Annotated in this window: 111 protein-coding genes, 1 other RNA gene and 1 pseudogene (1 of these 113 only partly in view); 32 read left to right on the forward strand and 81 right to left on the reverse strand. The window is 69.6% G+C overall.

The genetic code is table 11. The annotated features are described in order from the left end of the window. Positions 1-383 precede the first annotated feature (383 nt). From ACLBWP_RS14960 to ACLBWP_RS14985, 6 genes are all read left to right on the forward strand, one after another. A complete protein-coding gene (locus ACLBWP_RS14960; RefSeq protein ID WP_447655785.1) occupies positions 384-1547 on the forward strand; it encodes a hypothetical protein in 1164 nt (387 codons plus the stop codon). Between the two features lie 140 nt (positions 1548-1687). After that, positions 1688-2470, forward strand: coding sequence for an inositol monophosphatase family protein (locus ACLBWP_RS14965; protein ID WP_447655786.1), 783 nt, complete (start codon positions 1688-1690; stop codon positions 2468-2470). A gap of 532 nt (positions 2471-3002) precedes the next feature. Continuing rightward, the gene (locus ACLBWP_RS14970) at positions 3003-5711 is read left to right on the forward strand and encodes a helix-turn-helix transcriptional regulator (RefSeq protein ID WP_243560747.1); all 2709 of its coding nucleotides are present in this window, start codon (positions 3003-3005) and stop codon (positions 5709-5711) included. 401 nt (positions 5712-6112) lie between these two features. Next, the gene (glmS, locus tag ACLBWP_RS14975; protein ID WP_243560746.1) at positions 6113-7894 is read left to right on the forward strand and encodes a glutamine--fructose-6-phosphate transaminase (isomerizing); all 1782 of its coding nucleotides are present in this window, start codon (positions 6113-6115) and stop codon (positions 7892-7894) included. Between the two features lie 134 nt (positions 7895-8028). Further along, a complete protein-coding gene (locus ACLBWP_RS14980; protein ID WP_447655787.1) occupies positions 8029-8754 on the forward strand; it encodes a M50 family metallopeptidase in 726 nt (241 codons plus the stop codon). A gap of 1 nt (position 8755) precedes the next feature. Beyond that, a complete protein-coding gene (locus ACLBWP_RS14985; RefSeq protein ID WP_447655788.1) occupies positions 8756-9286 on the forward strand; it encodes an NUDIX hydrolase in 531 nt (176 codons plus the stop codon). Positions 9287-9478: 192 nt separating this feature from the next. Here the strand turns inward: ACLBWP_RS14985 and ACLBWP_RS14990 are convergent, their stop codons facing one another. Next, positions 9479-10045, reverse strand: a complete 567-nt coding sequence (locus ACLBWP_RS14990; protein ID WP_447655789.1) for a uridine kinase family protein — start codon at positions 10043-10045, stop codon at positions 9479-9481. 99 nt (positions 10046-10144) lie between these two features. On the opposite strand from ACLBWP_RS14990, the gene ACLBWP_RS14995 reads away from it, so the two are divergent. After that, on the forward strand, positions 10145-11530 hold the full coding sequence (locus tag ACLBWP_RS14995; protein WP_447655790.1) for an O-acetylhomoserine aminocarboxypropyltransferase/cysteine synthase family protein: 1386 nt from the start codon (positions 10145-10147) through the stop codon (positions 11528-11530). Positions 11531-11532: 2 nt separating this feature from the next. Continuing rightward, the gene (locus ACLBWP_RS15000; RefSeq protein WP_447655791.1) at positions 11533-12840 is read left to right on the forward strand and encodes an LLM class flavin-dependent oxidoreductase; all 1308 of its coding nucleotides are present in this window, start codon (positions 11533-11535) and stop codon (positions 12838-12840) included. Positions 12841-12918: 78 nt separating this feature from the next. Here ACLBWP_RS15000 and ACLBWP_RS15005 read toward each other — a convergent pair whose 3' ends face one another. The 8 genes from ACLBWP_RS15005 to ACLBWP_RS15040 all read right to left on the reverse strand — a co-directional run bounded on the left by ACLBWP_RS15005 (position 12919) and on the right by ACLBWP_RS15040 (position 21489). Beyond that, positions 12919-14586: an APC family permease gene (locus tag ACLBWP_RS15005; RefSeq protein WP_243560736.1), complete on the reverse strand. Its 1668-nt coding sequence runs from the start codon at positions 14584-14586 to the stop codon at positions 12919-12921. Between the two features lie 126 nt (positions 14587-14712). Next, the gene (locus tag ACLBWP_RS15010) at positions 14713-15531 is read right to left on the reverse strand and encodes a hypothetical protein (RefSeq protein ID WP_447655792.1); all 819 of its coding nucleotides are present in this window, start codon (positions 15529-15531) and stop codon (positions 14713-14715) included. Between the two features lie 175 nt (positions 15532-15706). Further along, positions 15707-16084, reverse strand: a transfer-messenger RNA (tmRNA) gene (ssrA, locus tag ACLBWP_RS15015). 101 nt (positions 16085-16185) lie between these two features. Beyond that, positions 16186-16662 (reverse strand): SsrA-binding protein SmpB, encoded by a 477-nt coding sequence (gene smpB / locus ACLBWP_RS15020; protein WP_056125981.1) that lies wholly within the window; start codon positions 16660-16662, stop codon positions 16186-16188. A 242-nt stretch (positions 16663-16904) separates the two neighbouring features. Further along, positions 16905-17819 (reverse strand): permease-like cell division protein FtsX, encoded by a 915-nt coding sequence (gene ftsX, locus ACLBWP_RS15025; RefSeq protein WP_243560732.1) that lies wholly within the window; start codon positions 17817-17819, stop codon positions 16905-16907. After that, positions 17816-18574 carry a cell division ATP-binding protein FtsE gene (ftsE, locus tag ACLBWP_RS15030; RefSeq protein WP_243560730.1) on the reverse strand — a complete coding sequence of 253 codons (759 nt, stop codon included), beginning with the start codon at positions 18572-18574 and terminating at the stop codon, positions 17816-17818. Before ftsE ends, ftsX begins: the two co-directional genes overlap by 4 nt. Before the next feature lie 73 nt (positions 18575-18647). Continuing rightward, on the reverse strand, positions 18648-19757 hold the full coding sequence (gene prfB, locus ACLBWP_RS15035; RefSeq protein ID WP_243560728.1) for a peptide chain release factor 2: 1110 nt from the start codon (positions 19755-19757) through the stop codon (positions 18648-18650). A gap of 115 nt (positions 19758-19872) precedes the next feature. Further along, positions 19873-21489 (reverse strand): family 16 glycosylhydrolase, encoded by a 1617-nt coding sequence (locus tag ACLBWP_RS15040; protein WP_447655793.1) that lies wholly within the window; start codon positions 21487-21489, stop codon positions 19873-19875. A gap of 229 nt (positions 21490-21718) precedes the next feature. On the opposite strand from ACLBWP_RS15040, the gene ACLBWP_RS15045 reads away from it, so the two are divergent. Further along, positions 21719-22198, forward strand: coding sequence for a GNAT family N-acetyltransferase (locus ACLBWP_RS15045; protein ID WP_447655794.1), 480 nt, complete (start codon positions 21719-21721; stop codon positions 22196-22198). Here the strand turns inward: ACLBWP_RS15045 and ACLBWP_RS15050 are convergent. Beyond that, positions 22185-23027, reverse strand: coding sequence for an alpha/beta fold hydrolase (locus tag ACLBWP_RS15050; RefSeq protein ID WP_447655795.1), 843 nt, complete (start codon positions 23025-23027; stop codon positions 22185-22187). The genes ACLBWP_RS15045 and ACLBWP_RS15050 overlap by 14 nt on opposite strands. 9 nt (positions 23028-23036) lie before the next feature. Beyond that, a complete protein-coding gene (locus ACLBWP_RS15055) occupies positions 23037-23687 on the reverse strand; it encodes a GNAT family N-acetyltransferase (RefSeq protein WP_447655796.1) in 651 nt (216 codons plus the stop codon). A gap of 237 nt (positions 23688-23924) precedes the next feature. On the opposite strand from ACLBWP_RS15055, the gene ACLBWP_RS15060 reads away from it, so the two are divergent. Continuing rightward, positions 23925-24440, forward strand: coding sequence for a hypothetical protein (locus ACLBWP_RS15060; protein WP_447655797.1), 516 nt, complete (start codon positions 23925-23927; stop codon positions 24438-24440). Between the two features lie 18 nt (positions 24441-24458). Further along, positions 24459-24830, forward strand: coding sequence for a VOC family protein (locus ACLBWP_RS15065; protein ID WP_243560717.1), 372 nt, complete (start codon positions 24459-24461; stop codon positions 24828-24830). A gap of 77 nt (positions 24831-24907) precedes the next feature. Here the strand turns inward: ACLBWP_RS15065 and ACLBWP_RS15070 are convergent, their stop codons facing one another. The 6 genes from ACLBWP_RS15070 to ACLBWP_RS15095 form a co-directional block, all read right to left on the reverse strand. After that, positions 24908-25519 carry a response regulator transcription factor gene (locus tag ACLBWP_RS15070; RefSeq protein WP_243560715.1) on the reverse strand — a complete coding sequence of 204 codons (612 nt, stop codon included), beginning with the start codon at positions 25517-25519 and terminating at the stop codon, positions 24908-24910. Beyond that, positions 25516-26673, reverse strand: a complete 1158-nt coding sequence (locus tag ACLBWP_RS15075) for a sensor histidine kinase (protein ID WP_447655798.1) — start codon at positions 26671-26673, stop codon at positions 25516-25518. Before ACLBWP_RS15075 ends, ACLBWP_RS15070 begins: the two co-directional genes overlap by 4 nt. Beyond that, the gene (locus ACLBWP_RS15080; protein WP_447655799.1) at positions 26670-27608 is read right to left on the reverse strand and encodes an alpha/beta fold hydrolase; all 939 of its coding nucleotides are present in this window, start codon (positions 27606-27608) and stop codon (positions 26670-26672) included. Before ACLBWP_RS15080 ends, ACLBWP_RS15075 begins: the two co-directional genes overlap by 4 nt. A gap of 110 nt (positions 27609-27718) precedes the next feature. Next, entirely contained in the window at positions 27719-28306 is a 588-nt protein-coding gene (locus ACLBWP_RS15085) for a GNAT family N-acetyltransferase (protein ID WP_243560711.1), read from the reverse strand. Between the two features lie 86 nt (positions 28307-28392). Beyond that, positions 28393-29091: a Type 1 glutamine amidotransferase-like domain-containing protein gene (locus tag ACLBWP_RS15090; RefSeq protein WP_243560710.1), complete on the reverse strand. Its 699-nt coding sequence runs from the start codon at positions 29089-29091 to the stop codon at positions 28393-28395. A 13-nt stretch (positions 29092-29104) separates the two neighbouring features. Further along, a complete protein-coding gene (locus ACLBWP_RS15095) occupies positions 29105-30268 on the reverse strand; it encodes a cysteine desulfurase family protein (RefSeq protein ID WP_243560709.1) in 1164 nt (387 codons plus the stop codon). Between the two features lie 57 nt (positions 30269-30325). Here ACLBWP_RS15095 and ACLBWP_RS15100 point away from each other — a divergent pair, with 57 nt between their 5' ends. The 3 genes from ACLBWP_RS15100 to glgB all read left to right on the forward strand — a co-directional run bounded on the left by ACLBWP_RS15100 (position 30326) and on the right by glgB (position 37091). Next, the gene (locus ACLBWP_RS15100) at positions 30326-32353 is read left to right on the forward strand and encodes a glycogen debranching protein (protein WP_447655800.1); all 2028 of its coding nucleotides are present in this window, start codon (positions 30326-30328) and stop codon (positions 32351-32353) included. Positions 32354-32469: 116 nt separating this feature from the next. Further along, positions 32470-34470: a maltotransferase domain-containing protein gene (locus ACLBWP_RS15105; protein WP_243560704.1), complete on the forward strand. Its 2001-nt coding sequence runs from the start codon at positions 32470-32472 to the stop codon at positions 34468-34470. After that, the gene (gene glgB / locus ACLBWP_RS15110) at positions 34467-37091 is read left to right on the forward strand and encodes a 1,4-alpha-glucan branching protein GlgB (protein ID WP_447655801.1); all 2625 of its coding nucleotides are present in this window, start codon (positions 34467-34469) and stop codon (positions 37089-37091) included. Before ACLBWP_RS15105 ends, glgB begins: the two co-directional genes overlap by 4 nt. A gap of 137 nt (positions 37092-37228) precedes the next feature. Here the strand turns inward: glgB and ACLBWP_RS15115 are convergent, their stop codons facing one another. Then, on the reverse strand, positions 37229-38236 hold the full coding sequence (locus ACLBWP_RS15115) for a tetratricopeptide repeat protein (protein ID WP_447655802.1): 1008 nt from the start codon (positions 38234-38236) through the stop codon (positions 37229-37231). Further along, positions 38233-39972 carry a hypothetical protein gene (locus ACLBWP_RS15120; protein WP_447655803.1) on the reverse strand — a complete coding sequence of 580 codons (1740 nt, stop codon included), beginning with the start codon at positions 39970-39972 and terminating at the stop codon, positions 38233-38235. Before ACLBWP_RS15120 ends, ACLBWP_RS15115 begins: the two co-directional genes overlap by 4 nt. 188 nt (positions 39973-40160) lie before the next feature. Here ACLBWP_RS15120 and ACLBWP_RS15125 point away from each other — a divergent pair, with 188 nt between their 5' ends. Beyond that, a complete protein-coding gene (locus ACLBWP_RS15125; protein ID WP_447655804.1) occupies positions 40161-41975 on the forward strand; it encodes a hypothetical protein in 1815 nt (604 codons plus the stop codon). A gap of 115 nt (positions 41976-42090) precedes the next feature. Here the strand turns inward: ACLBWP_RS15125 and ACLBWP_RS15130 are convergent, their stop codons facing one another. The 10 genes from ACLBWP_RS15130 to ACLBWP_RS15175 form a co-directional block, all read right to left on the reverse strand. After that, positions 42091-42849, reverse strand: a complete 759-nt coding sequence (locus ACLBWP_RS15130; RefSeq protein ID WP_447655805.1) for an alpha/beta hydrolase — start codon at positions 42847-42849, stop codon at positions 42091-42093. Continuing rightward, a complete protein-coding gene (locus tag ACLBWP_RS15135; protein ID WP_447655806.1) occupies positions 42846-43154 on the reverse strand; it encodes a hypothetical protein in 309 nt (102 codons plus the stop codon). The genes ACLBWP_RS15130 and ACLBWP_RS15135 overlap by 4 nt, the downstream gene beginning before the upstream one ends. A 15-nt stretch (positions 43155-43169) precedes the next feature. Beyond that, positions 43170-43811, reverse strand: coding sequence for an aggregation-promoting factor C-terminal-like domain-containing protein (locus tag ACLBWP_RS15140; RefSeq protein WP_243561064.1), 642 nt, complete (start codon positions 43809-43811; stop codon positions 43170-43172). A gap of 448 nt (positions 43812-44259) precedes the next feature. Further along, positions 44260-44808: a DivIVA domain-containing protein gene (locus ACLBWP_RS15145; protein WP_243560691.1), complete on the reverse strand. Its 549-nt coding sequence runs from the start codon at positions 44806-44808 to the stop codon at positions 44260-44262. 77 nt (positions 44809-44885) lie between these two features. After that, on the reverse strand, positions 44886-45905 hold the full coding sequence (locus ACLBWP_RS15150) for a phosphatidate cytidylyltransferase (RefSeq protein ID WP_447655807.1): 1020 nt from the start codon (positions 45903-45905) through the stop codon (positions 44886-44888). Continuing rightward, the gene (frr, locus tag ACLBWP_RS15155; RefSeq protein WP_243560688.1) at positions 45905-46459 is read right to left on the reverse strand and encodes a ribosome recycling factor; all 555 of its coding nucleotides are present in this window, start codon (positions 46457-46459) and stop codon (positions 45905-45907) included. Before frr ends, ACLBWP_RS15150 begins: the two co-directional genes overlap by 1 nt. Before the next feature lie 46 nt (positions 46460-46505). After that, entirely contained in the window at positions 46506-47225 is a 720-nt protein-coding gene (gene pyrH / locus ACLBWP_RS15160) for a UMP kinase (RefSeq protein ID WP_243561063.1), read from the reverse strand. Positions 47226-47342: 117 nt separating this feature from the next. Next, a complete protein-coding gene (gene tsf, locus ACLBWP_RS15165) occupies positions 47343-48170 on the reverse strand; it encodes a translation elongation factor Ts (RefSeq protein ID WP_447655808.1) in 828 nt (275 codons plus the stop codon). An 88-nt stretch (positions 48171-48258) separates the two neighbouring features. Next, the gene (gene rpsB, locus ACLBWP_RS15170) at positions 48259-49197 is read right to left on the reverse strand and encodes a 30S ribosomal protein S2 (protein WP_447655809.1); all 939 of its coding nucleotides are present in this window, start codon (positions 49195-49197) and stop codon (positions 48259-48261) included. Between the two features lie 258 nt (positions 49198-49455). Continuing rightward, the gene (locus tag ACLBWP_RS15175; protein ID WP_243560682.1) at positions 49456-50901 is read right to left on the reverse strand and encodes a sugar porter family MFS transporter; all 1446 of its coding nucleotides are present in this window, start codon (positions 50899-50901) and stop codon (positions 49456-49458) included. A gap of 284 nt (positions 50902-51185) precedes the next feature. Here ACLBWP_RS15175 and ACLBWP_RS15180 point away from each other — a divergent pair, with 284 nt between their 5' ends. Beyond that, positions 51186-51719 (forward strand): M23 family metallopeptidase, encoded by a 534-nt coding sequence (locus ACLBWP_RS15180; protein WP_447655810.1) that lies wholly within the window; start codon positions 51186-51188, stop codon positions 51717-51719. A 38-nt stretch (positions 51720-51757) separates the two neighbouring features. Here ACLBWP_RS15180 and ACLBWP_RS15185 read toward each other — a convergent pair whose 3' ends face one another. The 7 genes from ACLBWP_RS15185 to ACLBWP_RS15215 form a co-directional block, all read right to left on the reverse strand. After that, positions 51758-52684 (reverse strand): tyrosine recombinase XerC, encoded by a 927-nt coding sequence (locus ACLBWP_RS15185; RefSeq protein WP_447655811.1) that lies wholly within the window; start codon positions 52682-52684, stop codon positions 51758-51760. 33 nt (positions 52685-52717) lie between these two features. Beyond that, complete coding sequence (locus tag ACLBWP_RS15190) at positions 52718-53950, reverse strand: DNA-processing protein DprA (protein ID WP_447655812.1); 1233 nt, start codon at positions 53948-53950, stop codon at positions 52718-52720. Beyond that, a complete protein-coding gene (locus ACLBWP_RS15195; protein WP_447655867.1) occupies positions 53947-54441 on the reverse strand; it encodes a magnesium chelatase subunit ChlI family protein in 495 nt (164 codons plus the stop codon). The genes ACLBWP_RS15190 and ACLBWP_RS15195 overlap by 4 nt, the downstream gene beginning before the upstream one ends. A 134-nt stretch (positions 54442-54575) precedes the next feature. Further along, complete coding sequence (locus ACLBWP_RS15200) at positions 54576-55049, reverse strand: Mov34/MPN/PAD-1 family protein (protein ID WP_447655868.1); 474 nt, start codon at positions 55047-55049, stop codon at positions 54576-54578. Beyond that, complete coding sequence (locus ACLBWP_RS15205; RefSeq protein WP_447655813.1) at positions 55034-56347, reverse strand: HesA/MoeB/ThiF family protein; 1314 nt, start codon at positions 56345-56347, stop codon at positions 55034-55036. The genes ACLBWP_RS15200 and ACLBWP_RS15205 overlap by 16 nt, the downstream gene beginning before the upstream one ends. Then, positions 56344-56883, reverse strand: coding sequence for a hypothetical protein (locus ACLBWP_RS15210; protein WP_341849712.1), 540 nt, complete (start codon positions 56881-56883; stop codon positions 56344-56346). The genes ACLBWP_RS15205 and ACLBWP_RS15210 overlap by 4 nt, the downstream gene beginning before the upstream one ends. Then, on the reverse strand, positions 56880-57839 hold the full coding sequence (locus ACLBWP_RS15215; RefSeq protein ID WP_166778696.1) for a nucleotidyltransferase domain-containing protein: 960 nt from the start codon (positions 57837-57839) through the stop codon (positions 56880-56882). The genes ACLBWP_RS15210 and ACLBWP_RS15215 overlap by 4 nt, the downstream gene beginning before the upstream one ends. A 97-nt stretch (positions 57840-57936) precedes the next feature. On the opposite strand from ACLBWP_RS15215, the gene ACLBWP_RS15220 reads away from it, so the two are divergent. Continuing rightward, positions 57937-58737, forward strand: coding sequence for a DUF6602 domain-containing protein (locus ACLBWP_RS15220; protein WP_166778695.1), 801 nt, complete (start codon positions 57937-57939; stop codon positions 58735-58737). 624 nt (positions 58738-59361) lie between these two features. Then, positions 59362-60090, forward strand: a complete 729-nt coding sequence (locus tag ACLBWP_RS15225; RefSeq protein ID WP_447655814.1) for a hypothetical protein — start codon at positions 59362-59364, stop codon at positions 60088-60090. Here ACLBWP_RS15225 and ACLBWP_RS15230 read toward each other — a convergent pair. The 4 genes from ACLBWP_RS15230 to ACLBWP_RS15245 form a co-directional block, all read right to left on the reverse strand. Next, on the reverse strand, positions 60004-60759 hold the full coding sequence (locus tag ACLBWP_RS15230) for a helix-turn-helix domain-containing protein (RefSeq protein ID WP_252727483.1): 756 nt from the start codon (positions 60757-60759) through the stop codon (positions 60004-60006). The genes ACLBWP_RS15225 and ACLBWP_RS15230 overlap by 87 nt on opposite strands. A gap of 6 nt (positions 60760-60765) precedes the next feature. Further along, a complete protein-coding gene (locus tag ACLBWP_RS15235) occupies positions 60766-61368 on the reverse strand; it encodes a recombinase family protein (RefSeq protein WP_166778693.1) in 603 nt (200 codons plus the stop codon). A 140-nt stretch (positions 61369-61508) separates the two neighbouring features. Further along, positions 61509-62081: a uracil-DNA glycosylase gene (locus ACLBWP_RS15240; protein ID WP_447655815.1), complete on the reverse strand. Its 573-nt coding sequence runs from the start codon at positions 62079-62081 to the stop codon at positions 61509-61511. Then, positions 62078-63142, reverse strand: coding sequence for a TDT family transporter (locus tag ACLBWP_RS15245; RefSeq protein ID WP_240614499.1), 1065 nt, complete (start codon positions 63140-63142; stop codon positions 62078-62080). Before ACLBWP_RS15245 ends, ACLBWP_RS15240 begins: the two co-directional genes overlap by 4 nt. A gap of 165 nt (positions 63143-63307) precedes the next feature. On the opposite strand from ACLBWP_RS15245, the pseudogene ACLBWP_RS15250 reads away from it, so the two are divergent. Both ACLBWP_RS15250 and ACLBWP_RS15255 read left to right on the forward strand, forming a co-directional pair. Beyond that, positions 63308-63517: pseudogene (locus tag ACLBWP_RS15250) on the forward strand (helix-turn-helix domain-containing protein); the annotation flags it as partial. Positions 63518-63586: 69 nt separating this feature from the next. Next, positions 63587-64240, forward strand: coding sequence for a LysR substrate-binding domain-containing protein (locus ACLBWP_RS15255; RefSeq protein ID WP_263090508.1), 654 nt, complete (start codon positions 63587-63589; stop codon positions 64238-64240). Here ACLBWP_RS15255 and eno read toward each other — a convergent pair. The 10 genes from eno to ACLBWP_RS15305 all read right to left on the reverse strand — a co-directional run bounded on the left by eno (position 64225) and on the right by ACLBWP_RS15305 (position 70765). Next, positions 64225-65559, reverse strand: coding sequence for a phosphopyruvate hydratase (gene eno / locus ACLBWP_RS15260; RefSeq protein WP_083393829.1), 1335 nt, complete (start codon positions 65557-65559; stop codon positions 64225-64227). The genes ACLBWP_RS15255 and eno overlap by 16 nt on opposite strands. Positions 65560-65704: 145 nt before the next feature. Then, on the reverse strand, positions 65705-66190 hold the full coding sequence (locus tag ACLBWP_RS15265; protein WP_055960822.1) for an inorganic diphosphatase: 486 nt from the start codon (positions 66188-66190) through the stop codon (positions 65705-65707). A gap of 26 nt (positions 66191-66216) precedes the next feature. Beyond that, positions 66217-66588, reverse strand: coding sequence for a fluoride efflux transporter FluC (locus ACLBWP_RS15270; RefSeq protein ID WP_055960823.1), 372 nt, complete (start codon positions 66586-66588; stop codon positions 66217-66219). Continuing rightward, positions 66585-67088 carry a fluoride efflux transporter FluC gene (locus ACLBWP_RS15275; protein WP_228506157.1) on the reverse strand — a complete coding sequence of 168 codons (504 nt, stop codon included), beginning with the start codon at positions 67086-67088 and terminating at the stop codon, positions 66585-66587. Before ACLBWP_RS15275 ends, ACLBWP_RS15270 begins: the two co-directional genes overlap by 4 nt. Continuing rightward, on the reverse strand, positions 67085-67828 hold the full coding sequence (locus ACLBWP_RS15280) for a 2,3-bisphosphoglycerate-dependent phosphoglycerate mutase (RefSeq protein ID WP_447655816.1): 744 nt from the start codon (positions 67826-67828) through the stop codon (positions 67085-67087). The genes ACLBWP_RS15275 and ACLBWP_RS15280 overlap by 4 nt, the downstream gene beginning before the upstream one ends. Next, complete coding sequence (locus tag ACLBWP_RS15285) at positions 67825-68415, reverse strand: universal stress protein (protein WP_243692505.1); 591 nt, start codon at positions 68413-68415, stop codon at positions 67825-67827. Before ACLBWP_RS15285 ends, ACLBWP_RS15280 begins: the two co-directional genes overlap by 4 nt. 177 nt (positions 68416-68592) lie before the next feature. Continuing rightward, on the reverse strand, positions 68593-68760 hold the full coding sequence (locus ACLBWP_RS15290; RefSeq protein WP_166778691.1) for a hypothetical protein: 168 nt from the start codon (positions 68758-68760) through the stop codon (positions 68593-68595). A 412-nt stretch (positions 68761-69172) separates the two neighbouring features. Beyond that, positions 69173-69421, reverse strand: a complete 249-nt coding sequence (locus tag ACLBWP_RS15295) for a hypothetical protein (protein ID WP_166778690.1) — start codon at positions 69419-69421, stop codon at positions 69173-69175. 166 nt (positions 69422-69587) lie between these two features. Continuing rightward, the gene (locus ACLBWP_RS15300) at positions 69588-70193 is read right to left on the reverse strand and encodes a DUF305 domain-containing protein (RefSeq protein ID WP_166778689.1); all 606 of its coding nucleotides are present in this window, start codon (positions 70191-70193) and stop codon (positions 69588-69590) included. A gap of 110 nt (positions 70194-70303) precedes the next feature. Then, positions 70304-70765: a hypothetical protein gene (locus tag ACLBWP_RS15305; protein WP_166778688.1), complete on the reverse strand. Its 462-nt coding sequence runs from the start codon at positions 70763-70765 to the stop codon at positions 70304-70306. A 184-nt stretch (positions 70766-70949) separates the two neighbouring features. Between ACLBWP_RS15305 and ACLBWP_RS15310 the strand changes: the two genes are divergently transcribed. Next, positions 70950-71450, forward strand: a complete 501-nt coding sequence (locus ACLBWP_RS15310) for a DUF4396 domain-containing protein (RefSeq protein WP_447655817.1) — start codon at positions 70950-70952, stop codon at positions 71448-71450. Positions 71451-71536: 86 nt separating this feature from the next. Here ACLBWP_RS15310 and ACLBWP_RS15315 read toward each other — a convergent pair whose 3' ends face one another. From ACLBWP_RS15315 to ACLBWP_RS15325, 3 genes are read right to left on the reverse strand one after another with little or no spacing between them, the layout of a single operon-like run. Beyond that, a complete protein-coding gene (locus ACLBWP_RS15315) occupies positions 71537-72634 on the reverse strand; it encodes a cation diffusion facilitator family transporter (RefSeq protein ID WP_447655818.1) in 1098 nt (365 codons plus the stop codon). After that, on the reverse strand, positions 72631-72993 hold the full coding sequence (locus ACLBWP_RS15320; protein WP_341849710.1) for an ArsR/SmtB family transcription factor: 363 nt from the start codon (positions 72991-72993) through the stop codon (positions 72631-72633). Before ACLBWP_RS15320 ends, ACLBWP_RS15315 begins: the two co-directional genes overlap by 4 nt. Positions 72994-73038: 45 nt before the next feature. Continuing rightward, positions 73039-73395 (reverse strand): ArsR/SmtB family transcription factor, encoded by a 357-nt coding sequence (locus tag ACLBWP_RS15325; RefSeq protein WP_166778687.1) that lies wholly within the window; start codon positions 73393-73395, stop codon positions 73039-73041. Between the two features lie 115 nt (positions 73396-73510). On the opposite strand from ACLBWP_RS15325, the gene ACLBWP_RS15330 reads away from it, so the two are divergent. From ACLBWP_RS15330 to ACLBWP_RS15355, 6 genes are read left to right on the forward strand one after another with little or no spacing between them, the layout of a single operon-like run. Continuing rightward, a complete protein-coding gene (locus ACLBWP_RS15330) occupies positions 73511-74899 on the forward strand; it encodes an FAD-dependent oxidoreductase (RefSeq protein ID WP_166778686.1) in 1389 nt (462 codons plus the stop codon). Continuing rightward, positions 74899-76302, forward strand: coding sequence for an arsenic transporter (locus ACLBWP_RS15335; protein WP_447655819.1), 1404 nt, complete (start codon positions 74899-74901; stop codon positions 76300-76302). Before ACLBWP_RS15330 ends, ACLBWP_RS15335 begins: the two co-directional genes overlap by 1 nt. Positions 76303-76321: 19 nt before the next feature. After that, positions 76322-76738 (forward strand): arsenate reductase ArsC, encoded by a 417-nt coding sequence (locus ACLBWP_RS15340; protein ID WP_166778684.1) that lies wholly within the window; start codon positions 76322-76324, stop codon positions 76736-76738. A gap of 18 nt (positions 76739-76756) precedes the next feature. Continuing rightward, complete coding sequence (locus ACLBWP_RS15345) at positions 76757-78190, forward strand: FAD-dependent oxidoreductase (RefSeq protein WP_447655820.1); 1434 nt, start codon at positions 76757-76759, stop codon at positions 78188-78190. A gap of 13 nt (positions 78191-78203) precedes the next feature. Continuing rightward, positions 78204-78599 (forward strand): arsenate-mycothiol transferase ArsC, encoded by a 396-nt coding sequence (locus tag ACLBWP_RS15350; RefSeq protein WP_166778682.1) that lies wholly within the window; start codon positions 78204-78206, stop codon positions 78597-78599. Between the two features lie 39 nt (positions 78600-78638). Beyond that, positions 78639-79859 (forward strand): MFS transporter, encoded by a 1221-nt coding sequence (locus ACLBWP_RS15355; protein ID WP_447655821.1) that lies wholly within the window; start codon positions 78639-78641, stop codon positions 79857-79859. A gap of 157 nt (positions 79860-80016) precedes the next feature. Here ACLBWP_RS15355 and ACLBWP_RS15360 read toward each other — a convergent pair whose 3' ends face one another. From ACLBWP_RS15360 to rplS, 16 genes are all read right to left on the reverse strand, one after another. Continuing rightward, positions 80017-80865, reverse strand: a complete 849-nt coding sequence (locus ACLBWP_RS15360) for a metallophosphoesterase family protein (RefSeq protein WP_166778680.1) — start codon at positions 80863-80865, stop codon at positions 80017-80019. 189 nt (positions 80866-81054) lie between these two features. Then, positions 81055-82011, reverse strand: coding sequence for a hypothetical protein (locus ACLBWP_RS15365; protein WP_447655822.1), 957 nt, complete (start codon positions 82009-82011; stop codon positions 81055-81057). After that, entirely contained in the window at positions 82008-82268 is a 261-nt protein-coding gene (locus ACLBWP_RS15370; protein WP_447655823.1) for a hypothetical protein, read from the reverse strand. Before ACLBWP_RS15370 ends, ACLBWP_RS15365 begins: the two co-directional genes overlap by 4 nt. Before the next feature lie 132 nt (positions 82269-82400). Beyond that, complete coding sequence (locus ACLBWP_RS15375) at positions 82401-82997, reverse strand: hypothetical protein (RefSeq protein ID WP_166778677.1); 597 nt, start codon at positions 82995-82997, stop codon at positions 82401-82403. A gap of 568 nt (positions 82998-83565) precedes the next feature. Beyond that, complete coding sequence (locus ACLBWP_RS15380; RefSeq protein ID WP_166778676.1) at positions 83566-83856, reverse strand: helix-turn-helix domain-containing protein; 291 nt, start codon at positions 83854-83856, stop codon at positions 83566-83568. Positions 83857-84051: 195 nt separating this feature from the next. Next, complete coding sequence (locus ACLBWP_RS15385; protein WP_447655824.1) at positions 84052-84477, reverse strand: hypothetical protein; 426 nt, start codon at positions 84475-84477, stop codon at positions 84052-84054. Further along, positions 84474-86519, reverse strand: a complete 2046-nt coding sequence (locus tag ACLBWP_RS15390) for a hypothetical protein (RefSeq protein ID WP_447655825.1) — start codon at positions 86517-86519, stop codon at positions 84474-84476. The genes ACLBWP_RS15385 and ACLBWP_RS15390 overlap by 4 nt, the downstream gene beginning before the upstream one ends. Next, positions 86516-88207, reverse strand: a complete 1692-nt coding sequence (locus ACLBWP_RS15395; protein WP_166778673.1) for a hypothetical protein — start codon at positions 88205-88207, stop codon at positions 86516-86518. Before ACLBWP_RS15395 ends, ACLBWP_RS15390 begins: the two co-directional genes overlap by 4 nt. 40 nt (positions 88208-88247) lie before the next feature. Next, positions 88248-89582: a tyrosine-type recombinase/integrase gene (locus ACLBWP_RS15400; protein ID WP_166778672.1), complete on the reverse strand. Its 1335-nt coding sequence runs from the start codon at positions 89580-89582 to the stop codon at positions 88248-88250. A gap of 134 nt (positions 89583-89716) precedes the next feature. Then, positions 89717-90781: a YifB family Mg chelatase-like AAA ATPase gene (locus ACLBWP_RS15405; RefSeq protein WP_447655826.1), complete on the reverse strand. Its 1065-nt coding sequence runs from the start codon at positions 90779-90781 to the stop codon at positions 89717-89719. After that, positions 90778-91131, reverse strand: coding sequence for a YraN family protein (locus ACLBWP_RS15410; protein WP_447655827.1), 354 nt, complete (start codon positions 91129-91131; stop codon positions 90778-90780). The genes ACLBWP_RS15405 and ACLBWP_RS15410 overlap by 4 nt, the downstream gene beginning before the upstream one ends. A gap of 141 nt (positions 91132-91272) precedes the next feature. Beyond that, positions 91273-91623 carry a histone-like nucleoid-structuring protein Lsr2 gene (locus ACLBWP_RS15415; RefSeq protein WP_243560669.1) on the reverse strand — a complete coding sequence of 117 codons (351 nt, stop codon included), beginning with the start codon at positions 91621-91623 and terminating at the stop codon, positions 91273-91275. 96 nt (positions 91624-91719) lie between these two features. After that, positions 91720-92043 carry a DUF2469 family protein gene (locus ACLBWP_RS15420; protein WP_056126028.1) on the reverse strand — a complete coding sequence of 108 codons (324 nt, stop codon included), beginning with the start codon at positions 92041-92043 and terminating at the stop codon, positions 91720-91722. 90 nt (positions 92044-92133) lie between these two features. Next, positions 92134-92853: a ribonuclease HII gene (locus tag ACLBWP_RS15425; RefSeq protein WP_447655828.1), complete on the reverse strand. Its 720-nt coding sequence runs from the start codon at positions 92851-92853 to the stop codon at positions 92134-92136. Next, the gene (gene lepB / locus ACLBWP_RS15430) at positions 92850-93596 is read right to left on the reverse strand and encodes a signal peptidase I (RefSeq protein ID WP_243560665.1); all 747 of its coding nucleotides are present in this window, start codon (positions 93594-93596) and stop codon (positions 92850-92852) included. The genes ACLBWP_RS15425 and lepB overlap by 4 nt, the downstream gene beginning before the upstream one ends. A 117-nt stretch (positions 93597-93713) precedes the next feature. Beyond that, positions 93714-94070 carry a 50S ribosomal protein L19 gene (gene rplS / locus ACLBWP_RS15435; protein ID WP_243560663.1) on the reverse strand — a complete coding sequence of 119 codons (357 nt, stop codon included), beginning with the start codon at positions 94068-94070 and terminating at the stop codon, positions 93714-93716. 178 nt (positions 94071-94248) lie between these two features. Here rplS and map point away from each other — a divergent pair, with 178 nt between their 5' ends. Continuing rightward, complete coding sequence (gene map / locus ACLBWP_RS15440) at positions 94249-95031, forward strand: type I methionyl aminopeptidase (protein WP_447655829.1); 783 nt, start codon at positions 94249-94251, stop codon at positions 95029-95031. Positions 95032-95171: 140 nt separating this feature from the next. On the opposite strand, the gene trmD is transcribed toward map, so the two are convergent. The 8 genes from trmD to aroA form a co-directional block, all read right to left on the reverse strand. Continuing rightward, on the reverse strand, positions 95172-95867 hold the full coding sequence (gene trmD, locus ACLBWP_RS15445; RefSeq protein WP_447655830.1) for a tRNA (guanosine(37)-N1)-methyltransferase TrmD: 696 nt from the start codon (positions 95865-95867) through the stop codon (positions 95172-95174). A 2-nt stretch (positions 95868-95869) separates the two neighbouring features. After that, complete coding sequence (rimM, locus tag ACLBWP_RS15450; RefSeq protein ID WP_447655831.1) at positions 95870-96496, reverse strand: ribosome maturation factor RimM; 627 nt, start codon at positions 96494-96496, stop codon at positions 95870-95872. Then, positions 96453-96689: an RNA-binding protein gene (locus ACLBWP_RS15455; RefSeq protein ID WP_056126038.1), complete on the reverse strand. Its 237-nt coding sequence runs from the start codon at positions 96687-96689 to the stop codon at positions 96453-96455. The genes rimM and ACLBWP_RS15455 overlap by 44 nt, the downstream gene beginning before the upstream one ends. A gap of 4 nt (positions 96690-96693) precedes the next feature. Further along, positions 96694-97104, reverse strand: a complete 411-nt coding sequence (rpsP, locus tag ACLBWP_RS15460; RefSeq protein ID WP_243560655.1) for a 30S ribosomal protein S16 — start codon at positions 97102-97104, stop codon at positions 96694-96696. A 176-nt stretch (positions 97105-97280) separates the two neighbouring features. Next, positions 97281-99443 (reverse strand): oxidoreductase, encoded by a 2163-nt coding sequence (locus ACLBWP_RS15465; RefSeq protein ID WP_447655832.1) that lies wholly within the window; start codon positions 99441-99443, stop codon positions 97281-97283. Between the two features lie 4 nt (positions 99444-99447). Then, the gene (locus ACLBWP_RS15470) at positions 99448-100284 is read right to left on the reverse strand and encodes an SDR family oxidoreductase (RefSeq protein WP_447655833.1); all 837 of its coding nucleotides are present in this window, start codon (positions 100282-100284) and stop codon (positions 99448-99450) included. Positions 100285-100366: 82 nt separating this feature from the next. Next, positions 100367-101536, reverse strand: coding sequence for an acyl-CoA dehydrogenase family protein (locus ACLBWP_RS15475; protein WP_447655834.1), 1170 nt, complete (start codon positions 101534-101536; stop codon positions 100367-100369). Beyond that, positions 101533-104760 carry a 3-phosphoshikimate 1-carboxyvinyltransferase gene (gene aroA, locus ACLBWP_RS15480; protein WP_447655835.1) on the reverse strand — a complete coding sequence of 1076 codons (3228 nt, stop codon included), beginning with the start codon at positions 104758-104760 and terminating at the stop codon, positions 101533-101535. Before aroA ends, ACLBWP_RS15475 begins: the two co-directional genes overlap by 4 nt. 120 nt (positions 104761-104880) lie before the next feature. On the opposite strand from aroA, the gene ACLBWP_RS15485 reads away from it, so the two are divergent. Beyond that, a complete protein-coding gene (locus ACLBWP_RS15485; protein ID WP_447655836.1) occupies positions 104881-106020 on the forward strand; it encodes a glutamate--cysteine ligase in 1140 nt (379 codons plus the stop codon). Between the two features lie 69 nt (positions 106021-106089). On the opposite strand, the gene ffh is transcribed toward ACLBWP_RS15485, so the two are convergent. Beyond that, positions 106090-107640 carry a signal recognition particle protein gene (gene ffh, locus ACLBWP_RS15490; protein ID WP_243564246.1) on the reverse strand — a complete coding sequence of 517 codons (1551 nt, stop codon included), beginning with the start codon at positions 107638-107640 and terminating at the stop codon, positions 106090-106092. Between the two features lie 137 nt (positions 107641-107777). On the opposite strand from ffh, the gene lipB reads away from it, so the two are divergent. Beyond that, a complete protein-coding gene (gene lipB, locus ACLBWP_RS15495; RefSeq protein WP_447655837.1) occupies positions 107778-108449 on the forward strand; it encodes a lipoyl(octanoyl) transferase LipB in 672 nt (223 codons plus the stop codon). After that, on the forward strand, positions 108446-109429 hold the full coding sequence (lipA, locus tag ACLBWP_RS15500; protein ID WP_447655838.1) for a lipoyl synthase: 984 nt from the start codon (positions 108446-108448) through the stop codon (positions 109427-109429). Before lipB ends, lipA begins: the two co-directional genes overlap by 4 nt. 122 nt (positions 109430-109551) lie before the next feature. On the opposite strand, the gene ACLBWP_RS15505 is transcribed toward lipA, so the two are convergent. Together ACLBWP_RS15505 and ftsY are read right to left on the reverse strand one after the other, a co-directional pair. Continuing rightward, entirely contained in the window at positions 109552-109710 is a 159-nt protein-coding gene (locus ACLBWP_RS15505) for a hypothetical protein (protein WP_243564243.1), read from the reverse strand. 58 nt (positions 109711-109768) lie between these two features. Next, positions 109769-110638, reverse strand: a complete 870-nt coding sequence (gene ftsY / locus ACLBWP_RS15510; RefSeq protein ID WP_447655839.1) for a signal recognition particle-docking protein FtsY — start codon at positions 110636-110638, stop codon at positions 109769-109771. Positions 110639-110861: 223 nt separating this feature from the next. Here ftsY and ACLBWP_RS15515 point away from each other — a divergent pair, with 223 nt between their 5' ends. Continuing rightward, entirely contained in the window at positions 110862-111890 is a 1029-nt protein-coding gene (locus ACLBWP_RS15515; protein ID WP_447655840.1) for a TerC family protein, read from the forward strand. Positions 111891-112077: 187 nt separating this feature from the next. Here ACLBWP_RS15515 and ACLBWP_RS15520 read toward each other — a convergent pair whose 3' ends face one another. Next, on the reverse strand, positions 112078-114168 hold the 3' portion of the coding sequence (locus tag ACLBWP_RS15520; protein WP_447655841.1) for an AAA family ATPase. It continues 1635 nt past the right edge of the window; 2091 of the gene's 3726 nt are visible here — the last part of the coding sequence; its start codon lies off the right edge, out of view; it ends in the stop codon at positions 112078-112080.

Raw genomic sequence — 114168 nt, forward strand, 5'->3', positions numbered from 1 at the left:
GATCTCCGACCGCTCGACATCGCGCACCCGGGGTGTCGTGACCGGTCACAGGCCGCGCCATCGGTCACGCCGGCCGGTCACAACACCCCGCTCACGTCCGTCGAGGGGTCGGAGTCCGTCGCTCGCCGAGCCCTCCAGCGACGATCTCCGACCGCTCGACATCGCGCACCCGGGGTGTCGTGACCGGTCACAGGCCGCGCCATCGGTCACGCCGGCCGGTCACAACACCCCGCTCACGTCCCCCGAGTGGTCGGAGTCCGTCGCTCGAGCACGAGCCGAGCGACGATTCGTGACCGCTCGGCTGGCACCGACACCGGTAAGGGCGTCGGGCGTCGGGTGTCGGATGTCGACATGGTCGTACCGGAGTGGTACTGTTGGCGATCGTGTCCGAAGTTGCAAAGTACAACTTTGCGCCGACCCGCGTCGACGCTCCCGTCTCCCCCGCCCGCGCCGACGACGCCGCGTCCCACCACCGGGGCCACGTCGCTCCCCGGCCGCCCCACCGCACCCCGAGCACCCTGCGCCCAGCCGGGCTCGGGCGCACCCTGCTGTCCTTCGCCACCCACATCCTCGTGCCGCTGTTCCTGGCCGCCGGCATGGGCCTGGCGTACCTCGGCGCCTTCCACGCCCCCGCGCCGAAGGACCTCGCGGTCGGCATCGTCGGCCAGGGAGCGACCACCCAGGTGTTCGCGCAGACCGTGACCGACCGGTCCGACGGCGCGCTGGTGGCACACGTGGTGGCCGACACCACCAGCGCCGAGCGACAGGTCCGCGATCGCGACCTCGCCGCCGTGTACGCCCCCACCGCGACGAGCGCCACGCTCTACGTCTCGACCGCCGCGAGTGAGACGACCGCGACCGCAGCGCAGAAGATCTTCCTGCCGATCGCCTACCAGCAGCACCTGCCCTTCCGGGTCGTCGACGTCGTCCCCGCCGGCGACCAGGACAGCACCGGGCAGGGGCTGTTCTTCCTGCTCGTCGCGCTGAGTGTGGGCGGGTACGCGTCGGCCATCGCGGTCGCCGCCTTCGCCAAGCGCCTGGGCCCCGTGTGGACCGCCATCGTCGGGCTCGCCACGGCCGGGGTCGTCGCCGGCATCGGCACGGTGGTCGCCGGCCCGGTCTACGGAGTGCTCACGACCCACCAGTGGCAGGTGTTCCTGTTCGCCTGGATGTACGACGCGATCATCGTCGCCCTGGGCATCGGGCTGCACCCCCTGCTGGGACGCTGGACCACACCGGTGCTGACCATGCTGTTCGTGATGCTCAACTTCACCTCGAGCGGCGGGATCTTCCAGCCGGCGTTCCAGCCCGGGTTCTTCGCCGGCCTGAACACGTTCTGGAGCGGCGCCGCCTGGTTGCAGGCCGCGCAGGACCTGCAGTACTTCCCCGGCGCCTCACTCGGTCGGAGCTCGCTCGTGCTGACGCTCTGGCTGGTCGGCGCGGTGCTGCTCGGCGTCCTGGTGCACGGCCTGGTCGCGCACCGCACCCGCATGGCGCGCGAGCGCGCCGTGACCCGTCTCGAAGAAGAAGAGGTCGTCGCCGCGTAGACGACGGGCCTCGGGCCAGACCAGGACGCACGCGCCTCGCGGCACACCAGGACGCACGCGCCTCGCGGCACACCAGGACGCACGGCCCTTGCGGCACACCAGGAGGCACGAACCTCTCAGCACACCAGTACGCTCGATCCGTGGACCTCCGCGCCGACCTGGACTTCGCACGCTCCCTCGCCGACACCGCCGACGCCATCAGCCTCGACCGCTTCCGGGCCGCCGACCTGCGCGTCGCCACGAAGGCCGACAGCACCCACGTCACCGATGCCGACCAGGCCGTCGAACGGGCCCTGCGGGAACGCATCACATCCGACCGCCCGGACGACGCGTTCCTGGGCGAGGAGACGACCGCCGACACCGGCGCCGAGGCCACCAGCCAGGGCCACCGCCAGTGGGTCGTCGACCCCATCGACGGCACCGCCAACTACCTGCGCGGCGTGCCGGTCTGGGCGACGCTCATCGCGCTCGCCGTCGACGGGCGCCCGGTCCTGGGGGTCGTGAGCGCCCCGGCCCTCGGCAAGCGCTGGTGGGCCGCCGAGGGGCTCGGCGCCCACTCGCTCGACGGCGTGCTGCGCGTGTCCGGCGTCCCCACGCTCGCCGACGCCAGTCTCAGCTACAACAGCCTGCAGCAGTGGGACGACGACGGGCGGCTCGACGCACTGGTCGCCCTGTCCCGGCAGGTCTGGCGGACGCGCGCGTACGGCGACATGTGGTCGTACATGATGGTGGCCGAGGGCGTCCTCGACGTCGCCGGCGAGCCCGACCTGAAGCCGTGGGACATGGCCGCGCTGGTGCCGATCGTCGAACAGGCCGGCGGGCGCTTCACATCGCTCGACGGCGTTCCCGGCCCCTGGCACGGCAGCGCCCTGGCGACGAACGGCCTGGTCCACGACGCCGTGGTCGACGTCGTCCGACGCTGAACCACAGCACCCACGGCCGAGTGGGGGCGCATCCTGTCCGCTGTGCGCACCACACCCCCGGGGTCGCCCGAACGGAGCGCTCCAACGATGTACCCCGGTGCCGTACCTCGTTCCGACCACGTCAAGCGCCTGATGACCCCCTCGCGGGGGGTGGCACCCCCCATTCTGGGGTGACCATCCGTCACATCCGAGTGCGTGCGCTGGATCAATGCCCCCCGACCTGGGTTATCGTCGAGCACAGACGGCAGGTCAGGCAATGTCTCAGGATCCCTAGTCCCGATGCAGCGCCAGATCCGTCGTGTTCGTCAAACAACCCAACCCGAAGGGTGATACGACGATGACATCATCGTTCCCGAGCGGAACCGAGTGCACCCTCACTCGGCCGCATTCCAACCACGATCAGCCCGGCGCCACCCTGATGGCCGCCACACGTCCGAGCTCTGCCGCGGCCACCCGCCGCGCGAGCGTCCGGTCCGCCTCCGTGCGCCCCGCCCTCCCGTTCGTCCTCGGACCCGGAGGCCGGTGAGTCCGCATGGAGCTCACCGGTCGACGTTCTGAGGTCGACCGGATCGCGGCCCTCGCCGTACTCCCTCGGGAGTCTGCGATGGTCGTCGTCGGCGACCCTGGCTCCGGACGCTCCAGCGTCCTCGACGCGGTCTCGCACCGCGTCTCCATCCCCGTCGTCCGTCTCGGCGTCAACGGTGCAGAAGCACGTTGGCCGATGTCGGGCGTCACCTCCCTGTTCACCGCTCTCGACGACCCCCGGGCCTCGGCGCACATCGCGCGGCTCGTCCGGAACGTCGACGAGGGTCTCGCCGCAGCGCACGACTTCCTGGACGCCGTGCACGCGCTGACGCTCCCGCCGACGCTCGTGCTCATCGACGACCTGGACCGCATGGACGCCGAGAGCCAGGAACTCATCGCGTTCCTGGCGGGTCGGCTCGCCGGCACCGCGCTGCGTCTCGTGGCCACGGTCCGCCGTGTGCCGCTCGACGGTCCGCTCGCCTCCCTCCCGATCCTCCGGCTCACACCGCTGGCGTCGGACGAGGCACTCGTGCTGGCCCGTGACATGGCGCCCGAAGAGGCGAACGACGGCGTGCTCGCCGTCCTCGCCGAGGAGACCGGCGGCAACCCCGGTGCACTGCGCGAGCAGATCGCCGGACTCCGTCGCGAGCAGCTCGTGGGCACCGAGCCGCTCGTGCTGCCGCTCCGCCCCACCACGACGACCACCGCTGCGGCGGAGCTCGTCCTCGAAGCCGTTGCAGGACGGGATCTGGATGTCCTGGAACGGTTGTCCCTCGTCCCGACGGCGCGTGTCGCCGCGTGGGACCGCGATGCGATCGACGACCTCGTCGGCGCCGGTCTGGCGACCGTGCGCGGGCAGTCGATCGGCATCAAGGACCCGCTCGTCCGCTCGTTCCTGTACTGGAGCACGTCCGCCCGGGACCGCCGCGAGGCGCACACCGAGCTGGCGACGGCGGCCGCCGCCCACGACGACCGTTCGGCCGCGTGGCACCAGAGCTTCGTCGACGACGTCCCCGACGCCGTCGCGCTGCTGGCGGCCGGTCGTTCGTACGCCCGTGACGGTGACGCCCGCGCCGCCGTGACGCTGACCGAACGTGCCCTGCACGTGGGGACGGGGTCCGAGACGGAACACGTCGCCCTGCTCGGCGTCACCGAGGTGCTGCTCGCGCACCGCCTGCTCGGCTACGCGCAGCGCTACCTGGCGGCGATCAAGCCGTTCACCGAGCTGTCGGACGAGGTCCGCCGACTCCGGCTGCAGTACTCGGTGCAGTACCTCAGCGGCGATGCCGTGCACGCTGACGAGCTCATGGTGCCGATCGACACGGACAAGCCGGCCGAGGCCGACGCGTTCGCCGGTCTGCTCGCCATGGTCGCGTCGTTCCGCGCCGAGGCGTGGGAGCTCGACCAGGCCCGCGACCTGCTGCACCGTGCCGAGGTGTTCGAGGACCACGCGTCCACCCACACCTCGGAGATCCTCACCACGTCGCGGGAACTCGTGGCCGCGGTCGACGGCACCCTGCCGCCGGACGCCGAGCTGCACGACGGCCTGGCCGCCCAGCAGCTGCTCGCCATGAGCGACCCGGCACTGCTCCTGCTGTCGCACGCGCTCAGCATCGCCGAGCGCTACCGCAGCGCCCGCCGGGTGTTCGCGCTCGTCCTGGCCCGCGCCAAGGACACGCAGCCCGTGTGGATCGAGGCGGCCCGCTACCTGTCCGCCGAGAACGAGGTGCGCTCCGGCAACTACCGGCAGGCGCTCCGCGCGATCGACGTGTGGGAGTCCGGTTCGGCCGTCGTCGAGCGGTTGCGCGAGCCCTCGCGGGCGATCGCGATCGCATGGCGGCACTTCGCCGAGGGCCGCACCGCCGATGCGCTCGACGTCGTCGACCACTGCCTGCGGCAGCGTTCGACGAACCGACTGTGGGGAGCGACGGCGAAGCTGTACGCACTGCGCGGTCGGGTCCTGCTGCTCGACGGACGACTCGACGAGGCCGCGTCCTCACTCGAGGCAGCCGACGCCATCGGACGGAGCCTGCGGAACCCCGCCGTGCTCCGGCACCTCGGCGACCTGGTCGAGGCCTACGTCCGGCTGGACCGCATCGACGACGCACGGAACATCACCGCACGCCTGGCCGCCGACCACCACGCCCGTCCGTCCCGCTGGGGCGCCCTGGTGCTGGCACGGAGCCTGGCGCTCATCGCCGACGACACCACGAGGGACACCTCGCGGCGTCGTGCGCTGGAGCTCTTCCAGCCGGCGGACTCGCAGTTCGAGCGGGCTCGCACGTTCGCGGCCCTCGCCGCGATCGGCAACCCGGCGGACCGTGCCCGACTCGGTGCTGCTGCGGCGGCCGCCTACGAGGCAGCGGGGCTCCGTCGTCCGCTCGTCACGCCGGCGCCGACCGTCGCAATGCCGTCCTTCGGCACCCCGACGGCCGCTGGACCGTTCGCGGGTGGCGTGCGCTCCGGCGCGCTGCTGTCCCCGGTCACGCCGATGACCCCGGGGACGCCGCGGAGTGCACCCGACGCGGCAACCGTGCTCACCTCGCTGACGGCGGAGGAGCGTGCTGTGGTGCAGAAGGTGACCGAGGGGTACCGCAACCGCGAGATCGCCTCGTCGCTGTACATGTCCCAGCGCACGGTGGAGCTGCGGCTGACGCAGATCTACCGCAAGGTCGGAGCGCGTTCGCGCTCCCACCTGGTCGCGCTGCTCACGTGATCTGAACGTGCGTTCCGTCTGACGGGAGGCCCGGTACCAGCTGGTACCGGGCCTCCCGTTCGTCGTGTGCGGACGCGGGATCCTGCGGCCGTTGCGCGACCCCGCACACGCCGCACGGACTCGCACCCTCTGCGCGGAGAACCGCAACAACCGTCGCGCCACGTTGTCGGGCCGGTGCGCCACCGGAGATGCTTCTGGTGCACCGACCGCCGCGCCTCTGCGGAGGCCAGCCACGGTACCCCGATCGGTACCCGAACCACCGGCCCACGAACGCCGCCGTCCGTCCTCGCCTGATCCGAGGACGGGCGGCGGTCCGGGCAGGTGGTCCCGATCGCGTGGCAGATCCCGAGCGGCGGTCGGTGCCGCCCCACTCCCCCTGCATCCCACCCGAAGGGAACCCGATGTGCGGCATCATCGCGGCACGCGTCTCGGACGACGCGACGCCCTACCTGCTCGACGGCCTCGAACGACTCGAGTACCGCGGCTACGACTCCGCGGGCATCGCCGTGCGGACCGCCTCGGGCGGCACGGAGACCATCCGGTCCGTGTCCCGGGTCGGTGACCTCCGGACGCTCGTCGCAGCGCGCGCCGGGGACGCCCTGACGGGCACCGGCATCGGCCACACCCGGTGGGCGACCCACGGCGGCGTGTCCGAGCGGAACGCCCACCCGCACCACGACTGCTCCGGCCGGATCAGCGTCGTGCACAACGGCATCATCGAGAACGCCGGACCGCTGCGCGAGCGGCTCGAGGCGCAGGGACACCGGTTCGTCTCGGACGTCGACTCCGAGGTCGTGACCCACCTGGTCGAGCGTGCCCTCGCCGTCGACCAGGACCTCATGCTCGCCGTGCAGATCGCGACCGTGCAGCTCGAGGGGTCGTGGGCGCTCGTGGTCCTCGACGCGCGGACGAACCGCATGGTCGTCGCAGCGGACCGCTCGCCGCTGGTCGTCGCCCGCGCACCGCGTGGTGACTTCGTCGCGAGCGACATCGGTGCGATCGCCGAGTGGTGCGAGACCTTCGTGGCGCTGCGCGACGGGGACGTCGTCGAGCTCGGTGAAGCGTGGAGCTGGTCGTCGAACGGTGTGTCCGTCCCCGTGCCGTTCCCCACGCCCTCGCCCTTCGCCGCCGCAGCACTCGACCTGGGCGACCACCCGGACTTCATGGCGAAGGAGATCGAGGAGCAGCCCCGCGTCGTCGCCGAGATCATCGAGCGCATCGCCGCGCGGGCCGCGGACGGCAGCATGTGGGTCGGCCTCGGGCTGCCCGGCTTCCACCGGCTCGCGATCGTCGCGTGCGGCACCTCGCTGAACGCCGGGCAGGTCATCGCCACCGCGCTGCGCGGCATCGGCGGGATCCCGACGGACATCGTCGTCGCCAGTGAGGCCGACCAGGCCGTCCTCGGCCCGGGCACCCTGGTCGTCGCGATCAGCCAGTCCGGTGAGACCGCCGACGTCCTGCGGGCGCTCGACCGGCTGGCGGGCGACTTCCCCGTCCTGGCGCTGACGAACAACGTGCACTCCTCGCTCGCCCGCCGCGCCGACGCGGTCCTCGACTGCCAGGCCGGCCCGGAGATCGGGGTCGCAGCGACCAAGACGTTCACCGCGCAGGTCGTCGTCGGGGTCGCCGCGATGATCTCGGCGCTCGTGGCCTCCGGTCGTGTGGACCTGGTCCGCGCCCGCGAACTCGTCGACGGCCTGCGGGAACTCCCCGTGCGGATCGCGACGGCCGGACAGGTGGCAGCGGACCGCATCCCGCTGCTGGTGTCGAGCCTGCGCGCGGCCACCGGCTTCCTGTTCCTCGGTCGTGGGGTCGGACTGCCCTACGCCGCCGAGGGCGCGCTGAAGCTCAAGGAGCTCAGCTACCGCTGGGCCGAGGCGTACCCCGCGGGCGAACTCAAGCACGGCCCGCTGGCGCTCGTCGACGAGGGCACGCCGGTCGTCGTCATCGACCACGGCGAGCACCGGTTACAGGCCGCGATCGCCGAGGTCCGTGCCCGCGGCGGCTTCGTCATCACGATCGGCGGCCCGGGATCGGACATCCCGGCGCTCGGGACGACCGGACCCTGGGGACCGCTGGAGGCCGTCGTGCCGCTGCAGATGCTCGCCCGCGAACTCGCGCTGCAGCTCGGCTGCGACGTCGACAAGCCGAGGAACCTCGCGAAGTCGGTGACGGTCGAATAGCCGGGCACTCGCGCAACAACCGTCTGACGGTGTTCCTCATCGTCCTGACCGCGGTCGCCATCGCAGTGACGCTCGTCGTCCTGCTGACGGCCGCCTCGGTGATCTCCTAGCCGTCTCTGCCACAGTGGCGGGCGATGTCCACCGTCCCGCTCGTGTCCTCCGCCTCGCTCGTCTTCGTCGCGATCCTCGTCGGCGCCGTGCTGCCCTTCGTCCCCGTGGTCGGTCGGGTCGCCCGGATCGCTGCGACGATCGCCCACGAGGTCGGCCACGCGGTCGTCGTCGTACCGTTCGGCGGGCAGATCCGCCGCATCGACCTGCGACCGGACGGCTCGGGTGAGGCCTGGGTCCAGCTCGGCGGCGTCCCGAGCGGCATCCGGTGGCTCGTCCGCATCCTCAACCTGTACGCGGGCTACAGCGCGCCACTGTGGGCCGGGGCGCTGCTGCTGACGGGCGTGCTGCACGGTTCGCGGTGGCTGCCGGTCGTGGTGCTGGGCGTGATCGGGCTGATCGCGCTGCTGTTCGTCCGCAACTGGTTCGGGCTGCTCGTCGTGGTCGGCTTCGACGCGCTGGCACTCTGGGTCGCACTCCGTCCGTCCGAGGCCACCGTGCTCGTCGTCGCCGCGGTCGGTGCGCTCTTCGTCGTCGACGGGCTGCGTTCCGTGGTGCAGGTCGCCCGCTGGCTGGTGACCGGAGCCCGGGTGCAGACCGACTTCCACATCGCCGCGGCCGAGATGCGCCTGCCCGCGGCCGTCTGGTTCGTCCTGTTCGTCGTCGTCAACGGGATCGCGGTGTGGTTCGCGCGCGGCCCGCTGGTCGACGTGTGGGACACGATCGTCGCCGGCGTCCGCGGGCTGGTCTGACGTGCGCGCGACCGACGTCTTCACCGAGCTCGCCACGGCACCCGCGGGACCGCTCCGCGACAGCTACACCGCGTTCGTCGCCGAGCAGGGTGATGCTGCCCTGTGGCGCGAGGGCGGCTCCGAGCACCTGACCGGGTCGTGCTTCGTGCTGTCGCCGGACCATGCGCACGTGCTGCTCTGCCTGCACCGCAAGGGCCGGTTCTGGGTGCAGTTCGGCGGGCACCTCGAACCCGGCGACCGATCGCTCGCCGACGCCGCACAGCGCGAGGCCCGCGAGGAGTCCGGCATCGCCGACCTGCACCTGGCGTCCGAGCGGATCGTCGACCTCGACCGCCACGAGCTGCACGGCGGGTTCTCGTGTGCCGCGCACTGGGACGTCGGCTTCGTCGCGATCGCCCCGCTGTCCGTCGACCTGCGGGTCAGCGACGAGAGCACCGACGTCCGCTGGTTCCCCGTCGACGCCCTCCCCGATCCGCTGCCCGACGGGTTCCCGGCCCGCCTGGCCGGCGTCCTCGCCGCCACCGCACTCTGACGCGACCCCATCCGCCCCGCTGCGCCGCCGACCCGGTCCACGCGTCGCCGCGCGCCGCGCAGCCTGCCGATCACCGCCCGCCGCCTGCCGATCACCGCCCGCCGCTCGCCGCTCGCGACAGCGCATCGTGCTCCGGAGATGGCCGATCCGGTCGGCGAACCCCGCTCTTTCCCGACCGGATCGGCCATCGCGTCAAACGAGGACGTCCGCCCGCTCGCGCGGACCCCACCGCTGGGCGAAGTCCCGGTCGTTCGGTACCCAGACGTCTCGCCAGAGCGCGTCGTGTCGCCGGCCGAGCGCGCGATCCCGGGCGATCCCCCGGCGCGCGGCCGTCTCGAGATCGACGTCGCACCACACGGTCAGGTCCAGCCAGTCGAGCGCCTCGGGATGGAACAACCCGATGAGGTCGACGATCAGCACCCGCCCCACCGGAACCGGCTCGGCCGCGCCGAGCGCCCTGGTGCTCCAGTCGAACCGACGGAACAGCCCGCCGGCTCCCGTGCGGAAGGGCTGCAGGACGGTGTCACGCAGTCGGACGCGCTCGACACCGTCCCAGTCGATGGAACGCTGGTGGGACCGCACGGGATCGAGGAAGTCGTCGCCGCGCATCCGGACGCTCCCGGGCAGCAGGTCGACGAGCTGCCGCGTCAGGGTCGACTTGCCCGAGCCGCAGTGACCGGAGACTCCGACCACGACCGGACGCGCAACGCGGGCGACCGTGGCCTCGACGCGGTCCCGAACCAGCTCGACGTCCGCCATCAGGTGAGCGTACCGACGCCGCACGTAACCGGACGCCGCAATGGGGTGTCTCCGCAGCGAGGGCTGCGAGAGTGTCGGCACGTCTACCGGAGGTGCCCCATGGCGAACGACGACCACGGCTTCGCGACCGAGCAGGTCCACGGCGGGTTCGTGCCCGACGCGGGTCACGGCGCCCGGGTGCCCGCGATCCACATGTCGTCCGGGTTCCTGTTCGACGACTTCGACCAGGCGCGCGACCGCTTCGCCGGCACCGACGACGGCTACACGTACACGCGGCTCGGCAACCCGACGAACGCTGACGTCGAGCGGCGGATCGCACTGCTCGAACGCGGTGCCGAGGCGATCCTGGTGTCGAGCGGTCAGGCTGCCGCCACGGTCGCGTTCCTCGGGCTGCTGCAGGCCGGCGACCACGTCGTCAGCGCGCAGAGCATCTACGAGGGCACGCGCGGCCTGCTGCTGCAGAACCTCGGCCGGCTCGGCATCGAGGTCGACTTCGTCGCCGACGCCCGCGACCTCGATGCCTGGGCAGCGGCGGTGCGCCCGAACACCAAGCTGTTCTTCGCCGAGACGATCCCGAACCCGAAGAACGACGTGCTCGACATCGCGGGCGTCGCGGCGACCGCGCACCGTGCCGGGGTCCCGCTCGTGGTCGACAACACCCTGGCCACGCCGTACCTGGTCCGTCCGGTCGAGCACGGCGTAGACATCGTGATCCACTCGGCGTCGAAGTTCCTGTCCGGGCACGGCTCCGGCCTCGGCGGTGTCGTCGTCGACGGCGGCACGTTCGACTGGTCGGTCTCCCCCGAGCGCTGGACCCACCTGACCTCGCCGGAACACGCACTGGGTGGCCGCAGCTACGTCGACGCCCACGGCACGCGCGCCTACGTCGTCTACGCCCGCGACGTGATCAGCTCGCGCATCGGACCGACCCCGTCGCCCTTCAACGCGTTCCTGCTCCGCCAGGGCATCGAGACGCTGAGCCTGCGGATCGAGCGCCACAGCCAGAACGCGCTCGCCATCGCGCAGTGGCTGGACCAGCAGCCCGAGGTGACGAGCGTCGACCACGCGGGTCTGGCCTCCAGTCCCTTCCACGACCTGGCCGAGCGCTACCTGCCGCGCGGCGCCGGGTCGGTGTTCGCGTTCACGCTCGCCGGCGGCGAGCCGGCAGCCCGGGCCTTCATCGACGCGGTGCAGCTGTTCAGCCGGATGACCCACCTGGGCGACGTCCGGTCGCTCATCCTGCACCCGGCGACCACGACCCACGCGGGTCGCACGCCGGCGGAGCGGGCGGCGCAGGGCATCCACGACGGACTGATCCGGCTGTCCGTCGGCATCGAGGACGTCGCCGACCTGCTGCGCGACCTGGAGCGCGGGTTCGCGGCGCTGCGGGGTGCCGATCGGCATGCTCAAGGCGATTCCCTCACCGAGCTGCAGTCCCTGGGCCACACCGTCCCCGAGCAGCACGTGATCGCCGAGGAGATCTGAGCATGGCCGACCTGCAGCACTTCGGGTACTTCTTCTCGCGCGGGTTCGGCCCGCAGGCGTGGGGCCGGTCCGACTGGGACTGGGGCCACGACTGGACGAAGCCCGACCTGTACCAGCAGTCCGTCCGCGCGCTCGAGCAGGCCGGCATGGACCTGGTCATCGCCGAGGACGCGATCTCGCTCGGCAACCCGTCGACGCTCGACCTGCGCATCCGGCAGGCGTACGGCGGGCCGAAGCACGACCCGCTGCTGCTCGCCCCGTACCTGTTCGCCGCCACCAGCCACATCGGCATCGCCCCGACGGTGAACGCCGGCATCACCCCGCCGTACCTGGCCGCACGACAGTTCGCCACGCTGGCGCACCTGTCGTCCGAGCGCCTGGGGATCAACGTCGTCACCGACGTGGGCAGCGCCCGGCACGCGGGACTGCCGCCGCTCCCCCACGACCAGGCGTACGACCGTGCCGAGGAGTGGATCACGCTGCTGCGTCGGCTGTGGCACTCGTGGGGCGACGCCGGCTACGTCGGCTCGCGCCCGGACTGGCACTTCGCCGACGGTGACGCGCTCGACGGGTTCCAGCACGAGGGCGCGTACTTCACCGCAGCCGGACCGCTCAACGCACTGCCGCTGCAGTCGGACCCGGTCGTGGTCTCTCCTGGCGGCTCCGGAAGGGGTCTCGGGTTCGCGGGGACCCACTCCGACGTGCAGCTCGCCCTGGCACCACTGTCGGCGTCCGCGGTGTCGGACTACCGCGCGCGGGTGCTCGCAGCGGCCGCGGACGCCGGGCGCGCACCGTCGGACCTGCGCATCCTGTTCGTGCTGAAGCCCGAGATCGCCGTGTCACCGGACGAGGCCGACCGGATCGTCGAGGCGTCCCGGCACCCCTCCGACGACGACCTGCGCACGGCGGCGATCGCGTGGTCGAGCGACTCCGAGACCGACCTGCTGGCGCTCGACCTCGACGCACCGATCCCGTCCGGCACCTTCGGGGACCACGTGTCCGCGGGCACGATCCGCGGGCTCGTCGGCGACACCCCCGACGCACCGCTGCGCGAACTGCTGACGCGCAAGGCCCGCAAGGGTCGGGTGTCGTCACGCGAGGGCTTCGTCGGCACGGCCGGCGAGTTCGCGGACTTCATCGAGGAACTCGGAGCGGATGCCGACAACGACGGCATCATCTTCTCCGGCGACCTGCACCCGGCGTCGGTCTACCGGATGTTCGGCGACCTGGTGCCGGTGCTGCGGCAGCGCGGGCTGCTGCGCCGCGAGTACGGCGACGGCGGGATCCGCGGCAACCTGTTCGACTTCTGACCCGCTGAAGGGGACGACGGACGGGAGGCCCGGTGCCAGCTGGCACCGCGCCTCCCGTCCGTTCGGTGGTGCGTCGCGTCAGTGACGGACCGGCTCGACCACGCTGGACTCCTCGACGTCGCGGACGTCCGCGGCGGTGCGCAGGATCTCCTCGCGCGGCGACGCGGAGTTGATCGCCCAGTAGTAGATCACCAGCGAGAACACGGCGACCACGACGATGTCGATCCACAGCGGGAACACCGGGTTGGTCAGCGGACCGAAGTCGCTCAGGAACACGATGAGCCCCATGCCGATCAGGTAGGGCAGCAGCCACTGCGCCGCCTTCCAGTCCCAGCGCGGTGTAACGCTCGACGCGCCACGGAACACGTTGTTCAGGATGATGACGACCGCGCCGAGCAGGATCGCGATGCCGAGCTTCCAGTCGGTGTCCCACCCGGTCCACAGGATGATCAGGTTGGCGATGACGAAGGCGATCGGCGACAGCACGGAAGCGATCGGCATCCGGTACGGGCGCTCGACCTCGGGGATGCGCTTGCGGAACGCACCGAGCGCCAGCGGTGCTCCCGCGTACATCAGCACCGAGGCACTCGTGATCAGGCTGACCAGGCCCTGCCACGACGGGAACGGTGCGAAGCAGGCGCAGCCGACGACGAACGCCGTGATCAGCCCGACCCACGGCACGCCCGCCTTGGTCGTCCACTCGAACGCCTTCGGGAAGTACCCGTTCCGGCTCAGGCCGTACGAGATGCGCGTCGTCGCCGTGACGTAGATCAGGCCGGTGCCGGCCGGCGAGATGATCGCGTCGATGAAGATGATGACCGCCAGCCAGGTGATGCCCGCCGCCATCGCGATGTCCGCGAACGGGCCGCTGTACTTGGTGAAGTCCGCCGTCGCCCACGAGCCCTGGATCGCGCCGGACTGCAGCGCGCCGAGGAACACGATCTGCAGCAGCAGGTAGATGACCAGGCCGATCAGCACGGAACCGATGACCGCGCGCGGGATGTCGCGCTTGGGGTTCTTCGCCTCGCCGGCCAGCTGGTCCGCCTGCTCGAACCCGAGGAACGCGAAGATGATGCCCGACGTCGACACTGCCGCCAGGATGCCCTTCGCGCCCTCGGGCATGAAGCCGTTCGCCGCCGTGAAGTTGCTGCCGTGGAAGCCGCTGAAGGCCAGCACGAGGATGACGAGCAGGGGGATGAAGACCTTCCACCAGGTCGCCGCGGAGTTCGTGTTCGCCAGGATCTTCACGCTCAGCAGGTTGATCGCGGTGACGACGGCCATCAGCAGGACCGCGACGGCGATGCCGCTGCCGGTCAGCAGCTGCTGGGTCTCCCCGTCGACGGTCGTCGTGTGCAGCCACGGGTGCGCGAACTGCCAGTGCTGGGCGTACTTGATCATCGCCTCGACCTCGATCGGCGCGACCGTGACCGACTGCAGCCACGAGAACCAGCCGAACGAGGCGCCCGCGATGCCGCCGAACGCGATGTGCGGGAAGCGGGCGGTGCCACCGGCGATCGGGAACATGCCGCCGAGCTCGGCGTGCACGAGTGCCAGGACGAGGACGGCGATGCCGCCGATCACCCACGAGATGATCGCCGCGGGCCCGGCCGTCTTGAGGGCTTCCTGCGAACCGAAGAGCCACCCGGAACCGATGATCGATCCGGTCGAGGCCCAGATGAGGCCGATGAAGCCGACGTTGCGCTTGAGCCCGGAATCGGGCAGCGCCTGTGTAGTCGTGGTTGCCACAGTTGCTCCTGTCGAGATGACCACGACCCCTCGGCAGGGGCCGTGGTCATCGACTCTGGCACTGTGGGGCGGACTCGGACGATTTGTTAACCAGTCCGAAACAATTGCCCTGTATAAGCCTTCAGGCTACTGCTTCTTCTTGGACTTCTTGTCGTCGTCGCCCTTGGCCTTCTTCTTGCCCTTGGCCTTCTTGTCGTCCTTGCCCTTGACCTTCTTGTCCTTGTCCTTGTCCTGCTTCTTGTCCTTGTCGGACTTCTTCGACTTCTTCGACTTCTTCGGGTCACCCTTGTCGGACTGCTTCTTCGGCTTCGGCTCTGCGGCGGCGGGAGCCGCAGGTGCGTCGTCCACGATGCCGTCGACGGGCTCGACCACGACGGCCGAGCCGGTGTCCTGCAGCACGTCCACCGGCTGCTCGGTGAGCTCGGATGCCAGAGCATCCTCGACCCGCTCGACGGTGATCTCGGCAGCGTCCTCGGCCAGGCGGACCAGGGCCTGTGCGGCACGCAGACGGGTGGTGCTCCGTCGGGCCAGCACGTCGGCGCGGGCACCCTCGAGGAACGCGCGGAGCGAGCGCTCGGCCACGGAGCGTCCTCGCGGCGCCGATCGGTCGAGGCGGTCGAGCTCCCCGGCAACCCCGGCGACGTCGTCCGCGACGTGCTCGTGGCGCACCGACTCGATCAGGGCGGCGACCGTCGCAGCGGCACGCTCGACCGCGGCGCTCCGCTGGTCGAGCACGACGAGCATCTCGAACGTCGACCCGTACGACACCGTCTCGAGCCGCACGGGCTCGGCACTGCGTCCGCGGATCACCAGCCGCGCGTCGGGCGTCGGCAGCCAGGCGACGACGGCTGCCACCGTGGCGACAGAGCCGACGATGCGCTCGTACTCGGCCAGGCCGACTCGTTCCTGCTCTCGCAGCCGGACTCGGATCGCGATCTCCTGCACGTCGACACCTTCCACTCACGGGTTCGGGCACGAGCGTCCGCTGCACCCTTCCCGGAGCGTAGCGCCCAGAGCTGCCGGCAACAGCAAACGCCCCGGCTACGTCCAGGACGCAGGGTCCGGGAACGATGTCGGGGCGCTCATGGCACGCACGATGTGACAGCGGCTGCGTCGGCATTGGTGGAGATGGGGGGAATCGAACCCCCGTCCATCGCTGCAATTCGACGTCTTCTACGGGCGTATCCGGATGATTCGTTCTGCTCGGCCCCGTCCTTTGCTACCGGCTTCTAGGACGACGGGCCCAGTCTCAGTGCAAGTCCCGCACGGCCCTGAGGCGCAACCGTGCAGCAAGCCCCCTGGATGACGCCGGAACTCAGGTTAGGAGACGATCACCTGGCCGACGGACTTCATGTGCTGGGCTGCTTACGCAGCGAGAGCGAAGTCAGTGCGCTTGGAATTGGCACTTGTTGTTTTCCACGGATCGTTGACGAGATGACCGTGGGTCCTCGGCCCGCTTCCCGTCGGCACACAGGCAATGTCGAAACCGATCATCCCCGTACTGGCCGAGCAGCGAGCCGCTGTCACACTGTGGAGTTACCAACGCCTGCTTGCACAGGCAGCTGCTCAGTCTACCGACGAACGGTCGACACCGCCAGCCTAGTCGCCCAGACGGTTGCGTGAGCGCATGGCGCGTTCGGCCTCGCGCTTGTCGGTCTTCTCGCGCAGGGCCTGGCGCTTGTCGAACTCGCGCTTGCCCTTCGCGACCGCGATCTCGACCTTGGCGCGGCCGTCGTGGAAGTAGATCTTCATCGGCACGAGCGTGTAGCCGCCCTGCGCCGTCTTGTGCGAGATCTTCACGATCTCCTGCTTGTGCAGCAGGAGCTTCCGCTTGCGTCGCGGTGCGTGGTTGTTCCAGGTCCCCTCGGTGTACTCGGGGATGTGCACCGCGTCGAGCCAGGCTTCGCCGCCGTCGACGAACGCGTACCCGTCCACGAGTGACGCGCGGCCTTCACGCAGGGACTTGACCTCGGTGCCGGACAGGACCATGCCGGCCTCGTACGTGTCCTCGATCAGGTAGTCGTGACGGGCACGACGGTTCGTTGCCACGGTCTTCTCGCCGCGTTCCTTCGCCATGCGCGTCTCCTTCCGCTGGGTCGCTACCGGTGGGCAGCCCCCCAGACTACACAACGGCGGACGCGCGCCGCACCTTCCCGGCGCGGCGGGCGCGGCGGGCGGGCGGGGGCGTGGCCACCCGAGGCGCGCCGCCGAGACTCGGCCCGGCGGGCACATCGCGCCCGGTTTGCGGCGCAGGATGTCCACCCAGCCGAGACTCGGCGGCAGCCGACGCCGCGGCACGGCCGGGCGCGCGAGCGCCGCTACACCTTGAGGTAGCGGCGGATCGCGATCGAGGCGGAGATGCCCGCGAGCACCACGCCGATGACGATCACCGCCGGCACCACCACGGCCGCATCGCTCATGCCGATGAACGCCGTGCCGGAGAACCGCTTGGTCAGGTAGTTCCGAACGAAGAACCAGACCACCGCGGTGATCGCGCCCCCGGCCAGGACCGCCCCGATGGCGGCGGCGATCACGCCCTCGAGCACGAACGGTGTCTGGATGAACCGGTTGGACGCGCCCACCAAGCGCATGATCCCGAGTTCTCGGCGTCGCGAGAACGCCGACAACCGGATCGTGGTGGCGATCAGCAGGACGGCGGCCACCAGCATCAGGGCGGCGATGCCGATCGCGGTGTACGAGGACGCGTTCAACAGGTTGAAGATCGGTTGCAGGTAGCCGCGTTGGTCGACGACGCTCTGCACGCCGGCCACCTTCGACAGGCTCTCCTGCAGCACGTCAGCCTGCGACGGGTTCTTCAGGTTCACCCAGTAGGTCTCGTTGAGGTACTCGGGCTTGACGAACTCGGTCGCGGGCGAGTCCTTGAACTGCTGCTTGAACCGTGTGTACGCGTCCTGCTGGTTCTCGAAGTAGTACTTCTCGATGTACGGCGACAGCGTCGAGCCCTTGAGCTGCTCCTCGACCTGCTGGCGCTGGTCGTCGGTGGCCTTCGCGCCGGTGCAGTTGCCGGTGGTGTCGGTGTCGGTGCACAGGTAGACGGCGACCTGCGCCCGGTCGTACCAGTACCCCTTCATCTGGTTGATCTGCATCTGCAGCAGGATCGCGGTGCCGACGAAGGTCAGCGAGATGAAGGTCACCAGGACGACGGAGACCACCATCGAGGCGTTGCGCCGCAGGCCGGAACCGACCTCGGACATGACGAGCCCGAGCCTCATCGGATGAGCCCCGGGATGGTCTGGATACCGGTGGTGTTCGAGACGCCCGCGGGGTGCTGCACCGGCAGCGCCTGGGTCTGGTAGCCGCCGGACTGCTCGTCGCGGAGGACACGGCCACCGGAGAGCTCGATGACCCGGCGCTGCATCTGGTTGACGATGCTGGCGTCGTGCGTCGCCATGAGCACGGTGGTGCCTCCTTGGTTGATGCGTTCGAGGAGCGCCATGATGCCCGCCGAGGTGGTCGGGTCGAGGTTGCCCGTGGGCTCGTCGGCCAGCAGGACGGACGGCTTGTTGACGACGGCGCGGGCGATGGCCACACGCTGCTGCTCACCACCGGAGAGCTCGTGCGGCATGCGGGTGGCCTTGCCGTTCAGACCGACGAGCTTCAGCACGTCGGTCACGGCCTCGCTGATGAAGCCCTTGCTCTTGCCGATCACCTGCAGCGAGAACGCGACGTTGTCGAAGACGTTCTTGTTCGGCAGCAGGCGGAAGTCCTGGAAGACCACGCCGAGGTTCCGCCGGAAGTACGGGACCTTGCGCGAGGACAGGGAACCGAGGCGCTGGCCCAGCACGTGGATCTGCCCGCGCGAGGGCTTCTCCTCCTTCAGCACGAGGCGCAGGAAGCTCGACTTGCCGGAGCCGGACGCCCCGACGAGGAAGACGAACTCGCCCTTGAGGATCTCGAGCGTGACGTCGTCGAGGGCGGGACTCGGGTTGCCGGAGTACACCTTGGTGACCTGGTCGAATTTGATCATGACCGGATCAGGGTAGGTCGCCCCGCTCGGAAAGCAAGTGAGGCGCGCGGCTCACGAACGCCCCGCGGTGCCCTCAGGACTCGTCCCGCTGCTTCCGCCAGCGGATGCCGGCGTTGATGAACCCGTCGAGATCGCCGTCGAACACGGCTGAGGGGTTGTTCACCTCGTGCTCGCTCCGCAGGTCCTTGACCATCTGGTACGGCGCCAGCACGTAGGAGCGGATCTGGTCGCCCCAGCTCGCCGTGATGTTGCCGGCGAGCTCCTTCTTCTTCGCGTTCTCCTCTTCCTTCTTCAGCAGGAGCAGACGCGACTGCAGCACGCGCATGGCGGCCGCACGGTTCTGGATCTGGGACTTCTCGTTCTGCATCGAGACGACGGTGCCGGTCGGAATGTGGGTCAGGCGGACCGCGGAGTCCGTCGTGTTGACCGACTGCCCACCGGGGCCGGACGAGCGGAACACGTCGACCCGGATGTCGTTCTCGGGGATGTCGATGACGGCGGTCTCCGGCATGAGCGGGATGACCTCGACCGCGGCGAAGGACGTCTGACGCTTGCCCGCGGCGCCGAACGGCGACATGCGGACCAGGCGGTGCGTGCCGGCCTCGATCGACAGGGTGCCGAACGCGTGCGGTGCGTCGACCTCGAACGTGGCGGACTTGATGCCCGCTTCTTCGGCGTACGACGTCTCCATCACGGTCGACTTGAAGCCGTGCTGCTCGGCGTACCGCAGGTACATGCGCATGAGCATCTCGGCGAAGTCCGCGGCGTCGACCCCGCCGGCCCCGGCACGGATGGTGATGACGGCAGGACGGTCGTCGTACTCGCCGTCCAGCAGCGTCTGGACCTCGAGCTCGCCCATGGTCTTCGTGATCGCCTTGAGCTCGGCTGCGGCCTCGTCGGCGGACTCCTGGTCCTCGGCTTCGTTCGCCATCTCGACCAGCACCTCGAGGTCGTCGATGCGCGCCTGCGTGTCGGTGATCTTCTTGAGCTCGGCCTGCCGGTGGGACAGTGCGCTCGTCACCTGCTGCGCGTGGTCGACGTCGTCCCAGAGGTCCTGGGCCCCGGCCTGCTCGCTGAGTTCGGCGATCTCACGCTGCAGGCGGTCGACGTCGACCACCGAGCGGATGTTGCCGAAGGTCTCGCGGAGAGCGGAGATCTGTTCGGTGAAGTCCAGTTCGACCATGGTCCCCGATCCTACCGGCGTGCGCTGGTCGCGCGGACCGGACGGGAGGCCCGGTGCGGTCCGGTCACGCCGGTCACGCCGACGCGACCCCCGTTCGCCACGCGCCGACGGTCCGTCACGCGGCGCGGGAGATGCTCACCCATGCGACCTGCACGTCGCCGGCAGCGTCCTTCGCCGGCTTCTGCGAGGTCGCCGTCGCCGCCTGCAGCACGAGGTGCAGCGGCTTCGTGGGGATGTTCTGCGTCGTCGAGCTCACGCTCACTCCGTCGACCAAGAAGTCCAGCTTCGTCGGCGTCCACACGATCGTGTAGGTGTGCCAGGCGGAGAACGTCGTCCCGATGTCCCGGTGCAGGCAGTTGACGGACGGGTCGCCGGGGCAGTGGTTCGCGAGCGTGACGCTGCCGTCGAGGGCGCCCTCGGGGAAGTCCACCTCGCCGTCGTCCCAGGTGTTGGTGTCCGACCACAGCAGTCCGGCGAGGCCGTAGCCCGCGACCGGGTCGGCGCGGAGCCGGATGTCGTACCGGCCGCTGGTCTGTCCGCCCCACCGGCCGTCGACGAGCGGGATGAACGCCGCGCCGGTGGGCTGTCCCGTGGCGTCGGTGGACATGTGCATGTCGAGCGTCCCGTCGGTGACGGACATCGCGGACTGTCGGTACATGCCGGCGCCGCTCGTGTCACCAAACCCGTCGTAGGCGATGAAGCGGTCGCCGTAGGTCGTCGTGAAGGCCCCGGGCGCGGCCGGTGTCGTGAAGTCCTCGCCGAAGATCCGCGTCCATCCCGACGCCGCTGCCGGCATGGTCCCGCCGTCCCCCTGGTCCGACCCCGCGGTGCTGACCGGAGTCGTCGGGAGGGACGGAGCAGGCGTGGTCGACGGGGCGGGCGTGGTCGACGGTGCGGGCGTGGTCGACGGTGCAGGCGACGGGGACGTTGCCGTCTGTGCGGCCGGGACGGTCACTGACCGGCACCCGATCTGCTTGTCGGTCCCGGGGCCGACGTTCACCCCGACGACACACACCGACTGGACGCCGGTCTTCGTCGTCGCGAGCGAGGCGGCGAAGCCGTGGGTACCGGTGACGCTGCGGACCCGGTTCACGTCGCCCCGGACGACGTCGGTGTGCACGGTCCCGATCCGGGTGCCGCCGACGGTGACGATCACGTCGGTCGCACCGGCGGGGGTGTTCGGGTCGAGTGCCCACCCGCGGACCACCACCGTGCCCGGGGTCGCGGCGATGCTGTCGAACGAACCCGTCGGGGACGGGTCTCCGACGACGACGGTCCGGCACCCGAGCGCGACGTCCTTGCCGCGGGTCACGCTCAGCGCCGTGACGCAGACCGACTGCGAGCCGGTCTTCGCGGTGACCAGGGTCGCGCTGTACCCGTGGGCGCCGCTGACGCGCATGACGCGGTTCACGTCGGCGCGGGCCGATGTGGCCGGGACGGTGCCGACCACGGCGCCCCCGACGGTGACGCGGACGCTGGTCGAGGCGCTCGACTTCGCCCGGTCGAGCGCCCACCCGCGGACCGTGACGGTCCCGGGTCCGGCGACGACACCGTCGAGCGAGCCCGTCGTCGTCGGGCTCGCGGCGAGCGCCGGCGCAGGGCTGAGCGCCGCGGCGACGATCGCCGACACCGTGACGACGACGGCGAGGCGTCGGCGTGCGCGGGCGCGGACGACGACCCTGCGTCCATCCGTGCGTGGCCGCACCGCGTCCGGATCCGTCTGCATGTCCATCGTGTGCTCCCCTGACCCTGGTCCGACCCTGACCGGCCGGAACGATCAGGACAGTACGTGCGGAGCAGCCCGTTGTTCCGGGGCCGTCCCCGGACTGGGGACAGGGTTCGGAGTGGGTCAACCCCGGACTGGGGACAGGGCCCGGAGCAGGTGCGCCCCGGACTGGGGACACCGTGTCGACGGCAGGTCGCGTGCCCGTCGTTGCGGCCGGGTCCCGTACGCTCCCCCGGTGCACACGATCGAGACCGTTGCCCCGGACTCCCCCGTCGCGGCCGAGGTCGTCCGCGCGTACCTGGCCGACGTCGCGTCGCGGTGGCACGGACGAACGGCCACCGATGCCGAGGTGGAGCAGGCCCTGCGAGACGAGCCCTCCGACGATCTGCGAGCCCCCAGCGGCACCCTGTTCGTCGCGGTCGAGGACGGTCACCCCGCCGGCTGCACTGGCGTCCGGTTCCTCGGCAACGTGGCCGAACTCACGAAGGTCTTCACGCTGCCGACGCATCGGGGACGCGGCATCGGCGCTCAGCTGCTCCGTGCCGCCGAAGACGCATGCCGAGCACGGGGCGTCGGCACGCTCCGTCTGGACACCCGCGCTGCGCTGACAGAGGCCTGCGCCATGTACGAGCGACACGGCTTCGAGCGCGTCGCCGCCTTCAACGAGGACCCGTACTCGGACCGTTGGTACAGCAAGCCGGTCACGATCGGCTGAGGGCCGAACGTGCGAGCTCGACGAAGGCGTCGGGGTCGTCGACCCAGGGGAAGTGGCCCGCGCCGTCCTGTACCGCGAGGGTCGCTCGCGGGAACAGGTCGACGAACTGCCGCAGGACGGGCCGCGGCAGGCCGACGTCGACGGCACCCGCGATGACGGTGACCGGCACGTCCAACTGTGCCAGGGCCTCCCGGGTGCTCGGCGGATCGAAGGCGCCCGCAGCGCCGAAGGCAGCGGCCGCTGCCGGGTTGCGGGCCGCGTCCATCGCGGCGTCGTACTCGGCTGCCGCAGCGTCCCACCGGCCGTGGCTGAACGGCGCGATGGCGTCCCAGTCGTCGTCCGTCGCCTCGTCCGCCTGGATCCGCGCGAGCGCGGCGGCAGCGACGTCGTACCAGGGTTCCCCTGCGCGGGACCGGGCTACGGCGGAGCGGTCGTCGTCGGCGATGTCGAGGCCGACGGCACGCGTGCTCGGCGTGACCAGCACCAGGCGGTCGACGTGCTTCCCGAACCGCTCGGCGTAGCGCAGCACGATGTTCGCTCCGGCCGAGTGCCCGAGCAGCGCGACCCGGTCCAGCCCCAGGTGCTGCCGGAGCTCCTCGAGGTCATCCACGATGCGGTCACACCGCAGGTCCGCAGCCTGGGTGTCGTCATCCGGCAGGGACCCGGGCGGGTTGAACAGGACGAGTTCGGCGTACCGGGCCAGCCCGCCGAGGTCGCCCAGGTACTCCGCCGACAGGAGCGGACCGCCCGGCACGCACACCAACGGCGTTCCGTGCCCGGTGCGGCGGTACGTGCGGGTGCCGCCGCGGGGCGACGCGAACGACTGCATGCGGTGAAGCTACCCGACCTGGTGCAGCTGCTCGATGGCTGCTGCCGCACCTTCGGTCACCAGGTTCCAGCTCGGCCGCACGAAGTCATCGCGGCGCAGACGGACCCGGACCTCGTCCACGACCTCGTCGGCACGGGTCTGCGAACGGGTGACGCCGTTGCGCTGGTACCCGAGCTTCGCGGACACTGCAAGGGACGCCTCGTTCCATGCGGCCGCGCTCGACTCCGCCCACGAGGCCCCGAGCTGGTCGAACGCGAACAGCAGCAGTGCCGCGCGCATCTCGGTGCCGAGTCCCTGGCCCTGGTGCGCGAGCGACAACCACGACCCGCTGTCGATGGTCTTGCGTGTGGCGAACTGACGTGCGTGCAGCTCCTGCACCCCGATGGGTGTCCCGTCACGGAGCACGGCGAAGCCCACACCCCACGAGTCGCGGGTCACCTCGGCCCGCATCTTCCAGTGGTACTGCGCCATCGATCGAGCCATCACCGCGGGTTCCGCATCCGTCCACGGGACGCCGAACGGCATGCGCGCCCGATCGTGCACGCCGGACAGCGCCGCATCGACGAGCCCGGGCAGGTCGTCGTCGCGCAGCGGCCGCAGTTCCAGCCGCGGCGTGACGAGGCGGAGTCCGTACAGCGGCCAGACGTGCTCGAGGTCCATCGCCCAACGATACGAGCGCAGATCCGGACGTGACGACCTCGCTGTCCCCGTCCCTGTCGCTAGCGCTCGCCGCTGCGGCTCCGTGCGGCGCTCATCGCAGCCCAGGGCGCGACGGCGACCGACGACGACGCGCTCGAAGCGACACGAGACGCCGCGGTGCGGTTGACGCAGGCCTCGTTCCCCAGCGACAGACGCCGAGCGCCAGCTCCTGCGTGCCTGCCGGGTACTGTCCTCCGCGTGAGCATCCCGGACCTCGACGGCGAGCCCGTCGTCCGCCGGCGGACGGTGATCGTCGTCCTCGGGGTGGTGAGCGCACTCGCGGGTCTGCTGGCCGTCGTCGGGTGGCCGTTGCCCGTCATCTCGTCGACACACGGCAGCGCAGGACCGCATGCGTGGGCGCGGACCGTTCGCGGGGTGCAGGACTGGTTCGCGTACGACGGCTGGCGGATGTTCGGCAGTTCCTGGGTGTACGGCGCACTCGCCACCGCGACAGCAGCGAGCATCGCGGTGATCCGGCACCCAGCCTGGAGCGGCGGCACGGCCGTGGTCGTCGTCGTCGCACCAGCCGGCGCGATGCTCCTGGTCGGCCCGGTGGCCCAGTGGTCGCTCGGGCTCCCGTGGTCCAACTACGGCGTTGGGTCGACGAGCGCGGTCGCGTTCGGCGGTGTCGCCGCGGTTGCGGGTGGTGCTGCGCTGTTCGCAGTCCGCCGAACACTGCGACGACGCGGTCGCCGCGGCGACCGCGCGGACTGAGTGCGTACGCTCGCTCCCATGAGCGGAGCAGTGGCCAGCGCTCGCGTCGCTGGGGTCTCGATCGACTGCGAGGACCACCGCGAGCTGTCGGCCTTCTACGCCCGACTCCTGGGCGGCCGGGTCGACTGGGTCACGGACAGCGCCGCCGGAGTGACCGCCGGCAGCTGGTCCCTCGTGGCCCAGCGGGTGTCGCCCTACCGTCGTCCGGTGTGGCCCGGAACGTCCATCGTGCATCTCGACCTGACGTGCGAGCGGGACGCCCTGGGCGCGCTCCGCGAGCATGCGGAAGCGTGCGGCGCGGTCGTGGCTCCCGATCAACCGGACACCCGGTGGGTCGTCATGCTCGACCCAGCGGGGCATCCGTTCTGTCTGACGCCGTTCGCCCCCTGAGGTCCACTCCTGGCGTGGCACCAGCCTGAGTGCGGAGTCGCTCCGGCTCGATCCGCCGCCGCCTGGGCGGTCCGAGCTCAGATCCAGCCGCGGTCCCAGGCCACCTGTGCGGCAGCACGACGGTCGTCACGGTGCAGCTTCGCGATCGCGGACGACAGGTGGTTCCGGACGGTGCCGTGCGCGAGGGAGAGTTCCCGTGCGATCAGCTTGGTGGCCAGTCCGTCGCGGGTCAGTCGCAGGACGTCGGCCTCGCGCGGGGTGAGCGGGCTCTCGTCCTCGGTCAACGCGGCCGCCGCCAGACCGGCGTCGATGTACCGCACGTCGGCCGCGACGTCGCGGATGATCTGCGCGAGCCGTGCGGCGGGCGTCGACTTCGGGACGAAACCACGCACGCCAGCGGCGAGCGCGCGCTTGAGGGTCCCGGGTCGGGCGTGTCGGGTGACGATCACGGTGCGGACCGGCGCTCCGGTCGAGGATGCGGCCAACGACCGCGCCGCCTCGATCCCGTCCATCACCGGCATCTCCAAGTCCAGCAGGACCACGTCGGGCTGGCATGAAAGCGTGGCGGCGACCGCCGCAGCTCCGTCCGCGACCTCAGCCACGACCTCCAGGTCGGGTTCCAGGCCGAGCAGCGCGACCAGCGCTCCACGGATGAGTTCCTCGTCGTCCGCGATCACGATCCGGATCACGGTCGGACCTCCGACTCGGCGCCTGCGGGGATCCGGACCACCAGGGTGAACCGGTCGTCGGTTCGGGTGGTCTCCACCGTGCCGCTGTGCGGCGCGATGCGCTGACGGAGGCCCGCGATGCCGCCCTCGCGTCGGCCGGCGGTGATCGGCGCGTCGTTCCACACCGTCAGCCGCCACGCGTCGTCGACCCGCCGGAGCTCGATCGCAGCAGTGGTCGCCCGGCTGTGCCGGATCGTGTTGGTCGCGGCCTCGCGGATGGCGACGGCGAACAGGGCCCCCACCGCATCGGTCATGCCGGTGGTCACGATCTGTACCGAGCAGTCGATGCCCGCTGACCGCAGCACCGACGCTGCGTTCCGGACCTCGGCGGCGACGGTCACGGTCCGGTAGTCGTGCACGAGTGCGCGCGTGTCATCGAGTGCGGCCCGTGCCGCGGACCGGATGTCCCTGAGCTCGGCGCGGGCGCGGTCGGGCTCGGCGGCCAGCAGACGTTCCGCGAGTTCGCTCTTCAGCGCGATGACCTGCAGGTGGTGGCCCTGGATGTCGTGCAGGTCCGTCGCGAACCGGAGTCGCTCCTCGGCCACCGCGAGGTCGGATGCCGTCCGGCGGGCGGCTTCGAGCCGGAGCACCACGCGGTGGATCCACACCACGCTGAGCGGCATCAGGGCGAAGAGCACCAGGGTCCCGACGAGGACCAGGTCCCCGGGCGGCGCATCCGCATCGGTCATGACGACGATAAGGACGACCGTGCCGGCGAGGACCACGACGCGTCCCCACCCGCGCAGCAGGCAGGCGGCCGTCCCGCCGGCGATGGCCGACGTGAAGGACCACGCCGATCCCCCGGACGGCGGCACGATCGACACGATCCAGACGGCGACAGAGGTCAGCACCAGCACCACGACGGCGGGATGCACGACCGAGGCTTCCCCGGCCGGGCGGATGAGCAGCGGGATCGTCACCGTCGCGGCAACCACGGCGACGACCGAGAGCACCACGAGGACCGGTGTCCGCGACGAGGGTGGCCCGTCGGTCCCGACGAGCAGCTGCACGGCACCGCCGACGACCACGACGAGCCAGAGCGACGCGATCGACGACCAGCGGACGACGCGGACGTCGATGTCGGCGCGGAGCCGCGCGTGCCCGGGGTGCGTCACACGCCCAGGGTAGCGAGACGGGCGACGGTGTCCCTGGCGATCTGCGCCGACAGGGTGTGGTGCAGGTAGTGGTCGCCGACCATGCCGATCACTGCACCGTGCTCGACACTCGCCGCCTGACGGTCGTGCAGTGCGACCCAGTTCGGCACGTCGTTGTCGTTGGTCCGCACGAACAGCAGCACGGGCAGGTCGGCGGGGAAGGTGCGGTCCTCGGCCGAACGGAAGTTCTGCGGGGTGCGACGCATCTCGTCGATGAGCGTGGGTGCCGCACCGTTCTTGGCGGTCAGCAGCCGCATCTGCCGCTTCGTCCGGGCGTCGTAGGCATCGCCGAGCGTGTCGGGTGCCGATGCGTTCGCGATCCGCAGCAGCCCGAGTCGGTCGGCGGCGACGATGGTGCCGGTCGGGATCGGCTCGTCCCAGCTCGACTGCCGCGGCACACTGCTGTCGATCCCGACGAACGCGGTCACCTCGTCCCGGTAGTCCTTCGTGTACTCGAGCGCGTAGATGCCGGCGATCGAGTGGCCCATCAGCACGTACCGGTCGACCCCGAGCCGGTGCAGCGCTTCGTGCACCTCGCGGGTGATGTTGGCGGCGGTCCGCGGGACGTCGGTCTGGTCACTCAGCCCGGTCCCGAACGGCTCGACGGCGACGACGCGGTAGGTCTGGTCGAGCTGGTCGATCAGCGGCCCGAAGTCCAGCCCGGGCGCCGCGGTGCCCAGCCCGGGCAGGAGCACCACGGTCTGCGCGCCGGACCCGCGGACGACGACGTTCATCCGTTTGCCGTCCACCTCGACCCGCTGGCCGTAGTCGGTGATCTCCGACGCCTCGCGGTGCGTGGCGACCACGTTGACGACCGAGGTCGTGGCGAGCGCCAGCACCGGGATCGCCACCAGCGCGCCGATGGTGATCAGGGTGATGCGCAGGGGCTTCCGCATGGTGCTCGTTCCGGTCGGGCCGCGCGGACGTGCGCAGCGGGCCTGATCAGTCAAGTGCCGCCGGTCCGTGAGCGGACGTGCCCGGTTGTCACGATCCTCCGTGACACATGTCACGCAGGGCGCCTGGACAACGACCAGTGCGGAGCCAGCTCTCGGACCACCCCCGGTCGATCAGTCGTGGACGACGTGTCGGCGGACCAGAGGACCTCGCCGTCCACGTGCGTCGACGTCGGCACGAGCCCGAGCCGCTCGGCCACACGCTGGGACGCGGTGTGGTCGGGGCGGATGAAGGCACGCACGCGCCCGACACCGATCGAGGTCAACCACCTCACGACGGCAGCTGTGGCTTCCACGGCGAGACCGCGGCCCTGTTCAGACACGGTCACCAGCCACGCAAGGTCAGCGTCGAGGGCCGGACCCTGCCGGGCGAGCGTCGCCTGGACGAAACCGATCGCCGGCCCGCCGGCGACGGGTCGGATGATCCAGTTCATCCATCCCGCCGTTCCGTCCTCGGACTGACCTCGCGACTGGCGGCGGTAGCGCTCCTCGAGCTCGATGAGCGTGGGCGGTCCCCCGCCCGTGAAGCGGTACAGCTCCTCGGCGGCCAGAGCGGTCACCATCTCGCTCGCGTGCTGCTCGGTGAGCGGTTCCAGCGAGACACGTTCCGTGTGCAGGTCGTCCGCTCGTGGCCATGACATGTCCCAAGCTTCGCAGGTCGACCGGTCAGGCGTCGGCGGCCGGGCCGAGAGCGGTCAGCATGGCAATCCTGAGCACGGGTGTCCGGTCAGCGCGACGCCAGGAGCGCCCCGTCCGCACCGAAGTGCCGCCAGTGCCCGTCGCCGATGACGACCGGCGCCGCGGACGGGTCGCGGATCAGCAGCGCCGAGTCGTCGTCGACGAACCAGACCGGTTGCCCCGACCGTGCCGCGCCCCGAGCGAACCGCTCCTCGGCGTCCGCGGGCATCCAGTCGGCCCCCAGGTGGCCGGCGAAGAACCAATCGAACAGGGGAACGGCGGGCGCGACGCTGGTGAGCCCGAACAGGTTCAGCTCGTCCTGGTCGTCGAAGGCCACGGGCCACTGGCCGAGCTGGCGGGCGAAGACCATCGAACCCGCACTCCAACCGACGTAGACCTGCTGGTCGAGGACCTCCGCCAGCACCGGCGCGAGACCGCTCGCGTGCCAGGTGTGCGCCGCCCACAGGTTGCTGCCGCCGTACCCGAGGACCACGTCGGCCGCCCGCAGCCGTGACGCGACGAGCGCCGGCGGCCCGGCGAACAACGACGCGACGTCGAACTCGGCCCACGGCAGCGCACGCAGCGCCCCCAGGTGGTCGACCAGCGTGGAGCTGTCCCCGGGGAACCCGAGGATCGCGTCGATCACCACGACGACGCGCGACTCGGCGACGGGCTTGCCCAGCAGGCCGACGAGTGCATCGCGGATGGCATCGGTCGTGATGCCGTTCGACGTCAGGAGCATCCGCATCGAAGGACCCGCACTACCGACCCAGCAGCGGCTCGCGGGACGCCATCCCCGCAGCACCCGCCCGCGCGACGGCATCGGGCAGGGCCGCCAGGAACGCATCGACGTCCGCGTCGGTGGACGTCTGCCCGAGCGTGATGCGGAGCGCCCCGCGGGCCTGCTCCTCGGACAACCCCATCGCGAGCAGCACGTGCGACGCCTCGGGGACGCCGGCCTGGCACGCCGAGCCGGTCGACACCGCGACCCCGGCCGCGTCGAGCAGGAACAGCAGCGAGTCGCCCTCGCACCCGGGGAACGTGAAGTGGGCGTTGCCGGGCAGTCGGTCGACCGGGTCGCCGCGCAGCTCGGCCGAGGGCACGGCATCCAGCACCCCGGCGACCAGACGATCGCGCAGCGCCCGGACGGACACGTGCGGAGCAGCCGCTGCAACCCCGAACGCGATCGCGGCGGGGGCGTCCTGGGTGCCGCTGCGGACCTGACGCTGCTGCCCACCACCGTGGATGAGCGGCTCGACCGTGGCAGTGCGACCGAGTACGAGCGCACCGATGCCCACCGGCCCACCGATCTTGTGCGCGGAGACGCTCAGCGCGTCGAGGCCCGATTCGCGGAACGACACCGGGACCTGCCCGTAGGCGGCGACGGCGTCGGCGTGCACCGGCACGCCGGCCGCATGCGCCAGCGCCGTGATCGCGGTGACGGGCTGGATGGTGCCGACCTCGTTGTTGGCCCACAGGAACGTGACCAGGGCGACGTCGTCGGCGGAAGCGAGTCGGGCCTCCAGTCCGGCCAGGTCGACGCGACCCAGCGCGTCCAACGGCACCACGTCGACGACCGCGCCGTCGTGGCGCTCGAGCCAGTCGACCGTGTCCACCGTCGCGTGGTGCTCCCCCGCTGCCACGACGATGCGCGGCCGGGGCCGGTCCTGCTGCCGGGCCCAGTACAGGCCCTTGATCGCCAGGTTGATGCTCTCGGTGCCGCCCGAGGTGAAGACGACCTCGACGGGTTCGGCGTCGAGCGATGCGGCGACGCGGGCGCGGCCGTCTTCGAGCAGCATCTTGGCGCGCTGCCCGGCGCTGTGGATCGACGAGGGGTTGCCGACGGTGGCCATCGCGTCGGTGAAGGCGGCGAGCGCCTCGGGCAGAATCGGCGTGGTCGCTGCGTGGTCGAGGTAGACCGGCACGGGGACCCCTTTCTGGTGCGTTCCCAGGATAGTCGCGTCGTCTCGTACCCTGGGCAGATGCAGGAGACCGCGATCGACACCGCCCAGGGGCTGCGCCTGGTCGACGGCGGTGCGCGGTTCACGATGCGCAGCGCCTCGGCGACGGCTGCCACGCTCGTCGTCGACGGGCGGGGGTCCGTGGCGCTCGAGCAGCTGCCGGACACGGACCTGTGGACCGGTTCGCTCGACGACGTGCAGCTGGGCGACACCTACCACCTGCTGGTCGACGGGCCGACCGGTCCGCGGCACGGTTTCGATGCCGAGCGTCCGCTGCTCGACCCGTACGCGCGTGGCATCGTCCGCGGGTCGTCGGCACGGTGGACCAGCGTGGTCGTGGACGACGCCTTCGACTGGGGCGAATCGACCAAGCCCGTGGTGCCCCTCGAGCACGCGGTCGTCTACGAGGCGAACGTCCGCACCCTGACCAGCGCGAACCCCGCCGTGCCGGAGCACCTGCGCGGCACGTACGCGGGGGTCGCCCACGACGGCACCATCCGGCACCTGCAGCGCATCGGCGTCACCACGATCCAGCTGCTGCCGGTCCAGGCGTTCGACTCCGAGCACTGGCTGCAGCAGGCCGGGCGCGAGAACGCGTGGGGCTACAACACGCTCGGGTTCTTCGCCCCGCACGCCGCGTACGCGTCGGAACCCGCACGCCAGGCCGGCGCGCAGGCGGTGCTGCGCGAGTTCAAGGGCATGGTCCGGCTGCTGCACGAGGCCGGCATCCAGGTGGTCCTGGACGTCGTCTACAACCACACCGCCGAAGAGGGCCTGGGCGGTCCGACGTCGTCGCTGCGCGGGATCGACGGCACGAACCGGTACCGCTGGGCGGCGGACGACACGTACTTCGACACGACCGGCTGCGGCAACACGCTCGACACCTCGGTCGAGGCGACGGCGGACCTGGTGCTCGACAGCCTGCGCTACTGGGCACGCGAGATGCAGGTCGACGGCTTCCGCTTCGACCTGATGGCGTCCCTGGCCCGCAACGGCGACCACGCGTTCGACCCGGCGCACCCCGTGCTCGACCGGATCCGCACCGACCCGGACCTGCAGGACGTGCTGATCATCGCCGAACCGTGGGACGTCGGACCCGACGGGTGGCGGACGGGCCAGTTCGGCGCCCGCTCCAGCGAGTGGAACGACGGCTTCCGCAACACGGTCCGCCAGTTCTGGCTCACCGACATCGCCGAGGAACGCCGTTGCGGGGTCCCCGGCGCCGGGATCGGGGCGCTCGCCGGGGCCCTGACCGGCTCGCGTCACGTGTTCGGCGCCGACCGCTGTCCGCTGTCGAGCGTCAACTTCGTCACCGCGCACGACGGCTTCACGCTGCACGACCTGACCGCCTACGACCGCAAGCACAACCACGCGAACGGCGAGGACGACCGCGACGGCTCGAACGACAACCGCTCGTTCAACCACGGCATCGAGGGCGCCACCGAGGACCGCGGGGTGCGTGCGGCACGCGGTCGCTCGATGCGGAACCTGCTCGGCACGCTGTTCCTGTCGGCGGGCGTGCCGATGCTCACCGCGGGCGACGAACGCAGCCGCACCCAGCACGGCAACAACAACGCCTACGTCGTGACCGAGGACCTGACGCCGGTCGACTGGTCGGGCGACGAGGACGCCGAGTCGATGACCGAGACCGTCGCCGCGCTGACACGCCTGCGTGCGACCCACCCGGCGCTCCGGCCCGACCGCTACGGCGTCGACGGGCAGACAACGCCAGGTGCGTCGCGGATGCGCTGGTACGGCCCCGACGGCGGCCCGATGACCGGCGAGTGGTGGGACCAGCCCCTGCACCGGGTCGTGCAGTGGTCCGTCGCGTCGACGCCCCACGACCAGGACGAGTCCGACGACCGGGTCCTGGTCGTCGTGCACGGCAGCGGCCGCACGCGCGACCTGACCCTGCCGGCGCCCGACGACGTCACCGCGTACCGGCTGGCCTGGTCGAGCGAGAAGCACCGCGACCACGAGCGGCTGCGTCCCGCCGGCACCGTGTTCACCGCGTACGGCCCCGGCATCCACGTCTTCGACATCGTCTGACGGCCCGCCACACCACGACTCGGACACCGCCTGGAGGCCCGGCTCGGCTCCGCCACGCCCGGACCGTCCGGCAGTTCCGGGGAACAGAGCGGGCCCGGCCGGGTAGCGTCTGCTCCGTGGCCACCGCAGACCGACCCCGGCGTCCGAAGATCGGGCGCATCCCGATCACCGAACTCAGCCCCCGGACGCCCAACGGCTTCCCGGGCAAGGCCTTCGACGGCGAGGTGATCACGTTCGGCGCGACCGTCTTCCGCGAGGGGCACGGCGTGATCGGCGCCGACGTCGTGCTGGAGCGGCCGGACGGAGGGACCAGGACCGTACCGCTCACCCTCGTCGCACCGGGGACCGACCGCTACGAGGCGACCGTGCAGGTCGACCACGTCGGCGTCTGGACCTGGCACGTCGAGGCGTACTCCGACGACTGGACGACCTGGCTGCGTGGCGCGCGGCTCAAGGTCGCCGCGGGCGTCGACGTGCAGGCGACCCTGCTCGACGGTGCTGCGCTGCTGGACCGACTCGCCGACGAGACCGACTCCCCCGCGGCCACCCGCGCTGCGGCCCGGGTCCGCGACCAGGACCTCGACCCGGCCGAGCGTCTGGCCGCGGTCGACGACCCGCGCATCGCCGCCGAGGTCGAGGAAGCGCCGCTCACCTCGCTCCGCACCCACTCCCCCGTCCAGCTCCTCGACGTCGAGCGCACCCGCGCGGGCGTCGGCGCCTGGTACGAGTTCTTCCCGCGCAGCGAGGGCGCCAAGCGGAACCCGGACGGGTCGTGGAAGAGCGGCGACTTCCGCACCGCCGCGCGTCGCCTGCCCGGCGTCGCCCGGATGGGCTTCGACGTCGTCTACCTGCCGCCGATCCACCCGATCGGGCACACCGCACGCAAGGGGCCGAACAACACCCTCGACGCCGGGCCGAACGACCCGGGCAGCCCGTGGGCGATCGGCTCCGAGGCCGGTGGGCACGACGCGATCCACCCCGACCTGGGCACCGAGGACGACTTCCGCGACTTCGTCGAGACGGCGAAGAACGCCGGGATGGAGGTCGCGCTCGACTTCGCGCTGCAGTGCTCCCCCGACCACCCCTGGGTCACCGAGCACCCGGAGTGGTTCACCGTGCGCGCCGACGGGTCCATCGCCACGGCCGAGAACCCGCCGAAGCTGTACCAGGACATCTACCCGATCCAGTTCGACACCGACCCCGAGGGCCTGGTCGCCGAGGTCGAGCGTGTACTGGAGCACTGGATCGCGTTCGGCATCCGGATCTTCCGCGTCGACAACCCGCACACCAAGCCGCTGTGGTTCTGGGAGCGGGTCATCCGCGAGATCCGCGACGAGCACCCCGACACGGTGTTCCTGGCCGAGGCGTTCACCCGCCCGGCGATGATGCGCGCCCTGGCCGAGGCCGGGTTCCAGCAGTCGTACTCGTACTTCACCTGGCGCAACACGAAGGACGAGATCGCGGACTACTTCGAGGAGCTCAGCCACGAGACGAGCGACTACCTCCGCCCGAACCTGTTCGTGAACACGCCGGACATCCTGACCGAGTTCCTGCAGTTCGGCGGCCGCGCCGGCTACAAGGTCCGGGCAGCGCTCGCCGCGACGGGTGCGCCGACGTGGGGCATGTACTCCGGCTACGAGCTCTTCGAGGACGTCGCCCGCCCGGGGTCCGAGGAGAACATCGACAACGAGAAGTTCGAGTACAAGCCGCGCGACTTCGCGCTGGCCGAAGCCGAGGGTGCCAGCCTGGCGCCGTACGTCACGATGCTGAACCGCTTCCGGTCCGCGCACCCCGCGCTCCGCCAGCTCCGCAACCTGCACGTGCACGACGCCGAGGACGGCGCGATCGTCGTCTACTCCAAGCACCTGCCCGGACGGTTCATCCGCTCCGGTCGCGACGACACCGTGATCGTCGTCGCGAACGTCGACCCCCACTCCGCCCGTGAGACGACCGTGCACCTCGACCTCACCGCCCTCGGACTCGACCCGGAGCAGGCGTTCGACGTCCGCGACGTCGTGACCGGGCAGCGCTGGGTGTGGGGATCGTCCAACTACGTGCGCCTGGATGCCTTCCAGGAGCCCGTGCACCTGCTCGTCGTGGAAGGACCACACCGATGACCACCGACCCCAACGAGGCCGACCGGACCACACCCCGGGACCGCGGGCAGGGGCCGAGCGTGCCGCCGGTCCAGCCGCCGCCGCCGCCCGTGCCCGCTCGTCCCGCCGCAGCCGTCCCGCGACCGGTGCCGTCGCGCCCCGTGGCCGATCCTGCCGCTGCGCCCCGCACCGAGCCGAAGGTCTCCGCGCCGGGCGAGGACATGCCCGGCGCGCGGCTGCCGAAGCGTGAGGCGCCCGACCGCGGCGTGACCGAGTCGGAAACCCTGGCGGGCGGCTCCACGCCGCTGCCCGACACCGCAGCACCGACCGCGCCCGCAGTGCCGACCGAGCCCGCAGTGCCGACCGCAGCCAGCGTGCCGGCCGCAGCCAGCGTGCCGGCCGACGCGACCGCCCCGGGTGCGCCCGCCGACGTGCCGGAGCCGACCCGGGCCTCCCGTCCGACCGTGGAACCGCGTCCCGCCCCCGTCGAGGAGTGGCTGCGGCAGCAGGTCGCCGAGGCCCGCTGGTCGCAACCGCACGACGTCCTCGGCCCGCACCCCGTCGACGGCGGCACCAGCGTGCGTGTCGTCCGACACCTGGCGAAGGCCGTCCGTCTGGTCCGGCCCGACGGCGACGACATCGAGTTGTCCCACGAGGGCGACGGCCTGTGGGCCGGCGCCACCGCGGACACGCTCGGCCGCTACCGGGTCGAAGCCGACTACGACTTCGACGACTCCACCGACTCGGACGACGCCACCTGGACCACCGACGACGCGTACCGGTTCGCGCCGTCCCTGGGTGAACTCGACCTGCACCTGTTCGGTGAGGGCCGTGACGAGCAGCTCTGGAACCACCTGGGGGCACACGTCACGACCCTGGACGGCGTCGACGGCGTCGCGTTCGCCGTCTGGGCACCGCGGGCGACCGCCGTGCGCGTGATCGGCGACTTCGAGGGCTGGGAGGGCCGCACCACCGCGATGCGCCGCCTGAACGAGCTGGGCGTCTGGGAGCTGTTCGTGCCCGGGGCGCTCGACGGCCAGCGCTACAAGTTCCAGATCCTGACCGACAGCGGCTGGGTCGAACGCGCGGACCCCTTCGCGCGCCGTGCCGAGGTGCCGCCGCTGACCGCCTCGGTCATCACCAGCTCGGACTACACCTGGTCCGAGGGCGATGCCGCCTGGATGCAGCAGCGCGCCGAGACGACCACCCACGACCAGCCGATGAGCGTGTACGAGGTGCACCTCGGCTCGTGGCGGCCGGGGCTGAGCTACCGCGAGGTCGCCGACCAGCTCATCGGCCACGTGCAGTACCTCGGCTTCACGCACATCGAGTTCCTGCCCCTGTCCGAGCACCCCTTCGGCGGCTCGTGGGGCTACCAGGTCACCGGCTACTACGCCCCGACCTCGCGCTACGGCTCGCCCGACGACCTGCGCTACCTGATCGACCGTCTGCACTCCGCGGGCATCGGCGTGATCATGGACTGGGTCCCCGGGCACTTCCCCAAGGACGAGTGGGCACTGGGCAGGTTCGACGGCCACGCGCTGTTCGAGCACCCGGACCCCCGCCGCGGCGAGCAGCTCGACTGGGGCACCTACGTGTTCGACTTCGGGCAGCCGCAGGTCCGCAACTTCCTGGTCGCGAACGCGCTGTACTGGATGGAGGAGTTCCACATCGACGGCCTGCGGGTCGACGCCGTGGCCTCGATCCTGTACCTGGACTACTCGCGCACCGACTGGCTGCCGAACATCCACGGCGGACGCGAGAACCTGGACGCCGTCTCGTTCCTGCAGGAGACCAACGCCACCGCGTACAAGCGCTACCCCGGCATCGTCATGATCGCCGAGGAGAGCACCTCGTGGCCCGGCGTCACCCAGCCGACCAACGCGGGCGGTCTGGGCTTCGGGCAGAAGTGGAACATGGGCTGGATGCACGACTCGCTCGAGTACGTGCAGCGCGACCCGGCGTACCGCGCGTACCACCACGACGAGCTGACGTTCTCGTTCGTGTACGCGTTCAGCGAGCAGTTCACGCTGCCGATCAGCCACGACGAGGTCGTGCACGGCAAGGGCTCGCTGTACGGCAAGATGCCCGGCGACGAGTGGCAGAAGCTCGCCAACGTCCGTGCATACCTGTCCTTCATGTGGGCGCACCCCGGCAAGCAGCTGCTGTTCATGGGCCAGGAGTTCGCGCAGGTCTCGGAGTGGTCCGAAGAGCGTGGGCTGGACTGGTGGCAGTCGGACGACCCCGGACACAACGGGGTGCAGCGGCTGGTAGCCGAGCTCAACCGCGTGTACAAGGACACCCCCGCGCTGTGGACGTTCGACGCCACCGCCGAGGGCTTCGAGTGGATCGAGGGCGGCGACGCACCGCACTCGACGATCGGGTTCCTGCGGAAGGCGGGTGACGAGCGCTTGGCGGTGTTCGTGAACTTCTCCGGCGTGCCCGTCGAGCGGCGGTTCGGGCTGCCCCTGGCCGGTACGTGGACCGAGGTCCTCAACACCGACGCCGCAGAGTACGGCGGGTCCGGTGTCGGCAACCTGGGCGTCGTCACCGCCGAGGACACCCCGTGGGCCGGCCGACCGGCCTCGGCGCACCTGGTGGTGCCGCCACTCGGCGCCGTCTGGCTGCGGCTCGAGCGGTAGTCCTTCCGCTCTTCATCGCGGAAGCGACAGTTCACCGCGGAAGGTCCGGGGCGTTCTGTCGCTTTCGCGGTGATGACAGACGGACGGGAGGCCCGGTGCCAGCTGGCACCGGGCCTCCTGTCCGTCTCGTGTCCCTGCTAGTACAGGGCGTTCGCCAGGCGACGTCGGGCCGCGACGACGCGCGGGTCCTCGGCACCGATGAGCTCGAAGTACTCGACGAGCCGGACGCGCAGCGCTTCGCGGTCCTCGCCGAACACCGTCGGCACCAGGTCGAGCAGACGACCGAAGGCGTCCTCGACGTGCCCGCCGCTGATGTCCAGGTCGGCCACGGCCAGCTGTGCCGGCACGTCGGTCGGGTCGTTGCCCGCCGCCGCGCGGATGTCGTCCGCCGTCCGGCCGTTCAGCCGGTCGAGCAACGACACCTGCGCCAGACCCGCGACGGCCATCTGGTCGTGCGGGTCCTGCGCGATCGCCGTGGTGTACTCCTGGATCGCGGTGGCGTAGTCGCCCTGCTCGATCGCGTCGTACGCCGCCTGGTGGTGCGGCGGGAGCGGCTCGGGCTCCGGCTCGCCCTGCTCGGCGGTGTCGACCGGAGCGTCCGCGCCGTCGACGCTCACGCGGCCGGACACACCGTTCTGCTCGGCGGCCTGCAGCACCTGCTCGAAGACGTCGCGGACCTGCGCCTCGGGCAGTGCGCCGACGAACAGTCCGAGCGGGCGTCCGCCGATCAGCGCCGCCACGGTCGGGATCGACTGCGCCTGGAACGCCTGCACGAGCTGCGGGTTCGTGTCGGCGTCGACCTTGGCCAGGACGACACGGCCGTCGTACTCGGCGGTGAGCTGCTCGAGGATCGGCGAGAGCTGCTTGCACGGGCCGCACCACTCGGCCCAGATGTCCACGATGACGGGGACGACGGTGGAGAGCTCGAGGACGTCCTGGAAGCTCTGGTCGGTGACGTCGATCACGAGCGACGGGACGGTCAGTGCTGCCCCGGTGTCACCACCGGTCACGCCGGGGGTCCCGGACGTGCCGGGGGTCCCGGATGCTGTCGGCTGCTGCGGTGCCGGGCGCTGCGCACGGTCGACCAGGGAGGACAGGTCGACGGCGCCGCGGAGGCCGGACGGGGTCGGGGGGACGTTGCTCATTGCACCTCACTTGCTGCGGTCAGGCCCTGCGTGAACCCGAGCAGGACTATCTTGTCGTCCGACCCGACGGCCGGCACGGAGAAGAGCAGCTGCACGCCGTAGGTGGCGCTGACGCCCTTCTTGCTGGAGTCGACACCGGACAGCGCCTTGACGGCACCCTCGGTGTTCACCTCGGCACCGTCGGCGGTCGGCGTGACCTTCTCGATCTCGTTGAGGTCGACCGACACCAGCGCGCCGGCACCGTTCGTCGCCAACGCGATCGCTGAGTCGTCGGGCGACTCGGACGAGTACTCGATCTTGGCGGTGTCGGGCAGGCCCGCGGACTTCTTGTCCTTGTAGTCCTTGCCGATCTTGGCGCGCAGGTCGTCGCCGTCGGACTGGAACAGCTTTGCGTACTCACTGTCGGAGTCCTTGGACAGGATGTCGCCGTAGGCGGTCCCGACCTGGTCCGGCGCGAGCGCCAGCAGCTTGGTGTCCGAGGCGAGCTGTGCCGCGCCGATCGACACCGGTGCCACCGAGGGCAGCTTGGCGTCGGCCTCGAGCGAGACGTCGTACATGACCTTGTAGTCGTCACGCGCGGACTCCTGCACCAGTGTGAGCGCCTGGGGGGCGGTCTTCTGGTCGTCGGGGTCGGACGCGACGACGAACACCGTCCGGGGCCACGAGTCGGTCTGCTGCGGGAGCGAGACCGAGATGTCGGACGCCGAGATCGCCGGCGGGGCCTGGACGTCCTGGTCCTTGCCGCGGATCGTGTAGTTGGCCTTGCGGAGTTCGAGTGCCGGACCGGTGAACCGGGTCGCTGCGAGCGTGGCGTCCTTGTCCGCGTCGGCCTTGGTGGCGACCTCGGCGACGCGCGTGACGACACGGTTGATCTGCTGCCGGGTGGCCGCGGTGGGCTCGGCCTGCTGCGCGGCACCCGTCGCCGTGGCCGTGGGGGTGGCGGTCGCCGCGGCGTCCGCTCCACCCTGCGGCCAGTACTCGGACGAGCACCCGGCGAGCGAGAGGGCTGCGACGACGACCACCGGGAGGGCGACGAGCGAGCGACGGCCGCGACGCGACTTGGTCGGGACCTGCGCACCGGCGGCAGCGGCGCGGCGCGAGGCACGCACGCGCGGCGGACGGGTGCCACCGCTGCGACGACGCGGACCGCGGGACCGACGCTGGTGCAGGAACGCCCAGACGAGCAACACGATGCCGCCCAGCACGAACACTCCACCGGCGGTCATCAGCGGGCCGACCGACGGCGTGGCGGTGTCCCGCGGCCAGGTAACGGACACGGCAGGCGCCGCGGTGGAACCGTCCTTGCCGACGATGACCATCGACACGTCCTGGGGCAACCGCACGGTGAACTGTCCCGCGCCGTCCCACTCCTGGTACCAGAGGTCGCTGCCGCGCGGGTCCGGCACGGAGGACTCACTGCCGGTCTGCTTCTCGACGAGCTTCGAGGTCTCGGCGTCGTAGCGCAGCGTCTCGTGCTCGGCGTCACCGACCCAGGCCTTGACGTCGCTGGTCTTGCCGTACGCCGCGAACGCGCCGGAGTCGGCGATGTTGATGCGCTGGTACCCGGGGTTGGCGTTGAGCACGGTGCCCGGGATGACGGTGACCGGTGCCGTCGAGGTCGTGGACGTCTGCGCGACGATCGAGGACGGTGGAGCGAACACGGTCCGCTGTGCCACACCGAGGCCGACCAGCAGCAGCCCGATGACGAAGGCGACGATCGCCAGGACGAATCGCACGGATCTCTCTCCCTCTGCGCCGGGGTGGGGGGAATCGGCGCGCGAACCAACGCCCCAGGGTACGCGAGGGACGCTGGACAGCGCATCCCCGCCCGCTGTCCAGCGCCTCAGACGTGCTCGGTGCGGCACCACTACAATCGACGCGCGGGCGGCACGGGGTCGTCCGGCGGGACCAGCGGGAGCGACACGTGGCGAACGACGAGGCAGAGTTCGGGGTCGAACTGCGGGGCTACCGCAAGGACGAGGTCGAGCGTGCCCTGAACGACCTGCGCCGCGAGCTCATCAAGTCGAACAACGACCGCGCCGAGGCCGCGAAGGAGATCCGTCTCCTGCAGACGCGCGTCGCCGACATGCAGGGCGAGCTCGACGAAGCCGGCACGCCCACGTACAGCGGACTCGGGACACGCCTCGAGTCCACCCTGCGTGTCGCCGAAGAGCAGTCCACCCGGCTGATCAGCCAGGCCGACATCGACGCCCAGCGCCTGCGTGCCTCGAGTCGCGCCGAGGCCGAGCGCACCCTGCGCGAAGCCCGGACCGAGGCCCAGGAGACCCTGGAGGACGCCCGCACCCGCGCCACGAACGAACTCGCCCGCGCCCGCGCCGAGTCCGCCGACACCGTCGAGCGCGCCCGCTCCGAGGCCGGCATGCGCACGCAGGACGCCCACAACGAGGCCGCTGCGATCCGCGGGGCCGCGGTGACCGAGGCCGCCGAGGTCCGCTCGATCGCCATCCGCGAGACCGACGCGCTGCGCGCTGCGGTCGAGCGCGAGGTCGCCGAGCTCCGCGAGCTCACCCAGCGTGAAGCGGCCGAGGCCCGTGGCGCGGCGGCGGACCTCGACCGCGAGACCGAGCACCGTCGCAGCGTCTTCGAAGCCGACCACGCCCGCCGACTCGAGGACCTGGACCGCGACGAACAGAACCGCCGCGCCGCCCTCGAGCGCGAGGTCACCGAGGGCCGCGCCGCGTGGGAACACGAGCGCACCGAGGGGCTCCGCGCGCTCGAACTCGAGATCGCCACCGGGCGCGCCGACCTGGCCGCCGAGGTGGACGGACGTCGCGCCGACCTGGCCGCCGAACTCGCCGACCGACGCCGCGTCCACGACGAAGAGCTCGCCGCCGCGCGAGCCGAGTGGGACCGCGAACTCGCATCCGCCCGGGTCGCCCTGGCCCAGGAGCTCGACGCCGCCCGCGCCCAGCTGCGTGTCGACCAGGAGCAGACGGCCGCTGAGAACGCCCGTCTGGTGCAGGAGACCGAGGACCGGATCGCCCGCGAGACCGACGAGCACGTCGCGCGCATCGAGCGCGAGCGGGCCGAGGCACTCGCAGCGGCGGAGCGCGCCGCACAGGACCACGAGGCCGAACTCGCCGCACGTCGCGAACGCGAGCACGCCGAGGTCGACACCGAGATCGCCGAGCGGCGCAGCGCCGAGCTCGACGACCTGCAGGCCGAGCGCACAGCCCTGCGGCAGGAGATCGACACCGCCCGCGCCGACCTGGCCAAGGAACGCGACGAGGTCCGCGCCGAACTCGCCCGCGACCGCGACGAAGCCCGCACCACGCTCGAGTCCGAACTGGCGAACCGCCGTGACGACGCCGAGCAGGAGTACCTGCGGAAGCACCACGAGACCGTGACCGAGACGCAGAAGTACCTGGACGAAGCGAACCTGCAGCTCGCCGAGGCCACCCGCCGCGCCGCCGAGGCCCGCGAACGTGCCGAGCGGCTGCAGCACGAGGCGAACGACCTCGAGCGCACCAGCACCGCCGAAGCCGAGGCACGTGCACGCACCGTCCTCGCCGACGCGAACGAGCGGGCGCACCGGATCGTCGCCGAAGCCGAGGCACGCACCGCCGCCGAGATCGCCGACGCCGAGGACCGACTCGCCACCATCCGCACCGAACGCGACGCGGTGGCGGGCTACCTCGAGAACCTGCGCGGCGTCCTGTCGCACGCCGCGGGGATCGTCGACGACGCACCGGCCGAGTCCGGACCGGCCGACCGCTGACCGCAGCCGGTCCAGGGGGCGCATGCCGCGCCTCTTGACCGGTGCCACGCGGCTCGCTGCTCGCTGCTCGGTGCTTGCGGCTGACGTGACAGGCGCCGGGCCGCCGGGGCGCCGGTCAGCCAGCCCAGTGCGTCGGCAGGGGTGCGGTGCCGGGGACGACCAGGTCCGCGATCGCATCGAGGACGATGCGGACGTACCGCTCGCCCACCCAGAGGTGTTTCGCCCCCTCGACCGGCACCACCCGGACGTTCGGCGCGACGGCGAAGCGGCGGGCTGCCTCGTCCGGCCGCAGGAAGTCGTCGTGCTCGGGGACCAGGGCGATGACCGGGACGTCGACCGCGGCCCACCGTGCCAGTTCGTCGTCGGTGGTGCGGTGCAGCGGCGGCGAGAGCAGGACCACGCCCGCCACCGCGCCCGATCCGACGTGCTCGAGCGCGTGCTTGAGGACGACCTCGGTGCCGAAGGACCACCCGACCAGCCACGGGGTCGGCAGCTGCCGGTGCGTGATCTCGGCCACGGCGGCGCGCAGGTCGAACCCCTCGGACACGCCGTCACCGAAGGTGCCCTCGGACGTGCCGCGCGGCGACGTCACGGAGCGGAAGTTGAAGCGCAGGACGGCGATGTCGGCCAGGGCCGGCAGGCGTGACGCGGCCTTCTTGAGCACGTGGGAGTCCATGAACCCGTGTGCAGTGGGCAGGGGGTGCAGGGTGACGATCGTGCCGCGCGCAGGGCGCCCCGCCGGTTCCGCGAGCTCCCCCACCAGCACGAGGTGGTCGTCGGTGACCAGCTCGATGTCCGTGCGCCGCGCCGGCAGGACCGTGCCGGACCGGATCTCGGTGTCGTCTGCAGCAGTGGTGTCGTCTGGATCGCTCATGCGGTCCTCCAGCAGTGCGTGTGCCAGTGCCGGCGAGACGCCAGGTCGGCCGCGTCGCCGAGGACACCGTCGGTCCGCCAGACCACCACGTGCGCGACCCCGGGCAGGATGGTGCCGCCACACCCCGGGCAGACGTACTCCTTCTGCGCCGAGGCGGTCGAGATCGGCTGGACCGCGTACTCGCGGCCGCGTCGGACCTCGGTGCGCTTCCAGCCGCTCATCAGACGATCGAGGCCGAAGGGTTCCTCGACGTCATCGATCTGCCGGTCGACCCGAGGCCGCCGCGGTCGGTTGCTGCGCGGCACCTGCGGGACCGCCGATCAGTACCAGTTGAAGGACTGGCTGTGACCCCAGGCACCACACGGGGTGCCGTAGACACCGGAGATGTAGTTCAGGCCCCAGGTGATCTGCGTCGCCGGGTTCGTCTGCCAGTCAGCGCCGGCCGAGGCCATCTTGCTGCCGGGCAGCGCCTGCGGGATGCCGTACGCGCCACTCGGGTTGTAGGCGTTCACACGCCAGCCCGACTCCTTGTTCCACAGGGAGACGAGGCAGCTGTACTGGTCGCTGCCCCAGCCGCGGGCCGCGACGAGCTGCTGGGCGATGGCCTGGGCGCTGCCCGGGTCCGGCGTGGCGGCAGTCGGCGCGATGGTGTTCGACGGGGTGACGGCGGTCTTCGACGTGGTCGAGGTGCTCGTGGTGGCGTCGGCCGTCGGGGTCGGGGCGGGTGCGACGACCTTCGGTGCGGGCTTGGTGATGTCGTAGCTGTCGCGCGTCACGTCGAACGAGGCGTAGGTGCCGTGCGCGGAGTACTGCTGCGGCGCTGCCGGGGGTGCCTTGGTCAGCACCGGGGTCGTGACGGCTGCCTGTGCGACGTCGGCCTGCAGCGGGTTGAAGAGCGACCCGCCCGCCATGAGCGACACCGCGAAGAACGACAGCGCGGGGATGGTGGCGCGGCGGCGCATGAAGCCGTTGAGCGTCGTCGGGTGCGTCGACGCGGGACGGGAGGCCGCACGCGCGACGGGGGCACGGCGCTGCCGCACGATGCGGCCGTCGGTCGGCGTCGCCGGGACCGCGTGCGCGATCTCGGGGCTGACGCGGTTGGCCGCCACCGACTTCGGCGCGATCGGGGTGGGGACCGGCGTCGCGACCGGGGCTGTCGCCGGGGTCGGTGCGTTCGCCGGAGCAACCGAGGTGTCCGCGGTGCGGATTCGGTTCTGTGCCGCGCGGCGCTCGCTGACCACGGGGTGGTCGAACTGCTGCCGGGATGCGCGGTCGGATCGAATGTCTGCCGTGTGCCTGCCCATGAGTTCGACCAGGATAACGGAACGATCACGGAAAGCGAAGCGCATCCACCCAGCGCGTCGCGGCGGGTCGCGATCCGAGCCCGTCCCGCGGGCTCGACCGAGCTGGCTAGCGGACGGCGAGCATGACCTCGACGACCGCGTCGAGCAGCGCGTCGACCTGGGCCTCGCGGTACCCGCCGTGCTTCGGCCGGAACACGATCGACCGGACCTCGGTCAGGCTGAGCGGCTTGCCGTCGCGGAAGTACCCGCCCAGGCGCTTCGCGAACGCGTCGACGTCCTTCGGGTGGTACCCGGTGGCCAGGACGTTCACGCGGTGGAAGCGCTGGCCGTCCGGGCGCTCGAGCCGTGCCACGACGTCCGAGGCCTTCGTGCGCGCCTCGGCGTACCAGGTCTTCTGGCCGGACTCGGCGATCTCGCGTTCACGCTCGCGCGTGGCGAAGGCGTCCTCGAGTCGTTCGAGCGCGGCGTCGACGTGCTGCGTCGAGTACCCGCCCTTCTTCATCGAGAAGGCGGTCGCGCGGATCTTGGCGGCTTCGATCCCCGGAGCGCTGTCGTTCGCCGTGTAGGCGCGACGGGCGTCCTCGAGGAAACGCTCGACCTCGTCGATGTCGTAGCCGAGGACCGAGCGGGGAGCTGTCGGGAACGTCGTGGGCACGGCGTCATTCTGCCAGGACACTCCCCCGGTACCAGCTGGACGCGCGGGGCCGACCCCGCGCGGCCGCTCAGCGGGCGTCAGTGGTTGACGATGAGGTAGAGCAGGTAGGCGACGGCGGCGGACGGCAGGATGCTGTCCATCCGGTCGAGCAGACCCCCGTGTCCGGGCAGGAAGGACGAGATGTCCTTGATCCCCAGGTCGCGCTTGATCATCGACTCGGTCAGGTCGCCGAGCGTGGCGGAGCCGGAGATCAGGACCCCCAGGACGATGCCGAACCACCAGGGCTGGCCGAGCATGAGCCACGACACCAGGATGCCCATCACGATGCTCGCGGCGACCGATCCGGCGAAGCCCTCCCAGGTCTTCTTGGGGCTGATCCGGGGCGCCATGGGGTGCTTGCCGAGGTTGAGCCCCGTGGCGTACGCACCGGTGTCCACGGCGACGACGACCAGGACGAACCCGATGACCCACAGGTTGCCGCGTTCGAGCGGGGCGAGCAGCACCACGCAGGCGCCGAGCAACGTGACGTAGGCCTGCACGAACAGGCCGTTCGTCAGGTCGCGCACGACGTTGCCCGCAGAGGGACGCGGTCGGGCGACCGCGACCTCGATGAGCCGCCAGACACTGATCAGCACGATGCCGCCCAGGATCGTGAACAGCGCCGTGGCCTGACCGCCCAGGAAGGCGGCGGGGACCATCGCGATGGCGGTCGCCACGCTGGGGATGCGCGGGACGTCACGGCCGGCGAACCGCATCGCTCCGGCGAGTTCCCACACGCCGAACCCGATCAGGAACGCCGCGACGACCATGAACGACGGCGGCCAGATCAGCAGCGAGCCGAGCATCACCACGGCGAACGCCAGGGCGATCGCGATCGCTGCCGGCAGGTTGCGTCCGGTGCGCGCCGTCAGCGCCTCGTTCCGCGCGTCGAAGGACGCCCGGCGAGCGTCGAACGACGCACGACGCTGCCGAAGCTGCGCTTCGAAGTCGGACCGGGCCGCGCGCGCCCGGGCGTCGAAGTCGTGCCTCAGGCCCTTCGTCGCCGGTCGGGGCTCATCTGCTGTCGGGCGGTCTGCGCCCTCGTCACGACGCGGCATCAGACCTCGAGGAGTTCGGCTTCCTTCTTCTTCAGCGCGTCGTCGATCAGGTCGACGTGCTTCTTGGTCAGGGTCTCGAGGTCCTTGTCGCTGCGCGCGATCTCGTCGTCGGAGATCTCGCCCTTGAGCGCTTCGAGGTCGTCCTTGGCCTTGCGACGGATGTTGCGGATGACGACCTTGTGGTCCTCGCCCTTGCCGCGGACGAGCTTGACGAACTCCTTGCGGCGGTCCTGCGTCAGTTCGGGGATCGTGACCCGGACGATCTCGCCGTCGTTCGTCGGGCTGGCACCGAGGTTTGGGAACGTCGCGATCGACCGCTCGATCTCCTTGAGCGCCGTCTTGTCGTACGGCGTCACGATGAGCGTGCGGGCTTCGGGCGTCTGGAGCGAGGCCAGCTGAGCGAGCGGCGTCGGCGAACCGTAGTAGTCCACGGGGATCTTCTGGAAGAGCGCGGCGTTGATGCGGCCGGTGCGCACGGTGGCGAAGTCGTCCTTCGCGACGTCGACCGCCTTCGCCATCTTCTCGGTGGCTTCGGTCATGACATCACTGATCACGGTGGTTCTCCTTCGGTACGTCGTCGAGTCTAGTCAGCCGAGTGGGTCAGTTGCTGACCACCGTGCCGATGCGCTCACCGCGGATCGCGGCCTGCACGTTGCCCTCGCCCTCCATGCCGAACACGTGCATCGGCATGCCGTTGTCCATGCAGAGCGAGAAGGCGGTGGCGTCGACGACCTTGAGTCCCTTGAGCAGGGCGTCCTGGTAGGTGACGTGGTCGAGCTTCTGGGCCGACGGGTCCTTCTTCGGGTCGGCCGAGTACACGCCGTCGACGCCGTTCTTCGCGACCAGGACCTCGGTCGCACCGATCTCGAGCGCCCGCTGCGCCGCGACGGTGTCGGTCGAGAAGTAGGGCAGCCCGGCGCCGGCACCGAAGATCACGACCCGACCCTTCTCGAGGTGCCGCTCGGCGCGACGCGGGATGTACGGCTCGGCGACCTGGGTCATGCTGATGGCCGACTGCACGCGGGTCGCGGCACCGGCCTGCTCGAGGAAGTCCTGCAGCGCGAGCGCGTTCATCACCGTGCCGAGCATGCCCATGTAGTCCGCACGCCCACGGTCCATCCCGCGCTGCGACAGCTCGGCACCACGGAAGAAGTTGCCGCCACCGACCACGATGGCGACCTCGACGTCGCGCGCGGCGATGGCGATCTCCTTGGCGATGGTGCCGATCACGTCGGGGTTGACGCCGAGGGACCCGGCACCGAAGGCCTCACCGGAGAGCTTCAGCAGGACCCGTCGTCGTCCGGTCTTCTCGTCGGTCATGTACTCGCCCTTCGTCATGCGTCTCGTGGAATCTACTAGCGCCGCCGACCGGCGGGGTGCCGCGGGCGCAGAAACGGGGTCAGGAACCGATTGGTTCCTGACCCCGTCACGGGTTCGTTACGCGCCGACCTTGACGCGAGCGAAGCCCTGGATCGTGATGCCGGCGTTCTCGGCGGCCTTCGCGACGGAGATCTTGTTGTCCTTCGCGTAGTCCTGGTCGAGCAGCGCGATGCCCTTGATGAAGGCGTTGACCCGACCCTCGACGATCTTCGGGAGGGCAGCCTCGGGCTTGCCCTCTTCACGCGTGATCGCCTCGACGGTCGCGCGCTCCTTCTCGATCGCCTCGGTCGGGACCTCGTCGCGGGTGAGGTACGACGGGTTCGCGAACGCGACGTGCTGCGCGATGGAACGTGCCTCGGCGGCGTTGTCACCCTGGTAGGCGACGACGACGGCGATCTGCGGCGGCAGGTCCTGGCTGGTCTTGTGCAGGTAGATCTCGAAGGCCGAGCCCTCGACACGGCGGACCGTGCGGACCTCGAGCTTCTCGCCGAGCGCCGCGGCGCTCTCGTTGACGACCTCGAGGACGGTCTTGCCCTCGAGCGGCGCCTGGTTGGCCGACGCGACGTCGGCGGCACCCGCAGCGGCGACGGCCCCGAGGACCTTGTCGGCGAGCGTGGTGAACTTCTCGTTCTTCGCGACGAAGTCGGTCTCGCTGGCGAGCTCGACGACGGTGGCGGCACCGTTGTCGGCCGTCGCGACGACGACGCCTTCGGAGGTGGCCCGGTCATCGCGCTTGGCGACGGCCTTGGCACCCTTGATGCGGAGCAGCTCGACGGCCTTGTCGTAGTCGCCGTCGGCCTCGACGAGCGCGTTCTTCGCGTCCATCATGCCGGCCCCGAGGTCCTCGCGGAGCTTCTTCACGTCCTGTGCGGTGAAGTTTGCCATTGACTGGCGTCCTTTCTGGACTGTGCGTGTGTGGAGGGGAGAGCGGCGTCGAGGGCGCCGGGCCAGACGGCCCGGCGCCCTCGGACACTCACTCGGCGGGGGTGGTCTCCGCGGCGGCCTCGGCCTCGGCGGTCGGCTCCGCGTTCTTGGCGTCGTCGGCGATCGGCTCGCCGATCTCCTTCGCTGCGACCTGCGCGTCGGCGTCGTTCTCCTCGACCGGGGTCTCGGAGGCGGCAGCGGCCGGGGTCTCCGTGGCTGCCGGAGCGGCGGTGTCGCCGCCCAGGAGCTCCTGCTCCCACTCGGCGAGGGGCTCGGTGGCCTCGTCGTCGTCGCCACCGTTGTGACGGGTCTTGAGACCCTCGGCAGCGGCGTCGGCGATGATGCGGGTCAGCAGGCCGACGGAGCGGATCGCGTCGTCGTTGCCCGGGATCGGGTAGGCGATCTCGTCGGGGTCGCAGTTGGTGTCGAGGATGCCGATGACCGGGATCCCGAGCTTCTGCGCCTCGTCGACGGCGAGGTGCTCCTTCTTGGTGTCGACGATCCAGAGCGCGCTCGGGGTCCGCGTGAGGTTGCGGATGCCACCGAGGGTCTTGTGGAGCTTGTCCAGCTCGCGCTTCTTGATGAGGAGCTCCTTCTTGGTGAAGCCCTTCGTCGTGTCGTCGAAGTCGATCTCCTCGAGCTCCTTCATGCGCGCCAGGCGCTTGGAGACCGTCTGGAAGTTCGTGAGCAGACCGCCGAGCCAACGCTGGTTGACGTACGGCTGGCCGACGCGCATCGCCTGCTCGGCGATGGAGCCCTGGGCCTGCTTCTTGGTGCCCACGAACAGGATCGTGCCACCGTGCGAGACCGTCTCCTTGACGAAGTCGTACGCGCGGTCGATGTAGGCCAGCGACTGCTGCAGGTCGATGATGTGGATGCCGGAGCGCTCGGCGAGGATGAATCGCTTCACCTTCGGGTTCCACCGACGGGTCTGGTGTCCGAAGTGGACGCCGCTGTCGAGCAGCTGGCGGATGGTGACGACGGCCATGTGCCGTCCTCCTTCTGTGTTCTCGGCGCACGGCATGACCGTGCACCTGGTGCGGTTGTGTCGACTGCGACCGGAGGTCGCGATCCCTGGTGCCCTGACACGCGACCGCCCGCTCGAGAGCGGGACCGGTGATCGGGTGCGTTGCGTGGACACGCGAAGTCAGCGCGCTCAGCGCGCTGCTGCAGAGATACTAGCAGGACATGACAGGAGGCACGGTGCGGTTCGGACCCGCACCGTGCCTCCTGTCTGGCGCCGGGGCTACGCCTTGGCGTCGACCGTGTCGCCTTCGGCCGTGATGCCCATCTCCTCGAGCGAACGGCCCTTGGTCTCCGGGATCTTGGCGAGCACGAAGAAGAACGACAGCAGCGCGAAGAGCGCGTAGATGCCGTAGGTCACCGCGAGGTTGAAGCCGGACAGCACCGGGAACGTGATCGTGACGATGAAGTTCGCCACCCAGTTCGCCGCGGAACCGACGCCGAGCGCGGTCGCACGGATGCGGTTCGGGAACATCTCGCCGAGCAGCACCCACATGAGCGGGCCCCACGTCGCGCCGAACGACACGACGAACAGGTTGGCGAAGACCAGCGCGATGACGCCCCAGGCGCCGGGCAGGTGCGGGTCGCCGGCCTTGTCGATCGTCGCCTGCGAGAACGCGATCGCGACCATCAGCAGCGAGACGAACATGCCGGCCGAGCCGGACACCAGCAGCGGCTTCCGACCGACCTTGTCGACCAGGAAGATCGCGATGAACGTCACCGCGACGTTGACCACCGAGGTGATCGTGGAGATGAGGAACGAGTCGCTCTCCTTGAACCCGACCGCCTGCCACAGCGTGGTCGAGTAGTAGAAGATCACGTTGATGCCGACGAACTGCTGCAGCACGGCCAGGATGATGCCGACCCAGACGATGGGCATCAGCCCGAAGCGGTTGCCCCGGATCGTGCCCTTCTTCTCGTTCGCTTCCTTGTCGATGCCGTCCTGGATCTCCTCCAGGCTGGTGTTGACGGTGTCCTGCGGGACGATCTTGGTCATGACGTCGCGCGCATCGTCCTTGCGGCCGTTCGCCAGCAGGAAGCGCGGGGACTCCGGCAGGGTGATCGCCAGGATGCCGTAGACGACCGACGGGATCACGCCGACCAGGAACATCCAGCGCCACGCGGGCAGACCGGCGATGACCTCGGACGCGCCACCGGCGGTGACGGCGAAGAACTGGTCCGACAGCAGGGCGGCGAAGATACCGAGCGTGATCGCGAGCTGCTGGAACGAGGCCAGCCGACCGCGGATCTGCTTCGGTGCGACCTCGGAGATGTAGGCCGGAGCGATGACCGACGCGGTCCCGATGCCGAGACCGCCGACGAGACGCCAGATCACGAAGTCCCAGGTCGCGAACGCGAACCCGGCACCGATCGAGCTGACGAAGAACAGCACCGCGGCCCAGAACATCACACGCGTGCGGCCCCAGCGGTCCGCCAGGCGACCGGCGAAGAACGCACCGAACGCACAGCCGATCAGGGCCGAGGCGACGGCGAACCCGCTGGCACCCTCGGACAGCGAGAACTCGCCCTTGATCGCGTCGACCGCGCCGTTGATGACGGACGAGTCGAACCCGAACAGGAAGCCGCCGACCGCCGCAGCGATGGCGAACGCGGTGACCTTCCCCTTGAACGCACGGTCTTCGCCGTGCCCGGTCGCTGAGGTGCTCACGATGCTCCTGGGTTCTGCCGCCGTGCTGCTGTGTGGGCACGGTGCCCCGGTGGATCGGCTGGTTCGCCGTCCGAGCGGCGTTGCGTGGTCCGGAGCGGCCCCGACTGTACTCTCCGATCGGCCGGTGGTCATAACCGGGTCGCGATCGGCCCTCCGGTGCCCGTGCCGGCACGCCGGGTGGGGCGTCGCCGTGCTCGCTCCTGCACAGCCTGGAGGCTCGGCCCGGCCTCCACAGATCGGCCCGCCTGGCCAGGACGGTGCGGCGCTTCCCCGACGCTGGGTCCATGGACCGGCTCACCATCTCCGTCGCCACCGCCGTCGCGGTGCTCGTCGCCGCCCTCACCACCGCACCGTCGGCGGCGACGTCGGCGCCGCTGGGTGCGGGTGCCCGCGACGTCGCACCGTGGGTGTGGCCGACCGGCAGCCGTGTGGTCGAGCGACCGTGGGAAGCCCCCGACAGCGACTTCGGGGCCGGCCACCGCGGCATCGACGTCGGCGCGGCGCTCGGCACACCGGCCGTGGCGGTGGACGACGGGGTCGTGACGTTCGCGGGCTCGGTCGCCGGTCGTGGTGTCGTGACGATCGACCACGGGTCGGGGCTGGTCAGCACCCTGGACTCGGTCGAGCCCTCGGTCACGAAGGGTGACACGGTGTCGCAGGGGGACGCCGTCGGCGCGGTCGCTGTGGGGCACTGCCCGGTTGTGGCGCCGTGCCTGCACCTGGGCGCCCGGCTCGACGACCGCTACGTCGACCCGATGCCCTACCTGCCGGCGGCGGAGTGGCCCGTGCTGCTGCCGGCGTCCGCATGGCCGGGGTGAGCCCTGGTCCGGCGGTCACGTGAGCCGGGGTCCGGCGGTCACGCCCGGGGGTGGGCCGTCCGGTACACCTCGCGCAGCCGGGCCGACGACACGTGCGTGTAGATCTGCGTCGTGCCGAGGCTGGCGTGCCCGAGCAGCTCCTGCACCGCACGCAGGTCTGCTCCCCCGTCCAGCAGGTGCGTCGCTGCCGTGTGCCGGAAGGTGTGCGGTCCGCTCGGCCCCTCGCCGGGCAGGTCCTGCAACAGCCGCGCGACGATGCGGTAGGCGCTCCGGACCCCGAGCCGCGCGCCGCGATCCCCCAGGAACAAGGCGTCCGTCGGGGCTGCGGCGCGCGCGAGCAACGTCGGACGTCCGCGATCCGACCACGCCTCGATCGCGTCGCGCGCGGGAACACCGAACGGCACCACCCGTTCCTTGCCGCCCTTGCCGAGCACGCGCACCGTCAGTCGTGTGCGGTCCAGGTCCCGCTCGTCGATGCCCACCAGCTCGCTGACCCGGATGGCTGCGGCGTACAGCAGTTCGACGAGCGCCAGGTCGCGGAGCGCCCCCGGGTCGTCGGTGGCCGCCCGGGCCGACAGCCCGTCGAGCAGCGTGCGGACCTGGTCCTCGGAGACGACCCGGGGCAGGTGGGCCGCACCCTTGGGGGCTCGCAGGCGCACGCCCGGGTCGGTCCCCACGAGCCCGGTCTCACTGGCCCACCGGGTGAACGCCCGGACCGAGGACGAGCGCCGCGCGATGCTCGACCGGGCGAGTCCGCGCTCGTTGCCCGCCCACAGCCAGTCGCGCAGGACGTCGAGCGACAGCGCTTCGACCCGCTCGACGCCCCGCGCAGCACTGAACCGCTGGAGGTCCTCGAGGTCCCCCCGGTACGCCCGCACCGTCTGGTCGCTCAAGCCCCGCCCGTGCGCGGCGTGGTGCAGGAACGCGTCGATCGCCGCACCGAGCGTCCCGCCGTCGTGTCCCATGCGGCTCAGCGTAGGCGGCGGCAGTGCGTCCACTCATGCGCGCCGCCCCGTGACACGACCGGTGGTCCCTGTCCGACCCGCTGCTCCGAGCACCCACCCGTCGGTGCGTCGCTCGACGATCCCCTGCAGCTCCGCCAAGGCGAGCGCGTCCGTCGCGGCCGCGACCGACAGCCCCGACCGCTCCGCGACGTCGACGACCGTCACGGGACGACGGCCGAGCGCATCGACCACACGGACCACCTCGGGGTCGACGGTCGCCGACGTGAGCGGCGCCGACAGGTCGTCGGGGTCTCCCCCGTGATGGACCGCCACGGCAGCACGAACGGGGTCCTGCGGGTGCACCGCCAGCTGCGCCACGCCGTCGGCCACGAGCCGGTGGCACCCGACGGATGCCGGTGACGTGAACGCCCCGGGGACGGCGAACACCGGACGTCCGAGCTGCGCCCCGTGGTGCGCGGTGTTGAGGGCCCCGGACCGGGCACCGGCCTCGACCACCACGACCGCGTGCCCGAGCGCCGCGATCAGCCGGTTGCGCGCCAGGAACCGCCATCGCGTGGGCGGTGTGCCCGGGGGCGACTCCGCCAGCAGCATCCCCTGCCGACCGACGTTGCCGAGCAGCTCGACGTGTCCGGCCGGGTAGAGCTGGTCGATCCCGCCGGCCAGCACCGCGATGGTGGGAGTCCCCGCGGCGATCGCGACCCGGTGCGCCACGGCGTCGATCCCGTACGCGCCGCCGCTCACCGTCGTGCACCCGGCGTCCGCCGCCGCCGAGGTGATCTCGGCGCAGGCCTCGGCGCCCGCGAGCGTGTTCGACCGCGCGCCGACGACCGACAGACACGGGCGTTCCACCACCGGCGGCTGGCCACCACGCGGCCGGCCGCGGCGCCAGAGCACCATCGGCGCGTGCACTCCCAGGTCGTCGAGCCCGCCGGGCCAATCCGGGTCGCCGGGGACCACCAGCGATGCACCGACCGCCGTGGCCGCATCGAGCACGCGAGCAGCATCGGCTCGCAGGAACCGAGGGCGCCAGCGTTCCACCGCGCTGGCCACGACGTCGTCGATCGACGTCACGTCCACACCGCCCGACGACTGCAGCGCGGCGACGACGGCACGCACGGGGTCCTTCCCGGTCACGAGCGCCAGAGACCGTTCGGCGCCGAGCGTCGTCACGAGGACGCCAGCGGCGGCGTCGCCGGGCTCGATGAGCGTGCTCCATGCCACGCGAGCGGCGGCCTCGGCATCGACCGCCCCGACCTGCCCGGTCACAGTCCACCCCGCAGGGCGAGCGCAGCGGTCACCTGTGCACGACCGGGGCGCTCCACGTCGCCGAGGTCCGCGATGGTCCAGGCCAGACGCATCACGCGGTCCCACCCGCGCATGGTCAGGGTGCCGAGTTCGAGTCCGCGGTCGAGGACCGCGGTCGCCCCCGCCTCGGCACGCCCCGGTCCGCGCAGCCAGGCACCGGGCACGTCGGCATTGCGCGTCCACGCCGTGTCGGCCAGTCGATCGGTCATCCGAGACCGTGCCGCTTCGACCGTGAGCCGGGCCTCGGCCGTGGTCGGGGTCGTCCCGTCGCCGCGACGCATCACCGCGGTGGTGACGCGAGGGACTTGCACCCGGATGTCGATGCGGTCGAGCAGCGGCCCCGACATCCGCCCCAGGTACCGCCGCACCGTCGTCGCCGTGCACTCGCACACCGGACCACCGAGATCGGGTCGGCTGCCGGCGTGGCCGCAGGGGCACGGGTTCGCCGCCAGGTTTTATAGGGGGTCAACGCACGTCAATGCGTTAGTCCAGAGGGCGCCCGGCTACGTCCTCAGCGTGGACGCAGGGCAGTATGCGACCTGAACTGACGTAGAGCGGCACCTCTGGCAGGCACGACAATTCCGGACTACGACAGGATCGTGATCCGTTCCAACGATGATTGCGTCACAGCCCAGCCGACCATCGAGCAGTTCTGCCCTCGCGACCGAACAAGAAGCGACAAGAACGCGCTGGGGCCGATGTTGCCCTGGCGCAGGTGAGCTCGGTAGGTCGACAGATCCACTTGGCTCGGCATCAACGAACTGGTGGGGTGGGTGTGCCACTCACCGATCCATTGAGAACGATCTCGGTACCACGCCTCGTCCGCCAGTTTGGAGGCATAGAGCGTGTCTCGATCAAACCTGCGCGCCTGGTGCACTGCCCCAGGTCCAGGCCCACCCGCGACGCTCACCAAGATCTCGGCCCCAAGGTCATGTCCGAGGAGTACTCCACCCGTCTCAAGATTGGCGTCGGCCCGGACCGCCTCGGTTTCAATGGCACGGCGTGCTGCCGCACTCAACCTGACGAGCCCGGGAGCCGGCGCGGCTAAGTCAGAGAACATGTCGCGCACGCGGCTCGATGGGGTGGCACTTCCGACCAGCGGAGCTCCCCCGGCGCCGAGACGCCAAACGGGCCCGCAAGCGCCATCACCGGCCGGAGCCCGATCACGGCGTGATCACTCGGAAGGCGCGAGCCCGGCATTCCTTGTCGCGACTCGAGGAGCGTTGCGATAGTCGCCTGTGCCGCGAGTTGCCCCACCAACTGCAAGTCGCTCGGGATCGCAGTCATTGGCTTGTGCGAACTTCCAGTGCCGTACCCGAGTTCCTGATCGGCTTCCGGGTCGATCCACCCGTTGGCTTCCAGGTAGGCGCGGTGACAGAGCAGACATCCTCGGCCGCGGCCCGGGCGCGATCGGAAGATCTCGCCGATACTCCCGCCATTGAGTACACACGCGAAGATCGCAGACGTCCGAGCGAGACGGGCCAGATGATTGACCACGCGTCGCGGGGCAATTCCATCTGCGCAACAGAGCACGACTGTCGAAGCCTGGATGATCGGACGAAAGAGCTCGGCGTGCTCGACGACATCCAGTCGGTGTGGGATGAGCGTTGTCCGAGTAGCCGGATTCGTGTCCGCGTCGCGCTCGGCTATGGACGCGGCCAAGGCGTCGACTTTGTACCGACCTACGGAGTCAGGTCCAAGGCGGTGGCGGATCACGTTGTGCCACAGAAGCCGATCGGGATCCACGAGGTGAAGTTCCCCCACGCCAATTCGTGAGAGCGCGTCAGCCGCCGCGCTGCCGATCGAGCCGGTGCCGACAATGGTTATCGACTCTTTCGCCAGTTGACGGAGCGGCCAGTCACCAGTGAGTTGGGAGGCGCCAAAGTCCTCCGGCTCGGCATGAACCGGGAACGGGACGACACCGTCTCGTTCGACCAGCCACCCCGAGAATTCTGGCATGCCCGCAGCCCTGAGTTCCGGAGGAACGTCTTCGTGGCTCACGATGAGCAGTCCTGAGATGGCGCCGGGGTCGTCGGTCCCGGGGACCATTTGATGGAGGGCTTCGAAGGGAAGGGCTCCGTTCGGTCGCCGTGTGAGCAGCAGGTAGGTTGCCGCGAGATCCGGGCTGTCCGATCGTGCCCATTGCCCCCACCGAGTCAGATCACCCCACGTTAGCGATGCGAACAACCGATCGGGGCGCACGTCGACGAATGTGTTCTCGCTCGTCTCGACAGCGTCTACGACAAAGCGACCGTCTGTCTCGGAGAGCTTGAATCGGAGGTTGCCGAGACGACGCGACGAGGCATTGATCAGACGGAGGGCATCGCGCGGCACCATTACGAACGGAGAGTTCGTCATTCCTCGGCCGCCTGCTTCGCCTGCTCGACGACGAGGTAGTCAAGGTGCGTGTCTGTGACGATTCCCCGTTCGGTCATCCGAGCAATCGCGCCTCGATGCATCAGCTCGTATTCGATGCGCCAGCCAGCGCTTTTGAGGACGATGTCTCCGATGCTGGCCGAGGGGTCCCACATTCCGTCGGACTGAAAGAGGCACAGCGACCCTCCCGGCGAGACATGCCAGACAGTGTCCGAGACCTCGAGGATCGCTGGTTGTGGCTCCGTTGGGTAAACGCGAGGCGGAAGCATTGGGTACGCCGAGGGGTAGGTGATGACGACGCTCATCGGGTTCGGAAGGAGTGCGTCGAGGTTCGGGGGTGCTGGCCGATCAAACGGCCATAGAGGCAGTGTGCCGACCCAGCCACCGTTCGCGAGGAATTCACCCTCCGGGGTGCGACGAAGCAGGTCCGGCGCGATGACAGCCAGTTCGTCGACATCTCGGAGGAGCCGGCTCGGGTCCCAGTCGAACCATCGGGTTAGGGCTGCTTCGTCCGTCACCCTTGCGGACTGTCTTTCACGGTCCGTGGCCCATCCGGCACGACGGCTGCGCCAGCGGCCGCAAGAATCTCCGGGAACTCTTCACCGAAGATCTCTCGCCACAGCCGACTCGCACGCGCGTCATCGTTTGCGACTTGCGCTGCGCCGGCGTCGATGGCGATGTTCGACGCGGTCCGGAGTCGAGAGCCGAGCTCGTCCATGTCGAGATCGCTCTGGATTGGGCCGCAAAGGTGTGCCGGGTCTTCGACGACGAGCCCGGAGTCGATCCGGAACGCGGCCGCAGTGAAGAAATTTCGAATCGCGGCAGGTCGATTGAGGTCAGTGGACAGGTGTTCGAGTGCGAGCACTTCCATCACAAGCGACTTGACCTTCAGCGGCGCTTGCTCCGCACCCCAGAACTTCAGCATTCGGACGGCGCCTGCGTACTGCGACCACTCTGAGTGCTTTCGGGCAGCCTCCGCGATGAGGTACTCAGGATCCGCGTCCACCCATCCTTCGCTAAGCGCTTCGGGGATGAGGAAGCCCCGATCGGTCCTGAGCGCTGGCATGACATCGACGGTGAACGCGTCCACGTCTTCGGGATCGTCCAAGAAGCACTTGACCGCGTGGTTTCGAGGTCGGGCGAGGCGAACCAGCTGGTCGACCGTTCCTGCCCCGACCCCGAGAAGGCGGTTGACGGCTGCGCGCGCATGATCGAGGGCATCGTGGGCGGATGCACCGGACGCACCCCACGCCTCGTGCTGAGAAGCGTCGTAAACAACGATGAGGTCGACATCGTGGATCGGATCTTTGTGAGTTCCTCGTGCCAACGAGCCGGAGGGTACGACCTCGACGACGTCGGGTTCGGACTTGAACGCACGCTCGAACAACCGCCTCCGTCGGCGGGCCTCGGCCACCTGATCGGGGTCCGCGTTCACGACGGACTGGAAGGTCGCGAACGAGTCGGTGATAGTCATGGCACTCCACAGATTCCAAGTTTTCGGTGATCCTCACGCTAGCGTCGACCACCGACATCCGCGCATAGGGTGGATGCGGGACTGAAACGAGGGGTGCATGGCCAAGCAACATCGCGTCGATATCAGAGAGGCGTTCGTCAAGCGACAGCGCCTCCTGGCTGCTCAGCTCGAGTTGCCGCTGGACTTCACCAAGCACCCCACCACCCTTGGAGATGCGTCGGAGGCGAACTGGGGCCGTATGCTCCGCTCGTTCCTTCCGGGGCGGTACGAGATCGGCCCCATCTTCGCCATGGACTCGAACGGCGATCAGAGCGAGCAGATTGATCTTGCAATTTACGACCGCCAGTACTCGCCACTATGGTTCGAGGCCGGATCCAGCCGCATCGTGCCCGTCGAGAGCGTGTACGCGGTCCTCGAGGTGAAGCCCGAGGTCGCGGCAGGGACCCTGAGGTACGCGGCCGAGAAGGTCGCGAGCGTCCGCCGCCTCGTCCGCCGGTCCGGACCGATCGTGGACATCTCGGGTACGCATGATGGGCCTCCGCCTGAATCTCGACCCATTCTTGGCGGCATCGTCGGGCTCCGGAGCGGATGGACGAACGGATTTGACTCGCCCGCGGCGAAAGCGCAACTGGCCAGCCACCACGGCGACGCTCATCTCGATATGGGGCTCGCCCTAGAGCACAACGCTTTCGATCACGTTCTCGACAGCGCGAACTTGGAACTCCTGAGTCCGGGTCTAGAAGTGTCTTCACCGGGTACTCAACTGATCTTCTTCGCGTTGCGTCTGTTCCGCAGGCTGCAGTCCGTTGGCACCGCCATGGCGGTTGATCTGCGTGCATACGATGCCCTGCTCGACGGCATCGATCCGGCCGAGTTCCCGGACAGCGGCGCAGACTAGTTCACTTGCCATCCACCGGAGGTCTATCCCACACGCAAGATCCGGCGCGGCGCGGCGCGGCGCGGCGCGACTCGACGGTCCCGAATATCTGGCCGACAGGGCGGTCGTCACGCAGCGCAGAACCCCGCGTGACACTCTGTCGATGAGCGGTACCTTCATCGAGTGGAGAATGAGACTGCGCAGAATATCGCCGACGCTGTCGTGGGCGTCCTACAGCGGGAGCTCCGGGGGTTCGAGCCGGCGGATGCCGCCCCCGATGACTCGGGTCCCGTTTACACCCACCGTCTACCGGTTGCCGCGGTCGCCTACGAGGGGATGTTCGACCTCCTGTTCCGGAGCCTAGGTGCATTTTCGGAGCCAGCATTTGACAAGACACGTTGGTTGTACTCGTTCAGTCTCAACGGTAGAAGCTGCCGACTCCGCTGGACGAAGTCCGGCATACGGCTCGACTTGTTTGGCCCACAATCAAACGATCATGGGGAGCCAGCGGACTCCGCAGCCATCGCAACGCGCCTGTTGAAAGCCGCCAGATCGCTGTATAGCCGTATTGTGACGCCCCGACTCAGCCCCAGCATCCGAGCCGGTCGAGCCGTCGTCCTGAATCAGTTACCGCGTTACCGCGGGATGGTCGACTTTCACCGTCAGACGATCGAGCGCGCGAAAGTCGCAAATCCGGTGCAAGTGTCAGGTCGGGCTACGGCGAAACTTGAAACCTCGGAAGCCATCCAGCAGCTGTTCGGGAGCCTGCTCGGCGCAACCTTTCGGGAGCGGGAACAGTCCTATCGGGCAACAGCGCTCGTTGCGGGATACTTCGCCTGGGTGCAACACCTGCTCGTGATTCTCTCGTCATTCTCGCCTGCAGTCCTGGATGAGGGTTTCTCCCTCGAAGATCTACTGACTGGGCAGTGGGCTCAGCAGTTCGACATAGCTTTTCCAAAACCTCACGACGCGGAGACTGCTCGGCTGAAGATGGAACTGGGCGACCTCGCGCGCGAGTTCCGCAATCCGCTACTCCACGGCGGCGGTGGCCGCTTCGAGGATGGAGTGGTGGTGGAATGGGCGCCCGGCCACGAGGCGATCGCGATCGATACGGATGCGCTCACGGATCAGTACATGCTCCTGCGCCCCTCGTTGACGGAGGAGCAAATCGCGAATCTGCTTGGGCGGGTCGACAGTATCGATGCGGGGTTTGAGCAGCACCCGTACTTCGGCTGGGCGTCCGAAGGCCTGCACGCGGATTTCCGCCGAGAATTCGTGGAACGAGCACTACGGGAGCGGCTCAGCGGCAGCGCTTCGGCCTTCACAGACGCAGCGAGCCGTGCGTTCGATGACTCCGTCAATTGGGACCGATAACTGCTGCTGGTCAGGTCCGTCGCGACCCTGTGAGCAGCCTCGCTCTGTATCGTCGTTTTCGCTGCGATCGGCGTCGGGTCGGGTGGTGCCGATGACGAGGGTGCTGCGGGCGGCTTCGACGACGTCGTTGGTGGTGACGTCGAGCTCGTTGATCCTCAGGACGCGTTGGATCTGAAGGAGCAGGTGTTCGAGGAGGCGGAAGTTACCGCGGGTGATTCGTTCGACGGCGGCGATGGTTTGTGCATCGCTGAAGTCGTCGGGGTCGAGTGTCTTCCCGAGCTCCCCGTACGACGCCGGCCCCTCCAGCGCAAGCGTCACCATCCCGGGGTCGAGGGTGGTCACGATCGACCGCATGACGGAGTACGACCGTGACGGCAGTCCGCGTCCGCTGCAGTGGATGCCGATCTGACGGCGAATCGTGGCGATCGAGGGTCGTGGCTTGGTGAGTGCGAGCCCCCCAATCAGGCGCACCAGTTCCGGTGCCGTCCGTCGGGCGCCATGATCGGTGCGGGTGCCGTCGGCGAGAGCCGTGTATCCGCCTGTTCGGTTGCCGGCGAGCCAGCGTTGCAGGGTGCGCTCGGCGACGCCCGTGGTGCGGGCCAGGGTGGTGAGCGGGATGGCGTCCTCGACGTGCAGTCGAAGGATGCGCCACCGCTCGCTCGCGTCCATGGCCAGCTACATCGTTGGGGAAGGCTTGGTTCGTCGCGCCGCGACCGGCTCGGCGTGCTTCGCGAGTGCCCGGTAGATGGTGGTGCGGCTGACGCCGAGCACGTCGCCAATCTGCGCGACGGTCATGTCCTGCTGCTCGTAGAGCCGGCGTGCGGTGCGCACCTGGTCCGCGGAGAGGCGAGACGGTCGGCCGCCGGTGCGCCCGCGGGCGCGGGCGGCGGCGAGCCCGGCGTTGGTGCGTTCCTTGATGAGGTCCCGTTCGAACTCCGCCAACGCGGCGAAGACATGGAACACGAGCCGTCCGCCGGGTGAGGTGGTGTCGATGGTCTCTTGCAGGGAGCGGAACCCGACACCGCGCTCGGCGAGAGCGTGCAGCTGATCGATGAGGTGCCGGATGGAGCGACCGAGCCGGTCGAGTCGCCAGACGACGAGGGTGTCGCCGGGGCGGAGCTGGTCGAGGAGCTTGTCGAGTTCGGGTCGGTGTTGAAGGGACCCCGACATGGTGTCGACGAACACGCGGTAGCAGCCAGCGGCGCCCAGCGCGTCGATCTGGAGCGACGCGTCCTGGTCTGTGGTGGACACGCGCGCGTACCCGAGGAGGTGACCCATGAAGAGAACGTAGCGAAACTCGACTGGCGGGGGTAGTGGCGGGACGTAGATTCTGGGACTGGGTTCCGATACAAGACACGCCGCCTCGCACCCTGGCGGAGCGTCGGGACGGACAGTTGTAGCGGAATCGTTCGTATTTGTTACGTCTGCCGCGCTCGCGCGGCGAGCCGGAGTGCTTGCACGGAACGGAGGTGTTGTTCCGATCGGTGGCGGCCGTTGGCGGGAGACGGATGTGGTGCTGCGATGACCGGAAGGAGTCGGGGGTGCTCGTCCAGGGTGAAGTGTCGCATGACGCCGTCGAGGGCAACGGCCCCGTACGTGACGATCGCAGTGAGAGCGGGGAGGGCCGCGAACAGTGTGGCGAGGGCATGCCGCCCCTCGTCGATGTCCTCGAGTCGCACGCGGTCGGGCAGTTCCCATGGGACAAGGTTCCAGCGGACGTACTCGCCGCGTGCGAGTCCGGACTCGATACGGGCTGCTCGGAACGCGGCCGCGGTCGGGCCCGGGTTGTCCTCGCTGCAGATCGCTGCGTGCGCTGCGGCGATGGTCTGGGGGCCAGGCGACTGCATCAGGACCAGGACACGGCTGAATCTGCCGCCGGATCGTGGGTCGAAGCTCGGGACGAACCGTCGGCTGCCGTCGGGCGCGGTCCGCCACGTCTCCGCGAGACCGTTCAGCGATCGAACGTCAGCGAGTTCCTCGGGGGTACTCATGCCGGCTGTGGCGGTGCCAGCAGGGTGCCACGGATGACGGATCCGTGAAAGGTGCGAAGGGCAACGGTGATCCATGCGGCGACGAGGCCGGCGTAGTAGATGACGGCGAGGACGGCAACGACGGTCAGGCCTGAGTGCAGGGCGAGCCCGTTCAGGCCGGTGACGCAGGTCCCGACGGGGAACGTGAAGGACCACCAAGTCAGGCTGAACGGCAAGTGTTCGCGGGCAGTGCGGATGGTGATCGCGAGGGCGATGACGGTCCACAGCAGCGCGAAGCCGAGCATCGCGAACCCGTACACCAGCGCCACGACCAGCAGGGCATGCGCGGTACTCGCATCGACAACGGTGGGGGCGTTCGATGCGAGGAGGTTCACCGCGGTGATCGACTGTCCGACCGGCCCGAGGACGATCCACAGAGTCGGGACCATGCCGGCGGCCCCGACCTTGTGCTGCGCGAGACGGTTCCAGATCAGCGTGATCACGACCAGCGACGTGATGAGGCTGAGGCCGAAGAAGCCGTAGCAGGACCACAGCAGCGTCTCCCGCGCCTGCCCGGCGGGGGCGTACGGCAGCAGGAGCGCACCGGTGGAGGCGGACACCATCGGCGGGACGATCGGCATCAGCCAGCCGCCGAACGCGGAGTCGGGCTTGTTCTCGTGGCGGGTGAACGCCAGGTACGGCACGAGCACTGCCGTGAGCAGTCCTCCGATGGTGCCGATGGTCCACAGGACCCAGTCGATGGTGACGGCGGCGGGCAGGCCGACCCAGTCCTTGCCGAGCAGGAGTGTCCCGGCGCCGACGGTGAGGAACGCCATCGGTGGTGCGCCGTAGAAGTGCGAGATCACCGGGTTGAGCTGGTGCCCGGCTGCAGTGCTCCGGTAGCGGATCCAGTGCAGCACCGTCGCGGTCGTGAGGGCGACGAGGAGCACCGCGGCGATCGCCCACACGACCGTCGCCGCGAGGCGCAGCCCGGGGAACTGCAGCGGCAGTGACGCAGCTGCGACAGCGACGATCCCCGTGCCCATGATCGACGCGAACCAGTTCGGTGTGAGATTCGACACGATCAGGCCTGGCCGCTCCAGGTCACGGAACAACGCCGTCTGCGGCCGTTGGGGCAGCTGGCTACCGTTCGCGGGTGCAGGGTCCGTGCGGAGCGTTGTCATGGGCCAAGCCTGCGCGAATCCTGCCTCTGGCGGTACCCGGAACCTCTTGGCAGGGCACAATCAATGATTGTGGCACTACGGCGACTCACGGACCGAACCCTCGACCTCGACACACTCGACGTGCTCGCACGCGTCGCCGAGACCGGCTCCCTCTCCGCTGCCGCTGGAGCGCTCGGCGTCACGCAACAGGCAGTGTCTGCTCGGATCCGGGTCGCCGAGCGCATGGTCGGTCACTTGTTGGTGCACCGCTCGACCACGGGGTCGGTGCTGACCGAGACCGGCAGGCTCGTCGTCGGGCTGGCCGGACCGGTCCTCGACGCGTCTCGCCACCTCGAAGCAGGAGTGGCTGCGCTGCGGACTCCCACGGGTTCGCTCGTCGTCGCAGCGTCACAGACGATCGCGGAGCTGCTGCTGCCGGGCTGGCTGCTCGAATTCCGCCGCCGCGAACCCGACGTGCGGGTGCGCCTGATCGCGGGCAACTCCGCCGCGGTGACGGACCTCGTGCAGTCGGGTGGCGCGAACCTCGGGTTCACGGAGACCCCGGTGACGGCGGCAGGTGTGTCCGCGCAGGTGATCGCGGACGATGAGCTCGCGGTCGTCGTTGCGCCGGAACATCCCTGGGCTCGGTCGACCGGGATCACTGCGGAGGTCCTGGCGGCGACGGCTCTGCTCCTGCGGGAAGAAGGTTCCGGAACTCGCGCGACCCTCGCCGCATGGCTCAGGGAGGCCGGTTTGAGCATGTCGGTTCCGGCCGCGGTGCTGGAGACCACGAGCATCATCCGGGCGAACGCGCAGGCTGGAATTGCACCGGCGGTGATGAGCCTTCGCACGGTCGCCGCCGACATCAACGACGGGTCGCTGGTGCGGGTCCCGCTCGCTGGGCCGCCACTTGCCCGGCCGTTGCGGGCGATCTGGTCGGGAGAGCCTCAGCCAGCTGGTTCTGCTTTCCTGCGCGTCGCCCACGAGGTGACCGGTCGGGGTCAGCGCAGCCCGTAGGGCAGCTCCGGATTGTTCTCCGCGATCTCGGTGAGCCGGTTGTACTTGGCGACGCGTTCTCCGCGGGCGGGTGCGCCGGACTTGATCTGTCCGGTTCCGGTGCCGACGACGAGGTCCGCGATGAACGTGTCGGTGGTCTCGCCGGACCGGTGCGACACCATGCTCCGCATCCCGAGCGAGCGTGCGACGCCGATCGCGTCGAGGGTCTGGGAGACGGTGCCGATCTGGTTCGGCTTGATGAGCGCCGCGTTCGAGAGCCCGTCCTTCCCACCGTCGCGGATGCGCTGCGGATCGGTGACGTAGAGATCATCGCCGACGATCTGGAGCATGTCGCCGAGCGCGAACGACATCGCCTTCCAGCCGCCGTGGTCATCTTCGGAGAAGCCGTCTTCGATGCTCCGGATCGGATACCGGCTGATGAGGTCGCGGTAGTAGTCGACCATGCCTGCGCGGTCGAGCCGGCGGTCCACGACCCGGTAGCTACCGTCACCGAGCGCGAACTCGTTCGCCGCCGGGTCGAGTGCGATCGCGACGGTGTCCACGCCGGGCTCGTAACCGGCGGCACTGATCGCGGCGACGAGGAGGTCGAGGGCCTCCTCGGGCGCGGCGATCGACGGGGCGAAGCCGCCTTCGTCCCCGAGACCGAGACTGCCGAACCGTTCCCGGACCAGTGCCGCCAGCGCGTGGTAGACGTCCGATCCGATCCGAACCGCGTCGGTCATGGTCTCGGCGTTCACCGGGGCGATCATGAACTCCTGGAAGTCGAGCGCGTTCGCTGCGTGCGCTCCGCCGTTGAGCACGTTGAAGTGCGGGACGGGCAGGCGGGGCGTGCTGCCGGTGACGTCTGCGATCCAACGCCAGAGCGGCAGCTCCGCTGCGGCGGCGAGAGCGCGTGCCATCGCGATCGAGGTCGCGACGACACTGTTCGCGCCGAGCCGGCGGTGGTTCGGGGTGCCGTCGAGGGCAGCGAGGGCGGCGTCGGCCTGCCCGATCGAGGTCCACGACTGGCCGGTGATCATCGGTGCGACGTCCGTCGTGATGAGGTGCAGTGCCTGGCTCACGTCGCGGCCGCCGTAGCTGCTGCCGCCGTCGCGAAGCTCGACAGCCTCATGCGCGCCAGTGGATGCGCCTGCGGGGGCGTCACCGGTGACGACGGTGCCGTCCTCGAGCTCGAGACGCACCTGGATCGTCGGGTAGCCGCGGGAGTCGAGGATCCGGGAGCCGTGCAGGCTGCTGATGGTGACGGGGCGGCTGGTGTGGGTCACGTACTCGCCCTGATGGTGGGTGGTGTGGTGGACGTTGCTGATGTAGTCGTTCACGGCGGTTGTCGCCTTTCGGGTTGGTCGTGCGGGTGTGGGCCGCGGGGAGGCGGAGGGACGACCTCCTGGCGATCACTGGGCGCCAGTTGCCTCCCCACGGCGGTTCAGGGCGCGCACTGGATGGTGTCGGGTGCGCGGGTGCCGGTCAGGGGTGCGGGGTGAACCGTTCCTGTGCGGCGCGGATGATGGCTTCGGCGTCGACACGGTTCGCCCACCCGTTGGTGGTGACGTGCTTGCCGTGCTCGATCTCCTTGTAGTGGGCGAAGAAGTGCTCGATCTCCGCCAGGACCGGCTCGGCGACGTCGGAGATGTCCTGGACGTGGTCGAAGCGGACGTCTCCGGCGGGGACGGTGAGGATCTTGTCATCGCCGCCGTTCTCGTCGACCATGCGGAGCATCCCGACCGGGCGGACGTCGATGACGACGCCGGGGAACGTGGGCCGGGGCAGCAGCACGAGCGCGTCGAGGGGGTCGCCGTCATCGCCGAGAGTGTCGTCGATCGAGCCGTAGTCCTGCGGGAACACCATGCTGGTGAACACCGCCCGGTCCAGGCGGATCCGTCCGGTGGCGTGGTCGACCTCGTACTTGTTGCCGCTGCCGCGGGGGATCTCGATCGTGATGTCGAAGTGCATGAGCTGTTCGTCTCCCAGTCGGATGGTCAAGTGAGGGTGCCGAGGGTGACGCCCCCGGCGGCTGCGGCGACGGAGACGACGAGCATCCCGAGCCCGTTCACGGCAGCCGCGGTGGTGCGGCCAGTGCGTGCGAGGCGGACGGTCTCGAAGCTGGCGGTGCTGAACGTGGTGTAGCCACCCATGAGCCCTGTTCCGAGCACCGCGACGGGGGTGGCGCCGAGGTGACCGGCGGCGCCGGTGATCAAGCCCAGCAGGAACGAGCCGGTGATGTTGATCGTCAGCGTCCCGACCGGGAGCCGGAACTGCCGACCCCGGTTGATCGCACCATCCACGAAGAACCGTGCGGCCGCGCCGACACCGCCAGCGACCGCGACGCTGAGGAAGGCCAGGGCGCTCATGATGTGGCCCCGTTCGGTCGGACCAAACCCGCGATCGCGAGGCCGCTACCGGTGGCGATCGCGCCGGCGAGGACCGTCAGGAGCGCGTACCCGGTGCCGGCCAACCCGCGGCCAGCGAGGAACAACACCGCGGTGCTGGTCGCGAGGGTGCTGTAGGTGGTGAACCCGCCGAGGACACCGGTTCCCAGAAGCAGGCGCAGTGTCCGGCGGCGACCCTCGTCAGGTCCGCGATGCGCGAGGTGTTCCAGCAGCACACCCAGTAGGAGCGCGCCGGCGATGTTGATCCAGAAGATCGCCCAGGACACCTCCTGCTGAGCGGGGAAGGCGGTGCTGAGTCCGTCGCGTGCGGCGGTACCGATGGCGCCGCCGAGTGCGACGACACCGAGGTACCGCCACCGCAGATGCACTGGCCGGTCGATACGTTCCGGGTCGTTGGCGTCGATGTCTGGGTCGGGCGGGAGCTGCCCATCGGGCAGGTGCGTGTCCGTTCGGGAGGTCATGTTCCACCTTCCGCAGCGACCGCTGCCGCTGCTGCTCGTGCTGCCGGATGCAGGTACTCCCCACCCCGCGGACAGAACCCACCGTCGCCGTCGAACCGGTAGATCAGGGGTTCGCCCGTGGGGAGGTTCAGGTCCGCGAGCTCACCGTCAGTTAGGCCGTCCATGCAGGCACACAGTGCCTGCAGTGAGTTGCCGTGCGCGACGACGAGCACTGTCTGCCCGTCGCGGAGTGCCGGGGTGATGCTGTGCGACAGGACGGGTTGGACCCGGCGGATGACGTCGGAGAGTGTTTCGGTTCGACGAAGTGCCGCCCACGGCAGTCCACGAAGCGCCGGCGTCCGCCGGAGCGCCAGCCACGCGCGGATCGACATGCGTGGTGGCCGTCCCGTGCGGGTCCGACGAACAGCGAAGAACTGCTCCGCCCCCAACGCCGCTTGCGCATTCTGCTTGGACATGCCGGTGAGGGCGCCGTAGTTCCGCTCGTTCAACCGCCACGTCGACTCGATCGGCGCATCACGTCCGAGGACGTCGGTGACGAGCTCCGCCGTGTGGAGCGCCCGCTCGAGCGTCGACGTGAGCACGAGGTCCGGTCGGATGCCGGCATGCAGAAGTAGCAACCCAGCCCGATTCGCTTCGGCGCTGCCCTGTTCGGTCAGCGCGACGTCTCGCAAGCCGGTGAAGGTACCGGCAGCGTTCGCAGTGCTCTGTCCGTGGCGGAGCAGAACAAGCTGGCCGGTCACGGGGTGTCCAACGGCAGTGGGGCATCGAACCCGACCGGATCAACGGGCACTACGAGCACTGAACGGTGCTGCTGATGGGTCAGCCGTACCGCGACCGACCCCGTGAAGAACTCCGCGATTCGACCCGCTCCCGTCCTGGCCCCGACGACCAGCATCGCCGCGTCGCGGTCTTCGGCCACCTGCGACAGTGCCCGGCTCGGATCCCCGACACCCGGGACGAACGTGACGTCGACGCCGTAGGTCGTTGCGGCAGCACGTACTGCCGCCTTGTCACTGTCCGACAAGCCCTGCGGTGTCGTGTCAGCGGTGTCAGGGTCGATCGGTTCCACCATCACCGACCCGTCCGAGCGCGTACCGGCATCGAAGAGCGATGCATCCACGCTGACGCACACCAGCGTCGTACCGAAGCGCCGCGCGATAGACGACGCAACCTCGATGACCCCCGGAGCGAGGCCGGGCAGGACGCCGACGACGACCGGTCCGGAACCGATTGGTGCTGTCATGACACTCCCTACCTCAGGCGCGCAGAAGCGCGACCAGCTGAGATAGGGACTGTTGTCGACAACTGTCGAGGTTGGGTCCGGCAAGCCCCACTACCGGGTCCGAAGACACCACCATTATGCACCCGAACCCCAAGTCACGCGGGCCGTCTCGCGCACCCGCGACGTCCCGACACCGAAGGAAGCGATTCCGACGACACGGAGCGAAGCTGCCCACAAACATGGAGACAGAGCTCTCCTTGCAGACTCGGCAGGCGCGACTTTTTAGTTCCGGCGGTTGAAGATCCGCGCGATGGCGTTGAGGATCTTCACGACCCGCTTGGTGCGCTTGTCGCTGGAGACGGTCCAGACGAACAGGGCGCACACGATCAGTGCGGGTGTGTTGGTGCCGGAGTTCGCGGCCATCTCGATGACGTGGTCCGTCGTGAGCATGGCTGTCCTCCTTGAGGGGGTGGCCGAGTCCGGCCAGACCCGCGCGAGGTGCGCGGGAGTTCTGGGCGTCGGTGAGGACCGACAATGCGGCGGATGCCTCTGAAGGGCCGGTGGATCACACGGCGTCTTCGCGTAAGAGCGAAGAAGCGGCGCCCGAGCGAGGGCGATGCGCCGAGCATTTCTGGGCATGAAAAAAGCCGGCCCCGAGTGGGTCCGGCTGATTGCGCAGTTCTGCTGCGTGGTAGCGAGCGTATCGCGGGTGACCGCGACTCGGGAAGGAGACGCACTTCACCCGAGCGTCTCGATGGTACGGCCAGAAGCCGGCATGAAAAAGCCGACCCGGTGGGATCGGCTTTTGGGCACACACGCTCGACGCGAGTTAAGCGTACTGCCGAAACGGACAGACCTGCAACTACGGGGAGGCTGGCGGCTGGTCGTCGTCGGCATCTTCGGGTGGGTGGCTCTTGAAGCGCGAGTCTCGGCGGGCGATGAGGCGTCGGCGATACTCGGCCAAGAACGGACCTCTCTGCACGAACACGGTTCCATTTACCTTGACGGCGAGCACCCCTGCGTCGATGTAGCGGTTGAACGTGCGCGCGGTGATGCCGAGGTGCCTGCAAGCGCGTTCCTTGGTCCACCACTCATCGTCGTCTGGGAGCACCGAGTTCCAGTCCTACGCGTCGGCATCGGCGCACCTCGCGCCGATCCGGCTTTCGAAGTCCGACAAATCCGTCTGCGACGAGGCACGTTCCGACTGTAGGACAGGTCTCGGTAGCCGATCGCGGGCCGCGGCGGCGAGGGGGCTACCGCTGCGGCCCGCACCGGGGTCACATCGACTCGAGCATGTCCTTCATCTGGTCAATTTGCTCGGTCTGGCTCGACACGATCGACTTCGCTAGTGCGATCGCGTCGGTGTTCCTGCCGTTGTCGACCTCGGTCTTCGCCATGTCGACGGCACTGGTGTGATGCTGGACCATCTGCTCGAGGTAGAGCTTCCCCGCGTCCGCGGCGGACGCCTTGTCGAGGGCGTCCATATCGGCGTCGGACATCATCCCTCCGGACATAGAGGAGTGATCCATCCCGGACATGCTCGACATCTCGGTGGGCTCGCCCCAGGCCTTCAACCAGCCGGTCATCGTCGTGATCTCCGGTGCCTGCTCGGCCTTGATCTGCTTGGCGAGAGCGACCACATCGTCGTCGACGTCGGAGCCCTTGTCGAGGAGCATGTCGCTCATCTCGATGGCTTGCTGGTGATGCGGCAGCATCCCCTGCGTAAACGTGACGTCCTGGTTGTTGTGCGCCGACGCAGCCGGCGTCGATGACGACGAGGAGCTGCCCTCCGAGCTGGTGGTGTTCGTGGAGCAGCTCGCGAGGGTGAGGCCGATGGTGAGAGCCGCGGCGGCCGCGAGGGCGCGTGTAGTGGTGGTGTGCATGAGGTGTTCCGTTCCCGTGGATGCGTCAGGTGATCCGAGCAGGCGTGTGCCGGTCCGGTTTCCGGGCATGCGGGAACCTCCCGAGGTGGGTGGATCCCGCGGGAACGAAATCAGACGCGGATGATCTGCAACGCCGTCAGTGACGGCGGTTTGGGCGCGGCGATACCGCGCGCGACCCGGTCGGCCAACGCGAGCAGCCGCGCGAGGACGTAGAGGACCCCGCCGTTCCGGGCCCGCAGCAGCGCCCATGCGAACAGGGCGATCGTCAGCGCGCACGCCATCCCCATCAGGGAGCACATCAGCGCACACAGCCCGCCGTCGCAGCCGGCAGCGCTGAGCACCGTCATCACCGCGCCGGCCGGTGCGGCAACGTGCTCCGCATGGCCATCGCCTGCGCCGTGGGGCTGGTCCGCAGCGACGCTGCTCGACATGGTCATGGCGTGCTCATGACCGGTGGTGTGGCCGAGCATGCTGTGCATCAGGACCGTGAACCCGACCAACAGCAGCAACGCCACCGTCGCCGTGGCCTGCAGCAGCAGGCGGCGGTGCGGAGCGTTGGTGGTGAGGAGCATGCGGCTTTCGTCGGGTCTGAGAGTTCAGGGGGCGTGGTCCATGGTGCGACAGCAGCTTCGCTCTCAGCAACCGGTGCAGCGGATTCACGGCCGCATCGGTCGGTTGGGAACACATTGCGGCGATCGGCGTTGCATCCCTAAGGTACCCCCGGGGGGTACCTTAGGGGAACGTTGACTGTGACCGATGAGGAGCACCATGGATGCGCACGAGCACCACACCATGACCGACCAGGGTCGCGGCGGTCACGGCACGACCACGTGGTCGATGGCTGCGCAAGCAACGCTGCATTGCCTGACCGGCTGCGCGATCGGTGAAGTCCTCGGCATGGTCATCGGCACCGCCACCGGGCTGCACAACACCGGCACCATCATCTTGTCGATCGTGCTGGCGTTCATCTTCGGCTACGCACTCACCATGCGCGGTGTGATCCGGTCCGGACTGACCTTCTCTGCCGCGTTCAAGGTCGCTCTCGCCGCGGACACGGTGTCGATCTCGGTCATGGAGATCATCGATAACACCGTCATCGTCGCAGTCCCCGGCGCCATGGACGCGCAGCTGAACGACTGGCTGTTCTGGGGCTCGCTGGTGTTCTCGCTCGTCGTTGCGTTCATCGTCACGACGCCGGTTAACCGCTGGATGATCAGCCGCGGGCTCGGCCACGCCGTCGTCCACGGCCACCACTAGTCTCGGCTCACAGTAATGGCGTTGATCTTGTCGACCGAGATAGGCGCTCCTCCCGTTGCAGTAGGTCAGCTATCTACTGAAGTAGGTCAACTTCTTACCGGGTGGGACGCTGCAGAGTGAGGCGCGACGCGAGGGCGCGGGGATGCGGTGACGGTGAACTCGTCGAGGTTGCGTAGTTCCTCGCGCACGTGGCTGGCAGCGTGATCCGCAGTCTCGGTCGCGGCGTGGAGGTCGTTGCCGGGGACTTCGATGGTCGCGGATCCGGTGAGGCGGTGTCCGACCCACCGCAGCCTGACGTCCCGGACTGCTGCGACGCCATCGACGTGTTCCATGGCGTGTTCGGCGCGGTGCACGAGGTCCGGGTCGACGGCGTCCATGAGCCGGGCGCCGATGGACTTCACTGTGCCCCAGAGCAGGAACACGATCGACACGGCGATGAGCAGGCCGATGATCGGGTCCGCAAGCGAGAACCCGAAAAGTACCCCGACGGCGCCGAGGACCACCGACAGGGACGTGAAGCCGTCGAGGCGGGCGTGCACGCCATCGGCAACGAGAGCCGCTGAGCCGATCTTCTGCCCGACACGGATCCGGTAGATCGCGACGGCCTCGTTCCCAGCGAACCCGATGAGCCCGGCCGCAACGAGGAGCCACGGGTTCTCGATCGGGCGCGGGTGCATGAACCGGTCGATCGCCTCCCACCCGGCGACGACCGCGGAGAGGGCGACGACGAAAACGATGAACATGCCGGCGAGGTCCTCCGCGCGGCCGTACCCGTACGTGTAGCGGCGGGTTGCGGCGCGTCGGCCAAGGACGAACGCGATCCACAACGGGACCGCGGTCAACGCGTCCGCGAAGTTGTGGATCGTGTCCGCCAGGAGCGCCACGGAACTGGTGAACACCACCAGCACGAGCTGCAGCACCGTAGTGCCGAGCAGTACAAACATGCTGATCTTCAATGCCCGGACCCCGGCCGTGGAGGCCTCCATCGCGTCGTCGATCGAGTCGGCAGAGTCGTGCGTGTGCGGGACGAACAGGTCGTAGAGGAACCCCTTCACGCCGCCATGTGGGTGCGAGTGACCATGCTCATCGTGATCGTGATCGTGATCGTGATCGTGATCGTGATCGTGATCGTGATCGTGATCGTGGTCGTGGTCGTGGGGATGCGTGTGCGGTGCAGCGCTCATGCGGTCGTCCGGCTCTCGTGGTGGTGCGGTGCATTGCCGATGACGTGTTCGGCTTGCCGGACGGCGTCGCTGACCAGCTCGGATGCGTGCTCGTCGGTCAGGCGATAGAACACAGTCGTGCCCTCCCTGCGGGTCTGCACCATCCGTGCGAGCCGGAGCTTCGCGAGGTGCTGTGACACCGCGGCGGGACTCTTGTCGACGACGTCCGCGAGGTGGTTCACGGACATCTCCTCCGCGTTCCGCAACGCGAGGATGATCCGCACCCGCGTCGCGTCGGCGAGCATCGCGAACACCTCGACCGCGAGCTCGACGTACTCCGAATCCGGGCTCAGCCCGCACACCTGCTTATCTACGTGCACACGCAGATTATGCGCGCCGTCAACAGGGCAGCGCAACCGACGGTGCTATTTCGTCGGTGCGGTGATGAGGCCGGCGAGGGTGTCGAGCGCACCGGGGACGAGCGAGAAGTACGCCCAGGTGCCGCGCTTCTCGCGGTGCAGGATCCCGGCGTCGACGAGGACCTTCAAGTGGTGCGAGACGGTCGGCTGGGACAGGCCGAGCGGTTCCTGCAGGTCGCAGACGCAGGCCTCGGCGCCATCGTGCGCAGCGACCATCGAGATCAGCCGGAGCCGTGCCGGGTCCGCGATCGCCTTCAGCGACTTCGCGAGGACCTCTGCGGACGCCTGATCCATCGCCGCTGTGGTGACGGGCGAGCAGCACGCGGTGACGTCCTGGATGGGAAGCAGCTCGATCGTCGTCATCGTCCCATCATCCCACGGACTTCGACCGTCGTCTATATTTGCGTTCATCGATATCGACGTGCTTCGATGTACTCGCCGGTTTCGGCTCCCGCTCGATCCGTGAAGGACCAGCCTGATGACTCACCTCCTCGCCGTCGGCGGCAGCGACGCCGGCATCGCCGCAGCGCTCCGCGCCCGTGAACTCGACTCGACCACCGACGCGACCGTGGTCCTCGCGGACGAGTTCCCGAACTTCTCCATCTGCGGCACCCCGTACTGGGTCTCCGGCGATGTCGCCACGGAAGCGTCCCTCGCGCACCGCACCCGCGCCGACCTCGAAGCCGTCGGCATGACCGTGCGTTCTTCGACGTGGGCCTCGGCCGTCGACGTCGACCGTCGCCTGCTGACCGTCACCGGTCCCGCCGGCGAGGAGGAGATCTCCTATGACGAGCTGCTGATCGGGACTGGCGCTGAGCCGGTCCGTCCGGCTGGGGTTCCGTTCGGTGAGCCTGGGATCCACCTGCTGCACTCGATGACTGATGCCGAGCAGGTCGTCGCCGCCCTCGAGCTCCTGCCCGCGGGCAGCCGTGTCGCGGTCGTCGGCGCAGGCTACATCGGCCTGGAGATGACCGAAGGGCTCATTGCCCGCGGGTTCGACACGACCCTGATCCAGCGCGGCCCGGAAGTGCTCTCCACCCTCGACCCTGAGCTCGGGTCCCTCGTCACCGCCGAGGTCCGCCGGCACGGCGCGACGGTCCTCACCGGTGCCACCGTCACGGGCATCACCCCGGGCGGCAACGGGCAGTGGCGCGTCGCCACCAGCTCCGCCTCCGGCGACGCCGAGGGCACGTTCGCGCTCGTCGTCGTCTGTGTCGGCGTCCGTCCGGTCACGGACCTCGCGGTCGCCACCGGCGCGCAGCTCGGGCAGGGCGGCGCGATCGTCGTCGACGAGAGCATGCGCACCGGCGTGCCGCACGTGTGGGCGGCCGGCGACTGCGTCGTGACGCACCACCGGCTCCTCGGCACGACCTGGCTGCCGCTCGGGACGACGGCGCACAAGCAGGGCCGCGTCGCCGGGGAGAACATGCTCGGCGGCGAGAAGGTCTTCGCCGGTTCGGTGGGCACGCAGGTGGTGAAGGTGTTCGACCTCGTCGCCGCCCGCACCGGCCTCCGCCACCACGAAACCGCCCCACTGGACGTGTCCCCGCTGACGCGGGTGACGGTGGCGGATGACCACAAGCGGTACTACCCGGGAGCGGTGCCGCTGACGATCAGCGTCACCGGCGACCAGACCACCGGCCGGCTCCTCGGGGCGCAGATCGTCGGGGAACGGTCTGCGGAGATCAGCAAGCGGATCGACACGTTCGCCACCGCCCTCCACGCAGAGCTCACGGTCGATGACGTGATCGATCTCGACCTCAGCTACACGCCGCCGCTCGGGTCGCCGTGGGACGCCGTCCAGGTCGCCGCGCAGGGCTGGGAACGCGCCGCCGCAGCATCGAACCAGACTCCGGTGACTGCCTGATGGTGCTGGCCGTGATTGCGGCGGCGATCTTCGTCGCGACGCTCGTGGTGGTGATCTGGCAGCCCAAGGGCTTCCCGATCGGCTACACCGCGCTCATCGGCGCCGTCATCGCTCTCGCCACCACCGTCGTCGGCCTCTCCGACATCCCGACCGTCGTCGGGATCGTCTGGAACGCCACCCTGACCTTCGTTGCGGTGGTGCTGATCTCGTTGATCCTCGACGAGGCCGGGTTCTTCGAGTGGGCAGCCCTCCACGTCGCCCGTTGGGGTCGTGGGAACGGCCGGCTGCTGTTCGTCCTGATCGTCGGCCTCGGCGCCGTCATCGCCGCCGTGTTCGCCAACGACGGGGCCGCGCTGATCCTCACCCCGATCGTCGTCGGCATGCTCCGGGCACTGAAGATGCCGCAGAAGGCGGCGCTCGGGTTCATCCTCGCCACGGGGTTCATCGCCGACACCGGCAGCCTGCCGTTGGTGGTGTCGAACCTGGTCAATATCGTCTCCGCCGACTACTTCCACCTTGGCTTCGCGGAGTACGCCGCCGTCATGATCCCCGTCGGCATCGTCTCCGTCCTGGCATCCCTTGGCATGCTGCTGGCCTACTTCGGCCGGTCCATCCCGAAGCGGTACGACGTCCTCGCCCTCACCCGCCCCGCCGACGCCGTGAAGGACCGGGCGACGTTCCGCGCCGGGTGGGTCGTCCTCGCGCTGCTGCTCGTCGGCTACTTCGCCGCCGACCCCATCGGCGCCCCGCTCGCGGCCGTCGCCGGCGTCGGCGCGGTCGTGATCGTGCTCGTCGCCGCCCGGCAGCCCGCGTTCCTCTTCGCCCGCGCCCAGGCAGCGCCGGTCCTGGTCACGACCGGCGGCACCGCCACCGTCAGTGCCGCCGGCTGCGGAGCAGGGGCGCCGTCGGGGCGGGTGATCCCGGTGTGGAAGACGATCCGGGAGGCGCCGTGGCAGATCGTGCTGTTCTCCATCGGCATGTACCTCGTCGTCTACGGCCTGCAGAACCAGGGCCTCACCGACCACCTCGCCAGCCTGTTCGGCGTGTTCGGTGACCACGGGGTCCTCGTCACCGCGCTCGGCGTCGGGTTCACCATCGCGATCCTCGCGTCGCTGATGAACAACATGCCTACCGTCCTCATCGCCGCCCTCGCGATCGGCGGCGCCGGTGCAACAGGCCTCACGCACGAGGTGATGGTCTACGCGAACGTCATCGGCTCCGACCTCGGCCCGAAGATCACCCCCATCGGGTCCTTGGCGACCCTGCTGTGGCTGCACGTGCTCGAGAAGAAGGGCATCCACATCGGGTGGGGGCAGTACTTCCGCACCGGCATCGTCCTCACCGTCCCCGTCCTCGCCGTCACCCTCGCCGCCCTCGCCGGCTGGCTCACCCTCATCCACTGAACCCGGAAAGACACACACCATGAGTGACAAGCCCACGATCCTGTTCGTCTGCGTCCACAACGCCGGACGCTCCCAGATAGCCGCCGGCTACGCCCAGGCCCTCGGCGGCGACCGCGTCGAGGTCCTCTCCGCCGGCAGTGAGCCGAAGGACCAGATCAACCCGATCGCGATCCAGGCGATGGCTGAAGACGGCATCGACATCGCCGGCAACCAGCCGAAGATCCTCACCACCGACGCCGTCCGCGACTCCGACGCCGTCATCACCATGGGCTGCGGGGATGCGTGCCCGATCTTCCCCGGGAAGCGGTACGAGGACTGGGAGCTGACCGACCCCGCCGGCCGCGGCATCGACGACGTCCGACCCATCCGCGACGACATCAAGGCCCGCGTCCAGACGCTCCTCGCGGAGCTGCTGCCCACCGAAGCAACCGCGTAACCGACAAGGACCTGGATCATGACGCTCACCCTCACCGTCCCACCCCGCGCCGACGCGGACCGCCTCACCGGACTGCCCGTCGCGGTCATCGGCGCCGGCCCCGTCGGCCTCGCCGCCGCCGCGCACCTGCTCGAGCGCGGCCTGCCCGTTGTCGTCTACGAAGCCGGGCCCACCGTGGGGACCAGCGTCCGCGCCTGGGGACACACCCGCCTGTTCTCCCCGTGGCAGTACGTCATCGACCCCGCCGCGCAACGGCTCCTCGAACACACCGGGTGGGAAGCACCCCGTGCCTCATCACTGCCCAACGGCCACGACCTCGTCGACACCTACCTGGCGCCCCTCGCGGCGACACCGCAGCTCGCCGCAGTGATCCGCTACGGCACCCGTGTGGAGGCAGTGTCCCGGCAGGGCATGGACCGCACCCGCTCCACCGGCCGCGCCGACACCCCGTTCCTCCTCCGCCTCCACACCGACACCGGCGTCACTGACGTGACCGCCCGCGCCGTCATCGACACCTCCGGCACCTACACGACCCCGAACCCCCTCACCGCCGCCGGCCTCGCACCCGCCGCGAACCTCGGCGACCACGTCGTGCACGCCCTGCCCGATGTCCTCGGCGCCGACCGGGCCCGGCTCGCTGGGAAACGGGTCCTCGTGGTCGGTGCCGGGCACTCCGCCGCGAACACGGTCATCAAGCTCGCCGCCCTGGCGAAGGACGCTCCCGGTACGGAGGTGCTGTGGGCTGTCCGGAACGCCGGCACAGCACGGCTCGGCGCTGACGCCGCGGACGGGCTCGCCGCTCGCGGGCAGCTCGGCTCCACCGTGCACGGGCTCGTCGAATCCGGTCGCGTGCAGCAGATCGCCTCGTTCGAGATCGACGACGTCCGCCCCGACGGCGACCAGGTCACCGTCACCGGCCGGCGCGCTGGGGAGCCGTTCGCGGTCACCGTCGACGTCATCGTCAACGCAACCGGGTTCCGACCCGACCTCGACATGCTCCGCGAGATCCGGTTCGGCCTCGACGACATCGTCGAAGCACCCCGAGCCCTCGCACCACTGATCGACCCGAACCTGCACTCCTGCGGCTCCGTTCCGCCGCACGGCGTCGCAGAGCTGGCACACCCGGAGCCGAACTTCTTCATCGCCGGCATGAAGTCCTACGGCCGCGCCCCCACCTTCCTGCTCCTCACCGGGTACGAGCAGGTCCGCTCGATCGCCGCGGACCTCGCCGGCGACCACGCCGCCGCGCGCCTGGTCGAGCTGGTTCTTCCCGAGACCGGGGTGTGTTCCACCGACCTCGGCGGATCCTCCTGCTGCACCACCCCAAGCAGCGCCGGGAGCCCCACCACCGCTGCCCCGAGCACAGACGGGACAGCCCCGGAAGCGGCGTCGTGCTGCGCAGCCCCCGAGGCCACCCCAACCGCTGACAGCAGCTCGTGCTGCGCCAACTGACAGGAACGCCAGCATGACGACCAAGCCCACCGTCCTGTTCATCTGCAAGCACAACGCCGGCCGCTCACAGCTCGGCGCAGCCCTCCTCGAACTCGCCGCACCCGACCGGTTCACCGCCACGTCCGCCGGCATCACGCCGGCGGAGGAAGTGAACCCCTCGATCGCCGCGACCGTCGGTGAACTTGGCCTCGACATCACCCACCGCACACCCCGGAAAGTCACCGCGCAACTCCTCGACGCAGCCGACATCGTCGTGCTGATGAAGCCCGGCCTGGAACTGCCCGGCACGCCCCGCGGCACGGTCCTGGAATGGTCCTTCCCCGACCCGACGTCGTGGTCGCCTGAGGACGTTCGGCCCATGCGCGACGCCGTCGCGGACCGCATCCAGCACGAGCTCCTCCAGCAGTGACGACGGCACGGACAGGAGCCAAACCACACAGCGCACTTCGTGGCTAAGCAGCCCCGACACCTGGCCCTGCTAATCGGGCTGTGCGCCTCGCAGGTCATCTCCTGGGGAACGCTCTACTACGCCCTCCCCGCCACCAGCACCGCGATCGCCCGTGACACCGAATGGTCCGTCGTCCTCATCACCACGGCGTTCTCGGCCGGGCTGATCCTCTCCGCCGCCGCCGGGATTCCCGTCGGACGCCTCATGGACCGGGCCGGACCGCGCATGGCGATGACAGTCGGGACCGCTGTCGGGGCCGCTGGCCTCGTCGCGGTCGCCGTCGCACCGTCGTTTCCGCTCTTCATTGCAGCCTGGTGCGTCGTTGGTCTCGGCCAATCCGCGACCCTCTACCAGGCGGCGTTCACCGTCATCAACATCACCTTCGGCGCCCGACGTGGCACTGCTCTGACGGTCGTGACCCTCGCCGCCGGGCTCGCATCGACGATCTTCGCGCCCGTCGCCGTCGCCCTCACCCACAGCCTCGGATGGCGCGGAAGCTTCCTGATCCTCGCCGGAATCCTGCTCGTCACCGTGGCCCCGATCCACGCCTCCGTCATTCCATGTCGATGGCTACGCGCCGACGGAGCACCTGAGACGCCTGCGCGCGCTGATCCGCAGAGGGTCCGCCGGATCGCACGATCAAGGCCATTCCTGCTCCTGCAGGTCGGCGTTACCGGCCTCGCGCTCGCGCTGTATGCCCTGACCATCAATCTCGTACCCCTCCTGACCGGTTCAGGACTCACCGCCGCCGCAGCTGCGACCGCGTTCGGTCTCGTCGGAGTCGGACAGGTCGCCGGCCGGGCGTTCTTCGCGTTCGGCCGCGGCACGACGACCGCCTCAGCGATCACCGCCGTCGCGGTGATCGCGGTAATCGCCCTCGCCGGCTTCGCCGTAGGGGCAGACCTGCTACCAGTAGCCATCGGGCTGGCACTCCTCGTCGGGGCAGCCCGCGGCTCCCTCACCCTGATCCAGGCCTCGGTCGTGGTCGACCGATGGGGCACAGCCGACACTGGACACCTCACCGGAATCTTCGCCGCCCCCGTGACGATCGCGACCGCAATCGCACCCGCGGTCGGCGCCACCCTCCTCCACGCAACAGACGGCGCGGCCACCGCGCTGCTGTGCGCAGCAGCGGCCGCGCTCGGAGGTGCCGCGCTGCTCCTTGGAGCCACTCGCCGCCGACATCCGGAGGACTCAACCCGACATCAAAACCAGCGGTGACGACGACAGGCATCGGCGCCGGTCGTAGAGCCGTTCAGAGGTCCGACCAGTACCGGTGACCGATCGGCTACGGGACGTATGGCGGAACACCGGGCGCCGGCGGCCTCGGAGTTGGACGGAGTCGAAAAGACGCCCGCGAGCCGAGGGGCGTCTGGGTCTAGTTGCGTTGCCGCCGGAGACCGGGAGACAGCCTCGGGTGCACGTCGACCTTGAGCGCGTCGACGTGGAGGATGCCGACGCTGTGGGCGGTGCGGTTCCGATCGAGGATCACACTTCGGACCGGGGTCGTTACGCCCCCGCTTAGTTGAAGCAACAAAGTGGTGTCGAGGTAGCGGTGGTAGTGCCCCGACAGGACGAGCCTCGGCCGTACCTGGAGGACACCGCGGTGGAACATCGCCTGGCCGACCGCAGCGTACGCGATGCCGTCGGGCGTCCAGAACCTCCGCTGCCGCGCCACATGTCGCTGGAGGGCTCTGCTGTTCGGTGCGTCGTGGCCGAGGAGAACATCGGCCGGCTCTGAGCCGAGCGCGTCGAGATCACCTTCGGTGATCTGTTCTTCCGGGTGCCATGCCGCGACGTGACCAGAAACGGACGGGCCTCGGCGGCCGCGGCTGATGCTGTTCGCGCCGCCGAGGCTCGCAACTACGAGCCCGGCCGCGGTGGTTCCTCGCCACCCGCGTGGGAGCCAGATGATCCGACGTGAGAGCCGTCGGTACCCCCACTCGTCGAGCGGGTATCGACGGTGCAATGTCGGGTAGCCCTCGTGGTTCCCGCCGGTGACATACATGAACGCGTTGTGGGAAGTGAGCTGCTCCGTGAGGAGCCCGAGCCGCTTGCGTTCAAGGGGGCTGTCGTTCGAGAGGAACCCGAAGTCACCGAGGACGTGGATCTGTTGGATGCCGGCGCGGGCGAGGTTCCGGATCGCGAGCTTGATCCATTGCAAATCGGCGTGCGGGTCGCCAAGCACGCCGATGCGCTCATCAACAAGCCGGTGCCGGTCAGTCATCAGACACTCGGGCCTCACGGATGCGGTGCCAACCACGAGAGGTGTTGTGACCGATCGTCGACGTCGTGATCCCGGAGCCAGGCGAGTGTGCGGTGGAAGCGGTCGTCGTCGACGAGGAACGCGTCGCGCTGCATCTGAATATTCGTCGAGCAGGGCGGACTACAACAGCGCACTGCCGTCCAGCGGGCCTCATCCAGATCGGAACGATCCCGCTTGAAAAGCGAGACGGATCACATCGTCAGCTCGCTCAGTTCGGAGAGCCGCGGCGGGGGCGAGGCCGTCGAGGTCATCGCTTGGAGCGTTCAGCCAAACGGCGTCGCCCCATGGGTCGACATGGGCCGGATCGAGCCCCGCGAGCACTTCCGACAGTCGAGGTAGGGGTTGGCCGCCGCCGTCAATCTGGAACGTGGGAAACAGGCGGAAGCCGTCCGCAGTCACAACGGCGAGCAGCTCTCCGCTTCGAACCTGAGCGTCAACGGTCTCGCTGCTGATCTGAAACCAGTCGCGCAGGCCAGCGGTGTCATAGAACGGCCCGATCCGGTCAGAAAGCGTGTCCGGGCGGGAGTGGGAGGGAACCGGCGCGGCGCCCGGGTGGCCGAGCGCCGCAGTGATGTGGTCCGCTTGGTCCCCTGCCGCCGATTGAGGATCCCGAGAAGATCGACCTGAGGGCGCGGGCTTTCCGACGTCGCCGCGTTGCACCGCTCTCGGCGGATCGACCCCGGGTGGTGCAGTCGCGACCTGATAGCCGGGGTCTGGCGGCCGATCCGGATCCAAGAGGTATTCGCCGGCGTCGATGAGTACGGCGATGAAGGCTACCGCTTCGTCACCGCTCATTCGTCCTTCGGCGACCCACCGCCCGAGCTCCCGGGCATACGGGTCGATGACAGCGATTCCCTCAGCCCCATGGGCGGCATCCGCCAGCGCCATCGCACGCGTGGCAGTTGCGTCATCGGCTCTGTTTGGGCGGTTGCTCTTCATGTGGTCCGAGATCAAGGCCATCGCTTCGGACGGACGCAGCGACCCAGACCTGATCGCCTCCAGCAGAGCGACCAACACCGAGTCCGTGACCTGCGCCCTTGCCTCTCGAGGAATCTCGCCCTCCCGCGCCTCAGGCTTCTGTGCGCTGTCCGATGGCACGCCCGTCACGTCCAGAGCCAAGTCTCGAGCAGATCAAGCAGAGGCTGCGCATCCCGGCGCGCGATGAGCCATTCGACGGGCGTCCCCGGCTGGCCGCTGATCAGCGTGCCTGAGTGGGGCGTGGTCATGAAGCCGAGGATCGATGCAGTCTGCAAGGCATCGCCGACGGCTACCGCCAACCACGACACGTGGTCGGCTGGTCCATAGTCGGAGCCGTGAGCGGCTACGCCACCGAGTGAAGAGAAGTCCAGAACGATGTCGCTCATGCGTTAACATCCACTGTCCAGCCGGAGGCTGCACTGAAGCACGGTTGACGACGCAGCTGCCCCGTCAGGTGCCAGGAGCGAGATGACCTCCACACTTGCTTGCCTTCCGCTCGTCTCACGACGTGCCCGTTGCTACAGAACGGCGGATCCAGCTCGACCGCCTAGGAGAAGGTCGCCAAGCCCCTGCGCGGATCCCTCTAAAACGAGTAGGAGGGTCCGCACGACGGGCCATGGGCCTCCCCCGGCGATGAGATGCTCGCGGGGTGAGTACCTCATTGCGCCACGGCTGAGGTTTGGGTCCTCGCTCGTCATGACTCGGGACACCATCGACGGTACCGCGTCTATCGGGATTGACATGAGCACCGTCGGTAGAAACTCGGACACCACTACGAGACTTTCCGCACGTGGATCAACGAACTGCCAGCTGGGGAGGAAAAGTGCTCCTCGGAGATGGAAGCCGTAGAGCGCTCGCTCCCGCACGAGTTCGACAATCGTGTCGACGGAGTTTCCAGTCCTCGCTGCCACATCGTGCGCAGGAAGGAGCCGTACCTGTTCCATAGCGACACGCCGAGCGAGGACGGACCGCAGATGGCGGTCGGACAGGGTCGCTTCCCACGTACATTCGTCGCCCACTGCGCCGATCCATTCGAGCGCGAGCATCCGCTGGGCCGCCCGTCGTGACTCATCGGGGACGAGCTCGGCCAACGCTTCAGCGATCAGTCCGATCATGACCGTGACGTCTAGGCCGAGACCTTGGAGCGATTCCTCGAGCGCGGCGGTGGCGCGCTGCCGCCCATCGGGGCCCTGGTATCGAGGCAGGGCCGCGCCAGCCACATCATCCAACACGGTCCCGCCTCTCCATGATTCACTCGCCTCGCCGCCATGGTGATTATAATCACCGCATGGGTCGATCTGATATCGAGGACACGCCGGTGCGGGCGCGTGTGACTATCGAGGCGGAGTCGGCTGGGGAACTGAACGTTGGATGGCTCGACCGAGTGCGGCTGCCCCAGGCAGCTCGAGTTGACTACCGTGATGTCGGGTCTCGTGGTGACTTCGTCGTGACGCACGGGGGGAACGACATCGCAGCTGTGTGCGATCTGATCTCGGGCGAGTTCGTGGCGAGCGAACCGTTGGGCGTTGAAGACCCGTCAGCAGAGCTCTTGCTTCGCCTCCTCGGCAGTCGGCTCCGGCATGTGGATCGAGCATCCGAAGCGCGACTCGGGCGCGAAGGTGCGCTCAGGCCGCTTGCACGGCTCACTGGTGGCGCGTGGTATCCCTACGAAAGACTGCTTGGCTACTGAGTCTCGTCGCGCTGCGGCCCATGCCACAGCTTTGCGTCGAGCGCGATCTCGAGTCGCGCGAGGGTTGCGATGTCTGGCCAGGAGTCGCCGGCCAGGACTCGTAGCAGTGTGACGTGGTGGATTCCCGCCGCAGCGGCCACCGAGCGGGTGCTCCGCTCTCCGACCTGTGCTCGAAGCGTTGCAGCAAACACGCGTGCAGCTTCAGCAACCGGATCGGGCGACTTCACCTCCGGCCAGGGTTCGGGTGCGAGTTCACGCGGCGTCTTGCGGGGACTCCTGCTCACGGATTAACAGTAGAGTGCCGACGGGGACACCGGGAACATTCCATGCAACGACACGTCGCAGCAACCAGACGGTGACGGCGCTGGCTTCGGAGCCCGAGTCCGTCTCCTAACGTTCGCAGACAGAGGCCCGGGTAGTCGGTTCGGCTCCACTCAGGGCGGCTGTGATGAACCGAATGATCCCCGCCGCGCCTGCCGTCAGCGTTCGTCGGCAGTCTCGGCGCGGTTGAATCGACCCCGGGCGTCGCTGAGATTTGGGTGGAGGAGCCGGAGCTCGTGATTGTCGAGCGCGAGCTGACGAATCACTTGCGCGTACTGCTCGGAGCGTTCCGACTCACCACGAAGCTGGGTCCTCAACTCCGATATTGTCTGCTGCAACTCGCGGACCTGTTCCTCGATCGCGCGGCGCTGTGGTGCCTCGGGACCGGGCTGCTCCTTCAGTGCAAGGTTGTGTGCCTTTCTTCGCTCGTTGATGTGTGGGTAGGTAACGTTGATGCTCGTCCGCTTGAGTCCTATCGTGCGCATCACCTCAGTGGCGGTCAGCGTTCGTCCCTCTTGCGCAGCCGACGCGAACAGGGCATCTAAAGCGGCCTGAGTCGCCCCCTCCGATCGCTCAACACTCATGATGACCCTTCGAGGGCATCGAAGAAGGCGATGAGCCGGGAGGAGTGGTCCGCAGCGCTGGCGCGAACTCGGGGAGCTCTGGCCTCATCGGCGGCGACTTCGGCGAGCCCACTCGCGCGGTCTCGCCATGCAGCGATGTCCTCGGGAGTGAATACTGCGTTGGCGCAGCGAAGCGGTTCGCAGGAGAGTAGGTCGGGTGCGCTCGGCTCTTTCCGCATGCAGAGTGCCTTGGTCCGGTCGAAGACGCAGGTCACGGCCGCACCTCGATAGATGTAGGGGTCGTGGCGTTTGAGGAAACGGGTTAGCTGGGCCGGATTCTCCGGTAGCTGCCCGGCGAACCCCAGCGCAGCTCCCATGCTGTCGAGTCGGCGAACGACCTCGTCTTTGGCCCGACCGACGACGCTGTGCGCGTCTTGCGCGAACTCCCCGAGCCATTCGCCGCGGGCGAGGGCCTGCTCTCCAGCCACCTCATCGGCGAAGCCAGATCGGGACTCCCCCGCATAGCCCCGGAACATCTGCAGGGACAGGTGCTTGTATTGCAACGCGCCGGCTGCGACACCGCCGGGTCGCCGCGCGATGAACCACGCTAGCGTGCGTCTGAACTGCCGAGTCGATAGGTGCCATCGCGTTCCGTCCGCTCGCGCGATCTTCGGGCTTCCAGGTATTCCGGCAGCGCGACCGTTCGCCCAGTCGACGAGCTTGTCGAGGTTCGTGTTGGTTTCCGAGCCGGACACGAGCGACTTGGTGTCCGACCGGTCGTGTGATGTGCCGAAGCGTAAGGGACGGAAGAGGTACTCCTCCCCCGGCTCGGCTAATCGTTCCAGGACCTCGACAGCCCGTTTGACGACGGGGGACACGATCCAGTGCGCGGCTTCGCCGTGCGGGTTGTCGTTGCCCTTGAACGTCGTGCCGTGAAGGCGATGCACCTGCAGACGACCGGTCGAGTCGCTGTCCGTGCGGATGCATCCGCGCTTGATGTGCTTCACCTCACTGTCGCGCATACCGCTGAAGAATGCGATCAACACATACGCTGCGGTCTGCAGCGTCCGGCAGAGGCTGGGTACTTCTCGGTAGGTGATCCGGCCCGACCAAGGGACGCCGAGAAGCGTCGCGGAAGGATTCGACCGAAGGAAGGTGTCGGAGTCGACACCGTTGTCCGCCGCGAGGGCACGCACCTGGTAGTCGGCGATGCGGATGGTCAGACCTGTTGGCACGCCGGCTTCTCGATCGAGTGCCCGGTAGTTCGGTCGCCCCTGCCATGCCTTCTCATAGTGACCCGGCAATGGTTCGCCGCTGGCGCGGTAGTGGGCCAGGAGGGCAGCCACTCTGCTGCTTGCGTCACCCCGGCGGCGCGAGATACCCGGCCGACGGGCTTGTTCCGTGATCAAGTTGCGGTGTTCTTCCGCAGAGCCCAGGATGTCGCCGGACAGCTCGTCGACGAGGCGGGTGCTCCACCAGATCAAGGGGTTCAGTATTTCTTCAGGTATGCGCTGGGTCTTGTTCTCTCCACGCGGCGCCTCAGGCGCGGCACGCCAGAACACCATGGCCTCAGGATCGGTTGGGAGTGGGTCCGTCAACCGGTCACGATATGCCCAGAAGAGGCGCGCACTTCGAAGATGGGAATCGCGGAGCTTGCCGAGGGCGCCGAGGTAACCGACGTACTCGCCGTAGTGCCGGGGAGTGACTTCCGAGAGCCGGGTGAGCCGCTTCGAGGTCAAGAACTGAAGGAACAAGAGGACGCCCGTGAAGTGGACGCGAATGGATGACGTCGCGTACGGTTTGCCGCGCGGCATCAGGTCGTCATCGAGCAACTGCGCGAAGAGTTCCTTTGCGGCCGGGCGAAATGGTGCGGGCACGCGCAGGAACTTGAGTGAGTAGACATGGGCGTGGCCGAGGCGTTCCGCTGGAGAGAGCACCCACGTGTCGTCTTCGAATCGCGACGTTCCCGTCAGGCGCTCTGCATCGATGCGGGCGGCCAGGACGTGTCGGCGCGGGCTCCATGTCCGACGGTGAGATCCCGCCTCCGCGGCCAGGTTGGTCAAAACATCTCCGGTTCTAGGAGAATCTGCAGGGCCGTGTGGGGAGGCATCAGAGTCGCAAAATGTGCGATCTCCTCGGTTGTTCGGGAAGGGAGGATGTCGTTGTGTATGGCAAGCCACGCTTGACCGAACCGTGCTACCCATCGGTCGAGCGGCAGCCGTTCGAATTGTTCGATCAGCTCGGCGGATAGGCGGAGGATGGTTGGAATGTGTTCGTCGCTCACGACTGCACACGGGCATCCGAAGCAGGCAAGCATGCTCGCGTCGCATTCGACTCCAGGTTGCTCCGGGTTGCCGAGGACGTCGCGGCAGCGCATGAACGCTGTAGTGACCGCGTCTGGTACGTCGGGCGCCTCCAGTCGTTGAGATATGGGTGCCGTCTTTTCCGGGCTGCGTTCCGCAGTGAGGCGGGCGTCGAGGTCGAGGAGAGCGCCGTTCGTAATCGACTCCAATGCGCTGCGGGCCGTCGGGTCCGGGGCGATGTAGGACCGGTAGAGGACCTCGGGCGTGTTGGTGACGGCCGCGCGATCGAGCTGAAAGTTGTTCGCCTGAGCTCGTTCCCGATCGACGGTCGTCTTAATCCTGTTGAAGGTCAGGCGAATCGCCGCGCCACCCTCGGTCAGGTTGTGTGATCGCGCCCAAGCGCCTAGGTCCGGACCGGCGACGTTGTTCAGGCGATTCTCCCAGACGAATCGGTGGCTGCCTCCGTTGCGCTGCAGGAAGAGGCAAAGCAACTTGTCGGAGTGCGCTAGATCTCGGCTTCGGCGGCCGAGTCTGTGGAGGAGCAGGTACATGCCGCCAGCCGTCTTCAGCTGTCTTTTTGCGCTCCCGATGTCCCAGAGCACCGTTTCGGACTCGTAGCCGCGTCGCCGTTTGATCGTCTGCGTTTCGAGGACACTCGACTCCCGTACGCGGTGTTCACCCGTCAGCTCCTTCAACGTCTCGATGTTTCGACCCGTTCGTATAGCGAGCAGCACTAGAAGTGGCTCGAGGTCGCGGACGGTGAGGAAGAGCATTCGCGCGAGATCGATCATCGGGACGACGACCCTCATGTGCGCCGTTCGAAGGCGCGGGGGACGCCCGGTGTCTGCCATCTCCTCGAGCATCCGTCCGACGACGCGCTCGTGTTCCGAGAGGCCCTGGCTCCGCTCCCTGAACCGTCGGAGCAGCTCCTCTCCATCGGCGATTCGCCGGACGATAGCTTCGACATCACGCGTGGCAGCAGCGGTGATCAAGGCGAACGTTTCGGGGTCGTAGCCCGGCTGGGGCGAGTGTGGGCGCGCCGGGATCGCGTCGCTCGCAGCCTCAAAGAGGTCACGGTCACACAGACCGAGATCGTGCAACGCTTTGGTGAGAACTCGGAGGTCGGTCATCCGCATGCCCAGCGTGGGCGAGTCCCTGAGATGCACTCTGTACGCCCTGACGTGCTCGGGACCAATGTCGTCGAGCGACACATCGTCCCCGAGCTCGGTCGAGAAGAATTGGAGGAAACCTCGGTAGGACAGTTGGCACTGGCGTGCGATGAGGCTCGAGCGCCGCCGCGTTCCAGTCCCCGTCGTAGCGACGAACGCCCGAAGGAACGGTAGATGGAGTTTAGGCGCCACCCAACCGCGGGTCGTCAGCCAGCCGGTCCTGCCATCGGCGCCATCCAGTCGCGCGCGTAGTCCGCCATCGTCCGCGATGATCCTCACCGGCAGCTCGTACAAAGTCGCTGCGTTCACCTGTTCCGGCCTATCCAAGTCGGGTCCCAAGGCTGTCAAAGCTGATCTCGCGCCCGGGCGGCGTCGCGACGAGATCCTCGGTGTCGGGGATCAGCCGCAGTATCGTCTCGGCTTCGAGCTCGGCAAGGTTGTGGATGTACACCATGGTGGTTTCAATCCTTCGATGCCCCAGTCGTCTGCTCACCCAGTTCAGGGGGTCCCCGATCATGGCCGCAGGAGCAGCTTCGCCCCGCAAGCTGTTGTAACGCCGCTGGAGCTGAGCGAGGGTAATCGTCGCCCATGAGTGCCGGAGCTTGTGAGGGTTGCACTCGATGTCGAGGCCGAGCCGTTTCACCCTTGTGTTTGCGGCGATGAAGACGCCTTGCCAGGTTCGCGGGCGCATCGGCAACCCGTCGGCACGCAGCCAGAGCGCTGCGGGTTCGAGTCCACGCGGAGTGACCCGGTACAGCCGCAAACGCTCGCCAGGACTCGCGTCCGTTGAGCGAACTCGCCGACCCGAAGCGCTGCGGAAGGTTCCGTCGTCGTCCAGCATGAGCTTGTCGCGAACGGTGGTGTACGACGACGTCTCTTGGGCCGACTGCACGGCGTCCGATCGATCGCTTCGGACGTACAGGTCCACGACCCGCAGCGCGCGCTCCGCAACGAGAACTTCGCGCCCGGAGCGGTTCTTCGTTACCGAGTCCGGCACTGCGAGCCTCGAATACATGCTGGAGGCGTCCGAACGGGGGATCTCCGATAGGAGAAGGGACGCCTGTTCAGTGAGCCGAAACCCGACACCGAACATGAGGTCCGCGAAGGCGGCGTTACGAGCGGTCTGCCGGCTGCGAGACGAGGGGTCACGATGGCCGTTCGATCCATAGCCTCTTACGCCGACGTCCCGCCAGGATCGATACTCCGCGGGCGTCAGCCATGGCGCCGTTGGAAGTTTGGTCCTGCGGAGTTCCGCTGGCCGATCCGCGGTACGCAGATGCTGACCGATTCGAGGGCGCTTTGCTGGTGGGATCAGGCGTATGGGCGTCTCAGCAAGGTTCCCGATCGAATGTTGGAACGCGTAGAACTGTGCGACGGCGGTCACTTCGTTGTTCCAGGTGCTCGCCGCGATCCGCGGACCATCAGGGTCTTCGTTGCGCCAGTAGTTGTATGCCAGTCGATCTTCGTGTCGGACCGCTCGCCAGTTGCGCCGATCGTGCGGGAGCGATCGAGCGTGCCACACGAAGTCGAGGAACCGCGCGAGATGGTGTGCGTACAACGTCAACGTGGTGGATGCAAGCAGGGTCGAACCTGAAGTCCAGAACGCGTTGAGGTCGGGGTCAAACGCTCCGCACGGATCCAGGACGAACGGCACATCCGCGCGCTCGTACAGAGAGCGACCGTCCGCCGGCTGCCTGAAAGGGACGGGCCACACACCATCGTCTCTTCCACCCACGACTCGGTATCGCTCCCACGTCGGCCAGACTCGCACGACGCGATCGTAGCCCCTCACACGTCAGGTGCGACAAAAGGCACGACGACCTGGCACCGCGCCGGGAACTCGGCCGACCCCGCGGCCCGGTGCACCGTGATGCGGCCGGACTCCAGCGGTTGCCGCAGTGCGTCGAGCACCGCTCGGGGGAACTCCGGCGCCTCGTCGAGGAACAGCACGCCACGGGTCGCGCGGGACACCGCACCGGGACGGATGGTGCCGGAGCCGCCGCCGATGAGCGCGATCGCCGACGCCGAGTGGTGCGGCGCTTCCCACGGCGGGCGGGTCGTCCACGACCGGGCGCCCAGGCCGGCGACGGACCGCACCGCCGCGACTTCCAGCGCGGCCTCGGACTGCAGGTCGGGCAGGATCCCGGGGAGCCGCTCGGCGAGCATGGTCTTGCCGGCGCCGGGTGGTCCGAGGAGCAGCACGTGGTGACCACCGGCAGCAGCGGTGAGCATCGCCCGCACGCCGATCTCGTTGCCGACGACGTCGCCGAGTTCGGCGGTGGGCCGCACGCTCTCGGGCACGGTCGTCGTCAGGACCGGGTCGACGTGGACGGGCGGCAGCAGTGCCCCCGCGTCGATCGCTGCACCGCGGAGCGAGTCGACACCGTGCACGACGACCCCGGGGACGACACGTGCTTCGTCGAGGTTGCCGATCGGGACGACGATCCGGTCGGCGCCGGCGGCGCGAGCAGCGAGCACCATCGGGATCACGCCGGGAACGGGCCGGACCCGTCCGTCGAGCCCGAGTTCACCGACGTAGACGACGCGGCCCGACGCACGTGGTGCCGTCCCTGCCGCGGCGAGCACGGCCATCGCGATCGCCAGGTCGAACCCGGAACCGCGCTTCGGGATCGCCGCGGGCGTGAGGTTCACCGTGATGCGACGTGCCGGCAGCGGGCAGCCGGCATTGGCTGCCGCGGACCGGACACGTTCGCGGGCTTCGCCGAGCGAGGTGTCCGGCAGGCCGATGATGCTGAAGCCCGGCAGCTGGCTGGTCAGGTGGGCCTCGACCTCGACGAGTCGCCCGCTCACCCCGAGCAGCGCCACCGCCGCCGACCGACCGATGTCGCTCATACGAGGGCCTCGACGTGCTCGACGATCGCTCGGTCGGCGATGAGGTGCACCGCCACGGCATCGATGCGGATGTGGCCGGCCGTGTGCTCCGGGTGTGCGGCGAACCACGCCGGGACGAGATGCCGGAGCCGTCGGAGTTTCGTCCGGGTGATCGCTTCGAGCGGATGACCGCCCACGGCACCGCTGCGCGTCTTCACCTCGACGAAGACGAGTCCGTCCTGATGTCGCGCCACGATGTCGACTTCGCCGCGAGCGCAGCGCCAGTTGCGGTCGACGATCGTGAATCCGTGCTGTTCGAGCCAGTCGACCGCGATGTCCTCGCCCCGAGCGCCCATTTCCGCTGTTCCCATGGGCCCAGCGTCGCGATCACCGATGCGCCACGAGCGAAGCCACCGCAATCTGTGGACGGAATGCCACTGACGAAGACCTGTGCATGAACGACGGAACCCGACCGGCCACGGAGGCCGATCGGGTTCCGGTGGAGCGGGAGATCAGTGTGCGGCTGCGTACGCTTCCTGCACCTGGGTGGAGATCCGGCCGCGGGTCGAGACGTCGTACCCGTTCTCCTTGGCCCATTCACGGACCTTTGCGAGTTCTTCCGAGTTGCCGCGCTTGGGAGCGGACTTCGGGGCTGCCGTTCCACCGGTGCGGCGACCGCTCACCTTGCGTGCGGCGGCGATGTAGTCGGAGATCGAGTCGCGGAACTTGTCGACATTGTCGTTCGACAGGTCGATCTCGTAGGTGGAGCCGTCGAATGCGAATTCGACGGTGCGACCGTCACCCGGGGTGATCGGCGAGTCGTCGAGGTCGTCGACGAGCTGCACGGTGACCTTCTGTGCCATTGTGTTCTCCTTGCTGGTGGGGACGGGAAATCCCCGCCAGCGTACCGTGCATTTGTCGGAAATGCCGGAGGACGTGCACGGAAGAGAAAGCGACGATCACTCGTCGAGTGCGAGTTCCTTCGGGAGTTCGAGTTCCCGCGTGGTGAGTTCCTCGACATTCACGTCCTTGAACGTGAGCACGCGGACGGACTTCACGAACCGGTCGGAACGGTAGACGTCCCAGACCCAGACGTCGTTCATCGTCAGTTCGAAGTAGAAGTCGTGCTCGGTGTCGCGTCGGGCGAGTTCCACCTCGTTCGCCAGGTAGAACCGCCGCTCGGTCTCGACCACGTAGCGGAACTGCGCCACGACGTCGCGGTACTCACGGTAGAGGGCGAGCTCGACCTCGCGGTCGTAGTCGTCGAATTCGTCGTCATCCATTGCGGCCACAGTCTACGGCGCACGAGCACCCCGCGGGCGACGGGACGGACACGAGGAACGACGACGGTCGGCCGCGCCGCGCGGAGGACGTCACCCGGCGACCTGGTCGAGTGCGTCGAAGCCCGCCAGCTCGACGGCGTCGGGCGCTGCGGACACCGCGTGCAGCCAGCTCGTGCGGTGCAGGGCGTGTGGACCGCGGCTGCGGATCGCGTCGTAGTGCGCGGTGGACCCGTACCCCTTGTTCGACGCCCACGCGTAGTGCGGTGCCTCGTCGTGGGCAGCCACCATCAGGGCGTCGCGCTCGACCTTGGCGACGACCGAGGCCGCAGCCACCGAGGCGCAGTCGCGGTCGGCCTTGACCCGGACGACCACGTCGAGCGGCGCGGATGCGGGCACGAGCGACGGCGGCAGTGCGCGTGAGAGCCAGTCGAACGACCCGTCGAGCAGCACCACGGCGCCGTCCAGCGACACCCCCGACGCGACGAGCGTCTCCAGCGCGCGGGCACCGGCCAGGCCGAGCGCCGGCACGATCCCCTGCTCGTCGACGTACGACGCCGGGGCCATCCCGACCGCGGTCCGCGCCCAGCGGGTGACCACGGGGACGAGCTCGGTCCGGCGACTGGCGGACAGCAGCTTCGAGTCCGCGAGCCCCTGCGGCACCCGTCGGACGTCCAGTGTCACGGCGGCGACCCCGACGGCGACCGGCCCCGCGATCGCGCCGCGTCCGACCTCGTCCACACCGATGACCGTCACCCGTCCGGCCGCGAAGTGCGACTTCTCGACCCGGAGCGAGGGACGGACGGGCGTCACCCGCTCTTCTCCTCGACCCCCGCGAAGACGTCGGGGTAGTCGTTGAGCCAGGTCCAGCGGCTGGTCGGCCACGAGATCACGAAGGCGCGCCCGGTGACGTCCGACATCGGCACGAACCCCTTGGACGGCGTGTCCCCGTTGTACCGGGAGTCCTTCGAGTCGTAGCGGTTGTCGCCCATCACCCAGATGGTGCCCTTCGGCACGGTGACCGAGAAGTTCGTCCCCGACGCCCGGGTCTCCCCCGCGGGCAGCTTGAGGTACGGCTCCTTGAGCGGTACCCCGTTGACGGTCATCTGTCCCAGGTCGTTGCAGCAGGCGACCTTGTCGCCCGGCAGACCGATCACGCGCTTGATGAGGTGGTCGTCGCTGTCGCCGGTGCCCAGACCGACCTGGGTCAGCAGCCAGTCGATCGCCTTCGCCGGCTGCGAGGTCGGCGTGACGCTCGGCACCTCGGCACCGGTGAGCCACCCGCCCGGGTCCTTGAACACGACGACGTCACCGTGCTTCAGCTTGACCGCATCGGGCACGAGTTCGTTGACGATCACACGGTCGTTGATCTGCAGTGTGTTCTCCATCGACGCCGACGGAATGTAGAACGAGCGGATCAGGAAGGTCTTGACCAGGAACGAGACCAGCAGTGCCGCGATGAAGATGATGAGCAGGTCGCGCAGGAAGGTGAGCACACCGTTCCGCTGCTTGGTGGAACGCGGCCGACGCCCGTCGTTCTCGATCGTGTCGGTCATTCCACCCTCGAGGTCAGGAGAAGCAGGGAACAGGGAAGCCCCCAGCCCGATGCACAACCGTACATGGACCGGGGGCCGTCAGCGGTGTCCGGCTCGCGGACCTCACTGTGAAGGCGATCAGTTGTCGCGCTTCTCCTTGATCTTGCGGCGGGCTGCCTTGCCGCGGAGTTCGCGGAGGTAGTACAGCTTCGCGCGACGGACGTCACCGCGGGTGACGATCTCGATGTGGTCGATGATCGGCGAGTGCACCGGGAACCAGCGCTCGACGCCGACCTGGAAGCTGACCTTGCGGACCTTGAAGGTCTCGCCGAGCCCGTGGCCCTGACGGCCGATGACGACACCCTGGAAGACCTGGACGCGCGAGCGCGTGCCTTCGATGATGTTGACGTGGACCTTGACGGTGTCTCCCGCGCGGAAGTCGGGGACGTCGGTCCGCAGCGATGCTGCGTCGACGTTGTCGAGGAGTTGGCTCATGGTTGGGTCACTCTCTGCGGACGCACACGGGTCGCCGCGGATCGGTTTCGGAAACGAAGTGGTGATGTGCCCGGTGTCGGCGACTCCCCCGTGGCAGAGTCCAGCCAGGGCACAGCGACCCATGATGCCACATCGCCCGGCTGCAGCCAAACGGATCCGCACCGACCAGGATGGACGCATGATCGAACTCCGCACCCCCGCCGAACTCGACGGACTCCGAGCCGCGGGCCGGTTCGTCGCCGACGTGCTCGACGAGCTGCTCACCACGGTCGACGTCGGCGTGGACCTGCTCGACCTCGACCAGGTGGCGGCCCGGATGATCGCGGACCGCGGTGCCGTCAGCTGCTACGTCGACTACCACCCGTCGTTCGGCCGGTCGCCGTTCGGCCGGAACCTGTGCACCTCGGTCAACGACGCCGCCCTGCACGGGCTGCCGCACGCCTACCGCCTGCAGGACGGCGACGTCGTCAGCATGGACTTCGCCGCGAGTGTCGACGGGTGGGTCGCCGACTCCGCCGTCACGGTGCAGGTCGGCACCCCCGACGCCGAGGACCAACGCCTGATCGACACGGTGGAGCGCGCGCTCGTGGCCGGGATCGCCCAGGCGCATCCAGGCAACAAGCTCGGCGACGTCTCGCACGCGATCGGCGCGGTCGCACACCAGGGCGGCTACGACGTCAACCTGCAGTTCGGCGGGCACGGCGTCGGTCGCACCATGCACGGCGAGCCGCACGTGCCGAACGACGGACGACCGGGCCGCGGCCTGAAGCTCCGCCCGGGACTCGTCGTCGCGATCGAGCCGTGGTTGATGCGCGGCACCGACGAGCTGTACCAGGACGACGACGGCTGGACGCTCAAGAGCGTCGACGGCTCGCGCGCCGCGCACGTCGAGCACACGGTCGCCGTCACGGAGCGGGGGCCGGAGATCCTGACGCTCCGTCGCGCCCAGCGCGACCAGTAGCCGGACAGGAGGCCCGGTGCCAGCCGGCCACGGGCCTCCAGTCCGCCATCGGGCCACCCACACAGCAGGTCACCCGCACAGCAGGCCGAACCGCGCGTTGGTGGTCCGGAATCCGGACCACCAACGCGCGGTTCGACTGCCTACGCGCCGTCCTGGGGCAGCAGGTCCGGTCGGACGCGCCGCGTCCGCTCCAGCTGCTGCTCGTGCCGCCACGCGGCGACGCGGCCGTGGTGGCCACTGAGCAGGACGTCGGGGACGTCGAGCTCGCGCCACGATGCCGGCTTGGTGTAAGAGGGGTACTCGAGCAGGCCGTCCTCGTGGGACTCCTCGACCAGGGACTCGGGGTTGCCGACGACTCCGGGGACCAGGCGTCCGACGGCCTCGATCATGGCCATCGCCGCGACCTCGCCGCCGTTCAGCACGTAGTCGCCGAGCGAGAGCTCGACGACGGTGCTGCGCGTGGCGGCCCACTCGAACACCCGGGCGTCGATGCCCTCGTACCGCCCGCAGGCGAACACCAGGTGCTCGTGGTCGGCCAGCGACCGGGCGATCGGCTGCCGGAAGGGCGTGCCGGCCGGGGTGGGGACGACGAGCGTCGACGAGCCGTCCGACCGCAGGATCGACGACAGCGCCTGCGCCCACGGCTCGGGCTTCATGACCATGCCCGCGCCGCCGCCGTACGGGGTGTCGTCGACGGTTCGGTGCCGGTCGGTCGTCCACGAACGCAGGTCGTGCACGTGCAGGTCGAGCAGGCCGCCCTGCCGGGCGCGGCCGAGCAACGAGACGTCGAGCACGCCGAAGAACTCCGGGAAGATCGTGACGATGTCGATCCGCACGGTCAGTCCCGGGGTTCCGGAGCCGGGGTCACCGTCTCGGGGCGGGACATGTCCTCGGGGTCCTCGAACAGGCCCGTCGGCGGGGTCACCGTGACGGTGCGCCCGGCGATGTCGACGCTCGGCACGATGGCCGACACGAACGGCACGAGCACCTCGCCGCGATCCGGCGTCGTCACGGCGAGCAGGTCCTGCGCGGGCAGGTGGTCGACGCGTGCGACGGTGCCGACGGAGACACCGTCACGGACGACGTCGAGGCCGACCAGCTGGTGGTCGTACCAGGCGTCGTCCTCGCCGGTCTCTTCGTCAGGGTCCTGGTCGACCCACAGGATCGCCCGCGCGAGCGTCTCGGCGGCGTCACGGTCGGCGATGCCCTCGAAGAAGGCGACCGCGTGACCGTTGTACCAGCGGAGTTCGTCGATGGCGATGGTCTTGCCCGACCACGGCGAGTCGTCGGGGACCTGGAGCGAGAAGACCGCTCCGTGCGTGAACCGACGATCCGGGTCGTCGGTGTAGAGCTCGAGCTTGAGGCCGCCCTTGAGCCCGTGCGCCTTGGTGATGCGACCCACCCGGAGTTGGGTCGCCTCGTCAGGAATCGGTGTCGACCACGTCGACCCGCACCCGCTTGCCATCGGCCAGAGCCGTGACGAGGGTGCGGAGCGCCTTGGCGGTCCGACCGGCGCGTCCGATCACGCGGCCGAGGTCCTCGGGGTGCACGCGCACCTCGAGGACCTCTCCCCGCGCGGAGGTGGAACTGGCGACGCGCACGTCGTCAGGGTGATCGACGATCCCCTTGACGAGGTGCGTCAGCGCAGAAGCGAGCAAGGAGTCACGCCTCGGTCGTTGCTGCGTCAGCGTCGGCCTCGGCCGGAGCGGCCGGGGCCTTCTTCTCCGACTTGGGCTTCAGGACGGCCTTCTTCGACGAGTCGACGGTGAAGGGCTCCTTCGGCTGCTTGACCTTGACCTTGGACTCGGTGTCCTTCTCGCCCTTGAACTTGGCCCAGTCGCCGGTCAGCTTGAGGAGGGCAGCGACCTGCTCGGTCGGCTGCGCGCCGACGCCGAGCCAGTACTGTGCCCGGTCCGACTTGACCTCGATGAACGAGGGCTCCTCGGTCGGGTGGTACTTGCCGATCTCCTCGATCACGCGACCGTCGCGCTTGGTGCGCGAGTCGGCCACGACGATGCGGTAGTACGGTGCTCGGATCTTGCCGAGACGCTTGAGACGGATCTTGACAGCCACAAATGCTCCTGTTGCGTGTTGTTGTGGTTGAACCGGAACCGCGGGCGTGGGGGCACGCGCGGTGGAAGCTCGAATGAGATCGTCATCCGCTGGATAGAGGGTCGAGCGGACACGATTCGACCGTTCATTCTTGCAGATGTCGGGGCCAGAAGCGAGCCAGCGACCACGGCGCGGCGCTACGGGGCGAGGGAACGGACCGCTTCGAGGGCCTCGGACGTCGCGCGGACCGCGTCGACACTGCGCGCGTCGCGGGCGCCACCGACCACGGCGAACGGCACGCCGGCCGCCTGGAGGCCCGACACCAGTCCGCCAGACCCGTCCAGCGGGCCGTCGGTCGCGTCCGGCTGTCCGTCGGTATCGTCCCCCGCGCCGTCGACCGAGGACTCCTGTCCGGCGCAGACCACGACACGGTCGGCCGGGACCGAGCGCTCGACGCCGGCCTCGTCGCGGATCCACAGGGCACCCGGTTCGATGCGCAGGTACTCCTGCACGCCGCCGACCAGGTGCACCCCCGCGTCACGGAGCCGTCCGAGGGCGACCCACCGCGAGGTGAGCCCGACCCCCTGGCCGAACTTGCCCGAGCGCCGGAGCACGGTGACCTGGTCGCCGGGACGGGTCGTCCGCACGGCGGCCGGCTGGCGCTGGGGCAGTGGCCCGAGCACGTCGTCGGCCACGGTCACGTCCCACCGCTCGGCGAACGCCCGCGCGCGCAGCGACTCGTCCGGCGACTCGGTCAGGAACGCCGCGGTGTCCACGCCGATGCCGCCGCCACCGATGACCGCGACGGTGCCCGCGGGGACCCCGTCGCGGAGCGCCTGCTCGTACGTCTGCACGTGCGGCAGCTCGGCGCCCGGGATGTCGACGGTGCGCGGGACGACGCCCGGCGCCAGCACGACGGCGTCGCTGTCGGTCAGGTCCGCGGCGGTCGCGGCTCGGCCCAGGTGGACGGTCGCCCCGCGCTCGGCGAGCTCGGCGCGTGCGGCGCGGACGGTCGCCGCGTAGTCCTCTTTGCCGGGGATCAGTGCGGCCAGGCCGAACTGGCCGCCGAGCTCGTCAGCGGCCTCCCAGAGCGTCACGCGGTGCCCGCGGCGGGCGGCGTCCACGGCGGCGGCCAGTCCGGCCGGTCCCCCACCGACGACGTCGACCCGCCTGGGCTCGGACGTCGGCCGGACCGGGAACGCGACCTCGCGGCCGGCGCGGGGGTTCACCAGGCACGACACCGGTGCGCCGATGATCGAGCGGTCCAGGCACGCCTGGTTGCAGCCGATGCACGTGTTGACCAGGTCGAACCGACCCGCGACCGACCGCGCGACGATGTCCGGGTCGGCCAGGAACGGTCGCGCCAGTGCCACGGCGTCGACCAGCCCGTCGGCCAGCACGGCCTCGCCGTCCCGCAGGTCCGTCATCCGGTTCGACGCGATCACCCGCACGTCGGGGTGCTCCGACGCGCGGACCACCCGGGCGATCCGCGAGGCGTAGGCCAGCCAGGCACCGTGTGGCACGGCGGCCTGCACGGTCGGCGTCCTGGACTCGTGCCAGCCGATGCCGACCGAGATGCCGTCGAGCCCCAGGGGCAGCAGGTCGTGGACGAGCGCGTCGACCTCGCCGTCGGTCGTCGAGCCCGGCATCAGGTCGGCGCCGGACAGGCGGATCGTCACGGCCAGGTCGGGCACCGCCGCACGGACCGCCCGCACGACGGCCACCGCGAACCGCCGACGCTTCGCCGCCGTGCCGCCCCACGCGTCCGTCCGCAGGTTCGTCAGCGGCGAGCAGAACTGGTTGATCAGGTAGCCCTCGGACGCCATGATCTCGACGCCGTCGAAGCCGATGTCCCGGGCGCTCCGTGCTGCCGCGGCGAAGTCCTCGACGGTCTGCTCGACCTCTGCCGGGGTCAGCTCGGTCGGGATGACCCCACGTGCCGCTGCCCACGGCAGTGCCGACGGGGCGACCGCGCGCTGGGGTTCCCCGTGCCGGTCCACCATGCCGCCGACCAGTGCGTACCGGCCAGCGTGGAACAGCTGCGCCAGGATCGTGCCGCCCTCGTCGTGCACCGCCTGCACCGCGACCCGGAACCGCTCGTCCGCGCCGTCGACACCGAACACCGCGAAGTCCGGGCCACCGCGCGCCTCGTCGCTGATCGCGATGCCGCCGGTGATGATGCACGCCGCCCCGCCCGCAGCGCGCTCGCGGTAGAACGCCGCCAGCCCGGCACCGCCGTCGTCGTGCACCTCGAGCCCGGTGTGCATCGACCCCATGACGACCCGGTTCGGCAGCGTCAGGGGTCCGAGCGTCCAGGGCGAGGCGACGACGGCGAGGTCCGGGACGGCGGCGGTGCTCATGCCCCTACTCTGCCCCAGCGGGCGCCGCGGGGAGCACGGCGTCCCGGAGCGGCGAGGTCGTGTCGGCCCAGTACGGCGGTGCGATGACGGTCAGCCCACCGTCCACCGACAGGGTCTGGCCCGTGATGTACGACGCCTTGTCGGACAGCAGGAAGTCCACGGCGTCGGCCATGTCGTCCGCGGTGCCCGGGCGCTGGAGCGGCAGCTTCTCGATCACCGTCTCCATCGGCGCCATGCCCGGCACCGCGTTGTAGAAGTAGTCCAGCGAGTCGGTGTCGATGAGCCCGCCGTTCACCGCGTTGACGGTGATCTGCCGGGGGCCGTACTCGACCGCCATGTACTTCGTGTACGCCTCGGTCATCGCCTTCGCCGCGCCGAGGGCCGCGTAGGTCGGGAACGCACGGAGCGACCCGTACGAGGTCACGACGACGATCCGGCCGCCACGGTCCATCAGCTCGGCGGCACGCTGCGCGCCGAGGACGAACGAGCGGGCGTTCGTGGCGTAGCTGCGGTCGAGGTGGTGGAGCTTCAGCTGCGCGACGGGCTTGAAGGCACTGGCGGCGGCGTTCGCGACGAACATGTCCAGCCGGCCGTAGGTGTCCCGCACCAGGTCGAACAGCGCGTCGATCGACTCGGGCTGTTCGATGTCGACCTGCGCCGTGATGCCGTCGCCGCCGGCGGCCTTGACATCGGCGAGGGACTGCTCGGCCAGGTCGGCGTTGCCCTTGTACGTCACCACGACGGTGACGCCGCGCTGGCCGAGCTTCTGCGCGAGCAGGCGGCCGATGCCGCGGGAGGCTCCGGTGATGAGCGCGATGGGTGCGGTGGTGGAGTCGGTCACTGGGGTCCTCTACGTGGGTGGTGGCGGACGGGAGGCCCGTGGCGGGCCCGCCACGGGCCTCCCGTTGCGTTCTGGGGTGCGGCTAGAAGCCGGCCTGGCCGGTCACGACGGCGCGGCCGACGACCAGCTTCTGGATCTCGTTCGTGCCCTCTTCGAAGCGCTGCGCGCGGGCGTCACGGTAGACGCGCTCGATGGCGTTGCGCTTCCAGTAGCCCTGCCCGCCGTGCACCTGCAGGGCCTTGTCCGTGACGCGGGCCAGCATGTCGACGGCGACCATCTTCGAGGCGCTCGACAGCGTGCCGGCGTCGGGGCGGCCCTCCTCGTACGCGCGGGCGGCCTCGAGCACCAGGGCACGGGCTGCGGCGATGTCGGCGTAGTTCTCGGCCAGGTAGAACTGGATCGCCTGGCGGGTCGAGAGCTTCTTGCCGAAGGTCTCGCGCTCGTTCGCGTACTCCACGGCCAGCTCGTTCGCGCGCTCTGCCAGCCCGACGGCGCTCATCGCGACCGACACACGGCTGGGCAGCAGGAAGCCACCGAGGGCGACCTCGAGCCCCTGGCCCTCGTCGCCCAGGCGGGCGCTCGCGGGGATCGGCGTGTCGGTGAAGCGCAGGATCGCGTGGTCGGTGCCGCGGATGCCCATCGTGTCGGAGTCGTCGATCACCTCGGCCCCGGGCAGCCCGGAGTTCGGCATCAGGAACGCGACGGTGCCGTCCTGGCCCGTGGTGCCCTCGAGCCGTGCGGCGATCAGCCAGTAGTCGCACTTGACGCCGAACGTGATGAGGTGCTTCTCGCCGTTCATCACGTACGTGTCGCCCTCGCGACGGACCGTCGTGCGGATGTCCGCGCCCGTGCCGGCCGTGGCCTCGGTGAGGGTGAAGGCGACCAGCTTGTCGCCGGCCACGCTGGGCTTGACGACCTGCTCGATCTGCTCGGGGGTGGCGTAGGGGGCCATGGCGCGCCACGTGCCGTTGATGACGTGCACCAGCATCCGGATCGAGGCGTGCGAACGGGACACGATCTCCATCACCTCGAGGTAGCGCGAGAACGGGATGCCCCGGCCACCCAGCTCGGGCGGCGCGGCCAGGCTCAGCCACCCCTTGTCCTTGAGTTCCTGGAACAGCTCGGGCGCGACCGTGCCGGTGCGCTCGATCTCGTTCGCCCACTCCTCGCCGCGGCCCCGCACCCACGCGGTGACCTCGGCCTTGAGCTGCGCGAAGTCCTGCTCGACCGCGGGTTCCGTGACCATCGTCATCGTTCGTTCTCCTTCGTCGTCACGAGCGCCGCCGCGTGCTCGCGCAGGACGTTCTTCTGGACCTTGCCCACCGCGTTGCGGGGCAGTTCGTCGAGGTACTCCAGCCGCTCGGGCCAGTAGTACCTGCTGACACCGGCGTGCTCGAGGTACCGCTGCATGGCGCCGAAGTCGAGCGGCTCGTCGGCACGGGCGGACACGACGTACGCACAGGCCCGCTCCCCCAGCCGGTCGTCGGGCATCGCGACGATGGCGACGTCGGTGACGAGCGGGTGCTGGTACAGCAGGTTCTCGATCTCGACCACGGGGATCTTCTCGCCGCCGCGGTTGATGACGTCCTTGATGCGACCGGTGATGGACAGGAAGCCCTTGGCATCGACCTTCGCCAGGTCCCCGGTCCGGTACCAGCCGTCCTGGGTGAAGACGTCGTCGGTCAGGTCCGGTCGGTCGAGGTACCCGTCGAACATCGTCGGCGAGTGCAGCTCGAAGTTGCCCTCGGTGTCCGCCGGCAGCTCGTTGCCCTCGTCGTCGACGATCCGCAGCCGGATGCCGGGCAGCGCACGACCGTCGTGGCCGTACGCGTCGGCCGGGTCGTCCGTCGGGCTGGACAGCGCACCGAGACACGTCTCACTCGTGCCGAACGCACCCAGGATCGCGGTGCCGAGCACCGTCGATGCGCGCTGGGCGAGCGCACGGGGCACGGCCGCGCCCGTCGGCACGAAGACCCGCAGGGACGCCGGAGCCGGTGCACCGGCCTCGACCAGGTCGACCAGGTCGGTCAGGAACGGGGTCGCGCACTGCACGAAGGTCGCACCGGCGACGCCGAACGCCTGGTCGAGCGCGGCACGGCCGTCCCACACGGGCTGGATGACCTGGGCGGCGCCGAGCCGGAAGGCCAGCAGCATGCCGTACAGGAACCCGGTCTGATGCGCCAGCGGGGACGGGATGTAGATGCGGTCGTCCTTGGTCAACCCGGACTGTGCCACGTGCATGGCCGTGGCCAGGCCCAGCGTGCGGTGCGGGTGCTGCACGCCCTTCGGCTCGCCCGTGGTGCCCGAGGTGAAGAGCAGCTGGCAGACGTCGTCGGGCGTCGGGGCGTGCGCGGTGATCTGCTCGACGTCCACGTGCACGCTGCTGAGCGCGGTGTCGTAGTAGCGCCAGTTCCACTCGCTGGCGGCGACGCGCGCGGACGCGTCGGCGGGCAGCGGTGGCTGGTTCGTGGGGGTGTCGCCCTGGCCGCGCGCCTCGGACCGGATCACCACGACGTGCTCGACGGCGAGACGGCGCTGCTGGGCCGCCGCCTCGTCGATGACGTCGAGCAGTTCGAGCGCGGGGCGACGCTTGCGGAAGACGTTCGGCAGGAACACCACGCGGGCGCGGGACCGGGCGAGCGTCATGGTCGTCTCGCGCGGACCGAACACCGGCATGATCGGGGTCGCCACCGCGCCGATCTGGATGGCGCCCAGGGTGATCGCGACGAACTCGCGCCAGTTCGGCAGCTGCATCGCGACGGACTCACCGCGGCGGACGCCGAGTTCGAGCAGCAGCGCCGAGACCCGGTCGGCCTCGTCCTGCAGCTCGCGCCACGTGGTGTCCACCGGCTCGGGGCCGCCGACCTCGATCACCGCCAGACCGTCGGGCTCGGTGTGGGCCAGGGCGCGGACCCGCTCGCTGAGGACCAGTGGGTCGGCGTCCACACCGGTGCGCTCGGACGGTGCGTCCACGCCGGGGCGTGCCGACCGGGCGTCCACGCCGGTGCGTGCGGACGGGGCGTCGTCTCGGGCGGCCCGCGTGGGGTCGTCGCCCAGGTCGGTCGTCTGGTCCGGCACGTCGGCACGCTCGACGCGGCCCGCGCGCTCGTCGGCTTCGGCCGTCGCGGCGAGCGCGTCGCCGACCTCCATGTCGAGACCGACCGAGTTCATCGCCTCGAGGAAGGTGGGGTACGAGATGCGGTAGGCGCGGGGGTAGGTCAGCGCGGACACGCCGTCGGCCCGGGATGCCGCGACGGCGAGCGACATGAGGACGCGGTGGTCGTTGAACGAGGACATCGACGCCCCGTGCAGTCCGCCGGCGCCGACCCCGGTCACGCGGAGCTCGTCCGCTCCCTGTTCGGCGCGACCGCCCATCCGGTTCAGCTGCAGCATCGCGGCGACACGGTCCGACTCCTTGAGCCGGATGTGCGCGACGTTCCACAGCCGGGTGGTGCCCTCGGCGAAGGTCGCCATCGTGGACAGCACCGGCAGCAGGTCGGGGATCGGCTGGCAGTCGATGTCGAGCGGTCGGAGCGGGGAGCCGTCGTGCTCGATGCGCACGAACCCGGTCTCGTCGTCGATGCGCATCGGGACGCCCATCGCCGTGGCCAGGTCGAGGAACTCGCTCTCCGGGTGGTCGGTGTCCGCGGTGCGGAACGAGGTCATGCCGCGCAGCAGCACGTTCGACCCGCGGATGCCGGCGGCGGCGATGCCGAACGCGGCCGAGCCGATGTCCGGCGGGATGACGTAGTCGTGCGGCGCGGCCTGCTGGCCCGCGGGGATGCGGTACTCCAGCCAGTCGTCGGAGACCTCGACGCGCAGGCCGAACTCCCGCATCATCCGGACGGTCAGTTCGACGTAGGGCTGTTCGTTGAGCCGGCCGCCGGTGACGTGGATGCGGGTCTCGTGGTCGGCGAACGGCGCGACGAGCAGCAGCCCGGAGATCCACTGCGACAACGTGCCGGCGATCTGCACGTCGCCACCGCGCGGCCGTCGGGGCTGGACGGTGACCGGCGGGCAGTCGTGCGTGGCCTCGAGCTCGATCCCCATCTGGGTGAGCGAGGTCAGCAGCGCCTTGATCGGTCGGCGCTGGAAGTACTTCATCCCCGACAGCGTCATGGGCTTGTCGGCCAGCGACGCGAGCCCGGTCATGAAGTACAGCGTCGTGCCCGAGGATCCCATGTTGAGCAGGCCGTCGGCGCCGCGCGAACCGTGGTCGACGACGTCCGTCGCCTGGTACCGACCCCCGAGACCGGTGACGTGGTAGGCGTTCCCCCGGCGTCTGATGTCGACGCCCAGGGCGCGGAGCGTCCCCACGGTCCACTCGACCTGGCGGGTCGAACTGATCCCGGAGACGATGCTGGTCCCCGGCGCCAGTGACGCGAGGACCAGGGCGCGGTGCGCGTGGTACTTGGAGACGGGAACGTCGAGTTCCCCGATGAGCGGTGCGGACGTCCCACGAACGACCAACTGCATGCGTCCTTCTTCCCCTTCGGCTGCGCTTCTACGGTAAACCCGGTGGGGAAGTGCTGAGAACCGGAACCGCACGATCGGGACGGGCGTTGGTTGTGCGTGTCCGACAAGGAGCCGGGCAGGATGTACAGCATGGACATCCGCTTCACCGAGTCCCGCCCGTCGACCATCGGCGTCGAGTGGGAACTCCCGCTGGTCGACCGGGACACCGGGGACCTGGCGCCCCGGGCCCCCGCGGTCATCGCCGCCGTGCACGAACGCCTGGGCGACCGCGAGAAGGTGACCGAAGAACTGCTCACCAACACGGTCGAGGTCGTCACCGGGGTGCACGACACCGTCGCGGGAGCCACCGCGGAGCTGTCGAGCACGATCGGCGAGGTGATCGACGCCGCCGCACCCCTCGACGCCCAGGTGATGTGCTCCGGCACCCATCCGTTCGCGGTGTGGGACCAGCAGGAGATCACCCCGGACAGCGAGCACTACACGACGCTGATCGACCGCACGCGCTGGTGGGGACGGCAGATGCTCATCTGGGGTGTCCACGTGCACGTCGGCATCGACGACCGCGACAAGGCCATCCCGATCATGAACGCGATGCTCGCCTACGTGCCGCACCTGCAGGCGTTCACCGCGTCGAGTCCGTTCTGGGGCGGCACCGACACCGGGTACGCGTCGAACCGGGCGCTCATGTTCCAGCAGCTCCCCACCGGCGGTCTGCCCCCGCAGCTCGGTGCGTGGGCGAACTTCGAAGAGGTCGTGGGTGACCTGACCCACACCGGTGTGATCGAGGGCGTCAAGGACCTGCGGTGGGACATCCGACCGTCACCGGGGTGGGGCACGCTCGAGAACCGGGTCTCCGACGGCCTGTCCACCCTGCACGAGGTCGGGGCGGTCACCGCGCTCGTGCAGTGCCTGGTGACGGCGTGCTCCGACCGGCTCGACGCGGGCGAGACCCTGCCGACCATGCAGCCGTGGTTCGTCCGCGAGAACAAGTGGCGTGCGGCCCGCTACGGCATGGACGCCGAGATCATCATCAACGTGGCCGGCGACGAACGACTGGTCACCGACGAGGTGCACGACCTGGTGACCCGGCTCGACCCGATCGCCGAACGGCTCGGGTGCGTCGATGAGCTGCACCACCTGGACACGATGATCGAGCGGGGGGCGTCGTACCAGCGGCAGCTCGTGGTCGCGCAGCAGCACGACGGCGACCTGCGCGAGGTCGTCCGCCACCTGGTGCGGGAGTTCGCCGACTCCCTGTAGGCAGGCAGCGACGGACGGGAGGCCCGGTGCCAGCTGGCACCGGGCCTCCCGTCCCGCGCGCGGTCGCGGTCAGCGACCCAGGAACTTCTGCAGGCTCGCGAGCTCTTCCTCGGTGGGGGCCTTGCCGTTCTTGCCGCCGCCCAGCCCGAGCCCCGACCCCTTCGGGGTCTGCTGCGGCGCGGCGGGGGCGCCGGCGGCGAGCGCTGCGCGCTTGGCCGGGTTGCCGACCTTGGCCTTCTTCTTGCCGCCCTGCTGCTGCTTCTTGCCGCCGTGCATGCCGGGGATCGGTCCCATGCCCGGCATCTGCGGCACGCCACCGCGGGCGACCGTCTTCATCATCTTCGCCGCCTGCTCGAAGCGGTTCACGAGCTGGTTGACCTCGGTGACGGTCGAGCCGGCACCCTTGGCGATGCGCAGACGACGCGAGCCGTTCAGCAGCTTCGGCAGCTCGCGCTCCTGCGGGGTCATCGACTGGATGATCGCCTCGGTCCGGACGATCTCGCGCTCGTCGAAGTTGTCGAGGGCTTCGCGCATGCCCTTGGCGCCCGGGAGCATCCCGAGCATGCCCTTGATCGAGCCGGCCTTGCGCAGCTGCTGCATCTGCTGCAGGAAGTCGTTCAGCGTGAAGTTGTCGGTCGCGATCTTGTCGGCGACCTTGCGCGCCTCTTCTTCGTCGAAGGCGCCCTGCGCCTGTTCGATGAGCGAGAGGATGTCGCCGAGGTCGAGGATGCGGCTTGCCATGCGATCCGGGTGGAACGGCTCGAAGTCGTCGAGGCCCTCACCGGTGGAGGCGAACATGATCGGCCGGCCGGTGATCGACGCCACCGACAGCGCAGCACCACCGCGGGCGTCACCGTCGAGCTTCGACAGGACGACACCGGTGAAGTCGACGCCCTCCTGGAACGCGCGCGCCGTGGTGACGGCGTCCTGACCGATCATCGCGTCGATGACGAACAGGACCTCGTCCGGGTCGACGGCCTTGCGGATGTTGGCGGCCTGCTTCATCAGCTCGGCATCGACACCGAGACGACCGGCCGTGTCCACGATGACCGTGTCGTACTGCTGGTCGACCGCGGCCTTGATCGCGTTCTTGGCGACCTTGACCGGGTCGCCGACGCCGTTGCCGGGCTCGGGTGCGAAGACGTGCACGCCGGCCTGTTCGCCGACGACCTGCAGCTGCTGCACGGCGTTCGGACGCTGCAGGTCCGCGGCGACGAGCATCGGGGTGTGGCCGTCCTTCTTGAGCCACTTGCCGAGCTTGCCCGCGAGCGTGGTCTTGCCGGCGCCCTGCAGGCCCGCGAGCATGATGACCGTCGGCGGACGCTTGGCGAACTCCAGGCGGCGCTGCTGGCCACCGAGGATGCCGACGAGTTCCTCGTTCACGATCTGGACGACCTGCTGCGCCGGGTTGAGCGCGCGGTTGACCTCGTCGGACAGGGCACGCTCACGCACGGATGCGGTGAAGGCCTTGACGACCTCGAGCGCGACGTCGGCGTCGAGCAGGGCCCGGCGGATCTCGCGGACGGTGCCGTCCACGTCCGAGGGGGAGAGTCGTCCCTTCGTCCGCAGGTTGCGGAAGGTCTCGGTCAGCCGATCAGAGAGGGATCCGAATTGCGCCATGATCCCCCGATTCTACAGGCCCCGTCCGCGCCCGCCCCACGCGCGTCCAGGAGCGCGTCGAGGGACACCCCCGCTCGCGCCCGACACGACCAGACCGGTTGTTGGACGGCGTCCAGAAACCGTCGTACGCTCAGCACATGCCGGAACTCCAGGTCGTCCGCCCACCGGGCCTGCTGCCGTACGCCGACGGCCTCGCCCTGCAGCGCACACTGCACGCCGACGTCGTCGCGGGCCGCTCCCCCGGCGCGCTGGTGCTGTGCGAGCACCCGTCCGTGTACACCGCGGGGCGGCGCACCGAACCGAGCGACCTGCCCACGAACGGCGCCGACGTGGTCGAGGTCGACCGCGGCGGCCGGATCACCTGGCACGGCCCCGGGCAGCTGGTCGCCTACCCGATCGTGCGGCTCGCCGAACCGCTCGACGTGGTGGCGTGGGTACGCGACCTCGAGCAGGTCATCCTCGACGCTGCCGCCGCGGTGGGCGTGCTGGCCGAACGGGTCGAGGGACGCAGCGGCGCCTGGGTCAGGACGGGGCAGACGCTCGCCAAGGTCGGCGCGATCGGCCTGCACGTCGCCGAGGGTGTGACCAGTCACGGCATCGCGATCAACTGCGACAACGCGCTCGATGCCTACGCCGCCATCGTCCCCTGCGGCATCGCCGACGCGGGCGTCACGACGCTCGGCGCCGTCGCCGGACGGACGGTCCCCGTCGCCGAGGTCGCCCAGGTCGTCGCCGTCCAGGTCCAACGGGCGGTCGACGGCATGCACGCTGGCGTCCGCATCAGCACCCCGGAAGAGGTCCCCGCATGACACTCGCTCCCGAAGGCCGCCGCATGCTCCGCGTCGAGGCCCGGAACGCCGCGACGCCGATCGAGACCAAGCCTGCCTGGATCAAGACCCGGGCGACCCAGGGCCCGGAGTTCCGCGAGGTCTCCGCCCTGGTCAAGGAGAAGCAACTGCACACCGTGTGCCAGGAGGCCGGGTGTCCGAACGTCTTCGAGTGCTGGGAAGACCGCGAGGCCACGTTCCTGATCGGCGGCTCGCAGTGCACCCGCCGCTGCGACTTCTGCCAGATCGACACCGGCAAGCCCGAGCCGCTCGACCGCGACGAGCCCCGCCGCGTGGCCGACTCCGTCGCCGACATGGGCCTGCGCTACGCCACGGTCACCGGCGTCGCGCGGGACGACCTGGACGACGGCGGCGCATGGCTGTACGCCGAGACCATCCGCGCGATCCACCGGCAGTCCCCCGGCACCGGCGTCGAGATCCTGGTCCCCGACTTCAACGGCCGCCCGGACCAGCTCGGCCAGGTGTTCGACGCCGCGCCCGAGGTCTTCGCCCACAACGTCGAGACGGTCCCGCGCATCTTCAAGCGGATCCGCCCGGCGTTCCGGTTCGAGCGGTCCCTCGACGTCATCACGCAGGGGCACGACGCGGGCCTGGTGACGAAGTCGAACCTGATCCTCGGCATGGGCGAGGAGATCGCCGAGATCGAGGACGCCCTGCAGCAGCTGCGCGACGCGGGCACGGACATCATCACGTTGACGCAGTACCTCCGCCCGTCGCCGCGGCACCTGCCGGTCGCGCGGTGGGTGCGGCCGGACGAGTTCGTGGCGCTGCGCGAACGCGCCGAGGGCATGGGGTTCGCGGGCGTGCTCGCCGGCCCGCTCGTCCGGTCCTCGTACCGCGCCGGCCGCCTGTGGGCGCGTGCGACCGTCGCCCGCGGCGGCACCGTCCCGGCACACCTGGCACACCTCGTGGACGCCCCGGTCGGCCGTCAGGCCGTCTGAGCGGCGCGGCCGGGCGTCGGGACCCGGCCGCGGACGGACGGGAGGCCCGTCACCAGCTGGTGACGGGCCTCCCGTTCGGTGCCTGGTCGCGTCCGGCGGTCGCGTCCAGTGGACGCGACGGATCAGACGCGGCTGCGGACCTGCCGGACGATCCAACCGACGATCGCCAGGACGATCAGGATCAGGCCGATGAAGAGCAGGAACTTGAGCGCGGCGACGAAGATCCCGCTGAAGAGCAGGACGAGGCCGACGACGATCGCGATGATGAGCAGTGCTGGCATGGGGAACTCCTTCCGACGTACCTGGACGATCCCTGTACTGCGCAGAACCTACCCGGATCTAGCCCACCAGGTTCTGCACGAACACGTGCGGGGTGAAGCCGGTCAGGTCGTTGATGCCCTCGCCCTGGCCGATGAGCTTGATCGGGATGCCCGTCTTCTCCTGCACACTCAGCACGAACCCGGCCTTCGCGGACCCGTCGAGCTTGGTGATGACGAGTCCGGTGACCCCGGCACCCTCGATGAACGCCTGCGCCTGGGCGAGCCCGTTCTGTCCGGTTGTCGCATCGAGGACCAGCAGCACCTCGGCGATCTCGGTCTGCTTCTCGACGACGCGCTTGATCTTGCCGAGCTCGTCCATGAGACCGGCCTTGGTGTGCAGCCGGCCCGCGGTGTCGATCACGACGATCTCGATGCCGTCGCGCATGGCCTGCTCGACGGTCTGGTAGGCGACCGACGCCGGGTCCTGCCCGGGCTGCGACGGCCGCACGACGTCGACGCCGGCGCGCTGGGCCCACGTCGCGACCTGCTCGACCGCCGCCGCGCGGAACGTGTCCGCCGCACCGACCAGCACCGTGCGGTCGTAGGTCTTCAGGAACTTGGCGAACTTGCCGATCGTGGTGGTCTTGCCCACGCCGTTGACGCCCACGACCAGCACGACGGCCGGCCGGGCGCTGAGCTTCAGCGTGGTGTCGAGCTTGGAGAGCCGCTCCTCGAGCACCTCACGCAGCATCCGCTGCAGGTCGGCCGGGTCGGTGGTGCCGTACCGGTCGACGCGCGCGTGCAGGTCCTCGATGATCTCCTCGGAGATGTCCGGGCCGAAGTCCGCCCCGATGAGCGCCGCCTCGAGGTCGTCCCAGGTGGTCTCGTCGATGGTCTTCCGCTGGAAGAGCCCGCGCAGCCGGGAGGACAGTGACCAAGAACTCGCCATGTTCCCAGCTTAGGGGCGGACGCATGGACGACCGCCCCGGTAGCATCGTGATCACGAAGGGGAGTATTCCCTCTCGGTGACCCCGTCAGTACGGCCCGGAACGACCCGGACCCGGGGCGCCGGTCGTGGCCAGCACATCGTGCGGACCGCGGCGGAAGAGACCTTCAGGCCTCGGCGTACCCGCGTGGAGCACACGCACCGCCCTGAACCTGAAGGAAATCCGTTGGACGTCCCCCTGTACGTGTGGCTCCTGACCATCGCCGGCATCCTGGCGCTGCTGGTCTTCGACTTCTACTCCCACGTGCGCACGCCGCACGTGCCCCACATCCGCGAATCCGCGTTCTGGTCCGTCGTCTACATCGCCCTGGCGATCGTCTTCGGCATCGGGATCCTGGTGTTCGGTGGCGGCCAGGCCGGTGGTGAGTACTTCGCTGGCTGGTTGACCGAGAAGGCCCTGTCGATCGACAACCTGTTCGTGTTCCTGATCATCATGTCGAGCTTCGCGGTGCCGAAGGAGTTCCAGCAGAAGGTCCTGCTGGTCGGCGTCGCGATCGCGCTCGTCGCCCGCGGTGTGTTCATCGCCCTCGGCGTCACGATCATCGAGAACTTCTCGTGGGTGTTCTACCTGTTCGGCATCCTGCTGTTCTGGCTCGCCTGGTCGCAGGCCAAGGGCGGCGGGCACGACGAGACCGAGGGTGACTCGCGGCTCATCCGGATCCTCAAGCGCATCATCCCGACCTCGGACCACTACGACGGCGACCGCCTGACCACGAAGATCGACGGCAAGCGCCTGTTCACCCCGATGCTGCTGGTCATGGTCGCGATCGGCCTGACCGACGTGCTGTTCGCGCTCGACTCGATCCCCGCGATCTTCGGTCTGACGCAGGACGCCTTCATCGTGTTCACCGCGAACGCGTTCTCGCTGCTGGGTCTGCGTCAGCTGTACTTCCTGATCGCCGGGCTGCTGGAGCGCCTGATCTACCTTGGGCAGGGCCTGGCCGTCATCCTGGCGTTCATCGGTGTGAAGCTCGTCTTCCACGCCATGCACGTCAACGAGCTGCCATTCATCAACGGCGGCGAGCACATCGAGTGGGCGCCGGAGATCCCGATCTGGTTCTCGCTCGGCTTCATCCTGCTGACGATCGCCGTCGCGACCGTCGCCTCGCTGGTCGTCTCCAAGAAGCGCCAGGAGCGCGGGCTCACCCCCACCGGCTCCCAGCGCACCGTCCAGGCCGAGGCCGACGCGAAGTAGCCGCGACTTATCCGTCGACGGGAGGCGCGGTGCCAGCTGGCACCGCGCCTCCCGTCCGTCTGCTGCCGCGGTCGGGCCCGCCGGCCGCGCGCCGAGACTCGGCCCTGCGGACATCCTGCGGGTCGCGCAGGGTCGAAACTGTCCGCCAGACCGAGACTCGGCGCCGCCCCCGCGGCCGCCGCCGCCGTCAGGCCGCGTCGGCGGGCTCGGGCTCGCGGCGCTGCACGCGCTGCCCGACGACCGCGGAGACGCCGTCCTGGCGCATCGACACCCCGTACAGCGCGTCCGCGATCTCCATCGTGCGCTTCTGGTGCGTGATGACGATGAGCTGTGAGGTCTCGCGGAGCCGCTCGAACACCGTCAGCAGCCGACCGAGGTTGGCGTCGTCGAGCGCTGCCTCGACCTCGTCCATGATGTAGAACGGCGACGGCCGGGCGGTGAAGATCGCCACGAGCAACGCCACCGCCGCCAGGGACCGCTCGCCGCCGGACAGCAGCGTCAGCCGGTCGATCTTCTTGCCGGCGGGCCGGACCTGCACGTCGATGCCCGTCGCCAGCAGGTTCGTCGGGTCCGTCAGCGTGATCGACCCCGAGCCGCCCGGGAACAGGATCGGGAACACCTCGTCGAAGGCGTCCCGGGTGTCGTTGAACGCGGACTCGAAGATCGTCTGCATCTTCTGGTCGAGCTCGTCGATGATGGTCATCAGGTCGGTGCGGGTCTTCTGCAGGTCCTCCAGCTGCTCCGTCAGGAACGCGTGCCGCTGCTCGAGCGCCTGGAACTCCTCGAGCGCCAGGGGGTTCACCTTGCCGAGCTGCCCGAGGTCGCGCTCGGCGGCCTTGAGGCGTCGTTCCTGCTCCTGTCGGTCGTACGGCACGGTCGCCACGTCGGCGGGGTCGACGTCGTCCGTCGCGTCGAACTCGGGCAGCGCCGGGCCGCCGGGCAGGGTGGACTCGACGGCGAGTTCCGGCAGATCCTCGTCGACGCCATCTGCGTCGAGGTCGTCAGCCACCGCATCGGCCGCCGCCTCGGCGCCGGACTGCATCGCCGCCGCGGCCCGCTCGGCATCCCGGTGCCGCCGTGCCAGGACCCTCGGGTCGATGAGCACGTCGACGGGCACCGGCACGTGGGGGCCGTACTCCGCCACCAGGACGGCCTCGACCAGCCCGAGCTCGCTCTGCGCACGGTCGAGCACGCCGGACACGTGCAGCTTCTTCTCGTAGATCTCCATCTCGAGCGAGTGCACACCGTCGGTGATCGACTGCAGCCGGTCCCGCAGCTCGCGTTCCTCGTTGCGGATCGTCTGCAGCTCGGTGTTGCGCCGGGACCGCTCGGACTCGGCGGTGGCGAGCTGCACCCGGGCGTCCGCGAGCGACCGGTCGACGGCGCCCAGCACCGCCGGCAGGTCGGCCAGCACGCTCTCGGCTGTCGCGATCTGCGCCCGCCGGATCACCGCGAGCCGCGCGGCCTCCTCGGCCGCAGCACGCTCGGCCTCGAGCTGCCGGTCCAGCTGGTCGGCGCGGGTCCGCTCAGACCGTGCCCGCTCGCGCACGGTCTCGACCTGGATGCGCTGCTCGATCTCGGCGGCGCGCGCCTGCTCCAGCGCGTCGAGCAACGCCGGCCGCGCCGAGGCGTCGACCGTCGGACGTGGTCCGGCAGCGTGTGCGTCACGCGCCTGTTCAGCGGTGGCCAGCTGCGCGTCGGCGGCCTCGACGGCACCGTCCGTCTCGGCCAGGGCCGCGCGCAGGCGCGCCACCTCGGCCGCGGCGTTCTCCGCCCCCGCCCGCACGCTCGCGCTGCGCCGGTCGTACTCCGCTGCCGCCGCCGCCGACGCGCGGCTGGCACGGTCGGCGTCGTCCGCCTGGCGTCGAGCCTCGTCCGTCGCGGTGCGCGCAGCCTGGAGGCTCGTGGCCGCGTCCTCGGCATCGCTGCGGATCGCGTCGCGCCGGGCCACCGCATCGTCGCGCTCGGCCACCAGCTCGATGCGGGACGTGGTCCGTTCACCACCGCCGGTCACGCGGACGGCCCGCACCAGGTCACCGGAGCGGGTCACGACCGTCGCCTGCGGCGCCGCGGCGAGCACCGCGTCGAGGTCGACGTCGTCTGTCTCGGCGATGAAGGTGTCGGCCAACACCGCGGACAACGCCGGCGGCCCGGACACCAGGTCGAGCGCGCGACGGACGCCTTCGGGGACGGGCGTGTCCGTCCTCGACGCTCCGGCATCCGCGACCACCACGTCGATGCGCCCGATGTCGGCGGCGCGGGCGTGGGCGACGGCGTC

Source organism: Microbacterium sp. M1A1_1b, from assembly GCF_053345565.1.

Bases quoted from the DNA above. Each gene is read 5' to 3' on its own strand.
- ACLBWP_RS15130 (WP_447655805.1), bottom strand. From the start codon at position 42,849: ATGAGCGATCCAGACGACACCACTGCTGCAGACGACACCGAGATCCGG.
- ACLBWP_RS15230 (WP_252727483.1), bottom strand. From the start codon at position 60,759: ATGGACGCGAGCGAGCGGTGGCGCATCCTTCGACTGCACGTCGAGGAC.
- ACLBWP_RS15415 (WP_243560669.1), bottom strand. From the start codon at position 91,623: ATGGCACAGAAGGTCACCGTGCAGCTCGTCGACGACCTCGACGACTCG.
- ACLBWP_RS15085 (WP_243560711.1), bottom strand. From the start codon at position 28,306: ATGTCATGGCCACGAGCGGACGACCTGCACACGGAACGTGTCTCGCTG.
- ACLBWP_RS15505 (WP_243564243.1), bottom strand. From the start codon at position 109,710: ATGCCAGCACTGCTCATCATCGCGATCGTCGTCGGCCTCGTCCTGCTC.
- ftsE (WP_243560730.1), bottom strand. From the start codon at position 18,574: ATGATCAAATTCGACCAGGTCACCAAGGTGTACTCCGGCAACCCGAGT.
- ACLBWP_RS15240 (WP_447655815.1), bottom strand. From the start codon at position 62,081: ATGAGTACCCCCGAGGAACTCGCTGACGTTCGATCGCTGAACGGTCTC.
- ACLBWP_RS15360 (WP_166778680.1), bottom strand. From the start codon at position 80,865: ATGACTGACCGGCACCGGCTTGTTGATGAGCGCATCGGCGTGCTTGGC.
- aroA (WP_447655835.1), bottom strand. From the start codon at position 104,760: ATGCAGTTGGTCGTTCGTGGGACGTCCGCACCGCTCATCGGGGAACTC.
- ACLBWP_RS15310 (WP_447655817.1), top strand. From the start codon at position 70,950: ATGAGGAGCACCATGGATGCGCACGAGCACCACACCATGACCGACCAG.
- ACLBWP_RS15300 (WP_166778689.1), bottom strand. From the start codon at position 70,193: ATGCACACCACCACTACACGCGCCCTCGCGGCCGCCGCGGCTCTCACC.
- ACLBWP_RS15315 (WP_447655818.1), bottom strand. From the start codon at position 72,634: ATGAGCGCTGCACCGCACACGCATCCCCACGACCACGACCACGATCAC.
- ACLBWP_RS15205 (WP_447655813.1), bottom strand. From the start codon at position 56,347: ATGACGAACTCTCCGTTCGTAATGGTGCCGCGCGATGCCCTCCGTCTG.
- ACLBWP_RS15100 (WP_447655800.1), top strand. From the start codon at position 30,326: ATGCAGGAGACCGCGATCGACACCGCCCAGGGGCTGCGCCTGGTCGAC.
- ACLBWP_RS15270 (WP_055960823.1), bottom strand. From the start codon at position 66,588: ATGAGCGCCCTGGCCTTCCTCAGCGTCGCGGTCGCTGGCGGTGTCGGC.
- ACLBWP_RS15220 (WP_166778695.1), top strand. From the start codon at position 57,937: ATGGCCAAGCAACATCGCGTCGATATCAGAGAGGCGTTCGTCAAGCGA.
- ACLBWP_RS14995 (WP_447655790.1), top strand. From the start codon at position 10,145: ATGGCGAACGACGACCACGGCTTCGCGACCGAGCAGGTCCACGGCGGG.
- ACLBWP_RS15340 (WP_166778684.1), top strand. From the start codon at position 76,322: ATGAGTGACAAGCCCACGATCCTGTTCGTCTGCGTCCACAACGCCGGA.
- ACLBWP_RS15335 (WP_447655819.1), top strand. From the start codon at position 74,899: ATGGTGCTGGCCGTGATTGCGGCGGCGATCTTCGTCGCGACGCTCGTG.
- pyrH (WP_243561063.1), bottom strand. From the start codon at position 47,225: ATGACCGACGAGAAGACCGGACGACGACGGGTCCTGCTGAAGCTCTCC.
- ACLBWP_RS15475 (WP_447655834.1), bottom strand. From the start codon at position 101,536: ATGACGATGGTCACGGAACCCGCGGTCGAGCAGGACTTCGCGCAGCTC.
- ACLBWP_RS15420 (WP_056126028.1), bottom strand. From the start codon at position 92,043: ATGGATGACGACGAATTCGACGACTACGACCGCGAGGTCGAGCTCGCC.
- ACLBWP_RS15065 (WP_243560717.1), top strand. From the start codon at position 24,459: ATGAGCGGAGCAGTGGCCAGCGCTCGCGTCGCTGGGGTCTCGATCGAC.
- ACLBWP_RS15405 (WP_447655826.1), bottom strand. From the start codon at position 90,781: ATGAGCGACATCGGTCGGTCGGCGGCGGTGGCGCTGCTCGGGGTGAGC.
- rimM (WP_447655831.1), bottom strand. From the start codon at position 96,496: ATGGCAAGCGGGTGCGGGTCGACGTGGTCGACACCGATTCCTGACGAG.
- ACLBWP_RS15115 (WP_447655802.1), bottom strand. From the start codon at position 38,236: ATGAGCAACGTCCCCCCGACCCCGTCCGGCCTCCGCGGCGCCGTCGAC.
- glmS (WP_243560746.1), top strand. From the start codon at position 6,113: ATGTGCGGCATCATCGCGGCACGCGTCTCGGACGACGCGACGCCCTAC.
- ACLBWP_RS15345 (WP_447655820.1), top strand. From the start codon at position 76,757: ATGACGCTCACCCTCACCGTCCCACCCCGCGCCGACGCGGACCGCCTC.
- map (WP_447655829.1), top strand. From the start codon at position 94,249: ATGATCGAACTCCGCACCCCCGCCGAACTCGACGGACTCCGAGCCGCG.
- ACLBWP_RS15185 (WP_447655811.1), bottom strand. From the start codon at position 52,684: ATGGGACACGACGGCGGGACGCTCGGTGCGGCGATCGACGCGTTCCTG.
- ACLBWP_RS15330 (WP_166778686.1), top strand. From the start codon at position 73,511: ATGACTCACCTCCTCGCCGTCGGCGGCAGCGACGCCGGCATCGCCGCA.
- glgB (WP_447655801.1), top strand. From the start codon at position 34,467: ATGACCACCGACCCCAACGAGGCCGACCGGACCACACCCCGGGACCGC.
- ACLBWP_RS15080 (WP_447655799.1), bottom strand. From the start codon at position 27,608: ATGCGGAAGCCCCTGCGCATCACCCTGATCACCATCGGCGCGCTGGTG.
- ACLBWP_RS15090 (WP_243560710.1), bottom strand. From the start codon at position 29,091: ATGCGGATGCTCCTGACGTCGAACGGCATCACGACCGATGCCATCCGC.
- ACLBWP_RS15265 (WP_055960822.1), bottom strand. From the start codon at position 66,190: ATGCACTTCGACATCACGATCGAGATCCCCCGCGGCAGCGGCAACAAG.
- rplS (WP_243560663.1), bottom strand. From the start codon at position 94,070: ATGAGCCAACTCCTCGACAACGTCGACGCAGCATCGCTGCGGACCGAC.
- ACLBWP_RS15485 (WP_447655836.1), top strand. From the start codon at position 104,881: ATGTACAGCATGGACATCCGCTTCACCGAGTCCCGCCCGTCGACCATC.
- ACLBWP_RS14980 (WP_447655787.1), top strand. From the start codon at position 8,029: ATGTCCACCGTCCCGCTCGTGTCCTCCGCCTCGCTCGTCTTCGTCGCG.
- ACLBWP_RS15150 (WP_447655807.1), bottom strand. From the start codon at position 45,905: ATGCCGCGTCGTGACGAGGGCGCAGACCGCCCGACAGCAGATGAGCCC.
- ACLBWP_RS15305 (WP_166778688.1), bottom strand. From the start codon at position 70,765: ATGCTCCTCACCACCAACGCTCCGCACCGCCGCCTGCTGCTGCAGGCC.
- ACLBWP_RS15140 (WP_243561064.1), bottom strand. From the start codon at position 43,811: ATGCGCCGCCGCGCCACCATCCCCGCGCTGTCGTTCTTCGCGGTGTCG.
- ACLBWP_RS15350 (WP_166778682.1), top strand. From the start codon at position 78,204: ATGACGACCAAGCCCACCGTCCTGTTCATCTGCAAGCACAACGCCGGC.
- ACLBWP_RS15465 (WP_447655832.1), bottom strand. From the start codon at position 99,443: ATGAGCACCGCCGCCGTCCCGGACCTCGCCGTCGTCGCCTCGCCCTGG.
- ACLBWP_RS15235 (WP_166778693.1), bottom strand. From the start codon at position 61,368: ATGGGTCACCTCCTCGGGTACGCGCGCGTGTCCACCACAGACCAGGAC.
- ftsY (WP_447655839.1), bottom strand. From the start codon at position 110,638: ATGGCGAGTTCTTGGTCACTGTCCTCCCGGCTGCGCGGGCTCTTCCAG.
- ACLBWP_RS15410 (WP_447655827.1), bottom strand. From the start codon at position 91,131: ATGGGAACAGCGGAAATGGGCGCTCGGGGCGAGGACATCGCGGTCGAC.
- ACLBWP_RS15050 (WP_447655795.1), bottom strand. From the start codon at position 23,027: ATGCAGTCGTTCGCGTCGCCCCGCGGCGGCACCCGCACGTACCGCCGC.
- ACLBWP_RS15215 (WP_166778696.1), bottom strand. From the start codon at position 57,839: ATGACTATCACCGACTCGTTCGCGACCTTCCAGTCCGTCGTGAACGCG.
- ACLBWP_RS15180 (WP_447655810.1), top strand. From the start codon at position 51,186: ATGGACCGGCTCACCATCTCCGTCGCCACCGCCGTCGCGGTGCTCGTC.
- ACLBWP_RS15040 (WP_447655793.1), bottom strand. From the start codon at position 21,489: ATGGACATGCAGACGGATCCGGACGCGGTGCGGCCACGCACGGATGGA.
- lipA (WP_447655838.1), top strand. From the start codon at position 108,446: ATGACACTCGCTCCCGAAGGCCGCCGCATGCTCCGCGTCGAGGCCCGG.
- ACLBWP_RS15055 (WP_447655796.1), bottom strand. From the start codon at position 23,687: ATGGACCTCGAGCACGTCTGGCCGCTGTACGGACTCCGCCTCGTCACG.
- ACLBWP_RS15375 (WP_166778677.1), bottom strand. From the start codon at position 82,997: ATGATCGGACTGATCGCTGAAGCGTTGGCCGAGCTCGTCCCCGATGAG.
- ACLBWP_RS15370 (WP_447655823.1), bottom strand. From the start codon at position 82,268: ATGAGCGACATCGTTCTGGACTTCTCTTCACTCGGTGGCGTAGCCGCT.
- rpsB (WP_447655809.1), bottom strand. From the start codon at position 49,197: ATGGCCGTCGTCACCATCCGCCAGCTGCTCGACAGCGGCGTCCACTTC.
- lepB (WP_243560665.1), bottom strand. From the start codon at position 93,596: ATGACCGACACGATCGAGAACGACGGGCGTCGGCCGCGTTCCACCAAG.
- smpB (WP_056125981.1), bottom strand. From the start codon at position 16,662: ATGGCGAAGGAACGCGGCGAGAAGACCGTGGCAACGAACCGTCGTGCC.
- ftsX (WP_243560732.1), bottom strand. From the start codon at position 17,819: ATGAGGCTCGGGCTCGTCATGTCCGAGGTCGGTTCCGGCCTGCGGCGC.
- prfB (WP_243560728.1), bottom strand. From the start codon at position 19,757: ATGGTCGAACTGGACTTCACCGAACAGATCTCCGCTCTCCGCGAGACC.
- lipB (WP_447655837.1), top strand. From the start codon at position 107,778: ATGCCGGAACTCCAGGTCGTCCGCCCACCGGGCCTGCTGCCGTACGCC.
- ACLBWP_RS15200 (WP_447655868.1), bottom strand. From the start codon at position 55,049: ATGTTCTCTGACTTAGCCGCGCCGGCTCCCGGGCTCGTCAGGTTGAGT.
- ACLBWP_RS14990 (WP_447655789.1), bottom strand. From the start codon at position 10,045: ATGGCGGACGTCGAGCTGGTTCGGGACCGCGTCGAGGCCACGGTCGCC.
- ACLBWP_RS15000 (WP_447655791.1), top strand. From the start codon at position 11,533: ATGGCCGACCTGCAGCACTTCGGGTACTTCTTCTCGCGCGGGTTCGGC.
- ACLBWP_RS15225 (WP_447655814.1), top strand. From the start codon at position 59,362: ATGGTCGACTTTCACCGTCAGACGATCGAGCGCGCGAAAGTCGCAAAT.
- ffh (WP_243564246.1), bottom strand. From the start codon at position 107,640: ATGGCGCAATTCGGATCCCTCTCTGATCGGCTGACCGAGACCTTCCGC.
- ACLBWP_RS15325 (WP_166778687.1), bottom strand. From the start codon at position 73,395: ATGACGACGATCGAGCTGCTTCCCATCCAGGACGTCACCGCGTGCTGC.
- tsf (WP_447655808.1), bottom strand. From the start codon at position 48,170: ATGGCAAACTTCACCGCACAGGACGTGAAGAAGCTCCGCGAGGACCTC.
- ACLBWP_RS15275 (WP_228506157.1), bottom strand. From the start codon at position 67,088: ATGACCTCCCGAACGGACACGCACCTGCCCGATGGGCAGCTCCCGCCC.
- ACLBWP_RS15385 (WP_447655824.1), bottom strand. From the start codon at position 84,477: ATGAGTGTTGAGCGATCGGAGGGGGCGACTCAGGCCGCTTTAGATGCC.
- ACLBWP_RS14970 (WP_243560747.1), top strand. From the start codon at position 3,003: ATGGAGCTCACCGGTCGACGTTCTGAGGTCGACCGGATCGCGGCCCTC.
- ACLBWP_RS15290 (WP_166778691.1), bottom strand. From the start codon at position 68,760: ATGCTCACGACGGACCACGTCATCGAGATGGCCGCGAACTCCGGCACC.